This window comes from Dactylosporangium darangshiense, assembly GCF_039537565.1.
GTDB lineage: Bacteria > Actinomycetota > Actinomycetes > Mycobacteriales > Micromonosporaceae > Dactylosporangium > Dactylosporangium darangshiense.
Genome location: NZ_BAABAT010000019.1, coordinates 55,835 through 171,177, shown reverse-complemented (window position 1 = coordinate 171,177; position 115,343 = coordinate 55,835). Strand labels below are relative to the sequence as shown.

102 protein-coding genes and 3 pseudogenes (1 of these 105 cut by a window edge) are annotated in these 115,343 nt (G+C 71.6%); 31 read left to right on the top strand and 74 right to left on the bottom strand.

Going from position 1 to position 115,343, the window contains the following annotated elements; translation table 11 throughout:
- The 13 genes and pseudogenes from ABD901_RS30790 to ABD901_RS30730 all read right to left on the bottom strand — a co-directional run.
- Positions 1–485 carry the 5' portion of a shikimate kinase gene (locus ABD901_RS30790; protein WP_345131888.1) on the bottom strand. The gene continues 13 nt to the left of window position 1, outside the view, so the window shows 485 of its 498 coding nt (coding positions 1–485); it begins with the start codon at positions 483–485; its stop codon lies off the left edge, out of view.
- Positions 482–1,660, bottom strand: coding sequence for a chorismate synthase (gene aroC / locus ABD901_RS30785; RefSeq protein ID WP_345131887.1), 1,179 nt, complete (start codon positions 1,658–1,660; stop codon positions 482–484). The genes ABD901_RS30790 and aroC overlap by 4 nt, the downstream gene beginning before the upstream one ends.
- Positions 1,661–1,691: 31 nt before the next feature.
- Positions 1,692–2,480 (bottom strand): shikimate dehydrogenase, encoded by a 789-nt coding sequence (locus ABD901_RS30780; protein ID WP_345131886.1) that lies wholly within the window; start codon positions 2,478–2,480, stop codon positions 1,692–1,694.
- Positions 2,480–3,667 carry an endolytic transglycosylase MltG gene (mltG, locus tag ABD901_RS30775; protein WP_345131885.1) on the bottom strand — a complete coding sequence of 396 codons (1,188 nt, stop codon included), beginning with the start codon at positions 3,665–3,667 and terminating at the stop codon, positions 2,480–2,482. The genes ABD901_RS30780 and mltG overlap by 1 nt, the downstream gene beginning before the upstream one ends.
- A 21-nt stretch (positions 3,668–3,688) precedes the next feature.
- Complete coding sequence (gene ruvX / locus ABD901_RS30770) at positions 3,689–4,162, bottom strand: Holliday junction resolvase RuvX (RefSeq protein ID WP_345131977.1); 474 nt, start codon at positions 4,160–4,162, stop codon at positions 3,689–3,691.
- A gap of 283 nt (positions 4,163–4,445) precedes the next feature.
- A complete protein-coding gene (gene alaS / locus ABD901_RS30765; protein ID WP_345131883.1) occupies positions 4,446–7,106 on the bottom strand; it encodes an alanine--tRNA ligase in 2,661 nt (886 codons plus the stop codon).
- Positions 7,103–7,369 (bottom strand): hypothetical protein, encoded by a 267-nt coding sequence (locus ABD901_RS30760; RefSeq protein ID WP_345131881.1) that lies wholly within the window; start codon positions 7,367–7,369, stop codon positions 7,103–7,105. The genes alaS and ABD901_RS30760 overlap by 4 nt, the downstream gene beginning before the upstream one ends.
- Before the next feature lie 40 nt (positions 7,370–7,409).
- The gene (locus ABD901_RS30755) at positions 7,410–7,856 is read right to left on the bottom strand and encodes a DUF948 domain-containing protein (protein ID WP_345131974.1); all 447 of its coding nucleotides are present in this window, start codon (positions 7,854–7,856) and stop codon (positions 7,410–7,412) included.
- 281 nt (positions 7,857–8,137) lie between these two features.
- Positions 8,138–8,791, bottom strand: coding sequence for a hypothetical protein (locus ABD901_RS30750; RefSeq protein WP_345131879.1), 654 nt, complete (start codon positions 8,789–8,791; stop codon positions 8,138–8,140).
- Between the two features lie 2,222 nt (positions 8,792–11,013).
- A pseudogene (locus ABD901_RS30745) lies at positions 11,014–12,366 on the bottom strand (replication-associated recombination protein A); the annotation flags it as partial.
- A gap of 34 nt (positions 12,367–12,400) precedes the next feature.
- A complete protein-coding gene (gene aspS / locus ABD901_RS30740) occupies positions 12,401–14,224 on the bottom strand; it encodes an aspartate--tRNA ligase (RefSeq protein WP_345131877.1) in 1,824 nt (607 codons plus the stop codon).
- A gap of 40 nt (positions 14,225–14,264) precedes the next feature.
- On the bottom strand, positions 14,265–15,590 hold the full coding sequence (gene hisS / locus ABD901_RS30735; RefSeq protein WP_345131876.1) for a histidine--tRNA ligase: 1,326 nt from the start codon (positions 15,588–15,590) through the stop codon (positions 14,265–14,267).
- A 6-nt stretch (positions 15,591–15,596) separates the two neighbouring features.
- Positions 15,597–16,280 (bottom strand): MBL fold metallo-hydrolase, encoded by a 684-nt coding sequence (locus ABD901_RS30730; protein WP_345131875.1) that lies wholly within the window; start codon positions 16,278–16,280, stop codon positions 15,597–15,599.
- A gap of 169 nt (positions 16,281–16,449) precedes the next feature.
- Here ABD901_RS30730 and ABD901_RS30725 point away from each other — a divergent pair, with 169 nt between their 5' ends.
- Together ABD901_RS30725 and ABD901_RS30720 are read left to right on the top strand one after the other, a co-directional pair.
- Positions 16,450–17,403: a peptidylprolyl isomerase gene (locus ABD901_RS30725; RefSeq protein WP_345131873.1), complete on the top strand. Its 954-nt coding sequence runs from the start codon at positions 16,450–16,452 to the stop codon at positions 17,401–17,403.
- A gap of 48 nt (positions 17,404–17,451) precedes the next feature.
- Complete coding sequence (locus tag ABD901_RS30720; protein WP_345131871.1) at positions 17,452–18,318, top strand: peptidylprolyl isomerase; 867 nt, start codon at positions 17,452–17,454, stop codon at positions 18,316–18,318.
- Between the two features lie 109 nt (positions 18,319–18,427).
- Here the strand turns inward: ABD901_RS30720 and ABD901_RS30715 are convergent, their stop codons facing one another.
- The 8 genes from ABD901_RS30715 to ruvC all read right to left on the bottom strand — a co-directional run bounded on the left by ABD901_RS30715 (position 18,428) and on the right by ruvC (position 27,452).
- Positions 18,428–20,851, bottom strand: a complete 2,424-nt coding sequence (locus ABD901_RS30715; protein ID WP_380140051.1) for a RelA/SpoT family protein — start codon at positions 20,849–20,851, stop codon at positions 18,428–18,430.
- A gap of 222 nt (positions 20,852–21,073) precedes the next feature.
- Positions 21,074–21,598 (bottom strand): adenine phosphoribosyltransferase, encoded by a 525-nt coding sequence (locus tag ABD901_RS30710; protein ID WP_345131867.1) that lies wholly within the window; start codon positions 21,596–21,598, stop codon positions 21,074–21,076.
- 78 nt (positions 21,599–21,676) lie between these two features.
- On the bottom strand, positions 21,677–22,852 hold the full coding sequence (gene secF, locus ABD901_RS30705) for a protein translocase subunit SecF (protein WP_345131865.1): 1,176 nt from the start codon (positions 22,850–22,852) through the stop codon (positions 21,677–21,679).
- Positions 22,853–22,854: 2 nt separating this feature from the next.
- On the bottom strand, positions 22,855–24,699 hold the full coding sequence (secD, locus tag ABD901_RS30700) for a protein translocase subunit SecD (RefSeq protein ID WP_380140049.1): 1,845 nt from the start codon (positions 24,697–24,699) through the stop codon (positions 22,855–22,857).
- Between the two features lie 102 nt (positions 24,700–24,801).
- Positions 24,802–25,149, bottom strand: coding sequence for a preprotein translocase subunit YajC (gene yajC / locus ABD901_RS30695; RefSeq protein WP_345131861.1), 348 nt, complete (start codon positions 25,147–25,149; stop codon positions 24,802–24,804).
- 124 nt (positions 25,150–25,273) lie between these two features.
- Entirely contained in the window at positions 25,274–26,338 is a 1,065-nt protein-coding gene (gene ruvB / locus ABD901_RS30690; RefSeq protein WP_345131859.1) for a Holliday junction branch migration DNA helicase RuvB, read from the bottom strand.
- On the bottom strand, positions 26,335–26,943 hold the full coding sequence (gene ruvA / locus ABD901_RS30685; protein WP_345131857.1) for a Holliday junction branch migration protein RuvA: 609 nt from the start codon (positions 26,941–26,943) through the stop codon (positions 26,335–26,337). Before ruvA ends, ruvB begins: the two co-directional genes overlap by 4 nt.
- Positions 26,940–27,452, bottom strand: coding sequence for a crossover junction endodeoxyribonuclease RuvC (gene ruvC, locus ABD901_RS30680; protein ID WP_345131855.1), 513 nt, complete (start codon positions 27,450–27,452; stop codon positions 26,940–26,942). The genes ruvA and ruvC overlap by 4 nt, the downstream gene beginning before the upstream one ends.
- Before the next feature lie 140 nt (positions 27,453–27,592).
- Here ruvC and ABD901_RS30675 point away from each other — a divergent pair, with 140 nt between their 5' ends.
- The 4 genes from ABD901_RS30675 to ABD901_RS30660 are packed head-to-tail and all read left to right on the top strand — an operon-like array spanning position 27,593 to position 31,721.
- On the top strand, positions 27,593–28,387 hold the full coding sequence (locus ABD901_RS30675; RefSeq protein WP_345131853.1) for a 3-hydroxybutyrate dehydrogenase: 795 nt from the start codon (positions 27,593–27,595) through the stop codon (positions 28,385–28,387).
- A gap of 11 nt (positions 28,388–28,398) precedes the next feature.
- Positions 28,399–30,291: a helix-turn-helix domain-containing protein gene (locus tag ABD901_RS30670; RefSeq protein WP_345131972.1), complete on the top strand. Its 1,893-nt coding sequence runs from the start codon at positions 28,399–28,401 to the stop codon at positions 30,289–30,291.
- Between the two features lie 9 nt (positions 30,292–30,300).
- Complete coding sequence (locus ABD901_RS30665) at positions 30,301–31,032, top strand: class I SAM-dependent methyltransferase (protein WP_345131851.1); 732 nt, start codon at positions 30,301–30,303, stop codon at positions 31,030–31,032.
- The gene (locus tag ABD901_RS30660; protein ID WP_345131849.1) at positions 31,029–31,721 is read left to right on the top strand and encodes an SDR family NAD(P)-dependent oxidoreductase; all 693 of its coding nucleotides are present in this window, start codon (positions 31,029–31,031) and stop codon (positions 31,719–31,721) included. Before ABD901_RS30665 ends, ABD901_RS30660 begins: the two co-directional genes overlap by 4 nt.
- Positions 31,722–31,861: 140 nt before the next feature.
- Here the strand turns inward: ABD901_RS30660 and ABD901_RS30655 are convergent, their stop codons facing one another.
- The 21 genes and pseudogenes from ABD901_RS30655 to ABD901_RS59170 form a co-directional block, all read right to left on the bottom strand.
- The gene (locus tag ABD901_RS30655; RefSeq protein ID WP_345131847.1) at positions 31,862–32,038 is read right to left on the bottom strand and encodes a hypothetical protein; all 177 of its coding nucleotides are present in this window, start codon (positions 32,036–32,038) and stop codon (positions 31,862–31,864) included.
- A gap of 165 nt (positions 32,039–32,203) precedes the next feature.
- Entirely contained in the window at positions 32,204–32,815 is a 612-nt protein-coding gene (locus ABD901_RS30650; RefSeq protein WP_345131845.1) for a TetR/AcrR family transcriptional regulator, read from the bottom strand.
- Positions 32,816–32,872: 57 nt separating this feature from the next.
- Positions 32,873–34,483: an MFS transporter gene (locus tag ABD901_RS30645; RefSeq protein ID WP_345131842.1), complete on the bottom strand. Its 1,611-nt coding sequence runs from the start codon at positions 34,481–34,483 to the stop codon at positions 32,873–32,875.
- Between the two features lie 112 nt (positions 34,484–34,595).
- Positions 34,596–35,525: a branched-chain amino acid ABC transporter permease gene (locus tag ABD901_RS30640; protein WP_345131840.1), complete on the bottom strand. Its 930-nt coding sequence runs from the start codon at positions 35,523–35,525 to the stop codon at positions 34,596–34,598.
- On the bottom strand, positions 35,522–36,394 hold the full coding sequence (locus tag ABD901_RS30635) for a branched-chain amino acid ABC transporter permease (protein WP_345131838.1): 873 nt from the start codon (positions 36,392–36,394) through the stop codon (positions 35,522–35,524). Before ABD901_RS30635 ends, ABD901_RS30640 begins: the two co-directional genes overlap by 4 nt.
- Positions 36,395–36,402: 8 nt before the next feature.
- A complete protein-coding gene (locus ABD901_RS30630) occupies positions 36,403–37,644 on the bottom strand; it encodes an ABC transporter substrate-binding protein (RefSeq protein ID WP_345131836.1) in 1,242 nt (413 codons plus the stop codon).
- 15 nt (positions 37,645–37,659) lie between these two features.
- On the bottom strand, positions 37,660–38,352 hold the full coding sequence (locus ABD901_RS30625) for an ABC transporter ATP-binding protein (protein WP_345131835.1): 693 nt from the start codon (positions 38,350–38,352) through the stop codon (positions 37,660–37,662).
- Complete coding sequence (locus tag ABD901_RS30620; RefSeq protein WP_345131833.1) at positions 38,339–39,097, bottom strand: ABC transporter ATP-binding protein; 759 nt, start codon at positions 39,095–39,097, stop codon at positions 38,339–38,341. Before ABD901_RS30620 ends, ABD901_RS30625 begins: the two co-directional genes overlap by 14 nt.
- A gap of 181 nt (positions 39,098–39,278) precedes the next feature.
- The gene (locus ABD901_RS30615; RefSeq protein WP_345131831.1) at positions 39,279–40,373 is read right to left on the bottom strand and encodes a branched-chain amino acid ABC transporter permease; all 1,095 of its coding nucleotides are present in this window, start codon (positions 40,371–40,373) and stop codon (positions 39,279–39,281) included.
- The gene (locus ABD901_RS30610) at positions 40,370–41,257 is read right to left on the bottom strand and encodes a branched-chain amino acid ABC transporter permease (protein WP_345131828.1); all 888 of its coding nucleotides are present in this window, start codon (positions 41,255–41,257) and stop codon (positions 40,370–40,372) included. Before ABD901_RS30610 ends, ABD901_RS30615 begins: the two co-directional genes overlap by 4 nt.
- Positions 41,254–41,973: an ABC transporter ATP-binding protein gene (locus ABD901_RS30605; RefSeq protein ID WP_345131826.1), complete on the bottom strand. Its 720-nt coding sequence runs from the start codon at positions 41,971–41,973 to the stop codon at positions 41,254–41,256. The genes ABD901_RS30610 and ABD901_RS30605 overlap by 4 nt, the downstream gene beginning before the upstream one ends.
- Positions 41,970–42,713 carry an ABC transporter ATP-binding protein gene (locus tag ABD901_RS30600; protein WP_345131970.1) on the bottom strand — a complete coding sequence of 248 codons (744 nt, stop codon included), beginning with the start codon at positions 42,711–42,713 and terminating at the stop codon, positions 41,970–41,972. The genes ABD901_RS30605 and ABD901_RS30600 overlap by 4 nt, the downstream gene beginning before the upstream one ends.
- Positions 42,714–42,780: 67 nt before the next feature.
- Positions 42,781–43,989: a substrate-binding domain-containing protein gene (locus ABD901_RS30595; protein ID WP_380140046.1), complete on the bottom strand. Its 1,209-nt coding sequence runs from the start codon at positions 43,987–43,989 to the stop codon at positions 42,781–42,783.
- Between the two features lie 120 nt (positions 43,990–44,109).
- Positions 44,110–45,033 carry an alpha/beta hydrolase family protein gene (locus ABD901_RS30590; protein WP_345131824.1) on the bottom strand — a complete coding sequence of 308 codons (924 nt, stop codon included), beginning with the start codon at positions 45,031–45,033 and terminating at the stop codon, positions 44,110–44,112.
- Positions 45,034–45,098: 65 nt separating this feature from the next.
- Positions 45,099–46,319 (bottom strand): glycoside hydrolase family 5 protein, encoded by a 1,221-nt coding sequence (locus tag ABD901_RS30585; RefSeq protein ID WP_345131822.1) that lies wholly within the window; start codon positions 46,317–46,319, stop codon positions 45,099–45,101.
- A 123-nt stretch (positions 46,320–46,442) separates the two neighbouring features.
- Positions 46,443–47,114, bottom strand: a complete 672-nt coding sequence (locus ABD901_RS30580) for a response regulator (protein ID WP_345131820.1) — start codon at positions 47,112–47,114, stop codon at positions 46,443–46,445.
- The gene (locus ABD901_RS30575) at positions 47,111–48,130 is read right to left on the bottom strand and encodes a sensor histidine kinase (protein WP_345131818.1); all 1,020 of its coding nucleotides are present in this window, start codon (positions 48,128–48,130) and stop codon (positions 47,111–47,113) included. Before ABD901_RS30575 ends, ABD901_RS30580 begins: the two co-directional genes overlap by 4 nt.
- 3 nt (positions 48,131–48,133) lie before the next feature.
- Positions 48,134–49,603 carry a hypothetical protein gene (locus ABD901_RS30570; RefSeq protein ID WP_345131816.1) on the bottom strand — a complete coding sequence of 490 codons (1,470 nt, stop codon included), beginning with the start codon at positions 49,601–49,603 and terminating at the stop codon, positions 48,134–48,136.
- A gap of 16 nt (positions 49,604–49,619) precedes the next feature.
- Entirely contained in the window at positions 49,620–51,224 is a 1,605-nt protein-coding gene (locus ABD901_RS30565) for an ArnT family glycosyltransferase (protein WP_345131814.1), read from the bottom strand.
- Complete coding sequence (locus ABD901_RS30560) at positions 51,214–52,515, bottom strand: glycosyltransferase (protein WP_345131812.1); 1,302 nt, start codon at positions 52,513–52,515, stop codon at positions 51,214–51,216. Before ABD901_RS30560 ends, ABD901_RS30565 begins: the two co-directional genes overlap by 11 nt.
- Before the next feature lie 13 nt (positions 52,516–52,528).
- Positions 52,529–52,921 (bottom strand): annotated as a pseudogene (locus ABD901_RS59170) (GtrA family protein); the annotation flags it as partial.
- Positions 52,922–53,032: 111 nt separating this feature from the next.
- Between ABD901_RS59170 and ABD901_RS30555 the strand changes: the two are divergent.
- The 4 genes from ABD901_RS30555 (at position 53,033) to ABD901_RS30540 (ending at position 57,295) form a co-directional block, all read left to right on the top strand.
- A complete protein-coding gene (locus ABD901_RS30555) occupies positions 53,033–53,680 on the top strand; it encodes a response regulator (protein ID WP_345131811.1) in 648 nt (215 codons plus the stop codon).
- A gap of 62 nt (positions 53,681–53,742) precedes the next feature.
- Positions 53,743–54,516 carry a sensor histidine kinase gene (locus tag ABD901_RS30550; RefSeq protein WP_345131810.1) on the top strand — a complete coding sequence of 258 codons (774 nt, stop codon included), beginning with the start codon at positions 53,743–53,745 and terminating at the stop codon, positions 54,514–54,516.
- Positions 54,517–54,551: 35 nt separating this feature from the next.
- Positions 54,552–56,126, top strand: coding sequence for an FAD-dependent oxidoreductase (locus tag ABD901_RS30545; protein WP_345131809.1), 1,575 nt, complete (start codon positions 54,552–54,554; stop codon positions 56,124–56,126).
- Positions 56,123–57,295: a cytochrome P450 gene (locus tag ABD901_RS30540; RefSeq protein WP_345131807.1), complete on the top strand. Its 1,173-nt coding sequence runs from the start codon at positions 56,123–56,125 to the stop codon at positions 57,293–57,295. Before ABD901_RS30545 ends, ABD901_RS30540 begins: the two co-directional genes overlap by 4 nt.
- A 37-nt stretch (positions 57,296–57,332) precedes the next feature.
- On the opposite strand, the gene ABD901_RS30535 is transcribed toward ABD901_RS30540, so the two are convergent.
- Both ABD901_RS30535 and ABD901_RS30530 read right to left on the bottom strand, forming a co-directional pair.
- A complete protein-coding gene (locus tag ABD901_RS30535) occupies positions 57,333–58,034 on the bottom strand; it encodes a response regulator (protein ID WP_345131806.1) in 702 nt (233 codons plus the stop codon).
- Positions 58,031–59,134, bottom strand: a complete 1,104-nt coding sequence (locus ABD901_RS30530) for a sensor histidine kinase (protein ID WP_345131805.1) — start codon at positions 59,132–59,134, stop codon at positions 58,031–58,033. Before ABD901_RS30530 ends, ABD901_RS30535 begins: the two co-directional genes overlap by 4 nt.
- Positions 59,135–59,289: 155 nt before the next feature.
- On the opposite strand from ABD901_RS30530, the gene ABD901_RS30525 reads away from it, so the two are divergent.
- Positions 59,290–60,537, top strand: a complete 1,248-nt coding sequence (locus ABD901_RS30525) for a hypothetical protein (RefSeq protein WP_345131804.1) — start codon at positions 59,290–59,292, stop codon at positions 60,535–60,537.
- 53 nt (positions 60,538–60,590) lie between these two features.
- Here the strand turns inward: ABD901_RS30525 and ABD901_RS30520 are convergent, their stop codons facing one another.
- The 7 genes from ABD901_RS30520 to pgsA form a co-directional block, all read right to left on the bottom strand.
- Positions 60,591–61,346 carry a YebC/PmpR family DNA-binding transcriptional regulator gene (locus ABD901_RS30520; protein WP_345131803.1) on the bottom strand — a complete coding sequence of 252 codons (756 nt, stop codon included), beginning with the start codon at positions 61,344–61,346 and terminating at the stop codon, positions 60,591–60,593.
- 2 nt (positions 61,347–61,348) lie between these two features.
- A complete protein-coding gene (pdxT, locus tag ABD901_RS30515) occupies positions 61,349–61,972 on the bottom strand; it encodes a pyridoxal 5'-phosphate synthase glutaminase subunit PdxT (protein ID WP_380139038.1) in 624 nt (207 codons plus the stop codon).
- Positions 61,969–62,868: a pyridoxal 5'-phosphate synthase lyase subunit PdxS gene (pdxS, locus tag ABD901_RS30510; RefSeq protein WP_345131801.1), complete on the bottom strand. Its 900-nt coding sequence runs from the start codon at positions 62,866–62,868 to the stop codon at positions 61,969–61,971. Before pdxS ends, pdxT begins: the two co-directional genes overlap by 4 nt.
- 99 nt (positions 62,869–62,967) lie before the next feature.
- Entirely contained in the window at positions 62,968–63,438 is a 471-nt protein-coding gene (locus ABD901_RS30505) for a hypothetical protein (RefSeq protein ID WP_345131799.1), read from the bottom strand.
- A gap of 10 nt (positions 63,439–63,448) precedes the next feature.
- Positions 63,449–64,582, bottom strand: a complete 1,134-nt coding sequence (locus ABD901_RS30500; protein ID WP_345131797.1) for a glycosyltransferase family 4 protein — start codon at positions 64,580–64,582, stop codon at positions 63,449–63,451.
- A gap of 10 nt (positions 64,583–64,592) precedes the next feature.
- Positions 64,593–65,510: a phosphatidylinositol mannoside acyltransferase gene (locus tag ABD901_RS30495; protein WP_345131795.1), complete on the bottom strand. Its 918-nt coding sequence runs from the start codon at positions 65,508–65,510 to the stop codon at positions 64,593–64,595.
- Complete coding sequence (gene pgsA / locus ABD901_RS30490) at positions 65,507–66,136, bottom strand: phosphatidylinositol phosphate synthase (protein ID WP_345131793.1); 630 nt, start codon at positions 66,134–66,136, stop codon at positions 65,507–65,509. The genes ABD901_RS30495 and pgsA overlap by 4 nt, the downstream gene beginning before the upstream one ends.
- A gap of 193 nt (positions 66,137–66,329) precedes the next feature.
- Between pgsA and ABD901_RS30485 the strand changes: the two genes are divergently transcribed.
- The 4 genes from ABD901_RS30485 to ABD901_RS30470 all read left to right on the top strand — a co-directional run bounded on the left by ABD901_RS30485 (position 66,330) and on the right by ABD901_RS30470 (position 71,290).
- Complete coding sequence (locus ABD901_RS30485) at positions 66,330–68,492, top strand: elongation factor G-like protein EF-G2 (protein ID WP_345131790.1); 2,163 nt, start codon at positions 66,330–66,332, stop codon at positions 68,490–68,492.
- A gap of 54 nt (positions 68,493–68,546) precedes the next feature.
- The gene (locus ABD901_RS30480) at positions 68,547–69,581 is read left to right on the top strand and encodes a DUF695 domain-containing protein (protein WP_345131788.1); all 1,035 of its coding nucleotides are present in this window, start codon (positions 68,547–68,549) and stop codon (positions 69,579–69,581) included.
- Between the two features lie 70 nt (positions 69,582–69,651).
- Complete coding sequence (locus ABD901_RS30475) at positions 69,652–70,803, top strand: cytochrome P450 (RefSeq protein ID WP_345131963.1); 1,152 nt, start codon at positions 69,652–69,654, stop codon at positions 70,801–70,803.
- Between the two features lie 286 nt (positions 70,804–71,089).
- On the top strand, positions 71,090–71,290 hold the full coding sequence (locus tag ABD901_RS30470) for a hypothetical protein (protein WP_345131786.1): 201 nt from the start codon (positions 71,090–71,092) through the stop codon (positions 71,288–71,290).
- Here ABD901_RS30470 and ABD901_RS30465 read toward each other — a convergent pair.
- Positions 71,284–71,571: a TfoX/Sxy family protein gene (locus ABD901_RS30465; protein ID WP_345131783.1), complete on the bottom strand. Its 288-nt coding sequence runs from the start codon at positions 71,569–71,571 to the stop codon at positions 71,284–71,286. The two genes, ABD901_RS30470 and ABD901_RS30465, sit on opposite strands and share 7 nt — an antisense overlap.
- 34 nt (positions 71,572–71,605) lie before the next feature.
- On the opposite strand from ABD901_RS30465, the gene ABD901_RS30460 reads away from it, so the two are divergent.
- The 3 genes from ABD901_RS30460 (at position 71,606) to ABD901_RS30450 (ending at position 74,883) form a co-directional block, all read left to right on the top strand.
- Complete coding sequence (locus ABD901_RS30460; RefSeq protein WP_345131781.1) at positions 71,606–72,187, top strand: phosphoesterase PA-phosphatase; 582 nt, start codon at positions 71,606–71,608, stop codon at positions 72,185–72,187.
- Positions 72,188–72,346: 159 nt separating this feature from the next.
- Positions 72,347–74,359: a threonine--tRNA ligase gene (gene thrS, locus ABD901_RS30455; protein WP_380140042.1), complete on the top strand. Its 2,013-nt coding sequence runs from the start codon at positions 72,347–72,349 to the stop codon at positions 74,357–74,359.
- Positions 74,360–74,409: 50 nt separating this feature from the next.
- The gene (locus ABD901_RS30450; protein WP_345131961.1) at positions 74,410–74,883 is read left to right on the top strand and encodes an HIT family protein; all 474 of its coding nucleotides are present in this window, start codon (positions 74,410–74,412) and stop codon (positions 74,881–74,883) included.
- 126 nt (positions 74,884–75,009) lie between these two features.
- Here the strand turns inward: ABD901_RS30450 and ABD901_RS30445 are convergent, their stop codons facing one another.
- The 4 genes from ABD901_RS30445 to ABD901_RS30430 form a co-directional block, all read right to left on the bottom strand.
- Complete coding sequence (locus tag ABD901_RS30445) at positions 75,010–77,412, bottom strand: VIT domain-containing protein (protein ID WP_345131777.1); 2,403 nt, start codon at positions 77,410–77,412, stop codon at positions 75,010–75,012.
- The gene (locus ABD901_RS30440) at positions 77,409–78,413 is read right to left on the bottom strand and encodes a MerR family transcriptional regulator (RefSeq protein WP_345131775.1); all 1,005 of its coding nucleotides are present in this window, start codon (positions 78,411–78,413) and stop codon (positions 77,409–77,411) included. Before ABD901_RS30440 ends, ABD901_RS30445 begins: the two co-directional genes overlap by 4 nt.
- A 731-nt stretch (positions 78,414–79,144) precedes the next feature.
- The gene (locus tag ABD901_RS30435; RefSeq protein WP_345131773.1) at positions 79,145–80,773 is read right to left on the bottom strand and encodes a CocE/NonD family hydrolase; all 1,629 of its coding nucleotides are present in this window, start codon (positions 80,771–80,773) and stop codon (positions 79,145–79,147) included.
- A 282-nt stretch (positions 80,774–81,055) separates the two neighbouring features.
- Positions 81,056–82,159: a winged helix DNA-binding domain-containing protein gene (locus ABD901_RS30430; RefSeq protein WP_345131772.1), complete on the bottom strand. Its 1,104-nt coding sequence runs from the start codon at positions 82,157–82,159 to the stop codon at positions 81,056–81,058.
- Positions 82,160–82,223: 64 nt separating this feature from the next.
- Between ABD901_RS30430 and ABD901_RS30425 the strand changes: the two genes are divergently transcribed.
- A complete protein-coding gene (locus ABD901_RS30425) occupies positions 82,224–82,406 on the top strand; it encodes a hypothetical protein (RefSeq protein WP_345131771.1) in 183 nt (60 codons plus the stop codon).
- Positions 82,407–82,413: 7 nt separating this feature from the next.
- Here ABD901_RS30425 and ABD901_RS30420 read toward each other — a convergent pair whose 3' ends face one another.
- Entirely contained in the window at positions 82,414–82,641 is a 228-nt protein-coding gene (locus ABD901_RS30420) for a hypothetical protein (protein ID WP_345131770.1), read from the bottom strand.
- Positions 82,642–82,729: 88 nt separating this feature from the next.
- Here ABD901_RS30420 and ABD901_RS30415 point away from each other — a divergent pair, with 88 nt between their 5' ends.
- Positions 82,730–83,572 carry an MHYT domain-containing protein gene (locus ABD901_RS30415; protein ID WP_345131769.1) on the top strand — a complete coding sequence of 281 codons (843 nt, stop codon included), beginning with the start codon at positions 82,730–82,732 and terminating at the stop codon, positions 83,570–83,572.
- Positions 83,573–83,626: 54 nt separating this feature from the next.
- Here ABD901_RS30415 and ABD901_RS30410 read toward each other — a convergent pair whose 3' ends face one another.
- Entirely contained in the window at positions 83,627–84,670 is a 1,044-nt protein-coding gene (locus ABD901_RS30410; protein WP_380139025.1) for a LolA family protein, read from the bottom strand.
- 176 nt (positions 84,671–84,846) lie between these two features.
- Here ABD901_RS30410 and ABD901_RS30405 point away from each other — a divergent pair, with 176 nt between their 5' ends.
- Together ABD901_RS30405 and ABD901_RS30400 are read left to right on the top strand one after the other, a co-directional pair.
- A complete protein-coding gene (locus tag ABD901_RS30405) occupies positions 84,847–85,503 on the top strand; it encodes a response regulator transcription factor (RefSeq protein ID WP_345131765.1) in 657 nt (218 codons plus the stop codon).
- Positions 85,500–86,846, top strand: coding sequence for an ATP-binding protein (locus tag ABD901_RS30400; protein WP_345131763.1), 1,347 nt, complete (start codon positions 85,500–85,502; stop codon positions 86,844–86,846). Before ABD901_RS30405 ends, ABD901_RS30400 begins: the two co-directional genes overlap by 4 nt.
- Positions 86,847–87,154: 308 nt before the next feature.
- Here ABD901_RS30400 and ABD901_RS30395 read toward each other — a convergent pair whose 3' ends face one another.
- Genes ABD901_RS30395 through ABD901_RS30380 form a run of 4 tightly spaced genes read right to left on the bottom strand, consistent with a single transcriptional unit; the run spans position 87,155 to position 89,513 of the window.
- Positions 87,155–87,721, bottom strand: a complete 567-nt coding sequence (locus ABD901_RS30395) for a cysteine hydrolase family protein (protein WP_345131761.1) — start codon at positions 87,719–87,721, stop codon at positions 87,155–87,157.
- Positions 87,722–87,771: 50 nt separating this feature from the next.
- Positions 87,772–87,915, bottom strand: coding sequence for a hypothetical protein (locus ABD901_RS30390; protein ID WP_345131759.1), 144 nt, complete (start codon positions 87,913–87,915; stop codon positions 87,772–87,774).
- 51 nt (positions 87,916–87,966) lie between these two features.
- Positions 87,967–89,220: a DUF6745 domain-containing protein gene (locus tag ABD901_RS30385; protein ID WP_345131757.1), complete on the bottom strand. Its 1,254-nt coding sequence runs from the start codon at positions 89,218–89,220 to the stop codon at positions 87,967–87,969.
- The gene (locus tag ABD901_RS30380; RefSeq protein ID WP_345131959.1) at positions 89,220–89,513 is read right to left on the bottom strand and encodes a hypothetical protein; all 294 of its coding nucleotides are present in this window, start codon (positions 89,511–89,513) and stop codon (positions 89,220–89,222) included. The genes ABD901_RS30385 and ABD901_RS30380 overlap by 1 nt, the downstream gene beginning before the upstream one ends.
- Positions 89,514–89,895: 382 nt before the next feature.
- On the opposite strand from ABD901_RS30380, the gene ABD901_RS30375 reads away from it, so the two are divergent.
- Together ABD901_RS30375 and ABD901_RS30370 are read left to right on the top strand one after the other, a co-directional pair.
- On the top strand, positions 89,896–90,912 hold the full coding sequence (locus tag ABD901_RS30375; RefSeq protein WP_345131755.1) for a TerC family protein: 1,017 nt from the start codon (positions 89,896–89,898) through the stop codon (positions 90,910–90,912).
- 81 nt (positions 90,913–90,993) lie between these two features.
- Positions 90,994–91,986, top strand: a complete 993-nt coding sequence (locus tag ABD901_RS30370) for a terpene synthase family protein (RefSeq protein WP_345131753.1) — start codon at positions 90,994–90,996, stop codon at positions 91,984–91,986.
- A gap of 59 nt (positions 91,987–92,045) precedes the next feature.
- Here ABD901_RS30370 and typA read toward each other — a convergent pair whose 3' ends face one another.
- Entirely contained in the window at positions 92,046–93,911 is a 1,866-nt protein-coding gene (gene typA / locus ABD901_RS30365) for a translational GTPase TypA (RefSeq protein ID WP_345131751.1), read from the bottom strand.
- A 133-nt stretch (positions 93,912–94,044) separates the two neighbouring features.
- Here typA and ABD901_RS30360 point away from each other — a divergent pair, with 133 nt between their 5' ends.
- On the top strand, positions 94,045–94,905 hold the full coding sequence (locus tag ABD901_RS30360; RefSeq protein ID WP_345131749.1) for a transglycosylase SLT domain-containing protein: 861 nt from the start codon (positions 94,045–94,047) through the stop codon (positions 94,903–94,905).
- Between the two features lie 83 nt (positions 94,906–94,988).
- Here ABD901_RS30360 and ABD901_RS30355 read toward each other — a convergent pair whose 3' ends face one another.
- Positions 94,989–95,324 carry a hypothetical protein gene (locus ABD901_RS30355; protein WP_345131747.1) on the bottom strand — a complete coding sequence of 112 codons (336 nt, stop codon included), beginning with the start codon at positions 95,322–95,324 and terminating at the stop codon, positions 94,989–94,991.
- Between the two features lie 53 nt (positions 95,325–95,377).
- On the opposite strand from ABD901_RS30355, the gene ABD901_RS30350 reads away from it, so the two are divergent.
- Positions 95,378–95,926, top strand: a complete 549-nt coding sequence (locus ABD901_RS30350) for a TIGR03086 family metal-binding protein (protein WP_345131744.1) — start codon at positions 95,378–95,380, stop codon at positions 95,924–95,926.
- Here the strand turns inward: ABD901_RS30350 and ABD901_RS30345 are convergent.
- Genes ABD901_RS30345 through pnuC form a run of 7 tightly spaced genes read right to left on the bottom strand, consistent with a single transcriptional unit; the run spans position 95,907 to position 102,493 of the window.
- A complete protein-coding gene (locus ABD901_RS30345) occupies positions 95,907–96,764 on the bottom strand; it encodes an STM4011 family radical SAM protein (protein ID WP_345131742.1) in 858 nt (285 codons plus the stop codon). The genes ABD901_RS30350 and ABD901_RS30345 overlap by 20 nt on opposite strands.
- On the bottom strand, positions 96,761–98,068 hold the full coding sequence (locus ABD901_RS30340; protein WP_345131741.1) for an STM4012 family radical SAM protein: 1,308 nt from the start codon (positions 98,066–98,068) through the stop codon (positions 96,761–96,763). Before ABD901_RS30340 ends, ABD901_RS30345 begins: the two co-directional genes overlap by 4 nt.
- Positions 98,062–98,856 (bottom strand): STM4013/SEN3800 family hydrolase, encoded by a 795-nt coding sequence (locus ABD901_RS30335; RefSeq protein WP_345131739.1) that lies wholly within the window; start codon positions 98,854–98,856, stop codon positions 98,062–98,064. Before ABD901_RS30335 ends, ABD901_RS30340 begins: the two co-directional genes overlap by 7 nt.
- The gene (locus ABD901_RS30330) at positions 98,853–99,884 is read right to left on the bottom strand and encodes an STM4014 family protein (protein ID WP_345131737.1); all 1,032 of its coding nucleotides are present in this window, start codon (positions 99,882–99,884) and stop codon (positions 98,853–98,855) included. The genes ABD901_RS30335 and ABD901_RS30330 overlap by 4 nt, the downstream gene beginning before the upstream one ends.
- Complete coding sequence (locus ABD901_RS30325; protein WP_345131735.1) at positions 99,881–100,792, bottom strand: STM4015 family protein; 912 nt, start codon at positions 100,790–100,792, stop codon at positions 99,881–99,883. The genes ABD901_RS30330 and ABD901_RS30325 overlap by 4 nt, the downstream gene beginning before the upstream one ends.
- A gap of 46 nt (positions 100,793–100,838) precedes the next feature.
- Complete coding sequence (locus ABD901_RS30320; RefSeq protein WP_345131733.1) at positions 100,839–101,921, bottom strand: AAA family ATPase; 1,083 nt, start codon at positions 101,919–101,921, stop codon at positions 100,839–100,841.
- Complete coding sequence (gene pnuC, locus ABD901_RS30315; protein WP_345131731.1) at positions 101,894–102,493, bottom strand: nicotinamide riboside transporter PnuC; 600 nt, start codon at positions 102,491–102,493, stop codon at positions 101,894–101,896. The genes ABD901_RS30320 and pnuC overlap by 28 nt, the downstream gene beginning before the upstream one ends.
- Positions 102,494–102,509: 16 nt before the next feature.
- Between pnuC and ABD901_RS30310 the strand changes: the two genes are divergently transcribed.
- The gene (locus tag ABD901_RS30310) at positions 102,510–102,803 is read left to right on the top strand and encodes an antibiotic biosynthesis monooxygenase family protein (protein ID WP_345131729.1); all 294 of its coding nucleotides are present in this window, start codon (positions 102,510–102,512) and stop codon (positions 102,801–102,803) included.
- A 1-nt stretch (position 102,804) separates the two neighbouring features.
- Here the strand turns inward: ABD901_RS30310 and ABD901_RS30305 are convergent, their stop codons facing one another.
- Positions 102,805–103,746, bottom strand: a complete 942-nt coding sequence (locus ABD901_RS30305; RefSeq protein WP_345131727.1) for a hypothetical protein — start codon at positions 103,744–103,746, stop codon at positions 102,805–102,807.
- Between the two features lie 377 nt (positions 103,747–104,123).
- Here ABD901_RS30305 and coaE point away from each other — a divergent pair.
- Positions 104,124–104,693 (top strand): annotated as a pseudogene (gene coaE, locus ABD901_RS30300) (dephospho-CoA kinase); the annotation flags it as partial.
- A 527-nt stretch (positions 104,694–105,220) separates the two neighbouring features.
- The gene (gene uvrB, locus ABD901_RS30295; RefSeq protein ID WP_345131725.1) at positions 105,221–107,380 is read left to right on the top strand and encodes an excinuclease ABC subunit UvrB; all 2,160 of its coding nucleotides are present in this window, start codon (positions 105,221–105,223) and stop codon (positions 107,378–107,380) included.
- A gap of 724 nt (positions 107,381–108,104) precedes the next feature.
- Here the strand turns inward: uvrB and rpsA are convergent.
- On the bottom strand, positions 108,105–109,604 hold the full coding sequence (gene rpsA / locus ABD901_RS30290; protein ID WP_345131723.1) for a 30S ribosomal protein S1: 1,500 nt from the start codon (positions 109,602–109,604) through the stop codon (positions 108,105–108,107).
- Between the two features lie 261 nt (positions 109,605–109,865).
- Here rpsA and ABD901_RS30285 point away from each other — a divergent pair, with 261 nt between their 5' ends.
- On the top strand, positions 109,866–110,675 hold the full coding sequence (locus tag ABD901_RS30285) for a class I SAM-dependent methyltransferase (protein WP_345131721.1): 810 nt from the start codon (positions 109,866–109,868) through the stop codon (positions 110,673–110,675).
- Between the two features lie 296 nt (positions 110,676–110,971).
- Here ABD901_RS30285 and polA read toward each other — a convergent pair whose 3' ends face one another.
- Complete coding sequence (gene polA / locus ABD901_RS30280; protein WP_345131718.1) at positions 110,972–113,659, bottom strand: DNA polymerase I; 2,688 nt, start codon at positions 113,657–113,659, stop codon at positions 110,972–110,974.
- Between the two features lie 273 nt (positions 113,660–113,932).
- Between polA and ABD901_RS30275 the strand changes: the two genes are divergently transcribed.
- On the top strand, positions 113,933–115,195 hold the full coding sequence (locus ABD901_RS30275; protein ID WP_345131716.1) for an ABC transporter substrate-binding protein: 1,263 nt from the start codon (positions 113,933–113,935) through the stop codon (positions 115,193–115,195).
- Positions 115,196–115,343 lie beyond the last annotated feature (148 nt).

The window sequence follows — 115,343 nt, the reverse complement described above, 5'->3', positions numbered from 1 at the left end:
GCCAGCTCGTCGGCGATCTCTTCCGGCTCCCGCCCGTCGGTGCTGACCGTGACGGTCGCGACCGCCTCGTACAGCGGCCGGCGCTGGTCCAGCAGGTGCTTCAGCGTGGCGCGCGGGTTGATCGCCAGCAGCGGCCGGCCGGCGCCGAGCCCGACCCGCGAGACCGCGTCGGCGAACTGCACGGCCAGGTAGACCACGGTGTGCCCGGCGAGGGCCTTGCGGTTCTCCTCGGCGAGCACGGCGCCACCGCCCAGCGCCAGGACGCCGTCGAAGCCCGCCAGCTCGGCCACGAGCGTGGCGGTCTCGAGCGCGCGGAAATGCTCCTCGCCCTCGTCGAAGAAGATCTCCGGGATCGGCTTGCCGGCCCGCTCCTCGATCACCGCGTCGGCGTCGCGGAACGGCACGCCGAGCCGCGCGGCGAGCAGCTCGCCGACGGTCGTCTTGCCGGCGCCGGGCGCGCCGACGATCACGGCTCGGGGGCTCATCGGATCACCAGGTTCTCGAGGTACCCGGCGACGTTGCGCCGGATCTCCGGCACCGAGTCGCCGCCGAACTTCTCCAGCGCCGCCTCGGCCAGCACCAGCGCCACCATCGCCTCGGCGACCACGGCCGCGGCCGGCACGGCGCACACGTCGGAGCGCTGGTTGATCGCGGTCGCCGGCTCGCCGGTGGCCACGTCGACGGTCTGCAGCGCCCGGTTGAGCGACGAGATCGGCTTCATCGCAGCGCGCACGCGCAGCGGCTCGCCGGTGGTGATGCCGCCCTCGAGCCCGCCGGCCCGGTCGGTGATGCGCCGCACGCCGTCGACGGTGTTGATGATCTCGTCGTGCGCCACCGAGCCGCGGGAACGCGCCTGCGTGAACGCGTCGCCGATCTCGACGCCCTTGATCGCCTGGATCGACATGAGGGCCGTGGCGAGGCGCGCGTCGAGCTTGCGGTCCCACTGCACGTGGCTGCCCAGGCCCGGCGGCACCCCGTAGGCCAGGACCTCGACGATCCCGCCCAGGGTGTCGGCGTCCTTCTTGGCCGCGTCGACCTCCTCGACCATCCGCGCGCTCGCCTCCGGGTCGAGGCAGCGCAGCGGGTCGGCGTCGATGCGCTCGAAGTCCTCGGGCCGCGGCACCAGCCCCGGCTTGGCGGCGACCGAGCCGAGCTCGATGACGTGCGAGACGATCTCGACGCCGAGGGCCTGGCGCAGCAGCGCCTTGGCGACGGTGCCGACGGCCACTCGGGCCGCGGTCTCCCGGGCGCTGGCGCGCTCGAGGATCGGCCGGGCGTCGGTGTGCCCGTACTTCTGCATGCCGGCGAGGTCGGCGTGCCCGGGCCGGGGCCGGGTCAGCGGCGCGTTGCGCGCCTGCGCGGCGAGCACGTCCGGGTCGACCGGGTCGGCCGCCATGACCGTCTCCCATTTCGGCCACTCGCTGTTGCCGACGCGGATGGCCACCGGGCTGCCGAGCGTGAGCCCGTGCCGGAGGCCGCCGATGAACTCGACGACGTCCTGCTCGAAGCTCATCCGGGCGCCGCGGCCGTAGCCGAGGCGTCGACGGGCCAGCTCAGCCGCCACGGACGCGCTCGTCAGCTCGATTCCGGCGGGCACGCCCTCCAGCATCGCGACGAGCGCCGGGCCATGGGATTCTCCAGCGGTCAACCAGCGCAGCACATCCATCAGTCTGTCACGGGCCGGCGGACGGCTAGGACAGGGCGGCGCGCATCTCAACTACTGGCGCCTTGACGCCGGTGAACAGCTCGAACTGGTCCACCGCCTGCCACAGCAGCAGGTCCAGGCCCGACACGATCGGGCACCCGGCCTTGTGCGCGGCGGCCGCCATCGGCGTCGGCCAGGGGTCGTAGATCGCGTCGAAGACCACCGGGCGGGCCGAGAAGTCGGCGAGCGCGAGGTGGTCGGCGGCGCCCTTCGGTACCGTCGAGATCACCACCGGCGCGGAGATCGCCTCGGCCGCGGACGACCACGGCTCGGCGGTCAGCTCGACGTCGAGGGCCTCGGCCACCGGCCGCAGCTCCTCGGCCGCCTCGGGCCGGCGGGTGTAGACCGTGACGTCGGCGGCGAGGCTCGCCGCCGCGGCGATCGCCGCCCGGGCCGTGCCGCCCGCGCCGAGCAGGGCCAGCCGGGGCGTGCGCGACACCCCGGCCTCCAGCAGCGCCCGGACCATGCCCGGCGCGTCGGTGTTGTAGGCGTGCCAGCCGTATGCGCGGCGCACGAGCGTGTTGGCCGCGCCGATCGCCGCCGCGAACGGGTCGACGAGCGCGGCCACCTCCAGCGCGACCTCCTTGAGCGGCATGGTCAGCGACAACCCGGCCCACTCGGGGCCGAGCGGGGCGACCAGCGCCGCGAGGTCCTCCTCGCCGCATTCGATCGCCGTGTACGACCAGTCGGTCAGCCCCGCCGCCGCGTAGCCCGCGTTGTGGATCGCCGGTGAGCGCGAGTGGCTCACCGGCTTGCCCAGCACGGCAGCGCGCACTACTTGACGCCGTTCTTCTGCGCCTGGTCCCACAGCTTCTGGAACTCCGCATACGTCTTGGCGTAGGCGGTGTTGCCGGCCGTGTCGATGGCCAGGAAGTAGAAGTAGTCGCTCTTCGGCGGCCCCATGGCCGCGGTCAGGGCGCTGGTGCCCGGGTTGCTGATCGGCCCGATCGGCAGGCCCGGGTTGTCGTGGGTGTTGTACGGGTTGTTCTTGTTGTGCAGCTCGGACTGCAGCAGCTCGGTCGAGGGCTTGGCGCCCTTGCCGGTGATGCGCAGGTAGTAGTTGACCGTGCTGTCCACCTGCAGGCAGTTGCAGGGGAACTTGCCGCTGTAGACGCGGTTGTACAGCACCCGCACGATGCCCGGCTGGTCCTTGTCGAGCCCCTCGACCTGCGCGATGGAGGACGCGACGAGCGCCTCGAACGGCGAGATGTTCAGCAGCTGCACCGCGTCGATGAACCCGATCTTCTCGATCTCCTGGTTGAAGCGCTGAACGATGATCTTCAGCACCCCCACCGCGTCGACGTTGGGCGGGAAGTCATACGTCGCCGGGAACAGGAACCCCTCGATCCCGGGCGCGCGCTCCTTCTTGTCCTTGCGCGTGTACCAGACGTCGCCGACGCCGAGCGCCTTCGGGTCCTTGGCCGCCGCCTCGAAGTCCTCGTAGGGGATCTTCGTCGCTTCCGACAGCTTCTTGAACGTGTCCTGCCAGGTCAGGCCCTCGGCGAGGGTAACCTTGTTCACGACGCGGCTGTGGGGGTCGAGCATCAGCGTCAGGGCCGCAGAGGCCTTCATCTGCTTGCGCATGTTGTAGAAGCCCGGCTGCAGCTTCTTGCTGCGCTCGTCCTTCTTCGCCGCCTCGACGAACGCCTTGGCGCTCTTGACGACGTCCTTCTCCTGCAGCGTGTTGGCGATGTCCGCGGCGAGCTGGCCGGAGATCACCTCGACCACGACCTCGCCCGTGCCGCCGCCGTCGTAGTCGGGTGCGCTGAAGAGCCCCTTGATGCGGTCGATCCCGGCGTAAACCCCGAAGGCCAGGCCGCCGACGACCAGCAGGCTGAGGAAGAAGGCGAGGAAGGTCCTTCCGCCGCGACCCTTCTTCTTCTTGCTCCTGGCCGGGGCCGAGGCGCGCCGCCGGTGACGCGGCCGCTCCTCTTCCTCCCAGGCCAGATCGAGCTCGTCCATCTGCACTCTGCCTCCTGGCGCTCAGCCGCGAACTGCTCCGGCACGTCTGGCGTCGAGCCAACCCTGCAGGATCTCCACCGCGGCCACCTGGTCGACGACCGCGCGCTGACGCCTGCCTCGGACGCCGCGCTCCGACAGCCTACGTGCTGCCGCCGCGGTGGACATCCTCTCGTCCGTCAGCAGGACGGGCACGGGCGCCGCCAGCTCTGCGAGCCGGTCCGCATATTGCCTGATCAGGACCGCCGCCGGACCTTCCTTGCCGGCCAGGTTGATCGGCAGCCCGACGATGATCTCCACTGCCTCGTATTCGCCGACGTAACGGAGAATTTCCGACATGTCGGAGGGGGTGGCGTCGCCGTCGGCGCTCTGGTCCCGCGCAACGGTGGCGACGGGGCTCGCGAGGATCCCGTCGGGATCGCACACGGCCACGCCGACCCGCACCGACCCCACGTCGATGCCGAGCCGTCGTCCGCGCTCCCACTGCTCATGCCCCACACGCGCACCATAACGGTTCGCACCGCACACGTGTCGCCCACCCGACACCCCCAAGGTCGCTCGCGATTCCTCGGCAACGGCTCGGAGGCGTCACATTTCCGAAATGTCGGGCGCTGGCGCGCCCGACATTTCGGATATTTCGTATATGCGCGAGTTTTCGAGCTCCCCGCAGGAACCCCAAACGTTGGCACTCCGGCGGCTCCCGGCTCCCGAAGCCGGTGACGCAGCGTAAGAAAGCCGAAGCGGCCCGCTCGGCACAAGCCGAGCGGGCCGCACGAAACGATCAGAGCGCCTTCTCGACCGCCAGCAACAGGCTCGGCGCCTCGGCGGCGGGAACGCCGCCGCCCTGGGCCAGGTCGGCGTTGCCGCCACCGCGCCCGGACAGCGCCCCCTTCACCAGGTCACCGGCGGCCAGCCCGCGCGCCTTCCCGGCCCCGTTGACGGCCACGACCAGCGATGCCTTTCCACCGGACCGCGAGGTGACGGCGACGACGGCCGGCCGCTCCGCCGGAATCCGCCCCCGGATCTCCTGCACCAGCGTGCGAACCTCGTTGGCCGAGGTCCCTTCGGGCGCCTCGGTGCCGACGAACGCGACCCCGCGCACATCCCGAGCCGAGTCGGCCAGGCCGCCGGCCCCGGCGAGCACGAGCTGGGTGCGCAGCTTCTCGAGCTCCCGCTCGGCGTCGCGCAGCTGGGCCACGGTCTGCTCGACCCGGTCGGCGACCTGGTCGCCGGGGACGCGGAACAGCTCGGCCAGGCGCGACACGAGGACGTGCTCGCGGGCCAGGTGGCTGAAGGCGTCCAGGCCGACGAGGGCCTCGACCCGGCGTACGCCGGAGCCGACCGACGCCTCGGACAGGATCTTCACCAGGCCGAGCTGCGAGGAGCGCTCGACGTGGGTGCCGCCGCACAGCTCGCGGGCGTAGTCGCCGACCTCGACGACGCGGACCTCGTCGCCGTACTTCTCGCCGAAGAGGGCCATGGCGCCGATCTTGCGGGCCTCCTCCTGCGAGGTGATGAAGGCGTGCACCAGCAGGTCGCGCAGGAGTACCTCGTTGACCTGCTGCTCGACGTCGTGCAGCACGCTCGCCGGGACGGCCGACGGGGTGTTGAAGTCGAAGCGGAGCCGGCCGGGGGCGTTCAGCGAGCCCGCCTGGGTCGCCGACTCGCCGAGGAAGTTGCGCATCGTCTGGTGGATCAGGTGCGTCGCGGTGTGTGCGCGCGAGACGGCGCGGCGCCGGTCGACGTCGATCTCGGCGAAGGCCGTGTCGCCAGGACGCACCTCGCCGGCCACCACGCGGGCGCGGTGCACGATGAGGCCGGGCAGCGGCGACTGCACGTCAAGGACCTCGACCTTGCCGCCGCCGAGCGTGATGAAGCCGGAGTCGGCGAGCTGGCCGCCGCTCTCGGCGTAGAACGGCGTGGCGTCGAGGACGATCGAGACCTCCTCGCCCTCGCCCGCGAGCGGGGCGCCCAGCAGCGAGCGCACGCGGGATTCGCGGGAGATTTCGCGGTACCCCGTGAACTCCACCGGCCCGCCCTGTTCCAGCGCCGAGCGGTACACCGACAGGTCCGCATGCCCCGTCTTGCGCGCCTGCGCGTCGGCCTTGGCATTGGCCTTCTGCTCGGCCATGAGCCGGCGGAAGCCGTCCTCGTCGACCCGCAGGCCCTGCTCGGCGGCGATCTCGAGGGTCAGGTCGATCGGGAAGCCGTAGGTGTCGTGCAGCTGGAAGGCCTTGTCGCCGGCGAGGACCTTGCCGCCCTTGGTCTTGGTGTCCGTCATCGCCAGGTCGAGGATCGTGGTGCCGGCGTTGAGGGTGGCCAGGAAGCGCTCCTCCTCGCCGTAGGCGTACTGCGAGATCCGGTCGTACTCGGCGGCGACCTCCGGGTAGGACGGCGCCATGCAGTCGCGGGCGATCGGCAGCAGCAGCGGCAGCGCGGGGCCTTCCTGCCAGCCGAGCAGCCGCATGGAGCGGATCGCGCGGCGCAGGATGCGGCGCAGCACGTAGCCACGGCCCTCGTTGGACGGGATGACCCCGTCGGAGATGACCATCAGCGCGGTGCGCACGTGGTCGGCGATGACGCGCAGCCGCACGTCGTCCGGGTGCGACTCGGCGGCGACGTGTGAGACCGCCTGGCCGTACCGCTTCCCGGTCAGGTCCGCGGCCTTGGCCAGGATCGGCTGCACCTCGTCGATCTCGTACAGGTTGTCGACGCCCTGCAGCATCGAGGCGATGCGCTCCAGGCCCATGCCCGTGTCGATGTTCTTGTTGGGCAGGTCACCGACGATGTCGAAGATCTCCTTCGACTTCACGTTGGTGATCTCGTTCTGCATGAAGACGAGGTTCCAGTACTCCAGGTAGCGGTCCTCGTCGACCTCTGGCCCGCCGCTCTTGCCGTAGGCGTCGCCGCGGTCGTAGTACAGCTCCGAGCACGGCCCGGCCGGCCCCGGGATGCCCATCGACCAGAAGTTGTCCTTCTTGCCCCGGCGCACGATGCGCTCGGCGGGCAGCCCGGTGCGCTTCCAGATGTCGATGGCCTCGTCGTCGTCGAGGTAGACGGTGGCCCAGATCCGCTCCGGGTCGAGGCCGAAACCGCCGTCGGCCACCGACTTCGTCGACAGCTCCCAGGCCAGCCGGATGGCGCCTTCCTTGAAGTAGTCGCCGAAGCTGAAGTTGCCGTTCATCTGGAAGAACGTGCCATGCCGACTGGTCTTGCCGACCTCGTCGATGTCGGGCGTGCGGATGCACTTCTGCACGCTCGTGGCACGCGTGTAGGGCGCGGTGCGCTGGCCGAGGAAGTACGGCACGAACTGCACCATGCCGGCGTTGATGAACAGCAGGTTGGGATCGTCGACGGCGGGCAGCGGAGCGGAGGGCACCACCGTGTGCCCGTTTTCCTCGAAGTGGGTCAGGAAACGTCGCTTGATCTCGGCGGTTCTCATCCGTGCTGCCGGCCTTCCGGGTAAAGATCTTCGTCCAGGGTCAAGCCTTCCGCGAACGCGGTGTGGATCTCGGCTTCGCGCTCGGCCATCCCGTCACGCACGTCGTCGACGAAGTTGCGCACATTGGCCGCGAAGCCGGCGGCGGAGTCCCGCGCCGACGCCGCGATGCCCTGCGGGGTGAAGGCCTGGGCCTTCTTGGCGACCGCCCGGACCACGAGGGCGCCGACGGCGAGTCCGATCCCGAGCCACAGCAAGCGCCGCATGGCTCAACCTTTCTTCAAGAGATTTTTATTCGGTACCGCGTCAGCCGCGACGCCGACGCTGCTTCAACTGCTCGCGCACCTCGGCCTCGTCCGCCTCGCGGCGCCGGTTCGCGGCGGCCTTACGCACGCCGTACCCGAATGCGGCGACCTTCACCAGCGGGTTGGCCGCGGCGGCACTGACCACCGTGGACAGGTTCGCAACGTTAGCGCTGACGTGCGACACGTTTTCGGTGATGGTGTCGATCCGCGCGAGCTGCATGTTGACCCCGTCCAGGGTCGTATGCACCTGCGTCAGCGCGGTGTTGACGTTGTCGATCGTGGTGTTGACCCGCTCGAGCATCGGCGTGGTCTGATTGGCGGCGTCGCGCAGGGCCCCCGTGGCGGCGTCGATCGTGTGCCGCACCCGCAGGATCGGCACCGCGAGCACCAGCACGAGCACGAAGAACCCACCAGACGCCACCAGCGCCGCGATACCGCCCAGGGACACGGTCACGCATTCCTCCTTCAACCCGCGTGGATGCGCGATTCCAACGGAGGAACCCTACCCTCCGTGATGCGGCGCCGCGCTTCGACCGGCCGCTAAACGCCTACACCCCGCCGCGGCCGGGTCGCATCGGGCCCCGCGGCCGGCAGTGTCACGCTACGTGCCGAGCCCGTTCGATGCCCGCACCGCAGCCGCTTCCCCGCCGCCTTTTCCGCGGCGCGGCCGCATTACCTGCGCGGCCCGGCAGTTCTTCTGTGTCGGCGGCCTGGTCGTATCGCGAGTCGTCAGGGGCCGCCCTGGCCGCCGCCGCCCGGGTCGTAGCTGATCCGGTTGAAGACCTTGATCGTCGTCACCGCGAGCGGGCAGATGGTGGTCGGTGCCGGACCGGGCGCCTCGCCGCCGCCGTCCCCGCCGGGATCCCCGGACGCGGGCGCCGAGGGCGCCTTCGTGGGCGGTTTGCCCGACGGCGGTTTGGCACCCGTCGACGGCGCCGGGCTGATCGTCGGCCGCGCCCCCTTGACGTCGCAGACGGCCGCGCGCACCCAGAGGTCCAGCACGTACTCGTCGCGCTGCCAGCACGTCTCGATCCCGTCGACGCCCTCCGCCTGGCAGTCCGGGATGTCCCACTCGACCCACCCGGCGTCGCGCAGCTTGCCGACGAACGCCCGGTTGGTCTCCTCGGGCCCGCGCGCCGACTCCCACGTGCGCTGCCGGGACCGGCACTCGCGGATGCACCACCGGCTGCCCAGCGCCCCGTCGGTCGGGTTGCGGGCCGCCCACTCGGGCAGATTGAGGTTGTCGAGCTCGACGAACACCGGATCGCGCGAGAGCTCCCGGATCACGAAGAACGCCGCCGGCGCGCTGACCACGGCCAGCACCACGAAGATGATCGTCGCGAACCGCAGCTGCCGCACCCGCTTGGCCTGCGCCCGCTGCAACAGCCCGAACGGCGCGATCTGCGTCGTCGTCTCCCAGTCGAACGCCGCCGGCGAGCTTGCGGTACCGCGGTAGACCGGCGGATTCGGATCGAAGCGCGCCAGATCGACGAACGGCTTCCCCGGCGGCGGCCCGTCACCGGGGAAACGCCCACCGGGCGCCCGCCCGCCCGCGTACGGCGAAGGCCGCCCCCCGCCGCCCGGCCCACCAGGACCGCCCTGCCCACCAGGCCCACGCCCACCGGGACCACCAGCGGGCCCGCCACCGGGACCACGGTCGCCAGGACCACGTCCATCAGGCCCGCCACCGGGACCACGTCCATCAGGCCCGCCACCGGGACCACGTCCATCAGGCCCGCCGCCCGGTCCACGTCCATCAGGCCCGCCACCGGGACCCCGTCCACCGGCCCCACCAGCGGGCCCGCGCTCGCCAGGACCACCGGGCGCAGCCGGGCCACGCCCACCGGGCCCGCGCTCGCCAAGACCACGCTCGCCGGGACCACCAGCAGGACCACCGGAGGGCCCACGGTCGCCGGGACCGCCCGCCGGACCGCGCCCACCAGGACCACCGGCCGGGCCACGCTCGCCGGAACCACCAGCAGGGCCACGGTCACCTGCACCACCGGCCGGGCCGCGGTCACCAGGGCCACCAGCGGTGCCGCGACCGCCCGCGCCCTGGGCCGGCCCGTTACCGGGTCCGCTGGGCCCAGCACCGGGGCCGCCGGGCCCACCGGAACGCTCACCAGCACCGGAAACCGCCGATCGGCCACCACGCGAATCACCGTCGCGCGGGTCGGCACCGCGCGGGTCGGCACCGCGCGGCTCAGGTACGCGCGGGTCGGCGCCGCGGGAACCGGGGCCCTGGCCGGCGCGAAACGCCGCGGGCTCGTCCGGCTCGGCCGCGCGCCGCCGACCGCCACCGCCGCCACCACTGGCACCGCCACCGCCACCACCGCCGGCAGAACCGCCGGGAATACGGCCGGTGCCCGGCCCGTCGGGTTCGCCCTGCCGAGGCTCGGGCAGGGCGTGCGAGGCCCGCCGCCCGCCGGTCGGCGACTCCTGCTCATCGTCCGGCGCGCGCCGCCGCCCACCACCGGCCGCCGCCGGCCCGGACGCGCCGCCCGCGGCCTGGGGCGCGGCGTTCCAACCGCCTTCGCTCGGCTCCTGCCGAGTCGCCCGCCGCCGGCGCGAGGGCGACTCCCCGGCGGGGTCGCTCGAGACACGCCAGGGCTCCGGCACCCCCGACAATGCGGGAGTTGCCGGCATGGCGCCGGACGCGGAGGAACCGGAAGATGCCGACGGACCGCCCGGCGCCACCCCACTCGACCCCGCGGCTCGCCCGGAAGACGGCGGCACGGCCGATCCCGCGCCCCGCCCGGAAGGGGGCGGCGCAGACGGTCCCGAGCCCCGCCCGGAGGACGGCGGCACAGCTGATCCCGCGCCCCGCCCGGACGCGGGCGGCGCGGCCGGTCCAGAGCCCCGCCCAGAGGACGGCGGCACGGCCGATCCCGCGCCCCGGCCGGAGGAGGGCGGTGCGGGCGGAGAAACCGAGGCGGGCCCGGACGGCGCCGAGGGCCGAGAACCGGACGGCGACTCGCGAACGGCATCCCGAAGCGACCGCCAGTCGGCCGGCGGCGTCGCCCCACCGGACGGCGCACCCGGCCGCGAACCCGACGTCGACTCACGACCACCGTCACGCGGCGCACCAGGCCGCGAACCCGACGTCGACTCACGAGCACCGTCACGCGGCGCAGCCGGCCGCGAACCGGACGGCGACTCGCGAGCGCCGCCGTCGCGCGGGGCGCGCCAGGCCTGCGTCGGCTCGGGTGCGGACGGCGGCGGGACCGCCGGGCGCGAGCCCGACGGCGACTCGCGGGCGCCGCCGTCGCGCGGGGCGCGCCAGGCCTGTGTGGGCTCCGGGGCAGGGGGCACAGGGCCCGGCGGCGGTGGGGCCATCTCGCCGCGTGACTGGGGCGGCACCGGCCGGCGTGGGGCCACCTGGTCGAGCACGTCGCCCGGCGCGGACGGGCCGCCGAACCCGAGGTCGTCCTCGCCGCCGCGGCCCGCGCTGCGCAGTTCCGCCAGCCAGCCGAGGTCCTCGTCGCTCGGGCCTTGTTCGGCCTTGCCGCGGCCGCGCCGCTTCTTGGCCTCGTCCCGACCCGATGTCACCGGCGCCGCTCCTCCGTCATGCCGCTGTGATCCGAAGCGTCACCCGCCTCGGTCCCCCGCACGATACGCCGCAGTTTCGGCAATCGTTCCGCCACCGCGCGCTCGGCGCCATGGCCCGTCGGGCGGTAGTACTCCCGGTCGCCAAGCCCCTCCGGGGCGTACTGCTGCTGCACAACGCCACGGGCATCGTCGTGAGGGTATTTGTACCCCTGCCCGTGCCCGACCCGACTCGCACCCTTGTAGTGCGAATCGCGCAAATGCGCGGGGACTGCACCGCCGTGTCCGGCCCGCACGTCGGCCATGGCGGCGCCGATGGCGTTGACGACCGCGTTGGACTTCGGGGCGAGCGCGAGATGGATCACGGCCTGCGCGAGGACGATCTGCACCTCGGGCAGGCCGACGTACTCGACGGCGTGTGCGGCCGCGGTCGCGATGGGTAGCGCGGTCGGGTCGGCCATGCCGATGTCCTCGCTGGCGGAGATGACCATGCGGCGGGCGATGAACCGGGCGTCCTCGCCGGCGGTGATCATGCGGGCCAGGTAGTGCAGTGCGGCGTCGACGTCCGAGCCGCGGATGCTCTTGATGAAGGCGCTGACCACGTCGTAGTGCTCGTCGCCGTCGCGGTCGTAGCGCAGCGCTGCCACGTCGACGGCCCGCTCCGCGGTGGCCAGGTCGACGCTGGTGTGCCCCTGCGCCAACGCCGCACCCGCGGCCGCCTCGAGGGCGGTGAGGGCTTTTCGCACATCGCCGCGTGCCAGGCGTACCAGATGAGCCTCTGCGTCATCGTCGAGCGCCACGGTGCCGTCCAGCCCGCGCAAGTCCGTGACGGCCCGGCGCAGCAGGGTGCGCACGTCGTCGTCGGTGAGCGGCTGCAACGTGAGCAGCACGCAGCGCGACAGCAGCGGCGAGATGACGGAGAAGTACGGGTTCTCGGTGGTGGCCGCGAGCAGCGTGACGGTGCGGTCCTCGACCGCGGCGAGCAGCGAGTCCTGCTGGGTCTTGCTGAAGCGGTGCACCTCGTCGATGAACAGCACGGTCGGCGGGCCGCCGCGGCGGCGCTCCCGGCGGGCGGTGTCGATGACCGCGCGCACATCCTTGACCCCGGCCGACAGCGCGGAGAGCGCCACGAAGCGCCGGTCGGTCGCGCCGGCGACGAGGTGGGCGATGGTCGTCTTGCCGGAGCCGGGCGGGCCCCAGAGGATCACCGACATCGGCGAGGCGCCGCCGACGAGCTGGCGCAGCGGCGCGCCGGGCGCCAGCAGGTGCTGCTGGCCGACGAGTTCGTCGAGGCTGGCCGGGCGCATCCGCACCGCGAGCGGCGAGTCGGCCGTGACGTCGGTGAAGCCACCGGCGACGGCCGGGCCTCCTTCGAAGGAAGCCCCGCCGCCGGGTGGTTGAACCTCAAACAAGCCGTCCACGGCCCCAGACCCTACAGTCCGGATCTCAGCCCGAGCGCTCCACGGGGACGACGGTGGACGCGGGCACGGGGCCCTTGGGCTTGGCGTCCACGCCCGCCTCGGCGCGCTGCTCGGCCGTGATCGGGGTCGGCGCGCCCGTCAGCGGGTCGTAGCCGCCGCCCGTCTTCGGGAACGCGATGACCTCGCGGATCGAGTCGACGCCGGCCAGAAGCATGCAGATGCGGTCCCAGCCGAAGGCGATGCCGGCGTGCGGCGGAGGCCCGTACTTGAACGCCTCGAGCAGGAACCCGAACTTCTCCGCGGCATCGTCGGCGGTGATGCCGAGCATCTCGAAGACGCGGCGCTGCACGTCGGCGCGGTGGATACGCACCGAGCCGCCGCCGATCTCGTTGCCGTTGCACACGATGTCGTAGGCGTAGGCGAGGGCCTCGCCCGGCGCGTCCTCGAACCGGTCGATCCAGTCGCGGTTGGGCGAGGTGAACGGGTGGTGCACCGCGGTCCAGCCCTTGGCGCCGCCGCCCGTGCCGCCGGCCTCCGGGTCGGTGGGCTCGAACATCGGGGCGTCGACGATCCAGCAGAAGGCCCAGGCGCTCTCGTCGACCAGCTTGGCGCGCTTGGCGATCTCGATGCGGGCGGCGCCGAGCAGCTCCTGCGCCTCGCGCCGCTCGGTGGAGGCGGCGAAGAAGACCGCGTCGCCCGGCTTGGCCCCGACGAAGTCGGCCAGGCCCGCCAGGTGCGACTCGGACAGGTTCTTGGCCACGGGCCCGCGCGCCTCGCCCGTCGAGGCGTCGAGCACGACGTAGGCCAGGCCCTTGGCGCCGCGCGCCTTGGCCCAGTCCTGCCAGCCGTCGAGCTCCTTGCGGGTCTGCGCGGCGCCGCCGGGCATCACGACCGCGCCGACGTAGCCGCCCGCGTCGATGGCGCCGGCGAACACGCGGAACTCGGTGCCGCGCAGGTACTCGGTCAGCTCGGTCAGCTCGACGGAGTACCGCAGGTCGGGCTTGTCGGAGCCGTAGCGGTTCATGGCGTCGTGCCAGGTGATGCGCGGGATGTCGCCGGAGATGGCGTGCCCGGCCAGGTCGGACCACAGGGCCCGCACGATGGCCTCGCCGAGCTCGATGATGTCGTCCTGGGTCACGAAGGACATCTCGATGTCGAGCTGGGTGAACTCCGGCTGGCGGTCGGCGCGGAAGCCCTCGTCGCGGTAGCAGCGCGCGATCTGGTAGTAGCGCTCCAGGCCGCCGACCATGAGCAGCTGCTTGAACAGCTGCGGCGACTGGGGCAGCGCATACCAGTTGCCGGGCTGCAGCCGGACGGGCACCAGGAAGTCGCGGGCGCCCTCGGGCGTCGAGCGGGTCAGCGTCGGGGTCTCCACCTCGACGAAGTCGCGGTCGGCCAGCAGGTTGCGCGCGATCTGGTTGGCCCGGCTGCGCAGCTTCATCGCCTGGTGTGGGCCGGAGCGGCGCAGGTCGAGATAGCGATAGCGGTACCGCACGTCGTCGCTGGCCGCCTCGCCGTCGTCGATCGGCAGGGGCAGCGGCGCGGCCTCGGAGAGCACCTCGAGGCCGCTCGCGACGACCTCGACCTCGCCGGTGGGCAGGTCCGGGTTCTCGTTGCCGGCCGGGCGGGCCCGCACTTCGCCGGTCACAAGCACGCAGTACTCGTTGCGCAGCGCGTGCGCCGCCTGCATCTCCTCGCGGAAGACCACCTGGACGACGCCCGAGGCGTCGCGCAGATCGACGAAGATGACCCCGCCGTGGTCGCGGCGGCGGGCCACCCAGCCGGCCAGCGTCACGGTCGTTCCGGCGTCGGCGCCACGCAAGGTGCCGGACTCATGGGATCGGATCACAGGGTCTCCTTCGGCGAACTACGCAAGACGGCTCATTCTCTCACCGCAGCACGGGCGCCATGTCTTCGGCCGGGGGGTTCCACTCGTCGCTGGACGCGGGCACCTGCTCGCCGGAGCGGATGTCCTTGACCTGGTCGCCGCCCTCGATCGATGCGCTGGCCGGGAACCACACGAAGGGGATGCCGCGCCGCTCGGCGTAACGGATCTGCTTGCCGAGCTTCGCCGGCACGGGCGCCACCTCGGTGGCGATCCCGCGGGCGCGCAGCGAGGCGGCGATGCGGTTGCTGGCCGCCCGCTCCTCCTCGCTCCACAGCGCGACGAGCACCGCGGTCGGGGTGGGCCGGCTGACGGCGAGCGCGTCGGCGTCGAAGAGCAGGCCGAGCAGGCGGGACACGCCGATGGAGATGCCGACGCCGGGGAAGACGTCGCGGCCGGCGCTGGCGAGGTTGTCGTAGCGGCCGCCGGAGCAGATCGAGCCGTACTGCTCATAGCCGGCCAGCTCCGTCTCGTACACGGTGCCGGTGTAGTAGTCGAGCCCCCGGGCGATCTTCAAGGTGGCCTCGACCAGGCCCGGCGAGTGCTCGCGGGCGGTCTCGACGACCGCGGTGAGCTCGGACACGCCCTCGTCCAGCAGCGGGTGCTCGACGCCGAGGGCGCGCACGGCGTCGGCGAAGGACGCGTCGTGCGCGCGGATCTCGGCCAGGGCCAGGCACGCCTTGGCCTGTGCCTCGGTCCCGCCGGCCTGGACGATGAGCTGCGTCACGGCATTGGGACCGATTTTGTCGAGTTTGTCGATTATCCTGAGGATTTCCTCGGGATCCTCCAGGCCGAGGCCACGGTAGAAGCCCTCGCAGAGCTTCCGGTTGTTCACCATGATCTTGACGGCCGGAATCGGCAGCGAGCGCAGCGCGTCACCGATGACCAGGGGGATCTCGGCCTCGTAGTGGGGCGGGAGGCTGTCGCGGTCGACGATGTCGATGTCGGCCTGCAGAAACTCGCGATAGCGTCCGGCCTGTGGTTTCTCGCCCCGCCACACCTTCTGGATCTGGTAGCGCCGGAAGGGAAACTGCAACTTACCGGCATTTTCAAGCACATAGCGGGCGAACGGAACGGTCAGGTCGAAGTGCAATCCCAGGCTCTGCTCATCGTCGCCCTCGGCGGCCTGGAGCCGGCGCAGGGTGTACACCTCCTTGGAGGTCTCCCCCTTGCGCAACAGCTGGTCGAGCGGCTCGACCGCGCGCGTCTCCAGCGGCGCGAAGCCGTAGAGCTCGAACGTGCGCCGCAGCCGGTCGAGAACCTGCTGCTCGGCGAGGCGCTGCGCGGGGAGCCACTCCGGGAAGCCGGACAGCGGCGTGGGTCGGGTCATCGGTCTCTACCAGCCTTTACGCGGCGCCTCGAGCGCCTCACGGAGATACGGATTGCGGGCCCGCTCGCGCCCGATGGTGGTCTCGGGGCCGTGTCCGGGCAGCACGATCGTCTCGTCGGGCAGCGTCAGCACCTTGTCCCGCAGGCTGGCCATCATCTGGCCCATGCTGCCGCCGGGCAGGTCGGTGCGGCCGATCGAGTCGCGGAAGAGCACGTCGCCGGAGAAGCACAGCGGTTCGTCGCCCTCGCCGCCGCGGAACATCACCGAGCCGCGGGTGTGGCCGGGCGCGTGGTCGACGGTGAGCTCCAGCCCGGCGATCTTGAGCACCAGCCCGTCCTCGAGCGGCGCGACGTCCTCCGGCTCGGTCCACGTCAGCCTGCCGCCGAACAGCGAGGTGAGGTCGGCGCTGAGGCCTTTGGCCGGGTCGGCGAGCATCTCGGCGTCGCCGGGGTGGATGTACGCGGTGATGCCGCGCGCGCCGCAGACCGGCGTCACGGAGAACGTATGGTCGAGGTGACCATGCGTGAGCAGAACCGCGGCGGGCTGGAGCCGGTGCTCGGCGAGCACCTCGTCCAGCCGGTCGGCGACCCCGATCCCCGGGTCGATGATCACGCACTGCTCGCCGGGCGCTGGGGCCACGACGAAGCAGTTGGTCCCGAACGCCTCGGCGGGGAAGCCGGCAACGAGCACAGCGGCGCTCCTCCCTGTCTATGTCCTGGCCCAGACCATGTCGACCCTATCCGGAGGTCAGGCACAGCCAACCGTGACCGGGCGGCGACCCGCATTCCGGGTTCTACCCGTACACTCTGGCGGGCGTGTGACGTGGCACCCAAATGTTATTTCCTGGAGGGGAGCACCGGTGGCTTCCAGTAAGAGCCGGCAGCGCGCTTTGGCGCGCGCCAAGACCGAGCGGCAGATCGCCCGAAGGGCGGCCGCGGCGCGGCGTCGCCGCCAGTGGCAAGCGGGGATCGGCAGCGCCGTCGTCCTTGCGCTGCTGGTCGTGGTCGTAATCTGGAAGACCGGCGGGTTCTCTCCCGCGCCGGCCACCGCCGACGAGTGTGCCTACACCTCGGTCGACGCCGGTGCCGGCGTGACGGACGTCGGCAAGCCGCCGACCAAGGACGTGGTCAAGAACGGCGTCAAGACCATGACGATCAACCTCGGCCAGGGCGCCGTGACCGCCAAGCTCGACCCGAGCAAGGCGCCGTGCACGGTCAACAGCATCAGCTACCTGGCGGGCAAGAAGTTCTTCGACAACACGACCTGCCACCGCGTCACCGACGCGATCCTGCAGTGCGGCGACCCCTCCGGCTCGGGCTCCGGCGGCCCCGCCTACCGCTTCCCCAACGAGAACGTGCCGCAGGCGCTGCCGCCGTCGGCCGAGCCCACCCCCAGCGCGTCGGGCTCCGCGAGCGTGCCGGCCTCGGCGGCCCCGTCGGAGTCCGCCGACACCGGCCCCGGCTCCGCGCTGTACCCGATGGGCACGATCGCGATGGCACACTCGCAGGAGAAGGACAGCAACAGCAGCCAGTTCTTCCTGGTCTTCAAGGACACGCAGTTCCCGGCGGACTACACGATCTTCGGCACCATCACGGGCGGCCTCGACGTCCTGCAGAAGATCGGCGCGACGGGCACCGACAACGGCTCGCCCGACGGCAAGCCGAAGGAGGACGTGAAGATCAGCACGCTGACCGTCACCGACACGGCGCCGGATGACACGGCGCCGACCCCGGCCCCGGCGACCAGCGGCTCGGCACCCGCGGAGAGCGCCTCGGCCACTCCCTCGGCCAGCACCTCGACGAGCAAGTCCTAAGGCCTCGAGCAAGTCCACCCCATCCCCGTTGAGCAAGGAGTACCAACCGTGAGCACCAACCGGGACCGTCAGCGCGCCGCGGCGCGTGCACGGCTGGAGCGGGAGATGGGCGTGCGCGCCGAGCAGTCCCGGCTCCGGCGCCGCCGTAACACGACGATCGCCGCCGGGGCCGGCGCCCTGATCGTCCTGCTCGCCGCGGCGTGGGTGGTCGTCGCGGTGACCAGCGGAGACGACAAGACCGAGGCCGGCGCCAGCCCATCGTCCTCGGCCACCCCGACCAGCTGCGAGTGGCTCCCCCTGGTCGACCCGAGCGCGAGCGCGTCGGTGGACCCGGAGCTGGCGAAGAACACCAAGGACGTCGGCAAGCCGCCCACGACGGGCGAGGCCCGCACGGGCACCCAGACGATGACCCTGGACACCAGCGTCGGCACCATCAAGATCGAGGTCGACACCGCGCACGCACCCTGCGCCGCGGAAAGTTTCACCTACCTGGCGAGCAAGAAGTTCTTCGACGACTCGGTCTGCCACCGCCTGGTCCTGCAGAGCGTCTACGTGCTGCAGTGCGGTGACCCCTTCGGCACCGGCTACGGCGGCCCGAGCTACCGCTACGCCGAGGAGAACCTGCCGACGGGCAAGCGCCCGGCCTACGGCGAGGGCGTCGTGGCCATGGCGAACAACGGCAACCCGGCGTCGACGGGCAGCCAGTTCTTCATCGTGTACAAGGACATCGCGCAGCTGGACCCGAACTACACGGTCATCGGCCGCGTGACCGAGGGCCTGGACCTGGTCAAGAAGGTCGCCGACGCCGGCGTCGTTGCCGAACCGTCGGCCGACCCGTCCACCCCGCCGAGCGAGGGCAAGCCGAAGACCGAGGTCCGCATCAAGTCCCTGACGATGAGCGCCCCGACCCCGTAAAACCGCTAGCAAAGCGCAAGGGCCGTTCCCGGACAGCAACCGGGAACGGCCCTTCTGCTTTGCGAGGAATGGCCAAGGGGCGCACCGGCCCCCCGGAAGGAGAAGACCCTCAGGCCCCCGAGGTAACCCGGTAGGCGTCGTAGACACCGTCGATCCGCCGCACCGCAGCCAGAAGATGGTTCAGGTGCTTCGGATCGGCCATCTCGAAGGAGAACCGCGAGATCGCCACCCGGTCCCGCGTCGTGGTCACCGTCGCGGACAGGATGTTGACCTTCTCGTCGGACAGCACCCGCGTGACGTCCGCCAGGAGCTTGTGCCGGTCCAAGGCCTCGACCTGGATGGCCACGAGGAACGTGGACGCGCTGGTGGGCTTCCAGCTGACCTCGAGCACCCGCTCCGGCTGCTCCTTGAGGTCGCCCGCGTTGGCACAGTCGTCCCGGTGCACGCTGACGCCCCCGGAACGCGTGACGAAGCCGAACACGGCGTCGCCGGGCACCGGCGTGCAGCAGCGGGCCAGCTTGATCCAGACGTCGTCGACGCCCAGGACCTCGACGCCGGGGTCGGAGGCGGCCGTGCGGGTGCGCGCCGGGCGGGTCGGTATCGCGGTCTCGGCGATGTCCTCGACCGCGCCCTCCTCGCCGCCGTAGCCGGCGACCAGGCGCTGCACGATCGACTGGGCCGAGGCCTGACCGTCGCCGACGGCCGCGTAGAGCGCGGCGACGTCGGCCAGGTGCAGCTCGCGGGCGATGGTCATCAGCGACTCGGACGTCAGCAGGCGCTGCAGCGGCAGGCCCTGCTTGCGCATCGCCTTGACGATCGCCTCCTTGCCGGCCTCGATCGCCTCCTCGCGGCGCTCCTTGTTGAAGTACTGCCGGATCTTCGTCCGCGCCCGCGGGCTCTTGACGAAGCCGAGCCAGTCCTGGGTGGGGCCCGCCGTCTCCGACTTCGACGTGAAGATCTCGATCACGTCGCCGTTGGACAGCGTGCTCTCCAGGGGCACGAGCTTGCCGTTGACGCGGGCGCCGATGCACTTGTGCCCGACCTCGGTGTGCACCGCGTAGGCGAAGTCGACCGGCGTCGAGCCGGTGGGCAGGGCGATGACGTCGCCCTTGGGCGTGAAGACGTACACCTCCTGGCTGGACAGGTCGAAGCGCAGCGCGTCGAGGAACTCGCTCGGGTCGCTCGCCTCGCGCTGCCAGTCCAGCAGCTGGCGCAGCCAGGTCATCTCGTCGATGTGCGCCGGCGGGCCGGCGATCGTGGCGTTCTTGGTCTCCTTGTACCGCCAGTGCGCGGCGATGCCGTACTCCGCGGTGCGGTGCATCGCATAGGTGCGGATCTGCAGCTCGACCGGCTTGCCGGTGGGCCCGATGACCGTCGTGTGCAGCGACTGGTACATGTTGAACTTCGGCATCGCGATGTAGTCCTTGAACCGGCCCGGCACGGGCTGCCAGTTCGCGTGGATCACACCGAGCGCCGCGTAGCAGTCGCGCACCGTGTCGACGAGGATGCGCACACCGACCAGGTCGTAGATGTCGCCGAAGTCACGACCCCGGACGATCATCTTCTGATACACGGAGTAGAGGTGCTTCGGCCGCCCGGTCGTCTCGGACTTGATCTTGGCGGCCTTGAGGTCGTTGGCGACCTTCTGGGTCACGGTGCGCAGCAGCGAGTCGCGCTGGGGCGTGTGCTCGGCGATGAGCCGGCTGATCTCGTCGAAGCGCTTGGGGAACAGCGTGCGGAACGCCAGGTCCTCCAGCTCCCACTTGATCGTGTTCATGCCCAGGCGGTGCGCCAGCGGGGCCAGGATCTCCAGGGTCTCCTTGGCCTTCTGCTCCTGCTTCGGGCGGGGCAGGAAGGTCAGGGTGCGCATGTTGTGCAGCCGGTCGGCCAGCTTGATGACCAGCACCCGCGGGTCCTTGGCCATCGCCACGACCATCTTGCGGATCGTCTCGGCCTTCGCCGCGTCGCCCAGCTTGACCTTGTCGAGCTTCGTGACGCCGTCGACGAGCAGCGTGACCTCGCCGCCGAAGTCGATCTGCATCCGCTCGATCGTGTACTCGGTGTCCTCGATGGTGTCGTGCAGCAGCGCGGCGACCAGCGTGGTGGTGTCCATGCCCAGGTCGGCGAGGATCGTGGCGACGGCGAGCGGGTGCGTGATGTAGGGGTCGCCGGACTTGCGGTACTGCCCCTTGTGGAAGTGCTCGGCCATGTCGTAGGCGCGCTGCAGCAGCCGCACGTCGGCCTTCGGGTGGCTCGCCTTGTGCTGCGCGATCAGCGGCTCGAGGACCTCGCTCACGGAGGGGCTCTGCCAGGGCGCATTGAAGCGGGCCAGCCGGGCGCGCACCCGGCGGCCGGTCGGCGCGGCGCCCACGAAGCCCGCGACGGCACCGGTCACGCCGCCCGCGGCGTCGGTGAGGTCCTCGGTGTCCTCGCCGAGGATCTCCTCGGCCGGGCGGCGCGCCGCCTCGCCGGGCCGGTCCGTGGACCGGCGCTGGGGTGTTGCGCCGGGGGCGACGGGGAACTGCAGCACCACACCGCCCGCCTCCGCCGTCTCCGGCGCGGCGTTCTCGCGGGCGTCCTGCGGTTCATCCTGCACGTGGTCGACCGTACCCTCAAGGGGGGGTGCGATGTCGCCGGTCACCGGCCGCTCCTCATCGCCGACAACGATCCGAGCTGCAAGCTTACCCGCCCCCACCGACATTTCCCGTCAGCGAAAGAGGCCGGATAAGGGCCGGAAATCGGCCGCGAACGCCCCTCAGACGGTCAAGAGGGCATGAACCGGGCGCGGCGCCAGGCGGGACCGCCCATCGAGGAACGAGAGCTCCAGCAGGACGCTGAAGCCGCTGACGGTGCCGCCGGCGCGCTCGACGAGCTCCAGGGTGGCCGCCGCGGTGCCGCCGGTCGCCAGGACGTCGTCGACGACCAGGACCCGCTCGCCGGCCAGGAACGCGTCGGCGTGGACCTCCAGGGTCGCCTCGCCGTACTCCAGCGCGTAGGTCGCCGACACGGTCGCGCGGGGCAGCTTGCCGGCCTTGCGTACGGGTACCACACCCTTGCCCGTCGCGTAGGCGATCGCCGCGGCGATGACGAACCCGCGCGCCTCGATCCCGGCCACGACGTCGAAGCTCCCCGCGCCGTGCTCGGCCACGATCGCATCGATTGTGGCGGCGAAGGCCGGGCCGTCGGCGAACAGCGGCATCAGGTCCTTGAACAGGACCCCCGGCTTCGGGAAGTCGGGTACGTCCAGGACCTTGCTCGCGACCAGCTCGGCGATCTCCACGGGCCCTCCCTGACAACGGCAACGGGCGCCGCGAACGCGGCGCCCGTTGATTACTACCAGATCGATCTGGCCGGCCGGTTACCGCCGGCCGCTGGTGCCCCCGCCGGGACGGCCGCCCGCGCGCGGGCGCTTGCCCTGTCCGGGCCGGGCCGCCGGACGGGCGCCCGGGCGGGGTGCCGCGCCCGCGAGCTCGGAGCGCTCCAGCGACTTCGCCGGGCCGCCGCTGCCGATCGGCACGCCGTCGCTGTCGCGGGCCACCGTCTGCGACTTGTTCGCCGCCTCCTTGGCCTGCGCGGTGCGCTTGGCCTGGACCCGGGTGGCGTGCGCCTGCAGCCGCGGCTCGCGGCTCTTGAGCTCGGCCAGCACCGGGGTGGCGAAGAAGATCGACGAGTACACCGCGACGCCCATACCGATGAACAGCACCAGGCCGAGGTCCTTCAGCGTGCCGGCGCCCAGCAGGCCGGCGCCGATGAAGAGCAGGCCGCCGACGGGCAGCAGCGCCACGAGGCCGGTGTTGATCGAGCGCATCAGCGTCTGGTTGACGGCCAGGTTGGCCGCCTCGGCATACGTGGAGGTGCTCGAGCCGGTGATGCCCCGGGTGTTCTCCTGCACCTTGTCGAACACCACGACGACGTCGTACAGCGCGAAACCGAGGATCGTCAGGAAGCCGATGACGGTCGACGGCGTGACCTCGAAGCCGACCAGCGAGTACACGCCGCCGGTCAGGATCAGGTCGAGCAGCAGCGAGGCGACCGCCGCCGCGGCCATCCGCCACTCGAACCGCGCGATGAGGTACACCAGCACCACGGCGAGGAAGATCGCGAGGCTCAGCGCCGCCTTGTCGGTGACCTGGCCGCCCCACGAGGTGCTCACCGCGCTGTCGCTGATCTGGCTCGCGTCGATGTTGAAGTGCTGCGCGACCGCGTTCTTGATCTCGGTCTGCCGGGTCGGGTCGTTGATCAGCTCGGTCTTGATGATGTACTGGCTGTCGCCGACGGTCTGGCCGGTCTTGACCGACACGCCCGCGTCGGCGAACGCCGTCTCGACCTGCGACAGGGTGCCGACCTTGACCGGCACGTTGTACTGGTTGCCGCCCTCGAACTCGATGCCGAGCGTGAAGCCCCGCACGAGCATGCTGGCGATGGCGATCACGATCGCGACGCCGGCGACGATGAACCAGATCTTGCGGCGGCCGACGATGTCGACGCCGGCCTCACCGCGGTACAACCGGGCTGCGATGCCGCCTGCGCTCATCGTCAGGCCTCCTTCGTGCGGTTACGACGGGTCGTGACGGTGCTCGCGTCGCCCTGCGGAGCGTGCTCGAGCACCCGGCCGAGACCACTGACCCTCGGTGACAAGAATGCCTTGCTGCGAGCGAAGAGCGTCATGATCGGATGGCGGAAGAGGAAGACGACCACGAGGTCGAGGATCGTCGCCACGCCCAGGGCGAAGGCGAAGCCCTTCACCGAGCCGATCGAGACGATGTACAGGATCGCCGCCGCGAGCAGGGTGATCGTGTTCGCCGAGATGATCGTGCGGCGGGCCCGGACCCAGGCGCGGGGCACCGCGCTGCGCGGGCTGCGGCCCTCGCGGATCTCGTCTTTCAGGCGTTCGAAGTAGATGACGAACGAGTCCGCCGCGACACCTAGCGAGACGATGAAGCCTGCGAAGCCGGCGAGGCTCAGCGTGAAGCCCATCCAGCGGCCCAGGACGATCAGCGACATGAAGACCAGCACGCCGGAGAGCAGGAGGCTGATCATGATGACGCCGCCGAGCAGCCGGTAGTAGAAGAACGAGTAGAGCACGACCAGCAGCAGGCCGATGCCGGCGGCGAGCAGGCCCGCCTCCAGGTGGGAGCTGCCCAGGGTCGCCGAGATGCTCTGCGCGTCCTGCGACTTGAACGACAGCGGCAGGGCGCCGTACTGCAGCTGGCTGGCCAGCAGCTGGGCCTCGGACTTCGTGAAGGTGCCGCTGATCTCCGCGTCACCCGGGATCACGGCCTGGATCGTCGGGGCCGAGACGACCGTGTTGTCGAGCACCACGGCGACCTGCTTGCTGTCCTGGCCGCCGTTGTAGGCCTCGCGGGTCAGGTCGGTCCAGCGGTTCTGCCCATCGCTGTGGAAGGACAGGTTGACCGTCCACTTGCCGTTCTGCGAGTTGATGCTGGAGTCGGCGCCGGAGACGTCGGTGCCGAGGACCTTGGCCACGTCGAGCTGGTACTTCACGCCCGGGCCGCAGGCGACGACCTGCTCCTTGGCGGTGCTGATCGAGCCGACCGGCCGGTGGTTGAGCTTGTCGCACGTGATGTAGGGGATGTTGTACTGCATCGAGGCCGGCAGGACCGCGACCTCGTCCGGCGACAGGTCCTTGAAGCCCTTGTACTGCTCGGCCTTGCTCGGGTCCTTGCTGAAGTCCAGCGGCGCCTGCTCGGCCAGCGCGGCGGCCCACACGGCGTCGCCGAGCTTCTTCTGCACGGCGGCGCGCTGCGTGGCGATGTCCGGGGCCACCGAGTCGGTCGGCGCCGGGGTCGCGCCGGCGGCGGCGCTGCCCGAGGCCGTGGGGGTCGCCGACGGGGCGGCGGACGTGGCGGTGGGGGTCGCCGACGGGCTGGAGCTCGCCGAGGCCGGCGCGCTCGCGGGCGTGGAGGCCGGGGCGCTCGCGGGCGCGGAGGCCGGCGCCGACGCGGAAGCAGAGGGCGATGCCGAGGGGTCGGCCGCGCCCGTGTCGCCCGTCTGGTTCAGCACCGTGCGGAAGCGCAGCTCCGCGGTCTGGCCGATCTGCTTGAGGCGGTCGTCGCTCTTGCCCGGCAGGGAGACGACGATGTTGTTGTTGCCCTCGACGACGACCTCGGCCTCGGAGACGCCCAGGCCGTTGACCCGCTGGTCAATGATGCGGCGGGCGTTCTCCATCTGATCCGGGGTGGGCTTCTTGTTGCCCTCCAGATTCTGGGCCTGCAGCGTGACCGTGGTCCCGCCGATCAGATCAAGGCCGAGTTTCGGCTCGAGCCGGTTGCGCCATCCGCCCGAGCCGCCGAACCATACGATGGAGGCAAGGACGGCGAAGATGACGGCAAGGACGGCGAGCTGGCGGCTCGGGCGCATCGGTGCCTGAGGTTGTGCCACGGCTGTCGGGTCTCCCTACACGACGCCGGCGGGGTTCGCGCGGCGTGAATGTTTCACAGAGCGGGCTTGCGAACGGGACTTTCAGTCGGCGTCCGCGCTGCCGGCGGACTCCTCCTCGGCGGCCTCTTCATCTTCGACGGCCGCTTTCTTGTTCACCTTGCCGATGGCGGCGCGGGCGTACTTGGCGGTGACGCCCGGCGCAATCTCCAGGAGCACGGTGTCGTCGTTGACCTCGACCACGTTGCCGTAAAGCCCGCCGACGGTCACCACCTCGTCGCCCACGCCCATCGAGGCCTGCATGCTCTCGGTCTCGCGGCGGCGCTTCTGCTGCGGACGGATCATGAGGAAGTAGACGAAAGCGGCGAAGGCAACGACGACGAGGAGCGGAAGCGCCCCGCTGCCGCCCGTCTCTCCCGCGGCGTAAATCACGATTGGTGGCCTTCCCGGTCGAGTTATCTGATATCCGCGCAACGGATCGCGGCGAGTCTAGTCGGTGTGTCGGAAACCACGTAGACCGGCGTCCAACATCGCGCCGACCGCGACAGGAATGGAGCTAAGGCTCCAAACTGAACAGATCCGGCGTTTGCGACAAGCCGCCCTGCGGGTTTCCGCCAACGACGGTACCAGCGGGAGCTGGGATTCCAAGGTGTCGCCATGCGCTCGCCGTGGCGACCCGGCCACGAGGAGTGCGCGCAATGAGGCCGGAACGCAGCAAAAAGGGCTCGCAGACCTCCTCGACGGTATCGGGCTGCTCACCGACGGCGACCGCGAGCGTGGACAGGCCGACCGGCCCGCCGCCGTGGCGCAGCAGGGCCGCGAGCACCGCCCGGTCGAGCCGGTCCAGGCCCAGCTCGTCGACGTCGTACACCCGCAGCGCCGCCCGCGCCGCCTTCAGGTCGACCACGCCGTTGCCGCGGACCTCGGCATAGTCGCGGACCCGGCGCAGCAGCCGGTTGGCGATTCGAGGTGTACCGCGGGAGCGCCGCCCGATCTCCACCGCGCCGTCCTCCAGGATCGGCACGTCCAGGATGCGGGCCGAGCGCGTAATGATCTGCTCGAGCTCCTCGGGCTCGTAGAACTCCAGCTGCCCGACGAACCCGAAGCGATCCCGCATCGGGCCGGTGAGCAGGCCGCTGCGGGTCGTCGCGCCGACCAGCGTGAACGGCTCGACGTCCAGCGGGATCGCGGTCGCGCCGGGGCCCTTGCCCACGACGACGTCGACGCGGAAGTCCTCCATGGCGCTGTACAGCAGCTCCTCGGCCGGCCGCGCCATGCGGTGGATCTCGTCGATGAACAGCACGTCGCCGTGCTGCAGGCTGGTCAGCACGGCCGCGAGGTCGCCGGCCCGCTCGATCGCCGGCCCGCTGGTCATCCGCAGCCCGGCGCCCAGCTCGGCGGCGACGATCATGGCCATGGTGGTCTTGCCCAGCCCCGGCGGGCCGGACAGCAGGATGTGGTCCGGCGGGCTGCCGCGGCGCAGCGCGCTCTGCAGCAGCAGGTGCAGCTGCTCGCGCACCCGGTGCTGGCCGATCAGCTCCGACATGCGCTTGGGCCGGACGGTCTGGTCGGCGGCCGCGTCCTCGTCGGACGCCCACGCGCTGACGAGCGGATCGGTCATCGCAAGGTGCCCAGCATCCGGATCGCCTGCTTGAGCAGGACCGGCACGGGCGGGGTGGTCTGCCCGTCGAGCTGCTCGGCGACCGCGGCCACGGCCTGGTCGGCCTGCCCGGCGGTCCAGCCGAGCCCGACGAGGGCCTGGCGCACCTGGTCGTGCCACAGCGCGCCCACGCCGACGCCGACCATCGCGGCGCCGTCGCCCGGCAGCGCGCCGATCTTGTCGCGCAGCTCCAGCACCAGGCGCTCGGCGCCCTTCTTGCCGATGCCGGGCACCCGGGTCAGCGTGGAGGTGTCGCCGCCGGAGATTGCGCGGCGTACCACATCCGGGGTATGCACGGCGAGCACCGCCTGCGCCAGCCGCGGGCCCACCCCGGTCGCCGTCTGCAGCAACTCGAACAGCTGCCGGGCGTCGTCGTCGGCGAACCCGTAGAGGGTCAGCGAGTCCTCGCGCACGACCAGCGAGGTGGCCAGCCGCGCCTCGTGCCCCACGCGCAGGTCGGCGATGGTGTGCGGCGAGCACTGCACGGCGAGCCCGACCCCGCCGACCTCGATCACGGCGCCGTCGGGCGACACCGCCATCACCTTGCCGCGAACGCTCGCGATCACCGGGCCCTCCTCAATGCGGCGCTGATGCGCTCCCGGGCGCCGCCCCGCCAGACATGACAGATGGCCAAGGCTAAGGCGTCGGCGGCGTCGGCCGGGCGCGGCGCGACCTCCAGCCGCAGCAGCCGGGTCACCATCGCCGTGACCTGTGCCTTGTCGGCGTTGCCGTTGCCGCTGATGGCGGCCTTGACCTCGCTCGGGGTGTACAGCTGGACGGGCAGCCCGGCGCGGGCGGCGGCGAGGATGGCCACGGCGCCGGCCTGCGCGGTCCCCATGACGGTGCGCACGTTGTGCTGGCTGAACACGCGCTCGACGGCGACGGCCTCGGGCCGGAACTCCTGCATGACCTCGGCCAGTCGCTCGTCCAGGCCGAGCAGGCGCAGCGGCAGGTCCATGTCGGGGTCGCTGGTGACCACCTCGTAGTGCACGAGCCGGCACGGCCGTCCCGGCTGGCCCTCCACCACGGCGACGCCGCACCGGGTCAGCCCCGGGTCGACCCCAAGCACCCGCACCCAGACCCCCTCATACGTGTGTTCGACACCTTATCCCACGATCGAAAGGGACCGACGCCACGACACACACACCGACTAGCCTGAAGGTATGTGGGCGCGCCCCATGGGACGGGCGCGCGAAGCCTCGTACGTTTCCCGCCATGACGACGCCACACCCCGTTACTCCGCAGCAGGTGGTCGCTCTGGACCTGCGGGGCCGCTCCGCGTTGGTCACCGGCGCCGGCAGCGGCATCGGCCGCGCCGTGGCCGTGCGACTGGCCGCCGCCGGAGCGCGGGTCGTGGCCGTCGACCGCGACGCGGAGCCGGTCAAGACCCTCGCCGAGGAGGCGGGCGTGGTGCCCGTCGTCGCCGACCTCGCCGACCTCGACGACATCGAGGGCCGCCTGGCCGGGCACCTCGACGCGGACATCCTGGTGAACAACGCCGGCCTGCAGCACGTGGCCCCGCTGGACGACTTCCCGCCGGAGCGCTTCGGCTACATCCAGACCGTCATGGTCGCCGCGCCCTTCCGGCTGGTGCGGGCGGTGCTGCCGCACATGTACGCCGGCGGGTGGGGACGCGTCGTCAACATCTCCTCCGTGCACGGGCTGCGGGCCTCGCCGTTCAAGGCGGCGTACGTGACCGCGAAGCACGGCCTGGAGGGCCTGTCGAAGACGGTGGCGCTCGAGGGCGCGCCGCACGGGGTGACCTCCAACTGCATCAACCCCTCCTACGTGCGCACGCCGCTGGTCGAGGGCCAGATCGCCGACCAGGCCAGGACCCACGGCATCGACGAGTCGGAGGTCGTCGAGAAGATCATGCTGACCAGCGCCGCGATCAAGCGCCTCATCGAGCCGGCCGAGGTCGCCGAGCTCGTCGCCTACCTCTGCACCGACGTCGCCGGGTTCATCACCGGTACTTCGCTGTCGATCGACGGCGGCTGGACCGCACACTAGGGCGTGTGACGATGCTGGAGTACCTCGAGCTGCTGGCCCGCGAGGCGGCCACCGTCGAGTTCGAGGGCCCGCTCGTCGCCGCGCGCAACGCCGGCCTGCCGCCGGAGCACATCGCCGAGCTCGAGCAGGCCAAGGTCGTCGCGCTGCGGGTGCGCGCCCTCCTCGAACGGCGCCGCCGGCGCGAGGAGGAGCTCTCCGGGCTGTTCGACACCGCCAGCGACCTCGCCGGGCTGCGTGACGTCGACGCCGTGCTGGCCGCCATCGTGCACCGGGCGCGGACGCTGCTGGGCGCCGACGTGGCGTACATGACGCTGAACGACGAGACGCGCGGCGACACCTACATGCGCGTCACCGACGGCTCGATCTCGGCCCGCTTCCAGGCGCTGCGCCTGCCGATGGGCGCCGGGCTGGGCGGCCTGGTCGCGCAGACCGGCAGCCCCTACGTGACCGCCGACTACCCCCGCGACGAGCGCTTCCGGCACACCGGCGACATCGACGCCGGCGTGAGCGAGGAGGGGCTGGTCGCGATTCTCGGGGTACCGCTGCGGCTCGGATCCAGGATCATCGGCGTGCTCTATGCCGCCAACCGCTCCGCGCGCCCGTTCGCCCGCGAGGAGGTGTCGCTGCTCGTCTCGCTCGCCGCCAACGCCGCCGTCGCGATCGACACCGCCCGGCTGCTCGGCGAGACGCAGGCGGCGCTGGAGGAGCTCTCCGCCGCCAACGGCGTGATTCGCGCGCACAGCGACTCCGTCGAGCGCGCCGCCGCCGCGCACGACCGGATGACCGCCCTCGTCCTGCGGGGCGCCGGCGTCGAGGACGTCGCCGCCGTCGTGGTCGAGGTGCTCGGCGGCTCGCTGCTGGTCCTGGACGCCGAGAACCGCCGCCTCGCGCTCGTCGGCGAGCTCGACCAGCCGGACCCCAGCGCCATCGCCGAGGCCCTCGCCGCCTCCCGCACCGAGGGCCGAAGCGTGCGCCGCGGCCGGCTGTGGTTCGCCGCGGTCGTCGCGGGCGCGGAGAACCTCGGCGCCCTGGTCCTTCGCCCCGACGAGGCGCTCGTCGACGCCGACCAGCGCATCCTCGAGCGGGCCGCGGTCGTCACCGCGCTGCTGCAGCTGTTCCGGCGCACCGTGGCGGAGGCCGAGGGCCGCGTCCGCGGCGAGCTGCTCGACGACGTCATCACCCGCCCGGTCCGCGACGCCGACTCCCTGCGCGCCCGCGCCAAGCGCCTCGGCGTCGACCTCGACGCCCCCAACGTCGTCGTGGCCATCGGCGCCGACGCCCTCACCGGCGGCTCGATCCGCCAGCGGGCCGTCTCGTGGGCGCAGACCTACGCGCAGACCCGCTCCGGCCTCGCCGCCGCCCGCGACGGCCACGTCGTGCTCCTGCTGCCCGGCGACGCGCCCGGCGCCTCCGCCCGCGCGGTCGCCCGCGACCTCGGCAAGCTGCTGGCCCGCCCGGTCACCGCCGGCGCCGGCGGCCCCGCGACCGCACCCGAGGGCATCGCCGCGGCCTACCGCGACGCCGACCGCTGCGTGACCGCGCTGACCGCCCTGGGCCGCACCGGCACCGGCGCCAGCACCGCCGAGCTGGGCTTCGTCGGCCTGCTCCTGGGCTCGGCCCCCGACGGCCGCGACCGGGACGTCCGCTCGTTCCTGGACTCCGCGATCGGCCCCGTCGTCGACTACGACGTCCGCCGCGGCACCGCCCTGGTGAAGACCCTGGAGGCGTACTTCGGCGTCGGCGGCAGCCTCGCCCGCGCCGCCGAGGTCCTGCACGTGCACGTCAACACCGTGACCCAGCGCCTCGAGCGCATCGCACAGCTCCTCGGCGCCGACTGGCAGAAGCCGGAGCGCGCCCTCGAGGTACAGCTGGCCCTTCGCCTGCACCGCCTCAGCAGCTCGTAGATTGTCTGTATGGCCCTCATCGCGTACAACGGCACCGACGCGGCGGCGTTCGCGGCGAACCGGCACCTGAGCGACGACGCGCTGAGCGGTTGGCGTTCGGCCATCATCCGGTACGTCGACCCGCACCCCGGCCACCTGCTCGACCTCGGCTGCGGCACCGGCACCTGGTCCCGCGCCTTCGCCGCATGGTGGCCCGAGGCCGAGATCGTCGCCGTGGAGCCCTCGGCCGCCATGCGCGACCGCGCCGTCTTCTCCCCGATCCTGCCCGGCGACGCCGCGAACGTCCCCGCCGCCGACGCGACCTTCGACGCGGCCTGGCTGTCCACGGTCATCCACCACGTCCCCGACCTGCCGGCCGCCGCTCGCGAGCTGCGCCGCGTCCTGCGCCCGGGGGCCCCGGTTCTGATCCGCTCGGCCTTCTCCGGCCGCCATGAGGGCATCGCCCTGTTCCGGTACTTCCCCGAGGCCATCGAGGTCCTCGACCAGCGTTTCCCCACCGTTGCGGCCGTCGAGTCCGCCTTCGCCGAGGCCGGCTTCACGACCGAGGCCCTTGAGCCGGTACCCCAGCCCACCGCCCCTTCCCTGGCCGACTTCGCCTCGACGCTGCGCCGCGAGGCTCACACCCCGTTGCAGCTGATCACCGACGAGGCGTACGCGGCCGGTCTCGCCCGCCTCCACGCAGCCGCCGAGCTGAGCCCCGACCCGGTGGTGGACGCCCTCGACCTGCTGGTACTGCGGTGACCGCACGCCGCCTGGCCGTCGTGACCGGCGCCGGCCGCGGCCTCGGCGCGGCGCTGGTCTCCTCCCTGGCCGCGCGCGACTGGGACGTCGTCGCGTGCGTGCGAACGGAGCCGTCCGCGGCGGCGCCCCATCCGCGGGTCACGCCGATCCTGCAGGACGTCCGCGACCCGGTCGGCCCGGCCCTGCTGGCCGCCGTGCTCGACCGCCCGCTCGACGCCCTGATCAACAACGCCGGCATCGGCGCACCCGGCGTGCCGCTCGCATCCTGTGACCCGCGGTCCGTGCTGGACGCCGTGGACGTCAACGTGGCGGGCCCGCTGCGGTTGGCCCAGGCGCTCCTGCCGTCCCTGACCTGCGCACCCGCGCCGCTGATCGTCAACGTCTCGTCGCGCCTGGGCTCGGTGTCGGCCCAGGCCGGGGGCGCGTTCGCCGGCCGGAGCACCAGCTACGCGTACCGCATCTCGAAGGCCGCCCAGAACATGCTGACGATCGCGCTGGCACAGGAGCTGTCCGGCCGCGTCCGCTGCTGGGCCGTCCACCCGGGCAGCCTGACGACGTCGATGGGCACGCGCGACGCGACCACTTCGCCCGCGGAGGCCGCGACCCGCCTGGCCGACCTCCTGGACAGCCCCGACCCGACGTCCCCGCGCTACATCTCCCTGGACGGCGGTCCCGACCTCCCCTGGTGACCGGCCTCCGGCGGCGTTTTCTCTCCACGATCAGGCGTTTTCCGCGTTGTTGGAGGCCGGTTTTTCACGATCGCGGAGAGATAGTGCCGCCCTGGCCGACGGCAAACGGCCCCGGCAACCACCGACCGGCGCGGCCGTCATCACGCGGGCGCATCGCCGCCGCCCGACCCGCGCCTGCCGCGCACCATCTGCGTGAACTTGCGTCCGCGCCGCAACAGCCCGCCGCGCCGGGCAAGCAGGCTGGCGCATCGCGGCCGCCCGACCCGCGCCTGCCGCGCTCCGCGCCGCAACGGCGCGCCGGGCAGCAGCAGGCACACAGCAGCTCCGGGCGGGAGCTTCTGCGCGGATTTATCGCCCGACGGGGCATAAGTCCGACAAGTCGTGGCACGGAGTGCCCGACTTGTCGGGAAAAGCCAGCGGCAATGCGACGGCCCGGCGGCGCTGACGAGGCAGCGGCGCCGGGCCGAAGAGGGAGCGGAACGTCAGGCGCTAGCGCCCTGCAGGACGAAGTCGACCAGGTTCTCGGCGAAGTTCTCGTCGGGGACGTTCGGGTTCCAGCGGAGCATGTTCTGCGCCAGCGTCGGCCCCGACAGGACCAGCAGGCACAGCTCCACGTCCAGGTCGGCGCGCAGCTCGCCCGAGGCGATCCCGCGGCGCAGGATGCCGCGCATCACCTCGCGGCGGGGCTCCACGACGCCCTGGTACACCCGCGTCATCTCCCCGCTCTTGAACAGCTCGGGCATCAGGCAGGCGGTGACCTTGCCATACTGCGCCATGCGTTTGTTGCGCATCGCGGCGACCTGTGTGACGAGGTCCTCGCGCACCGACTCGCCGCGCGGCTCGGGCAGTGGGCCCTTCATCGCGAGGACGGCGTCGATGAGCAGCGCCTCCTTGTTGGGCCAGCGGCGGTAGATCGTCGCCTTGCCAACGCCGGCCTTCGCGGCGACCGCCTCGATCGAGATGGCGTCCGCGCTCTGGCCGGAGCTGAGCAGCTCGAACACCGCCTCGACGATCGCCTCGTCGACCCGGGCGCTGCGGGGCCGGCCAGGACCCTTCCGGTCCTGGTCAGGCACCGCATCCACGCTGAGCGTCATGGTTTCCATTGTTACCGAGTTTTCACACCGAAGCTACTCACCGGTCGCCTCGCATCGTCACTCGCCGACCGTTACCAGCTCCACGCCCTGCTCCTCCGCCAGGCTTTCGGCGGTGGACGGGGCGGGGGCGGTCGCGGGGCGCTTGCCGGGCAGCCAGACGACGGCCACGACCGCGCCGAGGATGGCGAAGATCGCGGAGCCGACTGCGGCGCCGTGCATGGCCGAGATGAAGGCGTCGTTCACGTTGTGGATCAGCGCCTGCTGGGCGGGCCCAGCGAGGTGCGACGCCACGGCGTAGCCACCGGAGATCGACTCGCGGGCGCCGTCCCGCGCGGCGGCCGGCAGAGCGGCCGTGCCGTCGGCGACGTGGTCGCGGTAGACCGACGAGATGACGGCCCCGAGGGCGGCCACGCCGAGGGCGCCGCCGACCTGACGGATCGTGTTGCTGACGGCCGATCCGACGCCGGCCTTCTCACGGGGAAGCGACGACATGATCGCCTCCGTCGCGGGCGGCATCACGTTGGCCATGCCGACGCCCATGAGGAAGAACAGCGCGCCGACGATCCAGATCGGGGTGGTCTCGGAGATGAACATCCACGAGGCCAGGCCGATCGCGACCAGGACGAGACCGGTGGTGCTGACCGCCTTCGGGCCGAAGCGCTTGACCATCGCGGCGCTGCGCGGGGCGAAGACCATCTGGGCGGCGGCGAACGGGACGAACAGGGCGCCGGAGGCCAGCGGGCCGTAGCCGCGGACCAGCTGCAGGTAGAAGGCGCTGACGAACATGATGCCCATGGCCGCGAAGAAGACCAGGCCGATCATGCCGGTCGAGGCGCTGAACTTGCTGTTGGAGAACAGCCGGACGTCCAGCGACGGGAACTCGATGCGCCGCTCGTAGAGGGCGAACGCGGCGAGGACCACGACCGAGCCGACCAGAGCGCCCCACGACTCGATCTTGCTGAAGCCGTGGTCGCCGCCCTCGATCACGCCGTAGGTGAGCAGGGTGAGTCCGACGATGGACAGCAGCACGCCGACGAAGTCGATGCGGCCGGGCTTCGGGTCGCGTGACTCGGGGATGAGCGTGTTGACCAGGAACAGGCCCGCGACCACGATCGGGACGTTGATCAGGAAGACCGAGCCCCACCAGAAGTGCTCGAGCAGCAGGCCGCCGACGATCGGGCCGATCGCCACGCCGAGGCCGACCGCGCCGGCCCACACGCCGATGGCGCGGCCGCGCTCGCGCGGGTCGAAGACGTTGGCGATGATCGACAGCGTCGAGGGCATGACCGCCGCGGCGCCGAGGCCCATCAGGGCGCGGGCCCAGATCAGCTGGTCGGGCGAGTGCGAGTAGGCCGAGACGAGCGACGCGATGCCGAACAGCGCGAGGCCGACGGTGAGCGTGATGCGCCGGCCGAGGCGGTCGGCGAGGATGCCGGCGGTGAAGAGCAGGCCGGCGAAGACGAGGGTGTAGGAGTTGATCGCCCACTCGAGCTGGCTCTGGGTCGCGCCCAGGCCCTTCTGCGGGTCGGCGATGGTGCGCATGGCGACGTTGAGGACGGTGTTGTCCAGCACGACCACGAGCAGGCTGATGACGAGCACGCCGAGGATCGCCCAGCGTCGAGGGTGTCCTGTGTTGGTTGGTGCTTGTGCCTGGGTAGCTGCGTCCACGGTGTTGCTCCCCCTGGATTGGAACGCGCGAAAACGATACGGAACAGTTCCGTATCAACGTAGCCCTCGGCGACGCGATACGGAACCGTCTCGTATTGAAAAGTGCGTCCCGTCACACCCGTCGCCACCTGCGGAATAAATCCGCGACGGTGCCCCAGAGCCCCCTTCGGAACAGCAGCACCACCAGCACGAAGATGCCGCCGGTGATCAGCCCGACGAGGGTGAAGCCGGCCTGCGAGAGCTGGTCCTCGAGGTCCACGACGAGCGCCGCGCCGAGCACGCCGCCCCACAGGGTGCCGATCCCGCCGAGCACGACGAGCACCACGCCCTTGCCCGACGTCGTCCAGTGCACGACGTCGAGGGAGACGAAGCCGTGCGCCACGGCGAACAGCCCGCCCCCGAGCCCGGCCAGAAAAGCCGAAAGCACGAAGACCAGGAGTTTGTACCGCGAAGCCGCATACCCCAGCGCCCGCGCCCGGTTCGGGTTGTCCCGGACCGCGACCAGCACCCGGCCGAACGGCGAGTGCACGATCCGCCAGGCCAGCAGCAGGCCGAGCGCCGCGATCGGCAGCGCCGCGTAGTAGAAGTAGTAGGGGTCGGACAGGTCCAGCCCGAAGAACTCCCGCGGCACGCTCTGCAGGCCGTTCTCGCCGCCGGTGACCGACGACCACTCGTTGGCCACGAAGTACACCATCTGCGCGAACGCCAGCGTGACCATCGCGAAGTAGATCCCGCTGCGGCGCACCGCGAGGTACCCGATCGGCACCGCCAGCGCCGCGGAGAGCAGCGCCCCGCCCAGGACCGCGACCGGGAACGGCGCGCCGAGGCGGGCGGCGATGAGCCCGGCGGTGTACGCCGAGGTACCCCAGAAGGCGGCATGGCCGAACGACAGCAGCCCGCCGTAGCCGAGCAGCAGGTCGATCGCGACCGCGAACAGCGCCCAGCAGAGCATGTCCACGGCCACCGCCGGGTAGAGCCCGTTGGGCAGCCAGACCGCCACGGCGACGGCGACCCCCAGCAACACCCACCTCATGCCTTTCATGCCGCACCCTCCTCCCGGCCGAACAGCCCGGCCGGCCGGAACAGCAACACCAGCGCCATGACCAGGAAGATGAGCGTCTGGGCCAGCAGCGCCGGCCCGTATGCCTCGCTCCACGCCTGCAGCAGCCCGATGCCGAAGCCGGCGGCGACCGAGCCGAAGACCGAGCCGAGCCCGCCGATCACCACGACCGCGAAGACGCCGATGATGAGGTCGCCGCCCATGAGCGGGTTGACCGCCCGCATCGGCGCGGCCAGGACACCGGCGAGGGCCGCGAGCGCGACGCCGAAGCCGAACACGGGCGCGATCCACCGCCCGACGTCGATGCCGAGCGCCCGGGTGAGCTCCGGGCGCTCGGTGCCGGCCCGCACGACCATGCCCACCCGGGTCCTGGTGAGCACCCACCACACCACCACGCACAGCGCGACGGCGACGCCGAAGACGAAGACCCGGTACGCCGGGAAGTCGAACAGCCCGAAGTCGACGGTGCCGCCGAGCCCCGCGGGGGCGTGGTAGGGGTTGGACTGCGAGCCGTAGCGGGCCTTCACCACGTCCTGCAGGATCAGGGTCAGGCCGAACGTCAGCAGGAAGTTGTACAGCGGGTCCAATGTGGACAGCCGCCGGATGACGGTGCTCTCCAGCGCGACGCCGAGCAGGCCGAGCACCACGGGTACCACCAGCAGCGCCACCCAGAAGGAGAGCCCGAAGGAATCCAGCAGGAAGAACGCGCCGACCGCGCCGAGCATGTAGAACGCGCCGTGTGCGAAGTTGACGACGCGCAGCATCCCGAAGATCACGGCCAGGCCGAGGGCGAGCAGCGCGTAGAAGCTGCCCCCGACCAGGCCGTTGAACGTGTGGGTGAGCAGGCCCATGGCGGGACTCAGAGCTTGCAGTCGGCCGACGGGGCGCGGAACGCCTCCTGCGCTGGGATGGTCTTCACGATCTGCTCGTAGTCCCAGGGCTCCTTCACGTCGCTGCCCGGCTTGACCTTGGCGAGGTAGGCGTCGTGCAGCACGCGGTGGTCGGCGGCGCGGAACTCGCCGTTGCGCAGGAAGAAGTCGTTGACCTTCTTGCCCTCCAGCTGCTTGACGACCGCGTCGGCGTCGTCGGTGCCGGCGGCCTGGACGGCCTCGAGGTACTGCATCGCCGCCGAGTAGTTGGCCGCGTGCGCGAACGTCGGGCGCTGGCCGCCGGCCTTGGCGGCGAACTTGTCGGCCCAGGCGCGGTTCTGCTCGTCGAAGTTCCAGTACCACGCGTCGGTGAAGGTGGTGCCGGCCAGCGCGTCCGGGGTCAGCGAGTTGATGTCGGTGAGGAACATGAGCCCGACGGCGAGCCCGACGCCCTTGTCCTTGAGCTTGAACTCGTTGTACTGCTTGACGAGGTTGACCAGGTCCGCGCCCGCCTGCATGGTGCCCAGCACGTCCGGCTTGGGGTTCAGCGTGGGCGCCTTGAGCAGGAACGTGGAGAAGTTGTCGTTCGGGAACGGCGTCGGGTCGCTGGCGATGACGGTGCCGCCGCCCTTGGCGACCGCGGCCGCGAACGACTTCTGCATGTCCTGGCCGAAGGCGTAGTCGGGGTAGACGATGTACCAGTTCTTGGCGCCGGCCTGGGTGGCCGCGGTGCCGGTGCCGTTGGCGAGCATCGCCGTGTCGTAGGCGTAGTGGAACGTGTACTTGTTGCAGGACTTGCCGGTCAGGTCCGTGGTGGCGCCGGAGATGTTGAAGTACAGCTTCTTGGCCTGCTTGGCCACGTCGGCGACCTTCAGCGCGGCCGAGGACGTCGGCACGTCGAGGATCGCGTCGACGCCGAGCCGGTCGTACATCTCGCTGGCGCGGGTGTTGGCGACGTCGGGCTTGTTCTGGTGGTCGGCGGTCTCGACGGTGATGTTCTTGGTGATCGCCTTGTCGCCGTACTTGGCCTTGAAGTCCTCGACGGCCATCTGCACGGCCACGACGGAGTTCTTGCCGGACAGCTGGGCGTAGACGCCGGACTGGTCGTTGAGCACGCCCAGGACGATCTTGTCGCCGGTGAGCTTGCTGTTGCCCGACGTGCGGGGGCCACCGCCGCCGCAGCCGGCGAGCGTGACACACAGGGCGGCGCCTATGGCGAGGGACTTCTTCATCAGGTGTACCTCCGGTCAGATGCCGAGGAGCGCGAGGAACTCGGCCTCGCGTGAGCGCACGTCGGCGTTGTCGAAAGTGCCGGCGATCCGCCCCTCGGCGAGCAGGTAGTGGCGGTCGGCGATGGTGGTGGCGAAGCGCAGGTTCTGCTCGACGAGCAGGACGGTGACGCCGTGGTCGCGGGCCTTGGCGAGGATCTCGCCGACCCGGCGGACCAGCAGCGGTGACAGGCCCTCGGTGGGCTCGTCGCACAGCAGGACGGTGGCGCCCATGCGCAGCACCCGGGCGAGGGCGAGCATCTGCTGCTCGCCGCCGGAGAGCTTGGTTGCCGGGCTGTTGCGCCGCTCGTACAGGTTGGGGAACGCCTCGTGGATCTCGTCGAGGCCCCACGGGCGGGGTCCGACGACCGGCGGCAGGGCGAGGTGCTCGGCGACGCTCAGGGTGGCGTAGGCGCCGCGGTCGTCGGGCACCCAGCCGAGGCCCGCCCGGGCGCGCCGGTGCGCGGGCCGGCGGGTGACATCGGCGCCGGCGAGCTCGACCTTGCCGGACTGCCCGGCGTGCAGCCCCATGACGCAGCGCAGCAGCGTGGTCTTGCCGGCGCCGTTGCGCCCGCACAGCGTGACCACCTCGCCCTGCCCGACGTGCAGGTCGACCTCGCGCAGGACGCGCGCCTCGCCGTACCACGCGGACAGCCCCTCAATGCGCAGCATCGACGCTCCCCAGGTATGCCTCGACGACACGCTCGTCGGCGCGCACCTGGTCGTATGGGCCCTCGGCGAGGACCCGACCGGACTGCAGCACCGTCACGCGGTCGGCGAGGCGGCCGACGACGCTCATGTTGTGCTCGACGAGCACGACGGTTCGCCCGTCGCGCACGGCGGCGATCAGCTCGACGGTGCGCTCGACGTCCTCGACGCCCATGCCGGCCGTCGGCTCGTCCAGCAGCAGCACCTTCGGGTCCAGGGCGAGCGCGATCGCGAGCTCCAGGGCCCGCTTGCGCCCGTAGGCGAGGCTCCCCGCCGCCTCGCCGGCCGACTCGGCCAGCCCCACCCGCTCGAGCAGCTCGTCGGCGCGCTCGCGGAAGCGGCGCAGCAGCCGGTCGGAGCGCCAGAACGCCCAGCCCAGCGACGTGGCGCCCTGCAGCGCGAGCTCGACGTGCGCCCGCACCGTCTGCTGCGGGAACAGGCTCGCGATCTGGAACGAGCGGGCCATGCCCAGGCGCGCGACCCGCTCGGGCGCGAGCCCGGTGATGTCGTGCCCCTGCAGCTCGATCCGCCCGGCGGTCGGCGCGAGGAACCCGGTCAGCAGGTTGAACAGCGTCGTCTTGCCGGCGCCGTTGGGCCCGACGAGCGCGTGGACGCTGCCGGCCGCGACGTCGAGATCGACGCCGTCGACGGCGCGGAACCCGCGGAAATCGCGCGTGAGACCACGCGCGGCGAGCGCGGAACCCTCCATGTGGGACACACCCCCTTTGGCGGTCGAAGGTGACGGCCGCCACAAGCTATGGCCGCCGTCACCAACGTCACCACGGAGTCGATCCACACATTTCTCTATGGAAGTGTGTGACGATCACATATCCGATACGCACGAAAAATCCGGCCAGCAAGCTGGCCGGATTTTTCGGATATATCAGTATTTACCGCCGCTCTGGTATCCACCTCGCCAGCGGGCCCAGGCGCGTGCGCAGGCCCGCCAGTCCGCCCGGGAAGAAGTAGACGGCCAGGATGAACACGGTGCCGAGGATGAACAGCGGCTGCGACAGGGGGCCGCGCAGCACCCCGGGCAGGCCGGCCACCGCGTCGGAGTCGCCCAGCGCGACCAGGCGGTAGTCGAGGTACGTGAACAGGAACCCGCCGATGAGCGGTCCCCAGCGCGTGCCGGGCCCGCCCAGCACCACCATGACCAGGAGCGTCAGCGTCTGGTCCGACGCGGCGATGTGCGGGGTCGCGCCGCCGATGAGCAGCGCGTACATGGCGCCGGCGAGGCCCGCCAGGCCGCCCGCGACGGTGAAGGCGAACAGGCGGTACCGATAAGGGTCCAGGCCCAGGACGCCGACGCGCCGCTCGTCGTCGCGGACCGCGGCCAGCACGCGCCCGGCCGGCGAGTCGGCGATCGCGTGCACGACGAGCACGGTGATGACGACGACGCCCAGGGCGAGCCAGTACAGGTTCACGGTGTTGGCCACGCCGACGAGGAAGCCGGGCACCCGCTCGGTCGCCATCGGCAGGCCCTCCTCGCCGCCGGTCGCGCCGCCCGGGTTGCGCCCGATCGTGATCGCGGCGACCTGCGCGAAGGCGAGCGTCACCATCGCGAAGGCGATGCCGCCGGTGCGCAGCGCGATCGCGCCCAGCAGCGCGGCCAGGGTGGCGGTGCCGACGACCGCGAGCAGGATCGCCGTCCACAGGCCGTAGCCGGCCTTGGTGACCAGCATGTCGGTGCCGTAGACGCCGGCGGCGAAGTAGAGCGCGTGGCCGAACGACAGCATGCCGGTGCGGCCGAAGAGCAGGTCGTAGCCCATCGCGAGGGCGCCGAAGACCAGGCACAGGGCCAGCAGCTGCAGGGTGCCGGGCGCGTTGACCGCGGAGTCGAACACGCCGGGGATCTTCAGGCCGCAGTACGGCAGGGCGAGGAACACGACCAGCACCACGAGCGGGCCGAAGCGCGCCCACGGCACCCGCGTGCGGGCCGGCGCCGCGGCCGCCTGCGTGGGTTGCGCCGTCTGTGTCGTCATGAGGTGGCGACCTTCCCGGTGATCCCTTGTGGACGGACGAGCAGCACGACCGCCAGCAGCGCCACGACGCAGATGTCGCCGAGGCCCGACCAGCTGTAGTTGACGAACTGCTGCAGCAGGCCGACGGCGACCGCGGCGTAGGCGGCGCCGGTGACCGAGCCCATGCCGCCGATGACGACGACGATGAACCCGAAGATGAGCAGCGAGCTGCCGCCGGTCGGCGAGATCGAGCCCGCGTAGACGCCGCCGAGCGCGCCGGCCAGGGCCGCGGCGGCGCCGCCGATGGCGAACACGAGCGTGAACGCCCGGCGCACGTCGATGCCGAGCGCGGTGACCATCGAGCGGTCCTCGACGCCGGCGCGGATGACCAGACCGATCCTGGTGTACTTCAGGAAGGCCAGCAGCCCCGCGAGCACCGCGACGGCGGCGCCGATGAGCAGGAAGCGGTCGTTGGGCACCCGCGCGCCGGCGATCGAGGTGAGGTGCTGCGTCCACTGCGGGCGCGGGTACGGCTTCGGGTCGCTGCCCCAGGACGCCTGCAGCAGCGCGACACCGGCCAGCGAGAGCCCGACGGTGACGAGCACCTGCTCGATCGTGCGCCGGTACAGCGGCCGGATGAGCACCAGCTCGACCAGCGCCGCGACGAGCGTGCCGCAGACGACGCCGAAGACGACGGCGAGCACGAAGCCCCAGCCGTTCGGCCCGGCCCCCGGCAGGTGGTCCGAGGCCCACCAGGTGCCGTATGCCCCGACGGAGAGGAACAGGCCGTGCGCGAAGTTCAGCACGTCGGCGAGGCCGAAGACGAGCGCGAGCCCCGAGGCCACGAGGAAGTACAGCGCCGCCAGGCCCAGGCCTGTCAGCGTCAGCAGCACCACGGTGCTCATGCGTGCTCCCCCTTTCCGACGCCCAGCAGCGCCTTGGTCTTCTCGGTGTAGTCGAGCAGGTCGTTCGCCCGGCCCGTGTAGGCCACCCGGCCGTTGGCGATGACGACCGCGTCCTGGGCGAGCCGGCGCACCACGGCGAGGTTCTGCTCGACCAGCAGCATCGGCACGACCTGGGCGACCGCGTGCAGGGCGGCGGCCACCTCGCTCACCACCTTCGGGGCGAGGCCCTTGGTCGGCTCGTCGATGAGCAGCAGCCGGTTGGGGTTGAGCAGCACCCGGCCGATGGCGAGCATCTGCTGCTGGCCGCCGGACAGGGTGCCGGCCCGCTGCCGGCCGCGCCGGTGCAGCTCCGGGAACAGCCCGTAGACGCGGTTGTAGTCCGGGTCGCCGCCGGGGCGCTCGGCCAGGCGGAGGTTCTCGGCGACGGTCAGCCCGCCGAAGACGCCGCGGTCCTCGGGCACGTAGCCGAGGCCGTCGCGTACGAGCCGGTGCGTGGGCTGGCGGGTGATCGGCGCGCCGGCGAGGCGGACGTCGCCGGCGAGCTCGGCCTTCGGCGGCAGCAGGCCCAGCACCGCCTTGAGCGTGGTGGTCTTGCCGACGCCGTTGCGCCCGAGCAGCGCGGTGACGCCGTGCGGCGCGACACCGAACGTGACGCCCTGCAGGATGTGCGACCCGGCGATGCGCACCGACAGGTCGCCGATCTCGAGGATGTTCACAGCTTCTCCCCCAGGTACGCCTCCTGGACGGTCCGGTCGGCCATGACCACCTCCGGGGTGTCGCAGACCAGCAGCGCGCCGTGGTGCATGACCGCGACGCGGTCGGCGAGGTCGAGTACGACGTCCATGTGGTGCTCGACCATGAGGACGCTGCGCCGCTCGTCGCGGGTCAGGCTGCGGATCAGCGCGACCAGCCCCGGCACGTCCTCGGCGCTGACGCCGGCCATCGGCTCGTCGAGCAGCAGCACCCGGGGCTCGCCGGCCAGCAGCAGCGCGATCTCGAGCTTGCGCTTCTCGCCGTGCGCCAGGGTGCCCGCGAGGGCGCCGGCGCGGTGGTCCAGGCCGACCCGCCAGAGCACGCGATCGGCCCGCTCGGCGATGTCGCGGTCGCGGCCGGGCCACGGGAACGGGCGGATCGAGCCGCCCCGGCGGGCCTGCACGGCGAGGCGGACGTTGGCCGCGACGCTGAGCGAGGAGAACACCGACGAGGACTGGAACGTGCGGCCGAGCCCGAGCCGGGCCCGCCGGTGCGGCGGGAGCCGGGTCAGGTCGTGCCCGTCGAGGGACACCGAGCCGTCCGAGGGGCGGCGCAGGCCGGAGATGAGGTTGAACAGCGACGTCTTGCCGGCGCCGTTCGGGCCGATGACGGCCAGGAACTCGCCCTCGGCGAGGTCGATCGACACCCCGTCGACGATGGCGACGCCGCCGACCCGCCAGGTCAGCCGCCGGGTGGAGAGCAGGCCGGAGGCCGGGGCGTCCGCAGACCCCCCGGCTTCCGGGTTGGACATGGTGCCGAGCGACACCGGCTCAGCCCTTCATCTGCGCGACCGGCGGCGCGGCGTCGGCCTGGTCGAGCGCCTTGACCAGCTCGGGCTTGAGGTCCGCGCCGCTGCCGGTGAACTTGCCCTGGAACATCGGCTGCAGCAGGGCGTGGTCCTCCTTGCGGACGGTCAGCTTGCCCTTGACGCCGTCGAAGCTCCAGCCCTCCAGGGCCGTGACCATCTTGTCGACGTCGTCGCCGCCCTCCTGCGCGGCCCGGACCACCATCTGGGCGGCGGTGAAGCCGTCCGGGTGGAACAGGTCGACCTTGCCGCCGTCGACGCTCTTGCGCAGCGCCGCCACGGCCTCGTTGTCGCTGGCGCCGTCGAAGTAGTGCGCCAGCAGCGAGATCTTGGAGCCGGCCGCGCCGAACGTCGGCCAGGAGGCGCGCTGGTCGATGCCGGTGACCACGAGCGTCGAGCCGAGCACGCCCTGCTGGTCCAGGGCCTGCCACATGGCGGTGGCGGTGGTGCCGGCCCAGGCGACGAAGACCATGTCGGCCTTCGCGTTCTTGGCCTGCACCGCGAAGCCGGTGAAGTCGGTGGCGTTGGCCGGCACGGCGAGCGTGTCGACGGTGGCGCCGGCGCCGCCGACGACCGCCTTGACCGCGTCGGCGTTGGACTTGCCGAACGCGCCCTCCTGGGTGAAGACGAGGACCTTCTTGCCCGCGGGGGCGGCCAGGTAGGACTTGGCCGCGAGCACGTCCTGGTAGGACTGGCGGCCGGAGCGGAAGGTGTACTTGTTGATGCCGGTGATCGCATCGGTGGCGGCCGGCCCGGAGATGAACAGCACCTTGTTCTGCGCCGCGAGCGGCGCCATCTGCCCGGCGACCGCCGACGAGGTGCTGCCGGCGAGGATCTTGTACCCCTGGCCGATGAGGTCCTTGCCGGCCGAGACCGCCTTGGCGGCATCGCCGGCGTCGTCGACCTCCTTGACCTCGATCGGGCGGTTGCCGACCTTGCCGGTGCCCTTGGTGGCGTAGGCGAGGCCGGCCTTCCAGCCCTCGATGTACTGCTTGCCGTAGCTCGCGAGCGGCCCGGTCTGCGAGTAGACGAGCCCGACCTTGATCGGTGCGCCGTCGCCGGCCGGCTCCTGCGCGGCCTCCTGCGGGCTGCTGCACGCGGACGCGAACGTCGCGGCGAGCGAGAGACCCAGCGCCGCGAACAACACCCGCCGCGGCGCGCTTGTCTGCCTGATCAACGCTTCCTCCGTGTGAACGCCTTGTTAAGGCCAGCGCCTGCTGGCGGTGTTCGCACACGCTAGGAGTGGCGTCGGGCACGTAGCTATGTGGGCAGGCCACACAGAATCGGGCGAACCCTATGGGGCCACCCGGTCGAGGAAGGCTCCGAGCAGGGGAAGGAACCCCGGGGACAGCTGCTCGAAGAGCGGGACGCCGGGGTCCGGCGGCACGGGGTACAACATGTGGCCCACCCCGGGCAGCACCGCCACGCCGTTGCTGCCGCGGTGCCTCGACGGGAGCCGCTCGCCGAGCACGGCCAGGCTGCGCTCCACCGGCACGTGCTCGTCGTCGGCGCCGAAGAACGCCATGATCGGGCAGGGCAGGAACGGCAGCAGCGCCGCGGGGTCGAAGCTCAGCGCCCGGGCGAAGAACCCGAGCTCCTCGGCGGTGTCGTAGGGCCGGTCGCAGACCACCGCGGCCCAGTCGTTCCCGGCGAAACGGGCCTGGTCGGCGTGCACCCGCCGCGGGTCCTCGCCGGCCGCGAGCCGGGCGGCGCGCTCGTCCGCCCACGCCAGGCCCGCCTCGACGGACTGCTCGGGCACGCCCTTGCGGCGCATGACCCGGGCGAGCAGGGTGCGCTCCTGCTCCTCCATGCCGACGAACGGCCCGCCGAGCGTGACCACGTAGTCGACCTGGTCGGGCGCGGTGACCGCGGCGAGCAGGCTGACCCAGCCGCCCTGGCTGTAGCCGATCAGCCCGGCCCGCTCGACGCCGGCGTGCTTGCGCAGGGTGGACAGCGCGGCGAGGGCCTCGGCGGCGCGGTCGGCGAAGGTCTGCCGGCGCCAGTCGCCGGGCGAGCCGCCGCAGCCGGGCTTGTCGTGGCGCAGGGTGGCGACGCCGCGCTCGGCGAGCCAGCCCGGCACGCCCTGCCAGGCGTCGCGGGTGGCCGGTCCGGAGCCGTCGGACAGCACGAGCCCGGCGTGCGCGGGGCCGCCGGGCATGGCCAGGACCGCGTGCAGCGGCCCCATCGCGGAATCGACGATGATTTCTGTCTCAGGCATGGCAAGGCCCTCCCACCGCGAATCTAACAGCGGCGGGAGGGCCTTGCTGGCCCGCAGCGCGCGGCTTACTGCGCCGCGGCGGCCAGTGGCGCCTGGTAGGTCTTCAGCAGCGCCGCCTTGTCGGCGTCCACCGTCTTCCAGTCGTCCTTCAGGACCCCGCCGGTGTCACCGGAGTTCGGGTTCCAGGCCCAGTAGGTGTAGCTGAGCCCGTTGTCCTTCAGGTAGGAGACGAGGTTGCGCTGCCAGATGCCCTCCAGGTCCTTGTTGCCCTGGGCATCCTTCTCGGCCACGGAGCGGCCGCCGAACTCACCCACGAGCACGGGGGCGGTGTTGCTCTTCACCAGGTAGCCGAACTGCTTGTCCCACAGCGCCGGCATGTTGGCGGGGAAGGCCGGGTCGGTGAACCACTGCTGCGACCAGACCTTCGGGCTGTAGTCGTGCGCGGAGTACACCAGCTTGGAGTTGTCCGACAGCTTCACCGGGTGCTCCTTGGCGCCCTGCAGGTTGCCGCCCCACCAGTAGCCGTCGCTCTTGCCGTCGGCGGTCTTGTAGTTCTCGATGCCCTCGACCAGGATCAGCCAGTTCGGGTTGGCCTTGAGCACCGCGTTGCCGGCCCGCTGCGCGGCGGCCTGCCAGTCGGTCTTCTCGTTGCCGTCGCCCCACGTGGCTTCACCGTGCGGCTCGTTGTGCAGGTCGGCGCCGACCACCAGCGGGTTGTCCTTGTACTTCTTGGCGAGCATCACCCAGTCGGAGATCCAGCGGTCCTCGCTGACCTTGTCGGTGTACCAGAGGTTGCTCTGGCCCTGCGAGGTCGGGCGGTGCCGGTCGAGGATGACCATCATGCCGCGCTTGGTGGCGCCCTGGACGACCTGGTCCATGATCTGCGGACCGGTCATGCCCTTCAGGCCCGGGTTGAGCGCGTAGTCGACGCCGTTGGGCTTGGAGGCGGCGTCGAAGAGCTCGTTGCTGAACGGCAGGCGCATCGAGTTGAAACCCTGGCCGACCATCTGGTCCAGCATGTCGTCGAGGCTGCGCGACCACAGCCCGTGCGGCGCGAACGTGTTCGTCTCGAGACCGAACCAGTTCACACCGGTGAACGTCACGGTCTCGCCGCGGGCGTCCACGATCCGGCTGCCCTCGGCGTGCAGTGGCATCTGCAGCCGCTGTCCGGACTGCGTCATCGTCGGGTGGACCTTCTTCTCGTGGTGCAGGAGCGGCACCAATGCCACTCCGGCGACAGCGAGCGCGACCAGTGCGGAAATCCAGTAAAGGCGCGTGCGACCCATTGAGCTGACCTGTCCTCACGTTTGACGGCGGGGCAGGTCAGAACGTTACGGATCGCGGGAATATCCAGTCAGCGTACAAATGTCGGATTTGTGTGTAGTCCAATTGCAGGAGTTACGCAGTGCTCACGCTCCGATGTTCGGCGACTCCCACTCGGCCGCCCGCACGACGGCCTCGAGCTTCGACCGGGCGCCCATCTTGCTCAACAGGTGGCGCACGTGGCTGCGGACCGTGGTGTAGCTGATGCTCAGCTCTCGCGCGATGTCACGGTTGTCCATGCCCTCGGCCATCAGGGCGAGGATCTGCCGCTCGCGCGGCGTGAGGCTATCAAGGCGCCGCGCGTGCTCCTGCGACCGGCGGGACTCCTCGCGCCGGCGGGACAGGAGCTTGGCCAGCTGGCGGGCCGGCACCAGGATCTCGCCGTCCACGGCCCGGCGCACCGCCTCGGCCACGTCGGCCCCGCCGGCGCTCTTGATCAGGTAGCCGGCCGCGCCGGCCTCGAGCGCCGTGAGGATGACCTGGTCGCTCTGGTCGGCGCTGAGGAACACGATCGCGACGTCGGGCTGGTGCGAGCGTATGGCCGCCACCGCCTCCGCGCCGGTGCCGTCGGGGAGCCAGAAGTCGCACAGCACGACGTCGAGCCGCTCGATGTCGGCCAGGTGCTCGACCTCGCCGACGCTGCCGGCCAGGGCCACCACCCGCAGCTCCGGGTGCTCGTTGAGCAGCGCGGCGAGCCCCTCCGCGACCACCTGATGGTCCTCGACGATCAGCACGCGATACGGCGGACGGCCACTCACGGTGAGGCTCCTTTGGATTCGAGGTCGGCGCCGCGCGGCACCCAGAAGGTGACGGTGGTACCGCTGCCGGGCACGCTGCTGATCTGGAACCACCCGCCGGCCAGCTCCGCCCGCTCCCGCATGAGCAGCAGCCCGAGGTGGCCGGGGTCGGTGTGCAGGTTCTCCGCCCCGATGCCGTCGTCGACGACGCGGATGAGGTAGCCGCCGTCCTGCTCGCCGAGGATCACCGTGCACCGGTCGGCGCCGGCGTGCTTGCCGACGTTGGCGACGGCCTCCTGCAGCATGCGGAAGATCAGCAGGCGCGTCGGCAGGGCGGGCTCGGCGGTGAGCCGCTCCTCCACCAGGACCTCGAGGCTGTGGTCGTCGGCGAGGTCGTCGAGCAGGTCACGGGTCGCGGCGGCCAGGCCCTCCTCGGTCAGCCGCGGCGGGCGGAAGTCGAAGATGAGCCGGCGCAGCCGGGCGGCCGCCTGCACCAGGGACGCCTCGAGCCGTTCGAGGATCTCCAGGTCGGCCGGGTCGCGCAGGCGCCGGCGCAGGTGCTGCAGGCGCAGCGTCGCGGCGGTGATGACCTGCAGGCTGTCGTCGTGCACCCCGGCGGCGATGCGGGCCCGCTCGCGCTCCTGGGTGATGATCAGGTCGCCGAGCAGCTCGCCCTGCTCCCGCCCGGAGAGGGTGAGCCGGGCGATGCGCTGCTCGAGGCTCGCCCGGCTGCGGGCCGGGTTGCTCTGGTCGTCCACGGCGAGCACCAGCAGGCCGCTGGGATCGCCCTCCAGGGTGCGGGCCCGCACGTCGACGGGCAGCTCGCGCCCGCCGGGCAGGCGCGCCGCGGCGGACACGGGCTCCTCGGTGCTGAACGCCGGCTCACCGGCGAAGAGGTCGGCGACGCGGCGGCCGACCAGGTCGGCGGTGGTGCGCTGGAACAGCGTCTCGGCGGCGCTGCTGGCCAGGCGCACCACCCCGGCGGCGTCGAGCACGATCAACGCCTCCGGGGCGGCGCGGAACGCCTGCCAGTACAACCCTCAGTTCTCCAGGTTCTTCGGCACGGTGTACGGCTTGTTCGGCGGGATGTCGACCGGCCCGCCGGACTTGTCGACCTTGAAGTTCACCGTCGCGGTCGCGTCGCTGCTCTGGCCGTGCAGCGAGAACACCACGGTGTCCTCGGTGTCGCCGGGGATCGTGTACTGCCCGACCGCCCGCGCGGAGCCCTTCGCGTCCACCCGGAACGCGGCCACCAGCTCCGGCTTGGCGCCCTTGGCCGTCCTCACCGACACGTGCACCGCCTCGTTCGGCGCGAACTGCGTCGCGTAGAAGTTGACCACCGTGCCGGGCAGGCCGCCGTAGGCGTTGGTGCGCGCCTGCGGGGTGAACGGCAGGATGGTGAACCCGCTGGCGACCGCGGCGCGGCTCTGCTCGCCGGTGAACACCATCGACTGCGCGCCCTTGAGCTGGAACGGCATGACGATGCCCGCGCCCTTGAACGTGCCGGCGCCGTCGGTCTCGATGGCCATCACGGGCTGCCCGCCGGCCGCGTTGAGGCGCACCAGCACCCGCTCACCCGGCGCGAAGCCGCTGCCCGAGAACGTGATCTTCTGGGTCGCCTTGACCGCGTACGGCGCCAGCTTGATCGACGGGTACAGCCGCAGCACCTGGAACGGCGCGCTGGCCGCCGCTCCGCTCGTCTTGCCCACGACTATCAGACTGGTCGTGCCGACGGCCGTGACGCCAACCTTGATCGGCGTCTTACCCACGGAGCCATCCTCATCCGCCTTGAGGGTGAGGTTCGGGTCGCCGTTGATGCGGCCCCAGTACACGTTGAGCTGCTCGCCCGGCGAGAAGCCCTTCACGGTCAGGTTGAGCACGTCACCCGGCTTGCCCACGACGGCCGACAGCGTGGCCTGCCCGGCGCCCTGTGCCACGGACGCCTCGGCCTTCGCCACCTTGTCGCTGCCGCGCGCCTGTGCGGTCACCTCCTGCACCGGCGCGGACATCGTGTTCGGCATGGCGAAGTTCGCGGTGAACACGCCCCACTTGCCCGCCTTCGCCGTCGCCACCTGGTGCGGCTTGCCGCCGGGGGCCGCGCTCTTGCCCGGCTTCGCGCCGGGCTGCTGCGCCGAGGCGCCGAGGTACACGTCGATCATCGAGCCCTGATCGAAGCCGTTGCCCGAGACGGTGACGTTGCCGCCCAGCCGCACCAGGCCCGGGTTCAGGGTGATCATCGGCGTGCCGCCGCCGTGCACCATGACCCCGTTCAGGTCGATGGTGGGCGCCGGCGGGGCCTTGGTCACCACGTCGGTCGGTGTTTCGTCCGGGTGGCCGCCCAGCCCCGGGGCGCTCACCCCGAGCGCCGGCAGCAGCGAGCGGCCGACCAGCACCATCAGCACGGCCGCGGCGCCGGCCAGCAGCACGCGCTTGCGGGACAGCTTGATTTTGGCGCGCTTGCGGCGGCCCTTGCCGCGCGGTATCGCGGGCCGGTGCTTGAGCGATTGCATCAGGGTCTCCCAATGGCTACGACGTGTTGCCGATCTTCACGATTGACAGCGAGACGTCGCCACGGGTGGCCTGCCACACGGTCTGCCCGTGCTGGTCGATCGCCTCGATGATCCAGGTCTCGCCGCCACGCTGGAGTGCGTCGCGCATCTTGTTCGACATCACGACGTAGTCGACGTTCTCCCAGCTGGAATGGAAGACCTTGTCCCGCACGTCCGGGTCGGACGTGGCCTTGTAGTGCGGATGCGCGTTCTTGTACGGCGGGTTGCTGTCGTGCAGCGACACCCAGATGTCGTCGTCGATGATGAGCCGCGCGTTCCGCGGGACGTTCTGCTTGATCCACGCCACCTGCTGCTCCTGCAGCCGGGTGAGCGGCAGCCGGTACGCGTCGCTGAACTCCAGCTCGCCCTTGGCGTTGTACTTCACCATGAACCCGCCCGGCATCACGACCACCGGCAGCAGCAGGCAGGCGACGAGCACCGCCGCGCCGGCCGGCTTGGTGCGCCGGGTGAGCCAGCCGAAGAACATGCCGAGGTTCAGCGCGAACAGCGGCACCATCGGCGCGATGTAGAAGTCCAGCAGGGCGCTGCGGCTCAGGTAGAACGCGTAGCCGACCGCCATCAGCCCGCAGCCCAGCATCGGCGTGCGCAGCCGCTTGTTGCGCCGGCCCGCGATGAGCACCAGCACCGTGGCCGCGGCACCGGCGATGAGCAGGTGCTTGTCCTTGAACAGCCAGCTCTGCTGCAGCAGGTAGGTGAACGACAGGCCGTTGGAGCTGTTGGAGTTGCGGTGCAGCTGCCACCAGATGGTGTTGAGCAGCGAGACGTGGCCCTTGAGCTGGTTGTTGTCCGGGTTGAACTGGAAGCCCTCCGGGAACAGCTCGTTCTTGATCTGCGCGAACAGCAGGTAGCCGACCACGGGCGACAGCACCGCGAAATACCAGAAGCTGAGCCCGAAGCGCCGGTTGGACTGCTCCTTGACCGTGCGGTGCAGCAGGTACGCGCAGCCCGGCAGCAGGAACAGCGCGTTCTCCTTCGTCACCAGGGCCAGGCCGAAGCAGGCGCCGGCCCCCATCGCCGCGACGATCCGCCCGTCGCGGCGGGCGAGCAGGTAGATGCCGAGCAGGATCCAGAACATCATGAGGTTGTCCAGCAGGACCTGGCGCTGGTAGTACACTCCGAGCGGGCTCAGGTTGAACACGAAGGTGGCCAGGAACGCCGCCGGCTTGCTCCCCGTGAAGCGCCGGACGATCTCGAACATCAGGAACACCGACGCCAGGTGGACGATGAGCATGAGCACCCGGCCGGTGTTGATGGCGTTGCCGAAGGCGGAGAACCCGCCCGGCAGGACGCCGACCCAGCCCGCCAGGGCCAGCCAGCCCATCGGGGCGTGGTCGTAGAAGTAGGTGTACGGGGAGAGCTTGCCCTCCTTGAGCACCGACCAGGCCTGCTCCATGTAGATGCCCTCGTCGGTCAGGTACAGCGGATACCGGAACATGTTCCAGCCGTGGCTGACCAGCCCGATGAGCACGCACAGGGTGACGAGCGCCTTCGGGGCCTTGTCCGGTGTGCGGGCCGGCGGCGTGGGCGCGGGCGTTGGCCTGGTGAGGACGTCAGCCGACATTGGTCAACTCCGGTGCCTCGGTGCGGTGTGCGCCGACGTGGGCGGTCTTCTCCCAGTTGGTGGCGCCCTTGAGCTGCCGGTACAGCGCCCGGCCGGCCGCGTAGGACAGGACCATCTGGTACGGGAACCAGGTGATCGCCATCTTCACCACCGTGCCCGGCGTGGCCTTGAGCCCGTGCGCGCCGGTGAACTCGTACAGTCCGACGACGGACATGACGAAGTGCGCGCCGAGCAGCAGCACGGGCAGCCAGGACACCATCGCCACCGGGACCGGCACGCTGAGCACGAAGGCACTCAGCAGCGCCACCGGCAGGTAGAAGCCGAGCATCGCCTGCACATGCGGGAACGCCAGGGTGTACCAGGCCAGGAAGCGCTGCCGCCGGTTGGGCATCAGCTTCCAGGTCCCTTTGCCCAGGGTCTGCATGAAGCCCTGGCACCACCTGGTCCGCTGCTTGATGAAGCTCTGCAGCGTCGGCGGCGTCTCCTCCTTGGTCACGTAGCGGTCGTCGTAGACCACCCGGACCTTCTCGCCCATGCTGGACACCCGCAGGCCGATGTCGGCGTCCTCGGTGAGGTTGGTCTCGTCCCAGCCGCCGAGACGCTCGATGAGGTCCCTCTTGAAGAAGACCGTGTTGCCGCCGAGGGTGATCGCGCCGTTCTTGGCGTGATAGTGCAGCCGGCTACGAAACCAGAAGAAGTATTCGAGCACGTTGAACGTCGAGTACCAGTTGGAGTCGAAGTTCATCAGCTGCACGCCCGCCTGCACCACGCTGACGTCGTCCGACAGCATGATCGTGTTGACGATGTCGAACAGCTCCGGCTGGACCTCGTCCTCGGCGTCGAAGATGGCCACGACGTCGTTGGTGGCATAGCGCAGCGCCGTGTTCAGCCCGTGCGGCTTGTTGATCGGGCCGTCGTCGAACACGACGACGTCCACGTTCGTCCGCCCTGCCGCACGCAGCCGGTCGACCTGCATCCGAGCCTGCTCGATCGTCCCCACGTCGTCGGCCGAGCACACGACAAGGATCTGCACGAGGTGCGGCGGGTACTCAGCGGACGCGGCGCGGGCGATGGTGGCTTGGATGACCTCCTCCTCGTGCCTTGCCGGGAGGATGGCGGTGAAGGAGAGTTCCGGCGTAGCACGTTGATCGGGCACGCGCGCTCTGGCGTCCGCCTCCGGCTGGTCCCACGTATAGATCATGAGATACAGGGCGTGGGCCGCCTGCACCGTCAGCACCAGCGAGATCAGGGTGAGGACGGCCAACACCAGCTGCTCCATCGGTGCGTTCACTCCAAATCCACTTCGAGCTGACGGCGAAGTTGACCCCGAATCCGGCCGCGATGCCGACCAGGTTGGCGGGGAGGTAGTGCATACCGAGACCGACCAGCAACTGGACCATGACGACGTTGACCGGCATCGCGGCCAGGCCGGCCAAGCTGAAATACGCGAACCGCTGCAACGACAGGCTGCGGCGCCGGAAGGTCCACAGTTCATGCAGGACGTAGTTGGATACCAGCGCGAGCTCGACCGCTGCTACCGTGGCCGGCAGGAGCGCCAGCCCGAGCAGCCCGTGCAGCACGAGCAGGGCGACGTTGTTGACGACGACACCGCTGACTCCCACCAGGGAGAACCGGCTCAGCCGGTGCAAGTAGGGCGTCACGCTTCCAACCGTGCCGATGTGCGGCCCCCGCCACATCACGCCGCGGTCGTGCCGGGTGGCACACCTTCGGTCTCCCCCATTTGGCGTAGGCCGCCTGGCTCCAGCACTTGCGGTATTTGTTCCTTTTGCGGGGTATAGCGCGCTGCGATGAGTATCAGGATCTTGATCGCCGACGACCATGCGATGGTCCGCGAGGGGCTGCGCAGCTTCCTGTCCCTCAGCCCCGACCTCGAACCGGTCGGAGCGGCGGCCGACGGGCGCGAAGCCGTGGCCATGACACACGAGTTGCGGCCCGACATCGTGCTGATGGACCTGCTCATGCCGGTCCTCGACGGGATCAGCGCGATCACGGTCATCCGCCGGGAGCTGCCCAGCATCGAGGTCGTCGCGCTGAGCGGGTACCTCGAGCCGCAGCTGATCGCCGACGCCCTGCATGCCGGCGCGGTCGGCTACCTGCTCAAGGACACCGACGCCGAGGAGCTGCACCGCGCGGTGCGGGCCGCCGCCGCGGGCCAGGTCCAGCTCTCACCGGCCGTGGCCGCGCGGCTGGTGCGCGACGTGCACGTGCCCACCACCCCGCCGCAGCTGACCCGCCGCGAGGAGGAGGTGCTCGCGCTGCTCGCCCGCGGGCGCGCCAACGGCCAGATAGCCCGCGAGCTGCACATCGCACCGCAGACGGTCAAGACGCACGTGAGCAACATCCTGCAGAAGCTCAACGCGGAGAGCCGGACCCAGGCCGCGCTGTACGCGATGCGCGTCGGCCTGGTCCCCGTCCACGCGGCGGCCCCTTCGTGACCGCCGTGTTCGTGCTCGACGCTCACGGGTCGGTCGTATCCGGATCGGGCGCGGACGGTCTCGTGGATCGCGCCATCGCCCTCGAGGCGATGGCGAGCGGGCGGGCGATACGCACCCGGCGCGTGACCTACCTGCCGGTGGCCGGCGGGCTGCTGGCCGTGAGCGGGCGGCGGGCGCCCCGGTCGGACGCCCTGCGCCCGTTCGCGCCGCTCGCCGAGCTGCTGCTCGCCTCGGCGGGCGAGCCCGCCCGGCTGGCCCGCGACCTGCACGACTCGGTGGTGCAGACCCTGTACGGCATCAGCCTCGGCGCCGGCACCGCCGCCGAGCTGCTGCACGGCAACCCGGCCCACGCCGAGGCGTCCCTGGCCTGGATCCAGGAGACGGCCGCGGCCGGCCTCACCGACCTGCGCGGCATCATCCTGCGGCTGCGCCCCGAGACGCTCGTCGGCGCCGGCCTGGCCACCGCGCTCAGGGGGGTGTTCGAGACCCTGCACAACGCGCCCGGCCGCTCCGGGTGGGGCCTCGAGCTCGACGCCGACCCGGTGGTCAGCCCGCAGGTGGAGGAGGCGCTCTACCGCATCGCGCTGGAGGCCCTGGGCAACGCCGCACGGCATGCCGAGGCCTCGCAGGTGACCGTGCGGCTGGCCGGCGACGCCGGCCACGTCGTGCTCGAGGTCGTCGACGACGGCGTCGGGTTCGCACCCGACGCCGCCTTCCCGGGCCGGCTCGGGGTGCGCTCGATGCGCGAGCGGGCCGTCCTGCTCGGCGGCACGCTCGACATCCGCAGCGCGCCCGGCGCCGGCACGGTCGTGCGCGCGGCCCTCCCCACCGGGTGACCCCGCGCAGCGCCGCCGCCGGGCACCGTGGACGCATGCACGTGGTAGTCGACCTCACGAAGTGCCAGGGGTACGCCCAGTGCGCCTTCCTGGCCCCGTCCGCGTTCCAGATGCAGGGCGACGAGGCTCTGATATACGACCCGGAGCCAACGGAGCAACAGCGCGAGCAGGTTCGCCGTGCGGCCGCCGCCTGCCCCGTGCAGGCCATCCAGATCGACCGGCTCGCCACCCAGGACATGCCGCCCATCCACACCGCGCCCGGCGCCGGGCGGATCGTCATCGTGGGCGCGTCCCTGGCCGGCCTGCGGGCCGCCGAGGCGCTGCGCGAGGAGGGCTACGCGGGCTCGCTGACCCTCATCGACGACGAACCCCACGGCCCCTACGACCGGCCGCCGCTGTCCAAACAGGCGCTCAGCGGCAAGATCCGGCCCGAGTCGACCGGCCTGCCGCGCCGCCACGACCTCGACGCCCAATGGCGCCTCGGCGTGCGCGCCGTCGGCCTCGACCTCGCCATCCGCCGGGTGCAGCTCAGCGACGGCTCGTCGGTCCCGTTCGACCGGCTCCTCATCGCCACCGGCGTGCGGGCCCGGCCGTGGCCCGACCCCGTCGAGGGGGCCCTGGACGGCATGTTCGTCCTGCGCACCCGCGACGACGCGATCCGGCTCCAGAAGCGCCTGCACCCCGGCAGCGACCGCCCCGAGCGCGTCCTCGTCGTCGGCGCCGGCTTCACCGGCTCGGAGGTCGCCTCCACCTGCCGCTCGCTCGGCCTCGACGTCACCGTCGCCGAGGCGGCCGCCACCCCGCTGGCCGGCGCGCTCGGCAACGTCATCGGCTCGATCGCCGCCGACATGCAGCGCGAGCACGGCGTCGACCTGCGCTGCGGCGTCACCGTCGAGGCGATCGAGGGCTCCGACGGACGCGTGCGCCGCGCCCGCCTGTCCGACGGCTCCAGCCTCGACGTCGACGTGGTCGTCGCCGCGCTGGGCGGCATCCGCAACGTCGAATGGCTCGAGAACTCCGGACTCGCCGTCGGCCCGTGGGGCGTGGCCTGCGACGCGGGCTGCCGCGCCTTCGACGTCAACGGCCTGGTGACCGACGACATCTTCGTCGCCGGCGACGTGGCCCGCGCCCCCAACGCGATGTTCGGCTACCAGTTCCTGGCCCTGGAGCACTGGGCCAACGCCGTCGCGCAGGCCGAGGTGGCCGCGCACAATATGGTCAGCGACGAGTCGAACCGGTGGCCGCACGTCCACATGCCGAAGTTCTGGTCCCTGCAGTTCGGCAACAACATCAAGTCCGTGGGTGTACCCACCTTCGCCGACGAGGTCGTCATCACCCAGGGCTCGGTCGAGGAGCGCCGGTTCACGGCGGCGTACGGGTACAAGGGCCGCATCACCGGCGCCGTCGCCTTCAACCACGCGAAGTGGCTGCCGTTCTACCAGCGCCTCATCGAGCAGGCGGCGCCGTTCCCGCCCGAGTTCCCGACCGTCGACCGCCCCGACGACGTGCTGCCCGTGCCGGCCGAGGTGCCGGACCAGCAGCTCATGGCCCGCGACGCCACCGTCGTGGTGACCGGCCACCGCCCGACCCTCGTGAGGAGCATCGGATGACGACGTCAGTCGGCTCCGTCTTCAGCGCCGTGCTCGACCCGGTCAACCGCCACGACCCCTACCCGCTGTACACCTCGCTGCGGCGCACCCCGATCTCCCGCGAAGCCGACGGCACCTACGTCGTCAGCACGTTCCGGGAGATCTCGGCGCTGCTGCACGACCCGCGGGTGAGCTCGGCGTACTCGCCGGACGAGGGCGCCGACCCGCACCAGATCGTCGGCCTGCCGCCGAGCTTCCTGCGCCAGGACCCGCCGGGCCACGACCGGATGCGCCGCCTCGCGATGCGCCCGTTCGGCCCGCCGCACACCCCGCACCGCGTCGCCGACCTGCAGCCGACCCTCGAGAAGTTCGCCGCCGGCCTGGTCCGCGACTTCCCGGTGTCCACAGTGGACCTCGTGGACCAGTTCGCGTACCCGCTGCCGGTCAGCGTCATCTGCGCACTGCTCGGCGTGCCGCTGGAGGACGAGCCGCGCTTCCGCGGCTGGATCGACGCTGCGCTCAAGGCCGTCACCCCCAACGTCGGCGTCCTGGACGACCTGGCACAGTACCTCGGCGACCTGGTCGACCGCCGCACCGCCGACCCCGGCGACGACATGCTCTCGGCCATGGCCACCGACGACGGCCCCGACGGCCGGATGACCCGCGCCGAGCTGGTCGCCACCGCGATCCTGCTGCTCATCGCCGGCCACGAGACCACCGTGAACCTCATCGCCAACAGCGCGCTGGTCCTGCTGCGCCAGCCCCTGTGGCTGGAGCGCCTGCTCGCCGACCCCTCCCTGGTCGTGCCCCTCGTCGAGGAGGTCCTGCGCTACGACCCGCCGGTGCAGATGCTGCCGTGGCGCACCGCGCTGGCCGACATCCCGATCGCCGGCACCACGATCCCGAAGGGCTCCCCCATGACGCTGGTCCTGGCCGCGGCCAACCGCGACCCGGAACACTTCAAGGACCCGGACCGCTTCGACCCGGACCGCCGCATCGCACAGCACCTGGCTTTCGGCGACGGCATCCACTACTGCTACGGCGCGCCGCTGGCCCGCCTGGAGGCGCAGGTGGCCTTGCAGGCCCTGGCCCCGGTCCTGGCCCGCGCGCGCCTGCTGGAGGATCCGCCGATGTACCGCCTGAGCGCCGTCCTGCGCGGCCCCCGCCACCTGCGGGTGGCGTTCGACTGACACGATCGGCGCCGCGGCGCTCGAGGGGCCGCCGCGGTCAGGCGGCGCCGGCGCGCACGAGGCCGGACTCGTACGCGAAGACCACGGCCTGCACGCGGTCGCGCAGCCCGAGCTTCATGAGCACGCGCGCCACATGCGTCTTCACGGTGGCCTCGCCCACGGCCAGCGCGGCGGCGATCTCGGCGTTGGACAGCCCGCGGGCCATGAGCCGCAGCACGTCGGCCTCCCGCGCCGTGAGCTCGCCCAGCTCCGCGGGCGGCCGCGGGCCCGGCCCGCCGGCGAACGCCGCGATGACCCGGGTCGTGACCGCCGGGTCGAGCAGCGCCTCGCCGGAGGACACCGCGCGGATCGCCGCGAGCAGGTGCTCGGGCGAGGAGACCTTGAGCAGGAACCCGCTGGCCCCGGCGCGCAACGCGTTGTAGAGGTTCTCGTCGGTGTCGAACGTCGTGAGCGCCACGATCCGCGGCGGCGACGGCGTGGCCAGCAGCGCCCGCGTGGCCGCGAGCCCGTCCTGCCGGGGCATGGCGATGTCCATGAGCACCACGTCCGGCCGCAGCCGCCGGGCGAGCGCAACCGCCTCGACGCCGTCGCCGGCCTCACCGACGACGGCCATGTCCGGCTCGGTCTCGATGACCATCCGCAGCCCGGCCCGCACCATCCGCTGGTCGTCGGCGATGACCACCTTGATCGGCCCCACACCCGAGGCGCCGACCGCGCCCGAGGCGCCGGACGCGGTCATGCCGGGGCCGGGAGGCGGGCGTGTACGGCGAAGCCGCCGCCGGGGCGAGGGCCGGCCTCCAAAGTGCCGCCGAACAGTGCGGCGCGCTCGCGCATGCCGATGAGGCCCTGCCCGGAGCCCGCGATCGGCGCGGTGGCGCGGCCGCCCTCGTCGACGACGCTCAGGTGCAGGCCGCCGGCGCGGTGCTGCACGGCGACGGTGACCGCGGTCGGGCCCGCGTGCTTCAGGACGTTGGTCAGGGCCTCCTGGATGATGCGGTACGCCGACAGGTCCGCCGCCGGTGGCAACCCCGGCCCCTCGCCCTCGCGCCGCAGCGTCACCGACAGGCCGGCCTCGCGCACCTGGGCGAGCAGTTCCTCCAGGCGCTCCAGGCCGGCGGGGGCGTCGGCGGCGCCCTCGCCGCGCAGCAGGCCGAGCGTGCGGCGCAGTTCGCCGACGGCGTCGCGGCCCGAGGACTCGATGCCACGCAGCAGGTCGCCGTCGACCGCCATGCCCGCGTCCGGCCGCCGGCGCACCACGCCGGCCTGGATGACCATGACGGTGACGCTGTGCGCGACCATGTCGTGCAGCTCGCGGGCGATGCGCACCCGCTCCTCCATCACCGCCTCCCGGGCGCGCTGCTCGCGGATCGCCGCGCGGGCGCCGGCGGCCTCGGCGCTCTGCCGTTGCTGTACCGCAAACGCCACCCCCAAACCCCAGGGCGCCAGCGGGAAGAACAACGCGCCCATCGGGTCGGCCGGATCGACGCTCCAGAACGTCAGCCCGATGCCGAGCACGAGCGCCAGCCCGGCCCATCCCCGCGGGCCGTTCGCGCGCCGCGGCGGGTGCAGCCGGCCGACCGTGCAGGCAAAGATGGACATGGCGACGAGCTGCCACAGCCGGTACGTCACGACGTGCCCCGGATACAGCAGCGCGTTCGCGTGCACGCAGCTCGCGGCGAGCCCGACGAGCGGCGCGCGCCGGCGCAGCGCGACGAGGACGGCGAAGACGGCGAGCGCGTAGGGCCACCACGCGCCCGGCTGGTGCACGAGGAACTCCTCGGTGAGCGCGAACGCGACGAACCCCGCCGTCACCAAGAGGTCGAGCCGCCATCCGCGCATGGGTCAGAAGGTACGGGCGCGGGGGCTCGATCGGACCCGTCCGCCGGATGACCGACTCTCCGTCGCCGGGTGGAGGCGCGGTAGCCCGTGGTGGGGGCGACGCGCGGGCCGCCTCCGCCTAGCGTCCACGGCTCCGACGAGACGAAGGAGAACCCGTGCGGTTCCTGTTGATATTGGCGCCGTTGGCCCTGCTGGCGGCCACGGCCGTGGACCCGGCGCTGGGCGATGCGCAGGGCTATGGCGTGTACCGCGCCCACCCCGACGCCATCCAGTGGCACGCGGTGCTGCTGCACTCCGCGTGGGCGCTGTACGTGCCCGGCCTGCTCGCCCTGCTGGCCCCGATCCGGGCCCGCGGCGCCGTCCTGGCCCGGCTGGCGTGGGTCGCCGCCGTGGCGGGCCTGACGACGTTCTCCGCTCTGATGGCGGCCGACCTGTGGATCCTCGCCCTGGAGCAGAACCTGCCGGACGACGCGGTCCGCCGCGCCGACGAGGCGTTCCAGGCGTTGCCGTGGGCGCAGCGGGGCTGGCAGGTCCCGGGCCTGGCCGGCTGGGCGCTCGCGCTGGTGCTGACCCCGATCGCCGCGGCCCGCGCGCGCGTCATCGACTGGTGGACGGCGGGCGCAGCGCTGCTGGGCACGGCGCTGTACTTCCTGTTCGCCATCTCCCCGCTGCCGCTGTCGTTGACGGGCCCGGCGGTCATGCTGGCCGCCTACGCCACCGCCGCGTTGCGCATGCGGTCCCCGGCCGAGGGCCCCGACGCGTTCGGCCGTTTCGTGGACCGCGCCGGCCGAGCGTGCCTGGTCGCCGCGCCGCTGCTGTTCGCCGCCGGCCTGGCCACGGTCCCCGGCTTCTCCCCCGGCCTGGACGGCTCCCTCGCGCACCCGGCACAGGCCCAGGCGAGCGCCCTGCTGCTGCACCTTTCGTGGCTGGCATGCATTCCGGTGGTACTCCACCTGACCCGCGGCCCGCGGCTCTGGCCCCGCATCGCCGGCGCGGTCACGGCTCTGGCGCTGGTGAACTTCTCCGGCCTGATGGTCGGCGACTACACGACCATCGCGGCCGCAACGGCCCTGGACCGCGCGACGGCCGAGCGCGTCGACGCGACCGTGGGCGGCTACTCGCTGTTCGCGCTCGGCTGGGTCCTGCCCGGCATGGCCCTGACCCTGCTGGGCCTGATCGTCACGGCGATCGCCGCGACCGTGACCCGCCGCGCCCGCTGGTGGACCCCGGTCCTGACCGCGGCGGGCGTGGCGGCGTTCCTGGTGCTGGGCGTCGGCCCGCTGAGCCTGCTCAGCCCGGCCCTGCTGCTCGCCGCCCTGGCCCCGCTGGCCCGTTCCGACCGCCCGGCCCAGCCGATCACCGCAGCGCCGCCCGAGCCCGCGATCCCGGCCGAGCAGCACTGAACGCAGTGGCGCCCCCGCCGGAGCGGGGGCGCCACGTTCGAAACGTGCGTCGATCAGGCCTCGACCAGGGCCATGACCTCGTCCGAGACGTCGAAGTTGGCGTACACGTTCTGGACGTCGTCGCAGTCCTCGAGGGCGTCGATCACCTTGAAGACCTTGCGGGCGCCCTCCTCGTCCAGGGGGACGGTCACGCTCGGGACGAAGGAGGACTCGGCCGACTCGTAGTCGATGCCGGCCTCCTGCAGGGCCGTGCGGACCGGGATGAGGTCGGAGGCCTCGCTGATGACCTCGAAGGCCTCGCCCAGGTCGTTGACCTCCTCGGCGCCGGCGTCCAGGACGGCCAGCAGGAGGTCGTCCTCGGTGAGCTCGCCGGCCTTCGGGACGATGACGACGCCCTTGCGGGTGAACATGTACGACACGCTGCCGGCGTCGGCCAGGGAGCCGCCGTTGCGGGTCAGAGCGACCCGCACCTCCGTCGAGGCCCGGTTGCGGTTGTCCGTCAGGCATTCGATGAGGATGGCGACGCCGTTGGGGCCGTACCCCTCGTACATCGCGGTCTGCCAGTCGGCGCCGCCGCCGATGAGGCCGGAGCCCCGCTTGACGGCGTTGTTGATGTTGTCGTTGGGGACCGAGTTCTTCTTCGCCTTCTGGATCGCGTCGAAGAGCGTGGGGTTGCCGGCCGGGTCGCCGCCGCCCGTGCGGGCGGCCACCTCGACGTTCTTGATCAGGCGGGCGAAGAGCTTCCCACGCTTGGCGTCGATGACCGCCTTCTTGTGCTTGGTGGTCGCCCATTTTGAGTGCCCCGACATGCCTAACCCTCCGTCGTCGTACCCGCCTCGCGGGCCATCTCCACGAAGTACCGATGGACGCGTAGGTCGCCGGTGAGCTCGGGGTGGAAGGATGTCGCGAGCAGGTGCTGCTGCCGAACCGCGACAATCCTACCGGCGGCCGGGCCATCCTTCACGCGGCCCAGCACCTCCACGGAGTCGTCCACGGACTCCACCCACGGCGCGCGGATGAAGACCGCGTGGAACGGACCACCCTCGATGCCCGAAATGTCCACGGACCCCTCGAAGGAATCGACCTGCCGGCCGAACGCGTTACGGCGGACCGTCATGTCGATCCCGCCGAAGGAGACCTGATCGGGACGGCCGTCCAGCACGACGGACGCGAGCATGATCATGCCGGCGCAGGAGCCGTAGACGGGCATGCCGGCGGCGATGCGCTTGCGGATCGGCTCGAGCATGCCGAACTCGACCGCCAGCTTGCTCATCGTGGTGGACTCGCCGCCGGGGATGATCAGCGCGTCGACCGAGTCGAGCTCGTCGACCCGCCGCACGGGGCGGCCGACGGCGTCGAGCTCGGCCACCGCGTGCAGGTGTTCGCGGGTATCGCCCTGCAGGGCGAGCACGCCGATGATCACGGAGGCGGTCACCAGCCCCGCTCGGCGAGCCGGTGCGGCTGCGGGATCTCGTCGACGTTGATGCCGACCATGGCCTCGCCCAGACCGCGGGAGACCTTCGCGATGACGTCCGGGTCGTCGTGGAACGTGGTCGCCTTGACGATCGCGGCGGCGCGCTGCTGCGGGTTGCCGGACTTGAAGATGCCGGAGCCGACGAAGACGCCCTCGGCGCCGAGCTGCATCATCATCGCCGCGTCGGCCGGGGTGGCGATGCCGCCCGCGGTGAACATGACGACCGGCAGCTTGCCCGTCTCCGCGACCTCCTTGACCAGCTCGTACGGCGCCTGCAGCTCCTTGGCGGCGACGAAGAGCTCGTCCTCGGGCAGCGAGGTGAGCCGGCGGATCTCGGCGCGGATCGTGCGCATGTGGGTGGTGGCGTTGGAGACGTCGCCGGTGCCGGCCTCGCCCTTGGAGCGGATCATGGCCGCGCCCTCGTTGATGCGCCGCAGCGCCTCGCCCAGGTTCGTCGCCCCGCAGACGAACGGCACCGTGAACGCCCACTTGTCGATGTGGTTGGCGTAGTCGGCCGGGGTGAGCACCTCGGACTCGTCGACGTAGTCGACGCCGAGCGCCTGCAGCACCTGGGCCTCGACGAAGTGCCCGATGCGGGCCTTCGCCATGACCGGGATCGAGACGGCGGCGATGATGCCGTCGATCATGTCCGGGTCGCTCATGCGGGACACGCCGCCCTGGGCGCGAATGTCGGCGGGGACCCGCTCGAGCGCCATGACGGCGACGGCGCCGGCGTCCTCCGCGATCTTGGCCTGCTCGGGGGTGACGACGTCCATGATGACGCCGCCCTTGAGCATCTCGGCCATGCCGCGCTTGACGCGGGCCGTGCCGGTGACCGGCGAACTGGGTGAGGACACGACGACGCACTCCTAACAGGGAAAGCTGGATTCACCCGCAAGTTTACGCCCGGGCCGTCCCCCGGCCCGACGGCCAATGGCAACCCCGCGGCCCACGGATCAGGACAATGAGGGGTCGTCCACGTCGAAATAGGCAGGAATCGGGTGTTTCCTGGCAAGCCGGAAGAGTCGGACGAGTGACCGGCGTCGCACGGCCAGGGCGTCGCGCACCACGTCGTTGTGGACCTGGCGGGCCAGCGCCACCCGGCGGCTGACCTGCACCAGCGTCTCCACCACGTCCGCCGGCGGGTCGCCGAGCCCGGCCCGCAGGTGCCGCGTGAGGTCGTTCTCGGCGACCTCGCGGTCGTCCGGCTGGGCGTCCAGGGCGATCTTCGCCGCGTACATCAGCGTGGGCAGCTGCGCCGCCTCGGCGAGGGCCACCGCGGCGGCGGCGCGGCGCACCAGGTGCGCGTCGAGGGTCGCGTACGCGGCGGCGGCCCGCGCGTGCAGCCGGTCGATCCGGGCCGCGAGCCACGTCAGGTAGGTGGCCACCGCGACCACCACGGCCACCACGGCGATCACCCACCACATGCGGCGCAGCCTACGGGACGGACTCCTGCACGGTCGCTCCGGCAACCTCGATCGCGGTGGAGTACACCTCCAGGACCCGTTCGGCGACGACCGGCCAGTCGTAGGCGGCGACCACCTCGGAGCCCCGGGCGGCGAGCGCGGCGCGGCGGGCCGGGTCGTCCAGCAGGTCCGCCGCGGCGCGGGCCAGGGCGGCCGAGTCGCCGATCGGGAACAGCGCGCCGGCCGCGCCGCCGTCGAGGACCCGCCGGAACGCGTCGAGCTCGCTGGCCAGCACGGCGGTGCCGGCCGCCATCGCCTCGGTGAGGATCATGCCGAACGACTCGCCGCCGGTGTTGGGCGCGACGTAGAGGTCGACGCTGCGCAGCATCCGGGCCTTGTCCTCCTCGGAGACCTTGCCGAGGAACACGACCCGGTCCCGGATGGAGTCCGGCACCTCCGACATGACGTCGTCGGCGTCGCCCGGCCCGGCCACCAGCAGGCGCAGGCCCGGGCGCGCAGGAGCCAGCGTTTCGAAGGCGCTCAGGAGGTACCGAAACCCCTTCCTCGGCTCGGTGAAGCGCCCGACGAACCCGAGTGCGCCGCCCTCACCCGGCCAGCCGGGCAACGGCACGGCGCCGCGGTATTTCGACGCCTGCACCCCGTTGGGGATCTCCCATGCGCTGCCGCCCAGGTGCTCGACCTGGACCTTGCGCGCCAGCTCGCTGACCGCGATCCGGCCGGTGATCTTCTCCAGCACCAGCTGCAGCACGCCCTGTGCGGCGGCGAGGGCGCGGGAGCGCGTCATGGCGGTGTGGAAGGTGGCCACGACCGGCCCGCGCGCCGAGAGCACGGCGAGCATCGACAGGCTCGGGATGAGCGGCTCGTGCACGTGCAGCACGTCGAAGCGGCCGGCGGCCAGCCAGCGCCGCACCCGGGTGGCCGAGATCAGCCCGAACGACACGCGGGCGACGGAGCCGTTGTACGGCACCGGCAGCGTACGGCCGGCCGGCACGACGTACGACAGCGCCATGCCCTCGTCGTCGCCGGGCGCGAGGACGCTGACGTGGTGGCCGAGCCCGATGAGTGTCTCGGCGAGGTCGCGAACGTGGTTCTGCACGCCGCCGGGCACGTCGAAGGAGTACGGGCAGACGATCCCGATACGCAACGGCCCTCCCCTACGCCACGGTGCTGACGGCCGGCTCGTCGAGCCAGAACCGCTGGAGCATGTGCCAGTCTTCCGGGTGGCGCGCGATGCCCGCCGCGAACACATCCGCGACGCGCTGCGTGACGATCCGGACACGGGCGTCGAGCGGGCCCTCGTCCGGGCCCGGCATGTCGACCGGGCCGTAGAGGTGCCCGGCCGCCGCATCCGCATCGAACCACATGTCGACCACATACAAGGGTGCCCCGCTGCGCAGCGCCAGCAGCGCCGGGCCGGCCGGCATCCGGGTCCGGCCGCCGAAGAACTCGACGTCCACCCCGCGCGGGGTGAGGTCGCGGTCGGCGAGCAGCGGCACCACCGCGCCGGCCCGGACCCGCTCCTCGAGCACGTCGAACGTGGGCCGGTCGCCGCCGCTCAGCGGGAGGATCTCCATGCCGAGGGCGCGGCGGAAGGCCAGGAACTTGAGGTACACGCTCTCGGGCTTGAGCCGCTCGGCGACGGTGGTGATCGGCCAGCCGTTGGCCGCGACCCACGCCCCGGCGGCGTCCCAGTTGCCGGCGTGCGGCAGCGCGACCACCGAGCCGACGCCGGCGGCGACGTTCTGCCCGAGCAGCTCGCCGCGCTCCAGCCGGAAGCCGCGCAGGATCTGCTCCTTGGAGCGCCCCGGCAGCCGGAACGCCTCCAGGTAGTAGCGCGCGTAGGAGCGCAGCGCCCGCGCCAGCAGCCGCTGGAACTCCTCCTCGGGCATCTGCGGACCGACCACGCGGCGCAGGTTCCCGGCGAGCCTTGCCGTGCCCTTGCCCGGTTTTCCGCGTCGGTACCCCCGGGAGCCCGTCGACGCCGCGGCCGAGAACAACGGCCAGGTGAGACCCCAGGGCAGCTTCGGCAGCAGGTTGAACGCCGCGCCGTAGCCGAGCTCGACGAGGTTCACCGAGCCTCGCCCGGCTCGGGCGAGTACGCCTGACGGTAGACCGTGCCGATGCGCTGGCCGATCGTCACGATCGACAGCGCTACCAGCAGCCACATCACGGTCTCGAGGCCGTAGGGCACCCCGATTTTCCACAGCACCCCGCCGATGCCGATGCCGACGAGCCGCTCGGCCCGCTCGATGATGCCGACGTTGCAGGTGAAGCCGAGGCCCTCGGCGCGCGCCTTGACGTAGGAGACCACCTGGCCGGTGAGCAGGCACAGCAGCGCGGCCGCGACGAGCCGGGGCTGGTGCTGCGTGGCGTAGTAGAAGGCGACCGAGCCGAAGATCGCGCCGTCGGCGATGCGGTCCATGGAGGAGTCCAGCAGCGCGCCGAACTTGTTGGTGATGCCGCGCTGGCGAGCCATCGCCCCGTCGAGCATGTCCGTGAGGCAGCTCAGGGTGATGATGACGAGCGCGGCGAACAGATAGCCGCGCGTGGCGAAGCCGAGCGCGCCGACGAGCACGCCGACGGTGCCGGCCACCGTGACGGCGTTCGGGGTGATCCCGGCGCGCAGCAGTGCGGCCGCGACGGGGTCGACGATGCGGGCCAGTCCGGCCCGGCTGACTACGCTGAGGATCTTCGCCATGGCGCTCTCACGATAACGGCGGCGGAGCTTGCCGGATACCGGCACGTGGGACTGCTCACGGTGCTTGAGTAAACCTGAGTTCGGTAGGAGCGCCGGCGGGCTTGTGTCGGTGATGTTTCGGGTGTGGGATCGGTGAACGGGTCGTGACTGTGAGACTGCTCACAGGTGGCGCAAGACTTTCGGGAGGCGCGTGATGGCGCAGAAGGTCCAGGAGAAGGGTGTCACCGGCACCGCGCCGGTGGTTGATGAACCCGGCAGGGTACGCAACGTGGTCGTCGTCGGCCACTCCGGTTCGGGCAAGACGACGCTGGTCGAGGCGCTGTTGGCGGCGACCGGCACGATCTCGCGGGCCGGGTCGGTGACCGAGGGCACCACGGTCACCGACCATGATCCCGCGGCGGTGAAACAGCAGCGTTCGGTCACGCTGTCGTGCGCGCCGCTGCTGCACGAGGGCGTGAAGGTCAACCTGCTCGACACGCCGGGCTACGCGGACTTCGTCGGCGAGCTGCGGGCCGGCCTGCGCGCCGCCGACGCGGCGCTGTTCGTCGTGTCCGCCGTCGACGGCATGGACGCGGCGACCGGCGCGCTGTGGGAGGAGTGCGCGCACGTCGGCATGCCGCGCGCGGTCGCCATCACCCGGCTGGACCACCAGCGCGCCGACTTCGACGAGACGCTGCAGACCTGCCAGGAGGTCTTCGGCGACAACGTGCTGCCGCTGTACCTGCCGATGCTGGGCGACGACGGCGCGAGCGTCGAGGGGCTCATCGGCCTGATCACCCAGCGGGTCTTCGACTACTCCGCCGGCTACCCGCCGGCGGTGCGCGACCCCGACGCGGAGCACCTGCCCGCGATCGAGGAGTCCCGCAACACCCTGCTGGAGGGGATCATCGCCGAGAGCGAGGACGAGACGCTCATGGAGCGCTACCTCGGCGGCGAGGCCATCGAGACGCAGGTGATCATCGACGACCTCGAGAAGGCCGTCGCCCGGGGCACGTTCTACCCGGTGGTGCCGGTCTGCTCCGAGACCCGGGTCGGGCTCGACGCGCTGCTCGAGGTGCTGGTCAGCGGCTTCCCGTCGCCGCTGGAGCACGAGGTGCCGCCGGTGACCGACGTCGAGGGCGAGCCGCACGCGCCGCTGTCCTGCGACCCGCAGGGCCCGCTGGTCGCCGAGGTCGTCAAGACCACCATCGACCCGTACGTCGGGCGCGTCTCGCTGGTGCGCGTGTTCTCCGGCACGCTGCGCCCGGAGACACCGGTGCACATCTCCGGACACGGCATGGCCGAGCGCGGCCACCCCGACCACGACGCCGACGAGCGCTTCGCGCACCTGTTCTCGCCGCTGGGCAACAACCTGCGCGAGGTGCCGCAGGCCGTCGCCGGCGACCTCGTCGCGATCACCAAGTCGGGCACCGCCGAGACCGGCGACACGATCTCCGGCAAGGAAGCGCCGCTGCTCATGGCCCCGTGGGAGATGCCGGAGCCGCTGCTGCCGATCGCCATCGTGGCCCGCACCCGCTCCGACGAGGACGCCCTGGCCAAGAACCTGGGCCGGCTGGTCGCCGGCGACCCGACGCTGCGGCTGGAGCGCAACGCCGAGACGCACCAGCTGGTGCTGTGGTGCATGGGCGAGGCGCACGCCGACGTGGTCCTGGACCGGCTGCGCGCCGGCGGCGTTGAGCTCGACACCGAGCCGGTGAAGGTGGCGCTGCGCGAGACGTTCGCCGCGCCCAGCCAGGGCCACGGCCGGCACGTCAAGCAGTCCGGCGGCCACGGGCAGTACGCGGTCTGCGACATCAAGGTCGAGCCGCTGCCGCGCGGTTCCGGCTTCGAGTTCGTCGACAAGATCGTCGGCGGTGTGGTGCCGCACAACTACATCCCCTCGGTCGAGAAGGGCGTGCGCAGCCAGATGGAGCGGGGCATGGTCGCCGGCTACCCGGTCGTCGACGTGCGCGTCACGCTCTTCGACGGCAAGGCGCACTCGGTCGACTCCTCCGACGCGGCGTTCCAGACCGCCGGCGCCCTCGCCCTGCGCGAGGCCGCCGAGCAGGGCCAGACGACGCTGCTGGAGCCGATCGACGAGGTCACCATCCGGGTGCCCGACGACTTCGTCGGCGCGGTGATGAGCGACCTGTCCGGCCGCCGCGGCCGGGTGCTGGGCAACGAGCCCGACCCGAACGGCCACGAGCGCACCCTGGTGCGCGCCGAGGTCCCGGCGACCGAGCTGGTCCGCTACGCCGTCGAGCTGCGCGCAATGACCTCGGGCGCCGGCACGTTCACCCGCGTGTTCGTCCGCCACGACCCGATGCCCTCCCACCTGGCCGACGCCGTGAAGAAGGAGCACGCCGCCGCCCGGTAGGCAATGCACCGAACGGTGATCCCGGTCCGCCGGGATCACCGCTAGGGTGATCCCGTGATCTTCGGGCGGTCCAGGCGCAAGGCCGGCGACGGCGGCGCGATCGTGGACTTCTGGGCCTGGTGGCCCACCGTCCACCCCGACGTCGAGGCGGCGCTCTCCACCGGGGACTGGGAAGCGCTCACCCCGCAGTTCTCCCGCCGCGTCGAGGCGATCCATCCGGGCCTGGAATGGGAGTTCTCCCGCGGTACCAACGCGAAACACGCCCTCGTCGTGTCCTCCGGCGGGGTGTCGGAACTGCGGCCCGTCGCCGCCCGCTGGGGTGCCATGGCCCCTGAGGCGGACGCGACCTGGGAGTATCACATCTCGCGCCAGCCCGACCCGACGGTGCTGCAGAACACGATCGGCCTCGGCGAGGGCGTGCAGCTGGACCTGACGCAGCTGCGCTTCGCCTTCACCCGCGAGGAGGACTCGCCGGAGATCGACGTCGTCGCCTACCACCCGGGTTTCCGCATGCTCGGCGAGCAGGTCCGCGGCCGCGTCACGTTCCTCACCCTCGACTGGCTGCTCGGCGAGGACGGCGTCGAGGAGTGGATCGGCGCCATCGCCTGGGACACCGAGGAGCCGCCGGGCGCCGCCGACCCCGCCGAGCTGGCGGAGGCGGTGGACGAGCTGCGCGAGCAGTACCGCACCCCGCAGTGGGTCCTGCTGCGCGCCGACCTGCCGGACGGCAGCCCGCTCATCGCCACCGTCCAGCGCCCGCTGCGCCCGGTGCGGTGGCCGCGCTTCGACACGCACGTGGCGGTCACGCTGCCGTACCAGCACAGCAACCAGTCCGGCCTGCCGGAGGACGAGTCGCTGGCGGCCCTGCGCGAGTTCGAGGACACGGCCCTGACGACGGCGGCGGGCCCCGACGGCGTCCTGATCGCCCACGAGACGAGCAACGGCGCCCGCACCCTGCACTACTACGTCGACGCCGACTCGCCGGCCGCCGACGACCTGGCCGAGGCCGCGGGCTGGTGGAAGGACGGCCGCGCCCGGGTCGAGCGCCACTTCGACCCGTCTTTCGAGCGCTTACGCCGTTTGCGTTGATTAAGGTTGATGCGTGGCGACGATCGTGCGGGACGACGAAGTACTCACGCTGCTGGACGAGCTGACCACGATGACGGGCCGGCGGGACCCTTACCCGCGCTACGCCCGGCTGCGCGAGATCTCCCCCATCGTCCGGGCCGCCGACGACGCGCTGGTCGTGACGGGTTACGCCGACTGCCAGACCGTGGTCCGCGACGCCCGTTTCGCGCACATGCCCCCCGACATGCTGGCCTTCATCGGCTACCCGGACTGGCGCGAGCACCCCGCGCTCGCGCTGATGTACACGAGCATGCTGGTCCTCAACCCGCCCGACCACACCCGCCTGCGCCGCCTGGTGAGCTCCGCGTTCACCGCCCGCCGCGTCCAGTCCCTGCGCCCCGCGATCGAGCGGATGGTCGGCTCCCTGCTGGACGACCTGGCGGCCGACGGCGGCGCGGACTTCGTGGCCGCCTTCGCGTTCCCCCTGCCGGTGGCCGTGATCGGCGAGCTGCTCGGCGTCCCGGCCGCGGACCGCTCCCAGTTCCAGACCCTGGTCCGCGACTGGACCCAGATCCTGGAGCGGATCACCCCCGAGGTCCTGGAGCGCGCCGACCCGGCCGCCGCCGCGATCCGCGACTACCTGGCGGCCCTGCTGGACGAGCGCCGCCGGACCCCCGCCGACGACCTGCTGACCGCCCTGACCCAGGCCACGGACGACCAACTGACCGACGACGAGGTCCTCGCGAACGCGTCGCTCCTGTTCGCCGCCGGCTTCGAGACCACCACCAACCTGCTGGCCAACGGCCTGCACGCCCTGCTCTCCCACCCCGAGCAGCTCCCCCTCGTGGCGCGGTCCCCGGAGGCGGCGGTGGAGGAGCTGCTGCGCTTCGACAGCCCCGTCCAGCTCAGCGCCCGCATCGCCACCGAGCCCATCGACCTCGCGGGCGTGACGGTCGAGGCGGGCGAGCGCGTGGTCGCCTACCTCGGCGCCGGCAACCGGGACCCGCAGCGCTTCACGGCCCCCGACGACCTCGTCCTGGACCGGGCGGACAACGCGCCGCTCTCCTTCGGCGGCGGCATCCACTACTGCCTGGGCGCCCCGCTGGCCCGCCTCGAGGCGCAGGTCGCGCTGCCCGCCCTGGTGCGGCGCTTCCCCTCCATCGCGCTGGCCGGCGAGCCGGAGCGGCGCGACAGCCTGAGCCTGAAGGGCTTCACCGCGATGCCGATCCGCGTCGCCGGCTGAGACACGCTCGTCTCTGCCAGCCGACGTCCTGCGAGTGCCCGACGAGCTGTCGCGCGCGCGATGCGAGTGGTCGTGGGGCGGTGCCGGTTCTGCGTTTCGACCTGCGGGTTTGGCCCGACGATCGGGTGAACATGCCGGCACGGGCGCCGCCGGCGCTTCCTCTTTTCTTGCTCCTCTAGCTTAGCCTCCGCCAAAAAATCGGCCCGACCGGAAAGTCCGCAGGGTAATCAATCCATCACAGGGCGTCAGCGGGCCCAGTCTTGCCGGTCGGGCGTACAACGAAAGCATGGACGCCGATCGCAGTCGCAAGCGGCAGTCGTGGGTCTCCAGCGCACTCGTGCTGGCCGGACTGCTGCTGTTCGTCGCCGGGCAACGCTGGCTGGCGCTGGCCGCGATGTTCGTGGTGGCGCTGATCGTCTCCAACATGCAGCGGGAGCGCCGGGAGCGCGAGCGCGAGGAGCGCGAACGCGACGACGAGGACTACTGACCGGCGAGCCAGCCGTCGAGGGTCTCGTCGTCGAGGGTGCCGGCGGCGACGAGCACGAAGCCGCGGGTGGCGCGGCCGCCCATCTCGAACGGGCGCGCGCCGAGGCGGGCGAGCGTGGCCGTCATGGCGTCGGGTGCGACGCGGACGAGCAGGTCGGGGCCGTAGACGCCGGCGGCGATCGCGCCGTCGCGCAGGAACACCAGCCCGCCGAACATGCGCCGGGTCGGCACGTCGCCCAGGCGCGAACGGACCCGCTCGGCCAGCCCCTCGTCGTACGCCACGATCCCCAATCTAACGGTCCGATATGGTCCTGCCGTGATCAGGCAGCGGCTCGCCAGATGGCTGACGGAGGCGTTCGCGCCGGCGGTGCTCGTGTCCGTGCTGCTGGTGCTGCTCGGGGTGCACAGCGAGCCGGGGCTGGGGCGGGGCCTCGCCATGGGGGCGCTCGCCGCGCTGTTCGAGAGCGTCCTGCCGTACCTTTACATCCTGCGCGGGGTGCGCACCGGCCGGATCACCGATCACCACGTCGGCGACCGGCGGCAGCGGCTCGTGCCGCTGCTGGTCGGGCTCGGCTCGGTGGTCGTCGGCGCGGTGGTGCTGCTGCTCGCGCACGCGCACCGGGAGCTGCTGGCCGCGGTGGCCGCCGGCGGTGTCGGGCTGCTCGTCGCGGCGGCGGTCAACCACTGGTGGAAGATGTCGATCCACGCGGCCGTCGCCGCTGGATCCGTGGTGATGTTGATGATGGTGTACGGCTGGATCCTCATCGTCGCCGCACCGCTGGTCGGCGCCGTCGGCTGGTCGCGGGTGGAGCTGAAGGACCACACGTGGTCGCAGGTCGGGGTCGGCACCGTGGTCGGCGCTCTGGTCGCCGGTGTGGTGTTCGCCGCGCTGCGCTGATTGAGGTGTGGTGTTCGCCGCGCTGCGCTGATTGACTCGACAGCGTCACTGTGATGGGCGCTGTGCCCGCCGGGGGTGTTCGCGGCCCTTCGCTGAGTGGGTCGATAGCATCGGTGTGCAAACCGACCCACCGAAGCTTGGGAGCAGCCCGTGTCCGCAGTGCGCTCGAATACCGAAGCCCCACCGCGCATCGTGGTCACGGCGGGCACGACGGCGGCGGCCGCGGTCGCAGCCGCGGGGCTGCCGGCCAACGGGCCGAAAGCGATCGTCGTGGTCCGCGAGGCCGACGGCCGGCTGCGCGACCTGGACTGGGCGCCGGAGGCCGACACCGAGGTCGAGGCCGTGGACCTGTCCAGCCCCGACGGGCTCAACGTGCTGCGCCACTCGACCGCGCACGTGCTCGCGCAGGCGGTGCAGGACCTCTTCCCCGAGGCGAAGCTGGGCATCGGCCCGCCGATCGAGAACGGCTTCTACTACGACTTCGGGGTCAGCAAGCCGTTCCACCCGGACGACCTCGAGAAGCTCGAGAAGCGCATGCAGGAGATCATCAAGTCCGGCCAGCGCTTCCGGCGGCGCCGCTTCGACTCGGTGGAGCAGGCCAAGGCCGAGCTCGCCGACGAGCCGTTCAAGCTGGAGCTCGTCGACGTCAAGTCCGACGTCGACACGTCCGAGGTGATGGAGGTCGGCGGCGGCGAGCTGACGATCTACGACAACCTCGACGCCCAGTCGGACAAGGTCTGCTGGTCCGACCTGTGCCGCGGCCCGCACCTGCCGACCACGCGGCTCATCCAGGCGTTCAAGCTGACCCGCACCGCGGCCGCCTACTGGCGCGGTTCGGAGAAGAACCCGCAGCTGCAGCGCGTCTACGGGACGGCCTGGCCGACGCGGGATGCGCTCAAGGAGTACCAGCGCCTGCTCGAGGAGGCCGCGCGCCGCGACCACCGCAAGCTCGGCGTGGACCTCGACCTGTTCAGCTTCCCCGATGAGCTCGGCTCGGGCCTGCCGGTGTTCCACCCCAAGGGCGGGATCATCCGCCGGGAGATGGAGAACTACTCGCGCAGCCGCCACGAGGAGGCCGGCTACGCCTTCGTGAACACCCCGCACATCACGAAGGGCCACCTGTACGAGGTCTCGGGGCACCTGGACTGGTACGCCGACGGCATGTTCCCGCCCATGGAGGTCGAGGGCGCGAACTACTACCTCAAGCCGATGAACTGCCCGATGCACGACCTGATCTTCCGTTCGCGCGGCCGGTCGTACCGGGAGCTGCCGCTGCGGATGTTCGAGTTCGGCACCGTGTACCGCTACGAGAAGTCGGGCGTCATCCACGGCCTCACCCGGGTGCGCGGCATGACGCAGGACGACGCGCACATTTTCTGCACCCCGGAGCAGGTCGAGTCCGAGCTCGCCTCGCTGCTGCAGTTCGTCCTCGAGCTGCTCAAGGACTACGGGCTGACCGACTTCTACCTCGAGCTGTCGACGAAGAACCCGGACAAGTACGTCGGGTCGGACGAGGTCTGGGACGTCGCCACCGAGACGCTGCGGCGGGTCGCCACCGAGTCCGGCCTCGAGCTCGTGCCCGACCCGGGCGGCGCCGCGTTCTACGGGCCGAAGATCTCGGTGCAGGCGAAGGACGCGATCGGCCGGACCTGGCAGATGTCGACCATCCAGCTGGACTTCAACCTGCCGGAGCGCTTCGAGCTGGAGTACCAGGCGGCCGACGGCTCCCGCCAGCGCCCCGTCATGATCCACCGGGCGCTGTTCGGCTCGATCGAGCGCTTCTTCGGCGTGCTCACCGAGCACTACGCGGGCGCGTTCCCGGCGTGGCTGTCCCCGGTGCAGGTCGTCGGCATCCCGATCCGCGCCGACCACGCCGACTACCTGGCCGCGTTCGCCGACCGGCTGCGCGCCGAAGGCGTCCGCGTCGAGGTCGACCACTCCGACGAGCGCATGCAGAAGAAGATCCGCAACGCCCAGCAGCAGAAGATCCCGTTCATGGCGATCGCCGGCGACGACGACGTCACCGCGGGCACGGTGTCCTTCCGCTACCGCGACGGCTCGCAGCGCAACGGCGTGCCGCTCGACGAGGCCGTCGCGCACGTCGTGTCGGTGGTCCGCTCGCGCGTCAACGAGGGCCCGTCGGCGGCGGTCGCGGAGGGGTCGCCCGCGTGACGAACCCGGGGGAGCCGGACGACCTGGACCGGCTGTGGACGCCGCACCGGATGGCGTACATCAAGGGTGAGGACCGCGCCGACGACCACGACCAGCCCGCCGGGTGCCCGTTCTGCCGGGCGCCCGGCCTGCCGCCGGAGGAGAGCCTGGTGGTGGCGCGGGGCGAGGTCGTCTACGCGATCCTGAACCTGTACCCGTACAACCCCGGCCACCTCATGGTCGTCCCCTACCGCCACATCGCCGACTACACCGACCTGACCGCGCCGGAGACGGCGGAGGTCGCGTCGTTCACGCAGACGGCGATGCGGGTGATCCGCAAGGTCAGCGGGGCGCACGGCTTCAACCTCGGCATGAACCAGGGCGCGGTGGCGGGCGCGGGGATCGCGGCGCACCTGCACCAGCACATCGTGCCGCGGTGGGGCGGCGACACGAACTTCATGCCGGTCGTGGGGCGGACGAAGGTGCTGCCGCAGCTGCTGAGCGACACGCGCTCGCTGCTCGCCGGCGTGTGGTCGGACGCCTGATCGGGTTCGCCGCGTTGTCGCGCTGAACCCTTTGTCACGCGATGCATCCGAAAAGTCCGGCGAAGGCCGCCGAATGCCGTCGGCCGCCGCCGCGAGGTGCGGCGACGGCCTGCGGAAATGAGCCGGTCAGCGCTTCCAGAAGGCGCCGCGCGACGGCTTCGCGCTGGTGCCGGCGGCGCGGTCGAGGGTCTCCAGGACGTACCGCCAAAGATCGGCGAACGGCCGGGCGGAGATCGCCTGCGGGGTCAGCGCCTCGGCCAGCTCGCGCAGAGCGGGCACGCCCAGCGCGGCCAGGCGCGAGCCGAGGTCCTCGAGCAACTCGCGCCGCTCGTACTCGGGCCGGGACTCCGCGGCGCGCAGCCGGGCCGCCTCCTGCGCCGCGAGCTCCTGCACGTCGACGCCCTGCTGCGCCGGCGCCGCCTCGACGGCCGGCGACGGCCGGGAGGCGAACATGCGCGACGAGCCGCGCCCCGCGCGCTTGCGCTGGAGGCCGCCGAGCACGCCCGGGGCAGACGCGGGTGCGGGCACCGGCGGTGCCATCGGCGGCATCGCCATCGGCGGCGCGGCGAACGGGCCGGGCACCGGGTACCCGCCGGCCGCCGTCGACATCCCGGCCGGCATCGAGGCCGAGACCGGGCGCATGGCCGGCGGCGGCGCGGCCTTGGGAAGCTCCCAGCCCTGCGGCGTCTCGACCGGCTGGGTCACCCTCCGCGGCTCGTCGCCGTCCGTCACGACCCGGCTGTCGACCGCGACGAACGCCGTGAAGCGGCACAGCACCCCGAAGCGCAGCGACGTGCCGGTGATGCGCTTCTCGAGCGGGGCGGTGTCGGTGGTGCCCGCGACGTACTGGTCCTCGAGGTCGCGCAGCAGCGCCCGCGCCCACACGGCGCTCAGGGCCGTGGAGTCGTGGCGCTCCGCGGGCACCGTCGCCGACCACGGGCGGCCGTCGCGGGTGGTGCCGGCGACGGTGAGGGCGCCGGCGACCGGGCCGCGGTACCGCCCGGCGACCACGAACGGCACGCCCGGGAACACGTCGGGCAGGCGGGCCGGGGTGCGGGTGCCGTCGAGCAGTTCGAGGCCCTCGGCGGCGACGGTCACGCCGCTGACGACGGGCGCGCCGATGCGCCGGTGGATGTGGTCCATCGCCTCGTCGAGCCGGTCCTCGCTCTCCACCAGCTCGCACCGCCCGCCGCCGGCGATCGCGAGGCGGCCGAGGAAGCCGGCGTTGACGGCCCGGTCGATACCGACGGTGTGCACACGCACGTCCCGCAGCGCCGTCGACACGGTGCGCAGGATCTGGTCCTCGTTGCCGACCTGCCCGTCGGTGACGAGCACGAGCACGCGGTCGCGACCGGCGTCCTCGCCGAGCACGCGCAGCCCTTGCAGCAGCGGCTCGAGCAGCTCGGTGCCGCCGCGCGCGTCCACCCGCGCGAGATGTTCCACCGCGCGATAGCGGTTCCGGTCGGTACCGCTGGACAGGCCCGCCCCCAGCGACTCCGGCGTCTCGACGCGGTCGTCGAACGACAGCACGGCGAAGCGGTCCTGCGCATCGAGCGTGTCGACGATCCTGGCCGCGGCGCGTCGCGCGGCGACCATCTTCCAGCCGCCCATGCTGCCGGAGCGGTCCAGCAGCAGTACCACATCCTTGGCCCGCGGCGGCGCGTCGGCGGCCGGCGGGAGGACCGTCAGCCGGTAGGTGCCCTCGTCGCCCTCGGCATCGGGCGCGAGCGCGAGGCTCTGGGTGCCCGCACCGTAGGCCAGCCGCAGCACGAAGTCGCGGTTGGCGCGGTCTCCGGGGAGTACCGACAGATGGTTTTCGCTCTTGGAAACGGCGTGGAGGCTCGAGCGCACGTCGCCGAGCGGCAGCCCGGCCGCGTCGATGTCGACGTCGATCGACAGGCGCAGCGGGTTGGGGAAGCCCGGCAGCAGCACCGGCGGGCTGATCCGCGAGGCGTCCGGGACGGCGTCGGTGTCCAGCGCGAACCCGTCGCCGACACTGCCCCCGTCCAGGACGGATCCCGGGATGTACCGCGGAGCCACGACCAGCGGGAAGCGGTACGTCGCCTCGCCGTCCTCGAATGCGAGCGGCCCCACCAGCGACAACTGCACGCTGACGCGCTCGCCGGGCAGGATGTTGCCGACCCGCATGGTGAACACGTCGGGCCGCTCCTCCTCGGCGATCGAGGCACGCTGCCCGGCGGCGATGGCGTTGTCGTACGCCTCGCGGGCCGCGCCGCGCTCCTGCAGCTCGGCCTCCACGACCCGCTCGTCGGCCGTCATCGCCATGCGCACCACGGCGGCGCGGTCCGGCAGCGGGAAGATGTATGTGGCTTCGAGGGGCTCGCGGTGTACGTTGACGAACTCCTGCGTGAGGTCGGTGCGGGCGACCAGCCCCGTGATCGAGGCCCGCACCTCGAGCCGGTCGAGCGGCAGGTTCCCCCGCTCGGTGCGCAACGCCCCGAGCCCGGCCTCGTCGGTCGGCACGGCAACCCGCCGCGCCTCGTCCTCGGTCATCGTCGCGAGTCTCATACGGCGCTCCCTCTCCTCTTCGTCGCCCCGGCGTTCCTGGTGGTGGAGTCCTCGATCTCGTCCTGCATCCGCGCCTTGCCGTTCGCGTTCGCCGCCCGCCCCTGCGGTTCGATCCCTGCTCCTTCGACAAGCCCTCGAGCGGCGAGCAGTTGCATGAGCTCGCGCGCCGTCTCCTGAATCGCGGCGATGTCGTCTTCGGTCGGCGTTTCGGGCAGCAGCAGTACCGCTCCCCCTCCCAGCGGCACCCCGGTTATCAGCCCGTCGCGTCCGTTGGGAACCGCGCGTCTCCGTTCGTCGGCCAGTGGTTCTCGGCCCGGTCGGTCGCTTTCCTGGCCTTCCTGGCCTGCGCGGCTTCCCTGGCCTGCTTGGTCTGTGCGGCTTCCCTGGCCTGCCTGGTCTGTGCGGTTGTCCTGGCCTGCCTGGTCTGTGCGACTCGCCCGGCCTCCCCGGCCTCCCCGGCCTCCCCGGCCTGCCCGGCCTGCGCGGCTTTCCTGGCGCGGTTGGTCGGCGCGGCCTTCCTGGTCTGTCTGGTCTGTGGGGTCCGTGGGGCTTTCCTGGTTTGCCGCCGGCATGAACTCGCTCGGCGGCATGGCCCAGAAGCGCCGCGGCGGCGGATTCTCCGGATCGGGCACGAGCGCCGCCAGCCGCTGCTCTGCGGTCGGAGGCGACCGGAACGCCACTCCTGCCGGCAGTCTCGCAATGCCCAGCAACACGTCATCGGGCGCATTGGCCAGCTCGACCTGAATGTCGGCGATCCTGACCCCTTGCGCCTGCCGCCGCTTGATCGCCACCAGCTGGAGATAATGGCGGGGCCCGTACATCCGGTTCCGCCCGCGCAGAATGGGCCGATCAAGGAGCCCGATGCTCGTGTACCACCGAACCGCCCGCGCATCGGGCAGATCCTGCACCCGCCCGTTGGGCGCGCCCTCGTACCCGGTGCCGTCGAGCACGGCAGCAACCATGCCAATCAGCTCCTCGAGCGTCCATTCCGTAGCGGCCATACTTCCGATACTGACACTGTCATCATGACAGTGTCAACGTCCCGAAGCTGACAGTGTCACGTTGACAGTGTCACGCCCTCGCTTCAGCGCGGCACGTCACCCGCACCAGGCATGATCCAGTCTCTCAACAGTGACTTTCACCAGCAGATATCTCGGACGAAGCGCGAACAGATCCCGGCGACTGCCTCACGGCCGAACGGGTCCGCCGGCACATCGGGGACCGATGTCGCTGTATAACGCGGTTATCTGACACTGTCATCATGACAGTGTCCAAGCCGCCGGGGCACTCTCCTAATAACATCGTTATTCAGCTGGGCCCGCCAGCCGACCGGTCGCGCGTCATGCCGCTTCGAGCGGCGCAGAGTTCGGCTGACACTGTCACGGTTGCCGCAGCCGACACTGTCACCGTCCGCAGCTGAATAGCGTCACGACACCCACAAGCTGACGCTGTCACTATCGGCGCGGTCGACAGGCTCACAGCGTCACGATCGGCGCAGCTGACACTGTCACCATCGGCGCGGCCGACAGTCCAACACTGTCACCATCGCCGCGGTTGACACTGCCCACGACCGGCGCGGTCGACAGGCGACAGCGTCACCATCGCCGCGGCTGACACCGTCACGATCGCCGCAGCTGGAAAGCGACAAGACTCCCGACAGGCTGACACTGTCACCATTGCGGCGGCTGACACTGTCACCATCGGCGCGGCTGGCGCTGTCAGAGTGACAGTGTCAGTTGGCCAAGGGGAGCGTGATTGATGACGGGGCGAGGATCTCCTGGCGTACCGAGCGTAGTTCCAGCTCGTGGCCCAGCGGGGCGCCCGTGCCGGGGTTGCGGGAGAAGCGTGGGTGCGCGCCGCCGCTGATCTGGACGCGGATGCGGCGGCCGGTGGGGAAGCGGTGGGCGGTGGGCCAGAGCTCGACGCGTACCGGGTGGGCTGGGTCGTGGGTCTCCGCCGCGCGGGCCAAGCCGTCGCAGATGTTCCAGGAGCGGCCCTGCTCGTCGACCTCGCAGAGGCGGACGAAGACGTCGAAGTGCGGTGTCGGTACGCCGTCGCGGGACGGGGTCGTCGCGCGGACCCAGATGTCGGCGTGTACCGGGCCGACGACGTCGAGTGGCTCGGGTAGTGGCGCGGACGTGAACGTCAGGACGTCGGGGCGCGCCTCCAGGGGGCGGTTGTCGCGGCGGCCGGCGATCTTGCCGACCAGGCGCGGGCCGCCCAGGGCCGGTGTCGGGTCCTTCGGGTTGTAGACGAACGAGTCGAGCACCCGGTCCTCGGCGCCGAGGGTCGGGGTCAGGTGGTTGGACTGCTCGAGGTACCACTGCTGGGGTTTGCTCTTGGGTGGCGGCCAGTCGGACAGCTCGTGCCAGCCGTCCGCGCCGCCGACGTGGACGCGGACCGGGCGCTCGCGGATCGTCTCGGGGCCGCCGGTGTGTGCGCGGAACCATGCGACGGCCTCGGCCGCGGACTGCTGGAACAGGCCGGCGCTGCCATGGTGCCAGGGGCCGATGGTCAGGTGCGGCTGCTGGCCCGCCGCCCGTAACGCCGTGTAGTCGGCCAGTTGCCACGGCAGAAAGATGTCGTACCAGCCGCCTATCATCAGGACCGGGGCGGTGACCTTCGGCAGGCGGTGGGTGTGGCCGCGCTGGGTCCAGTAGGGCGAGCTGGGGTCGGCTTCGGCCAGCCAGCGCTGGTAGAACTCGATCTCCGCGCCGACGGTGATGCGGTCGGCCTCGGCCATCGGGACTCGGGCGAGGCCGCGCTGCAGCCGGGGCTGGCCGCGCAGCAGTTCCACGGCGTTTTCCAGGCGAGGGCCGCGCTGCGCCTCGAGCAGTGCGGACCAGGTCAGGACGGTGTCGAGGGAGAAGGCGCCTCCGGCGTAGGTGGGCGGGCCGAAGTCGGAGGCGGTGACGATCGTGGCCATCGCCTTGAGCTCGTCGCCGGCCTCGGCGGCCAAGGCCCACTGGACGAAACCGACGTAGCTGGGGCCGTAGGTGAGGAGGCGGCCGTCGTACCAGGGCTGGCAGCGCAGCCAGTCGAGGGTGTCGAGGCCGTCCTCGCGCTCCTGCAGGAGCGGCTCGAAGGTGCCGCCGGAGTCGCCGGTGCCGCGGCACGACTGCATGAGCACGTTGAAGCCGCGCTGTGCGACCGCGCGGCAGAGGACGCTGACCGGGGCGCCGCGGCCGTACGGGGTGCGCACCAGGACGGTCGGCAGGTCGGCGTCGAGGGCGGGGGCGTAGTGGTCGGCGCGCAGGATCACGCCGTCGCGCATCCGGACCGGGTTGCCTCGCGTCACCCTGACCCGGCCGGTGACCGCGGGTGGCAATTTGAGCAAGCGACCGACCGGATCTAGCCTCATGCGTCCCGAGCGTAGCCCCCGGCCGCCGAGCGTCGCGGCTCAGGCGATCGGAGCCAATACCAACGCGGCCGAGCCTGGAGCGCACGCGGACGCGGCCAAGAGACGCTCGCGATCCGCGCCGACAGCGCATGCGATCAGCCGAGAACGCACCCGATCCGAGCTGACAACGCACGCGATCAGCCGAGAACGCACCCGATCCGAGCCGACAGCGCGCGCGAAAAGCCGAGAACGCGGGCGATCGGAGGCACGAGCGCACCCGAGCGCGAGCGCGGGCGGTCAGGGTCAGGACAGACCCAGTACCTCCGCGGCAGGCAGGGCGCGGGCGGCGGCCACCGACTGGGCCTCGGTCTCGATCTCGCGGCGGGTCTGCGCCGACAGCGGCAGCCACGGGGTCAGCGTCAGCTCGAGGCGCTTGCGGACCACGCGGGCGCGCCACGTTCCGGCGATCTCGCCGTCCAGCAGCAGGACACCGGGGTTGCCCAAAATGCGCCAGACCTCCTTCGACTGGGCCTTGTCCGGCACCAGTACCGCGCGGTCGCGGGCCTGCAGGAACGGGTCCGACGGCGGGAGCAGGCGTACGCCGCGGATCGCGGGTGCGGACAGCAGGGCGTCCACGTGCTCGTGCGGCAGCCAGGCGCTGCGGCCGTCGACCGAAATCTCGGACAGGTCGTCCGGCCAGGCGGACTTGAGCGCTGTGGCCGTCGTGCCCAGGTACTTGGCGACGTCGCCGGCGGTGGCGGGGCCGAGGATGCGCAGGTAGGTGCGGATGAGTCCCGGTGTACCGGATGGGGAATCGGGGATCGACGGCCGCGGCGTGGCGGGGATCAGGACCGTCTTCGCGGCGTCCTCGTCCAGGGCGACGCCGCCGGCCAGGCCCGCCTGCTGGAAGAGGCCGCCGGAGATGTGGCGGGCGGCGCATGCGGCGCAGTCGTACGTCACCTCGGGTGGCACGCGGTCGCTCACGGCGCGGCTGACCTCGCCCTTCGCCGTCGGGGCGCGCACGACCTCCTGGAACGCGGCGGCCGTCGCGCGGAAGGCCTCGACGCCCAGTCGAGCGGCGGCGGGCGGGAGCTGGCCGGTGGCGAAGCGTGAGGCGGCGTCGGCGTCGTCGAGGGGCCACAGGGCGGCCCCGAGCGCGGGCAGGTCGGACGGGCGGTGCAGGTGCGGTGCGCCGCGGGTCGACCAGGCCAGGGCGAGGTCGCCGGCGAGCGGGTCGGTGCAGCGCGCGGCCAGGGCCTGGCGTGCGGTGCCGGCCGGGACGTTCGGCACGCCGAGGTCGAGGACCGCCAGCGCGTCCGGGCCGCCGTCGAGCCGCTCGCGCAGGCCGTTGGTGATGATTCGGTACGCCAGGACTTGGCCCCGCCCGACCCGCGCCGCGCCGCTCATCCCGGTATTTTCGACCGTCGCGAATCGCTTGCGCGACCCGGCGCGGCGGGAGCACCATCGCGACATGGCCGAAGAGTCGTTCACGGATGCGGAGCTCGCGTTCCTGCGGCACGCCCGGTTCGGCGAGCTGCCGCGGCGCGTCCTGCCCGACGAGCGGGTGGAGCTGGCCGAGACGGAACCGCCTCGGACGTGGCTCGACCTCGGGCCGAGCCCGGAGCAGCAGCGCACGCTGCTCGCCGGGAACTGAGCCGGCGTCAGATCTTGTGGTGAGAGCCGTCCGGGTCGGGCATCTCCGTCATGTCGGGCGGGGTCGTCGCGGACTCAGGGGGCGTGGCGTCCGGCGGCGTCCACTGTGAGAGGCGCTCCTCCTCCAGTGTCTCGTCGATCTCACCGTCGGTGGCGCGGCCCGCCGCGCCGGAGCCGATGGTGGAGTGCCGCGCGACGTACTCGTCGCTTTCGGATTCCAGAGAGTGGTGGTCCATAGAAAAGGTGCCTACCCGGGGCGGTGGCGGGCAAACCCGCACACGGTGTCCGACCGGCGGGTGCGGCGGGCTGGCTGAATCGAACCCTGTGACCGCGGTTGAGCAATTCTCCTATGGCTGGATCACGCCGGCGCTGGCTCTGGCCCTGTCGTTTCTCGGCTGCCTGCTCGGCACGTTCCTGACCAGCCGGTCGCGGGCGTGCACCGGCGGGAGGCGGGCCCGCTGGCTGACGGTGTCGGCGCTGGGCCTCGGCGGGGCCGGCACCTGGGTTGCGCACTTCATGGCGATGCTCGGCGTCGACGTGCCGGGGAACGTCGTGCGGTACGACATCGCGACCATGGCGCTCGGGTTCGGCATCGCCGTCGTCGTCTACTGCCTGGGGCTGTACATCGTGGGCTTCGGGCGGCCGAGGGTGTGGAAGATCCTCCCCGCCGGGGTGCTGACCGGGATCGGGGTGACCGCCGTGTACGCCACGGGGGGCCTCGCGATGCGGGTGGCGGGGACGGTCGCGTACGACGCGCACACGCTGCTCGCCGCGGCCTGCGCGGCGATCGTCGGGTCGACGGTGACGCTGTGGTGCGTGAGCGTGGTGCGCGGCAACGCGGCGATGCTGTTCGCGGCGGTGATCATGGCGGTCGCCGTGTGCGGCACGCACTACGCCGTGATCGCGGCGGTGCGGGTGCAGCCCGCCGTCGCGGCGCCGGCGGCGGGTGTGCCGCTGTTTGCGATGCTCACGCCCGTGTGCGGGCTGGCCTGCGTGCTGCTGTCCGTGCTCGCGTACAGCACCGTCGGCTTCTCCGTGCGCCAGGACACGGCGAACGAGGAGGCGCTGCTGCGGCGGGCCCGTGACATGTACTCCGTCGCGACCCTGGCGCGCGCCGCCGAGCACCGCCGCACGCGGGAACGGGAACAGGAGAAGAGCCGCGCATGAGCAAGGGACCGCGGCCGAGGCCGCGGTCCCTCTTCGATGCTCAGCCGACAGGCGTTACTTCAGCGCGGCGGCCGGGTCGGCGGCCACCTGGGCCAGCTTCTCCGGCGTGACCGAGCCGACGAGCACGCGGCCGTCGTCGGTGAACAGGACGTTCACCAGCTTGCTGTTGAACGTGCGGCCGCCGTTGCCGAGCGGCAGCTGACCGATCGCCTCCTGGGCCTTCTTCGCCTCGTCCGATCCGGCCGGGGCCGCGTCCGAGGTGCGGATGACCAGGACGGAAGCCCAACCGGTACCGACGACGGTCGTCTTGGGCTTTGCAGCGGCGCCGCTGTCGTGCTGCTGCGCCTTGTCCTGCTGCTCCTGGGTGAGCTTCGCCGGGTCCGGCTCGGTGACCTTCGTGCCGGCCGGCGGGTTGAACGAGAACTCGGCGTCGTCGGGCCGTGAGAAGCTCACCGAGGTGAACGCGACCTCGAACGCCGGGTTGGCGGAGCCGCGCGGCAGGACCTGCACCCGCAGCGGCAGTTTCTCCTGCGCGTCGATCGCCAGGCGAACCTCGCCGACCAGGGCCGACGTGTCGCGCGGGCGGAGGACGAGCTCGTATGCGTTACGGCCGGCGATCTTCGCAGAGTTGCCGGTCGTGACCTGCGTCGTCGGGTCGATCGCCTTCAGCGCCAGGTCGGCGGCCTCCTGCGGCGACTTCGGCAGGTCGGTCGGCGACGGGACGACGCCGGGTTGCTTGTCGGTGTCGGGCTGGCCCTTGTAGTGCTGGGCCTCCTTGGCCTGGCTGTCCCAGACCCAGGTGTCGTCACCGTTGTGGATGATGTCGCTCTGGCCCTGCGTGCCGAGCAGCGAGACGCGGGCCTTGTCGGGGCCCGAGTACCACACGCGCAGGGTGTGCTTGCCGGACACCAGCGACGTGAGCTTGGCGCTCTGGTCGCCGGTCAGCAGCGGAATCGCCGGCAGGCCGAGATCGGCGTGCTCGACCACCGTGCCGGACAGCCCGTCGAGACGGGCGGTCTGCAGGTCGACCAGCAGCTGCGCGGCGGTGCGCGGCGGCAGGTCGGGTTCGGCGGCGACGGCGAGGGTCTTCGCTGCCACGCCAGCACCGACCACAGCGACCGCAGCTGCCGCGGGCACCGCCCACCGAAGGACGGGGCGGGACGTGAAGTTGGACATTGGGTACACCTCCTGCCGACCATGTTGCTCGCGGCCGGCTGTGACATCGCTGAGACTGGCTGTGCCGGTGCACAGCCCAGCGTGCCACGCTGTAACGCGTGCGGCTGCTGGTGGTTGAGGATGAGATGCGCATGGCGAACGCTTTGCAGCGCGGGCTGCAGGCCGAGGGGTTCGCCGTGGACGTGGCGGGCGACGGCCCGAACGGCCTGGAGATGGCCAGGCACGGCGGCTACGACGCTGTGATCCTGGACATCATGCTGCCCGGATTGTCCGGGTACCGTGTGGTGCAGACGCTGCGCGCCGAGAAGAACTGGGTGCCGGTGCTCATGCTGTCGGCGAAGGACGGCGAGTACGACCAGGCCGATGGGCTCGACTGCGGCGCCGACGACTATCTGACCAAGCCGTTCTCGTACGTCGTGCTCGTCGCCCGGCTGCGCGCCCTGCTGCGCCGCGGCGCGCCGGAGCGTCCCAGCGTGCTCACGGTCGGCGAGCTGACCCTGGACCCGGCCCGCCGCCGGGTCACCAGCGGCGGCGAGGAGATCGTGCTGACCGCTCGGGAGTATGCGCTGCTGGAGTACCTCATGCGCCGCCCCGGCCAGGTCGTGTCCAAGACCGAGCTGCTCGACCACGTGTGGGACGCCAGCATCGACACCGCGCCCAACGCCGTCGAGGTCTACGTCGGCTACCTGCGCCGCAAGCTGGGCCGCGACCTGCTCGAAACCGTCCGCGGCGCGGGATACCGGCTGCGCACATGAGGTGGTGGGCGTCACTCTCTCTGCGCGGCCGTCTGGTCCTGCTCGGCACGAGCGGCCTGATCGTCGGCCTCGCCATCGCCGGTGTGGCCATGGCGACCGCGATGACGTACAGCTTCCGCGGCGCCCTCGACCGCTCCGCCGACAGCACTGTGACGGAGATCGCATCGCTGCTCGAGGAGGGCAGCCTGCCCGAGACGCTGCCCGCGCCGTCCAACCAGATCGTGCAGATCCTGGACCCGCAGAGTCACGCCGTTCTCGCCGGCGACAAGAGTGCCGATTTATTGGTACCCCTGCTGCGCGGCGACGAGGTCGACCGCGCCCTGCACGGCGCGCGCATCGAGGTCCCCGGCGACCGCGCCGTGCAGCCCGACACGCTGCGGGTCACCGCCCGCCAGGCCCCCGACGGCAAGATCATCCTCGTCGGCGTGCCGCTCGGCGACTACCACCGCAGCCTGGCGCTGCTCAACCAGGCGCTCTGGGTGACGTACCCGGCGCTGGTCGTCGTCCTCGTCGCGATCGCCTGGCGGGTCGTCGGCGCGGCCCTGTCCCCCGTCGACCGCATGCGCCTCGGCGCCGAGCGCATCACCGGTGCCGCGACCGACGAACGCCTGCCCGTCCCACCGTCCAGCGACGAGATCCAGCGCCTGGCGATCACGCTCAACCACATGCTCGACCGCCTGGCCGTCTCCCGCGCCCGCCAGCGCTCCTTCATCGCCGACGCCGCGCACGAGCTGCGCAGCCCGCTGGCCTCCATCCGCATCCAGATCGAGGTCGCCCAGAAGCTCGGCGACTGGGCCGCGGTCTCCGACGACGTCATCGCCGACCTGGACCGCCTGACCCGCCTCGTCGACGACCTGCTTCTGCTGGCCCGCGCCGACGCCTCCGACCAGCGCCGCATCGCCCTGGAGCCGGTCGAGCTGCACACGATGCTGACGTCTCTGGCCAAGCGGTACGACACCGTCACCGTCGAGCCGGGCGAGTCAATGTGGACGGAGGGCGACCCGGACGCCCTGCTGCGCATCGTGCTCAACCTGGTTGACAACGCCGTGCGCCACGCCCGCAACCGCGTGGTCCTGGCGGTCTCCCCCGAGGGCCAGTCCGAGGTCCTGCTCACGGTCACCGACGACGGCGAGGGCATCCCCGCCCCGCTGCGCGAACGCGTCTTCGACCGCTTCGCCCGCCTGGACGACGGCCGCGCCAGCGACGCCGGCGGCAGCGGCCTGGGCCTGGCCATCGTCCGCGAACTGGTACGCCGCCACGGCGGCACCGTCCGCCTGACCGACGGCCGCCCGGGCGTCCGCGCCGAGGTCCGCCTCCCCCGCTTGCCCGACAGCACGATGTAGCCCCGCCCTGCCCTCGCCTCGCCCTCGCAGGCCTGCTGCGGAGTCACGCTATATCCGAAATATCGGGCATCAACCATCCCGCCTACCCGGCGCCGGGCGGTCGGCAACGGCGCCACGCACAGTCCAGCCGCGGGCGCCGCGGACTCGCCCGGCCGCCGGCGCGGCGGGTCCGCCAAGATCGGGAGAGGCGCACGGCTCGGCCGGCAGCGCCGCGCGTAGCCCAGCCGCTGGCGCGGCGCGTGGTCCGACGTCGGGAGCGGCGCGTGGCTCGGCGGCCGGCGACGGCCGCTGGGGTGGAGGGCCGGGGGTTAGGTCGTGGGCTTCGCGGTGAAGGTCACGTCGGCGGTGGTGACCGTGCCGCCGCGGCGGCCGGGGGCGGTCTGCCAGTCCCAGTACATGTTCGTGTGGGTGATGACGTCCGCCGGGGAAGGGGCGCCCCACTGGGTCAGGTCCTCGGTGGTGTGGGCGTCGCCGACCAGCGTGGCGTCGTAGCCGCGGACCATGGCGCCGTGCAGGGTTGAGCGGATGCAGGCGTCGGTCTGGGCGCCGGTGACGATCACGTGGCCCACGCCGCGTTCGGCCAGCAGGGGCTCGAGGTCGGTGTCCTCGAAGGAGTCGAAGTAGCTCTTGTGGACCAGCGGCTCGGAGTCGTGGCGGGCGAGCTCGGGGACGTATTGCCAGTTGTCCGAGTCGCGCGGGAGGTTGTCGTCGTTGTGCTGGACCCAGACGACCGGGATGCCCTCGGCGCGGGCGCGGTCGAGCAGGGTGTTGATGTTGGCGATCACGGTGTCGCGGTTGTGGGTGCCGTTCACGGTGCCGTTCTGGACGTCGATGACGAGCAGGGCGGTGTTCGGGCGGTCGGGCAGGGTCGTCATGGCGCCTCCTGGGCTGGCATCGGGTCACGATGGGCGGACAGTGTGTGCGGTCAGGACTTCCGGATCAGGACGGGCTCGGTGGCGGCGGCCGCGGCATCGAACAGGCCGGTGAGGGCGGTGTAGGTGTCCTGCACCTCGCGCCAGATGCCCCGGATAGACGTTCGCGGCGGTGAGCTCGGCCGGGTCGTGCTCATACCGGGATTCTCCTCCTCCCCACGGCGGGCCGCTTCGCGTCGCCGGCCGGGTCAGGTCTCGACCATGGGCCGGTACTCGGCCTCGGTCAGCCCGAAGGTCCAGGCCACGCCCGCACGCGCCGACGTGGTGTCCGGCGGGACCCGCAGCCAGTAGACGCGGCTGGTGCCGTCTGGCTCGGGGGTGCTGTTGATGACCTCGACCATCGTGAGGGGCTCGTCGTCGGCGAAGTTGAGCCGCCACAGCACACCGCACTCGTCCTGCGACACCTTGCGGGCGCCGGCCTCGCGCAGGTAGCGCTCGTAGCCGAAGTGCTCGAGCATCACGCGCCGCAGCTCGGCGTTGCGCTCCCCGGCGATCTCGCGGTGCGTCAGGTGCGCGAGCCGGTCGACGAGCTCCGACGGGATCGGCATGCCGCGCCAGGCGTGCAGGGCGTAGCCGTCGCTGTAGTGCAGGGCCGGGGCGTCGGCGGCGTGCAGGCGGCCGATGTTGTCCCGGTGCAGGGCGTCGGGGCGGTCGCTGACGATCGCGACGTTGGCATAGGGCCACCACCAGGACGCGGACCGCGCCACCCCGGCCAGGCCGGCGAGCGGCTGGACGGCGTGCAGGGCAGCGTCGGCGGGCTTGCCGGTGCTCGCCCAGACCGCGCCGACCGGGCCGGCGCTGAACATCGGCGCGGCCTCGACCGGCTCCGCCGCCGGGGCGGACGGGCCAGGGCTCGCGGGCGGCGACGCGGCGTCGAAGGCCGCCAGCCAGCCGGCGTCGTGCTGGCCGCCGACCGCGTCGAGCAGCACGGCCCGCGCGTGGACGGGCAGCTCGCCGCGCAGGTGGGTGCGCAGCGGCGTCGCGATCCGGTCGTTGACGAGGCGCCACACGTCGGCGCCGCACGCCGACCACAGCGCCGCCCAGCCGTCGGGGCCGAGCAGCTCGAGGGCGTCGGAGCGGGCCGCGGCCCACGGTGCGGTGCGGACCGCGTTGCGCACCGACGGGCCGGCGCTGCCGACCACCGGCGGGCAGCGCTGCGCGCGCAGCTCGGCAGCGATCGCCTCCTCGTCCGGGTCGGGCGCGGCGCCGGGCAGGTCGCGGCGGCCGGTGAGCAGCGCGGCCGCGCGGGCGCCGGCCAGCGGCGAGGCGAACCACACGACGTGGCGCGGCTCCGGCAGGCCCGCTGAGCGGTAGGCCAGGCGCACCGAGTCGGTCGCGGCGGCACGGTCGGCGGGGGCGGTGGACAGGCCGGCGGCGAGCCACTTCGCGGAGACGGCGCCGAGGGCGGCGGCCCGCGACTCGCCTGCGGTGACGGCGGTCATCAGTCGGCCACGTAGCGGTAGGCGCCCGGCACATATTCGCGCTGACGGACGATGCGGTAGGCGCCGGCGGGGATGGTGATCGTGCCGTGCTCCTCGTGGACGACCCGCGCCCGTGTGACGATCTTCACGAAAAGGCGGTCGACGTCGTCGCGGTCGGCGAGCAGGACGGTGTCCGGCCCGACGATCACGTGGGCGTGGCCGGTGGCCTCGCCGCGGGCCAGGACCATGCGTCCGGCCCGGTCACGCGGCGCCGGGACCGCGGTCGCGGGCACCTCCGACCCGGGCACGGGCACCAACAGAACGTCACCTTGCCGATACACGATCGCACTCCCTTCGACGGGCTTCGACGGGCCTGGCATGAGTGAGCGTTGAAAGAACGCCCCGGTCATCCCGGTTGAGCAGCACGATAGACGGGGGGTACGACATTTTTTCGCCCCCGCGCGTCTTGACGTGACGGCCTGATGGACAATGGTTGACGAGCAACAGGAGGGGAGTATTCCCCCGCGGCGGTCGTCGTCAGCACGGTGCCCACGTCCGACGTGGGATCCACACCCGGCGCCGTCGGTCATCCGGTTTCGGCGGGGTGGCGGAAGAGACCTCCGGTGTCAACTACACAGTCCGCGCGCCCCGGTGGGCCGGCGCGGCCTGTGGTGTGTCTACCGGAGGTAATTGCACGTGGACGTTGCCGGCTGGATCTGGACAGCGACTCTCGTCGGTCTGGGCGCCATTCTCCTGTTCGATCTCGCGATCGTGGCCCGGCGCCCGCACGAGCCGTCCATCAAAGAGTCGACGATCTGGGTCACGGTGTACGTCGGGCTCGCCCTGCTGTTCGGCCTGTTCGTGCTGGCCAAGTGGGGCGGGAACTACGCCGGCGAGTTCTACGCGGGGTGGCTGACGGAGTACAGCCTGTCGGTCGACAACCTGTTCGTCTTCGTGATCATCCTGTCGCGGTTCAAGGTGCCGCGGCAGTACCAGCAGAAGGTCCTGCTGATCGGCATCGTGCTCGCGCTGATCATGCGCGGCGGGTTCATCGCCCTCGGCTCGGCGGCGATCAGCCGGTTCTCCTGGGTGTTCTACATCTTTGCGGCGTTCCTGGTGTACACCGCCGTGAAGCTCGCCATGCAGGGCGAGACCGACGAGAGCGACTTCAAGGAGAATCCGCTCATCCGCTGGTCGCGCCGGGTTCTGCCGATGACGCCGCAGTACCAGGAGTCGCGCCTCACCGCCCGTGACGAGCGGGGGCGCCTGCACATGACGCCGATGATCGTCGTGCTCATCGCGATCGGCACCACCGACCTCATCTTCGCCCTCGACTCGATCCCCGCGATCTTCGGCCTGACCTCCGAGCCGTACCTGGTCTTCACCGCGAACGTGTTCGCGCTGATGGGCCTGCGCCAGCTGTACTTCCTGATCGGAGGCCTGCTGGACCGGCTGGTGTACCTGTCGGTGGGCCTCGCCGTCGTCCTCGGCTTCATCGGGGTGAAGCTCTTCCTGGAGGCGCTCGCCGACAACAACCTGCCGTTCATCAACGGCGGCGAGCACGTCTCCTGGGCCCCGCACATCGGTATCGAACTGTCACTGGCCGTCATCATCGGCACCCTCGCGATCACGACCGTCGCCTCGCTGGTCAAGTCGCGACGGGACGCGCGTGCGGAGGCCGCAGAAGCGGACAAATCCCACAAGGTTTCCTAATGCCGCGTCGGGGCTCGCGCTGGGCGTGAATCGGCGCGACTATGAGGTACCACGGCGGGGCGGTGATGCATCTTGCATGAAATGACGCAGCGGGACGAGCTCGCGGCGCCAGCGGTGCTGTGCCCGTTCGCGCCCCGGATCTCGCCGCACGCCGACGCCGTGCAGCGCTGGTCGCTGCACTGGGCGACCCGGCACGGCCTGCTGGACCGCCCCGGCGCGCGTCAGGCGTTCGCGCGGGCCCGGTTCGCCAACCTCATGGCCCGGGCCCACCCGGACGCCGGCGAGGCCGAGTTACGCCTGGCCACGGCCTGGCTGATCAGCACGTTCGTGCTCGACGACCTGCTCGAGCGGGCGCTCGTGCGCGACCCCGAGCCGGCCCGGGCCGCCGTGGCCGAGGTGGTGCGCCTGCTGCGCGACCAGCAGCCGGCGCCCATCCTGGCCACGGCGCTGGGCCGGCCGCTCGCGGCCGCGCTCGGTGAGGTGTGGCGGCGCACCGAGCCGCGCGTCGGCGCCGCGTGGCGCGAGCGGTTCGTCGGGCACGTCGCGGACTACCTGGCCGGCACGCTGTGGGAGGCCGGCAACCGCGCCGCGGACCGGCCGCCGCTGCTGGAGGAGTACCGCCGGATGCGCCACCACAGCGCGGCCACCGACATGTTCTTCGACCTGATCGAGCCGATGCACGGCATCGAGCTGCCGCGGGCGCTGCTGGAGGACCCGGACTTCGACGCCGCCCGGCGCGCCGCCGGCACGGTCATCGGGATCTTCAACGACCTGATCTCGTGGCCGAAGGAGGCCGCGATCGGGGACCACCACAACATCGTCTTCGCGATGCAGCGCGAGCACCGGCTGTCGCTGCCGGACGCGGTCGCCGCGGCCGTCGCCGAGCACGACGAGCACATGATCGAGTTCCAGGTGGCCCGGGACCGGCTCGAGACGCGCCACTGGGACGACCGCGCGGCGATCATCGGGATCACCGACCTGGTGCACTGGATCCGCGGCAACCTGGACTGGTCGCTCGAGTCCGGCCGCTACTCGTCCGAGGACCTGCCGGCCCAACGCCGCCCATCAGGCTGATTCGGTACTTCCTGTGCTCGACCGAGCACAGGAAGTACCATATCCGGCTTTGAAAAGGATCAGGCGTGTGCGCGCTTGCGGGCGACGCGCTCGCGGTCCTTCTGGTCCAGCATGACCTTTCGGATCCGAATGGCCTGCGGCGTGATCTCCACGCACTCGTCCTCGCGGCAGAACTCGAGCGCCTGCTCCAGGGAGAGCTTGCGGGGCGGGATCAGCTTCTCCGTCTCGTCCGCCGCCGACGAACGCATGTTCGTGAGCTTCTTCTCCTTGGTGATGTTGACGTCCATGTCGTCGGCGCGCGAGTTCTCCCCGACGATCATGCCTTCGTACACCTCGGTGGTGGGCTCGACGAACATCGAGCCGCGCTCCTGCAGGTTCATCATCGCGAACGGCGTGGCCACGCCCGAACGGTCGGCGACGAGCGAGCCGGTGGCGCGGGTGCGCAGCTCGCCATACCACGGCTCGTAGGACTCGAACACGTGGTGCAGGATGCCGGTGCCGCGGGTGTCGGTGAGGAACTCGGTGCGGAAGCCGATCAGGCCGCGGGCCGGGACCAGCCACTCCATGCGGATCCAGCCGGTGCCGTGGTTGACCATCTGCTCCATGCGGCCCTTGCGGGTGGCCAGCAGCTGGGTGATCGCGCCGAGATACTCCTCGGGCGCGTCGATCGTGAGCCGCTCGGTGGGCTCGTGCACCTTGCCGTCGATCTCGCGGGTCACGACCTGCGGCTTGCCGACGGTCAGCTCGTAGCCCTCGCGGCGCATCTGCTCGACCAGGATCGCCAGGGCCAGCTCGCCACGGCCCTGCACCTCCCAGGCGTCGGGGCGCTCGGTGGGCAGCACCCGCAGCGAAACGTTGCCGACCAGCTCGCGCTCGAGGCGGTCCTTGACCAGGCGGGCGGTGACCTTGGCGCCCTTGACCTTGCCGGCCAGCGGCGAGGTGTTGGTGCCGATGGTCATCGAGATCGCCGGCTCGTCGACGGTGATGCGCGGCAGTGCGACCGGGTTCTCGGCGTCGGCGAGCGTGTCGCCGATCATGATCTCGGAGATGCCGGCCACGGCGATGATGTCGCCCGGCCCAGCCTGCTCGGCGGGCTTGCGCTCCAGCGCCTCGGTCATGAGCAGCTCGGAGATGCGCACGCTGGTCTGGGCGCCGTCCTCGCGGCACCAGGCGACGGTCTGGCCCTTGCGGATCGTGCCCTGCCGGACCCGGCACAGCGCCAGGCGGCCCAGGAAGGGCGAGGCGTCGAGGTTGGTCACGTGCGCCTGCAGCGGGGCGTTCTCGTCGTACGCCGGGGCGGGGATCGTGTCCAGCAGCGTGCGGAACAGCGGCTGGAGGTTGTCGCTGTCCTCGGGGATCGTGCCGTCCTTGGGCTGCGACCTGGAGGCGATGCCGTCGCGGGCGCAGGCGTAGACGATCGGGAAGTCGATCTGCTCCTCGTCGGCGTCGAGGTCGAGGAACAGCTCATACGTCTCGTCCACGACCTCCTTGATCCGCGCGTCGGGCCGGTCGACCTTGTTGATCACCAGGATGATCGGCAGCCGCGCCTTGAGCGCCTTGCGCAGCACGAACCGGGTCTGCGGCAGCGGCCCCTCGCTCGCGTCCACCAGCAGCACCACGCCGTCGACCATGGTCAGGCCGCGCTCGACCTCGCCGCCGAAGTCGGCGTGGCCGGGGGTGTCGATGATGTTGATGGTCACCGCGTCGCCGCCGTCCTGAGGGACGTACCGAACGGCGGTGTTCTTGGCGAGAATGGTGATGCCCTTCTCGCGCTCCAGGTCCATCGAGTCCATGACCCGGTCGGTGAGCTCTGCGCGGGCGTGGAACGCGCCGGCCTGCCGCAACATCGCGTCGACGAGGGTGGTCTTGCCATGGTCGACGTGGGCGATGATGGCCACGTTGCGGAGGTCTGAGCGGGTCTGCATGCCTCCATTGTTCCAGGCACCTCCCAGCAGCCGTGTGCCCGCTACGGGCGATGTGACGTTGGGCGCCGTGTCATCGATTCACGGGACGACGGGCGTCTCTTCTTACGGCTAGCCTGACGGTACGGGGGTATCGATGGACGACGACTTGTACGAGGACGACGACACCGCGGAGCAGGAGCGGCCGTGGCGCCGGCGGCGTGGCGGCGCGGTCCTGCTCGGCGTCGGGCTGGCCGTGGTGCTGCTCGGCTGCGGCGTGATCGTCAACCTGGCGCGCGGCGTGGACCGCGACACGCCGACGGCCAGCACGTCGCGGCCGGCCCGGGCTACCAGCGAGGCGGCTGCCGCGGCCGTCGAGACGTCCTCGGCGCCGCCCAGCCCGCCACCCGCGCCGCCGCCGACGACCACGGCCCCGATCGAGACCGTCGAGGCGCCGGCGCCGGAACACACGACCAAGCCCGGGTGCGAGCCGTCCCGCGGCCCGAAGCAGCTGCCGAAGTCGACCGTGAAGGGCTACCTCGACACCGCCGCCGGGACCCATTTCTGGGGTACCGCGACAAAGGCCGCCTACGCCGACATCCTGGTGCCGAAGCGCCTGCTCTACGCCATCGCCGAGCAGGAGAGCGGCTGGCAGTCCGACATCAAGGCCTGCGACGGCGGCGTCGGCATCATGCAGATCATGCCGACCACCCAGACGTTCGTGAACGGCCGGTTCGCCAAGAACTACGACTGCAGGAAGCCGTCGGAGAACGTGACCCTCGGCGCGAACTACCTCGCCTGGCTCATCGCGTACTACGGCGACGAGATCGCCAAGCAGCACAAGAAGACGACGGCGAACTACAACGCGACGAACAACCCTGAACTGCTCAAACCCGTCATCTCAGCCTACAACTGGGGCACGGACGGCGTTTCGCCCAACATGGGCACGTTCCCCAACCAGGCGTACGTCGACAGCGTCCTCGAGCTGATGAACGAGAGCAACGCCGGGCTGTACTAGGACCCGTCCTGCGGCCCGCGGAAGCCCGGCTACCGGTGTCGTGACCGGGCTTTCGCAGGCCGGCATGATCGGCAGGGCAGGGCCTAGTCCTCGCCCGGGAAGGTCGAGGGGCCAACATCGGTGTAGCGGCCGGCATCGGCGTCCCACTCGAACTGCCGGCCCTCCGAGCCGGCGCTGACGATCTTGCCGAACGCCGGGTATCGCTCGACGAGCCACTCCAGGTCGGGCATGAGCAGTTCCCCCGCGTCGGCGAGCTGCTCGTCGGTCTCGTCGCCGACGAGCAGGTTCCAGCCGCTGGCCCGGCGCCCGTCTGCGGCGGGCGGCAGCGTGGCGTCCTCCGGATCGTGGTACACGTATCCAGGGGTCAGCGACTCGTCCTCCACCAGTCGCCGCGACGCGAACGCGATCAAGTAACTCATGCCGACAAGTATGGCCTCGGCGATTTCGCCGGTGCCGCTGAGGAGGGCCCGCGATGAGCTCCGCCGCCGACGACCACCGCACGACCGCCGCCCGCTTCGGCGAGCTCGTGGCCGGCACGACCGACTGGTCCGCGCCCGCGCCGTGCGAGGGCTGGACCGCCCTCGACGTGGTGCGTCACCTGATCGAGTGGCTACCCGGCTTCCTCGAGTCCGGCGCCGGGATCGAGCTGCCGGCCGGCCCGCCGGTCGACGAGGACCCGGTCGGGGCGTGGCAGGCCCACGCCGCCGCGGTCCAGGCGGTCCTCGACGACCCGGCGAGCGCCGCCGTCCCGTTCTCCAACCGGCACACCGGCGACATGCCGGTGCCGGCCGCGATCGCGATCTTCTACACCTCCGACGTCTTCCTGCACACGTGGGACCTCGCCCGGGCCACCGGCCAGGACGAGCACCTCGACCCGCAGCGCTGCGCGGCGATGCTGGAGGGCATGCGCTCGGCCGAGCCCGCGATGCGCGCCAGCGGCGAGTTCGGTCCGGCCGTCGAGGTGCCCGCCGACGCCGACCCGCAGACCCGCCTGCTCGCCTTCATCGGCCGCCGCCCCTGAGTTTCGGATCCGCCGGGATGCGTTCCAGCACACCGCCGGCGAACACCTCGTACAGCGGCAGCGTCTTGAGGTGGACGTACCCGATGTGGCAGTCGCACGCTGCTTTCGGGCACGGCCTGGGCCCTCGCCGGGCGGCCCACGAGCCGTCGTAGAGGTTGCCCATCGGCTCCTCGACGAAATGGCACCGGCGCACCGTCCCGTCGCCGTACACGGAGATCACGTCGTCCCCGGTGCGGCACCCGCGCCCGAGCGAGGCGTGCGGCCGCACGCTGTAGCCGAACAGCGGGTCGACGGCGGTCCACGCCGCCTCCTCCTCCGCCGCGTACGCGTGCCCGTCGGCGGCGTTCACCCACAGGTACACCTCCGGGTGCAGCCGCTGCCGCAGCTCGACCGCGGCGCCGAGATGCTCGGGCAGCCCGACGATCCCGACGGAGTGCCGCACGCCGTGCCCGCGCAGGGTCTCGCACGCCGCCAGGAACCGCTCGAGGGTCGTCTGGCCCGGATGGTACGTGCACCACAGCGCCAGCCGCCCGGGGTCCGCGCCGGCGACCCAGCCCAGCCGCGCCGACAGGTTCGTCTGGATCGCGGCCCGCTCGACGTGCGGCAGGTGTGACAGCTCGACCAGCGCGTCGCGATACCAGGACCGGGTCAGCCCCTCACCCCACGGGGTGAACAGCACCTCGACGGGCTCGCCGGCCCCGCGCACCCAGCCGACGAACCGCTCCAGCGCCGCCCGGTCCTCCCGCAGCCGCTCCGGCGGGTCGCGGCGCTTCGCGAACGGGCAGTACGGGCAGTCGTAGTTGCAGCTGGCAAGCGGCCCGCGGTAGAGGATCCTCATCGCGTCACGTGTCCGGCCATGGCGGCGCGCACATCCTCGGAGATCAACCACGGCCCGATCGCGTCGGAGTGCGCCAGCCCTTCGGCGGTAAGCCGGTGCCCGTCGACGTACCCGGCGTCGCGCAGCCCTTGGAGTCCAGGGAAGTCCTCGTCAAGGTCCGCGCCGCCGAACCGCTGCTTGTAGGCCGCCGGGTCGGCCCCCTCGGCGCGCAGCAGCGACTTGAGCAGCCACCGCCGGCGCTGCTCCTGTTCGGAGAGCGCGAAGCCGACCTCGGCGGCGTCGAAGTCCTCCTCCGGCCGGGACAGGTAGTCGGCGAGGATGCCCCGCACGGGGCTCACCCCGACGGCATAGTCGAACGAGTAGTGCAGCGCCGTGGTGTAGGAGCGGGCGCCGCAGCCGAGCCCGACCATGCCGTCGTCCTGGCAGCAGTACTGCGGCCCGTCGACCGCCGGGGCGTCGCGCCGGCGGAACTGGCGCATCGACAGCTGCTCGTACCCCTCCCCCGCCAGCCGCCCGGCCGCGTGCCGGTAGAGCTCGAGCCGCTGCGCGTCCCACGCCGGGTCGGCCCCGCCGCCGGCGGCCGCGCGTCGCCCGAGCCCGGTCACCGGCCGCACGTACAGCGGGTACAGGTACAGCTCCTCGGGCCGCCACTCGAGCGCGGCGGTGAGGGACGCGTCCCAGGTCTCGCGGGTCTGCCCGGGGATGCCGTAGATGAGGTCGATGTTGAGGTCCGCCGCGTCGGCAGTCGTCCGGATCGCCGCGAGCGCCCGGTCGACCTCGGCGCGCCGCTGCGGCCGCCCCGCGGCGTGCGCCTCGGCGTCGAGGAAGCTCTGCACGCCGATGCTGACCCGCGTAACGCCCCGCTCGGCCAGCACCGCGAGCCGCTCCGGGGTCGCGGTGGCGGGCGAGGTCTCCACCGACGTCGGTATCTGACTGAAATCGACTTCGAGCAGGTCGAACAGCTCGGTCAGCTGCCCCGCGCTCAGGAACGTCGGGGTGCCGCCCCCGATCGCCGCCCGCGCGTATCGGGCGCCGGGCAACGCCGCCGCGACCCGCCGGGCCTGCCGGCGCAGCTGCGCGAGGTAGGCGTCGACCTGCCCGTCGGGCGGGTTGGCCCGGGTGAACAGGTTGCAGAAGCCGCACCGCATCTCGCAGAAGGGCACGTGCGCGTAGAGGAACAGCGCGCCGGTGTCCTCGCCGGCCCACACGTCGGCCAGCGGCGGCCGCGGGTCCAGCGGCCGGTAGGCGGTCTTGTGCGGATAGGCATACAGGTAGCCCTGATAGGGCGAGCCGAGGTTCACCATGCGCCGGCCTCCAGCGTGAACTCCGCATACGGCACCGTCCACACGACCTCGTGCGCGAAGCGGTGCCCGGTGTGGCCGTCCTCGCCGTATGCGGTGCCGTGGTCGCTGCACAGGATCACCCGGCACGGCCGGCCGCGGGACGTGACCAGGCGCAGCAGCACCGGCAGGTGCCGGTCGACGTACTCCAGCGCCGCGCCGTGGGAGTCGACCGTGTCCTCGGCCGCGCCCGGCAGGTAGTGCCGGTTGGGCTGGTGCATCGCGGCCACGTTGACGAACGTGAACAGCGGCCCGCCCGCCGGCAGCACCTCGGCGAGCCGGTCCAGCTGGGCCTCGAAGCAGGCCGGGTTGGTGACGCCGAACTCGCGGGTCCAGTGCGCCTCGTCGAACAGCGCGGGCAGGACCGCGCCCTGCGCGGAGGTCATCGCGAAGAACCCGACGCCGCCGAGGCAGATGGTGTGGTAGCCGGCGCCGCGCAGCCCGGTCACCACGTCCGGCGCGTCGAACACCCAGGTGTCGGCCCCGACGGTGGTGCTGCCCGGGAACATCGCCGCGAACGGCCGCTCGTGGGGCCCCGGCCCGGCCGGGGTGGGCAGGAACCCGCCGAAGAACGCGTGGTGCGCCGCGTAGGTGAACGACGCCGGCGTGTGCCGCCGCTCCCATCGCCGGTTGGGCAGGACCCGCGCCAGGTTGGGCGTGCGGCCGCGTGCCAGCCGGTCGGCGGCGACGTCGTAGCGCAGCGTGTCGAGCGTGACGAACAGCAGGTCGTGGCTGCCGAGCAGGGATCTCACAGCGCCGCCACCTCCGCCGCATACGTGTCGCGCCCGTCGACGAGCAGCCCCGGCAGCAGGTCGCCGAACGCGTTGACCTCGGCCACTGCGTGCACGTCGAAGCCCGGCGACACCAGCAGGTCGACCCCGGCGTGCAGGCTGCCCGGGAAGCAGGCCGCGGCCCGCTCGCACGTCTCCAGCGCCGCCGCCCAGTGCCGCGGCCCCATCGCGGCGCGGATCGCGGCCAGGTCGCCTCGGGCGTTGCCCAGGTGCAGGTTGGTCAGCGGGGACCGGCTCGTGCGCGCCACCACGTGGCTGGCCCGCCCGGCGATGACGACCACCCGCAGGTCGAACACCCGCCCGCCGTGCGAGGCCTTGGGCATCCAGCGTTCGACGTGCAGCCCGTCGGCCCCGAGCCGGTCGACGATCGCGGCGACCTGCCGCTCGTCGGTGTAGTGGTGCACCCTGAGCTCGTTGAACAGCCGGCCGCCGTCCAGCGCCGCCGACGTGTGTGCGCTGACCCGGCCCTTGTGCAGGGCGAGCGCGACCACGCCGGAGGCCGAGCTGCCGTGCGCCGGCTTCACGAACACCCGCGGCCAGCCCGCCGAGCGCACGCCGTCGTAGCCGTCCGCGGCGAACCCGTCGGGCACCGGCACCCCGTGCCGTCGCAGCAGGGCGTGGCAGCGGCGTTTGTCGAACATGACCGCCAGCTCGTCGACCGGGTTGAGCACCGGCCCGCTCGCGCGCTGTTCGACCCGGCGGGCGGCGGCGAGGAACCCCTCGTACCACGCGGCGAGGCCGACGATCTCGCCGTGCTCTGCGGGCCGGTCGGCGCCGCGCAGCAGCCGGTCGACCTCGGGGTCCTCGCCCGGCGACTCCAGGCGCACCGCCGAGCCGGGCGCGAGGTCGAAGTCGCCGGCGCACACGTCGCGCCAGTCGACGAACGCCGGCTCGCCCAGCCCGCCCGCGACGGCGGCGGCCCGGAACAGCTCCACCCGCCGGTGGCCGCGGATCCCGACCACCGTCAGCGGGCGCGTCAACGTCCTCATTCGGTCACCGACACGTATCTGAAGCCGTCCTCGTCGATCGCCTGCTCGTCGGAGGTGTCGACGCGGACGCCGGGCAGCTCCTCGGCGAAGCGCCCGGCGACGTCGGCGGACATGAAGTGGTGCGACAGGTCGAGCCGGCGCAGGTGGGTCAGCGGCTGGCCGAGCAGCAGCGCCGCGGCGCCGGCGTCGGACAGCGCACCGAGCGACAGGTCCAGCTCCTCCAGCCGGGCGACGACCGGCGCGGCGGCAAGGGCCTCGGCGACCTGGTCGGCGATCTCGGCGTTGCGCAGGGCGAGGCGGCGCAGCGCCGGCAGGTCGGCGCCGCCGAGGATCGGGGCGAGGTCCTCGACCGTGACGTCGCCGCCGTACTCCGCGATGCCCAGCCACAGCTCCAGCTCCTGCAGCGCCGGGAACGACGAGTCGGCGAAGCCGCGGACGAACGCGCCCGGCAGGCCGCCGGCCTCGACCGCGAGCTCCCGCAGCCGCCGGTGGCGCACCGGGGAGAGCCGCAGCCCCTCCGAGCCGCGGATGCGCAGGACCTCCAGCCGCGGGAAGGCGGCGAGCAGCGGCGCGATGTCGCCGTGGTGGATCCAGGAGATCTCGCACTCCTCGTAGGTCATCTCGCCGACGAACAGCGCCCGCAGGTTGGGCAGCCGGTCGCGGGCGGCGACGAGCAGGTGCAGCGGCGGCGCGCTGTCGTAGGACTCGCCCCACTGGCCGATGACGAGCGCCTCGACGTTGACGCCGCCGACGGAGTCGATGAGATTGTCGAGCTCCCGGGCGAAGCGGTCCTCGGGCGCCTCGTAGTCCACCGAGATGCGCCAGGCCACGCCGCGGCCGCGCTCGCCGCGGCGGAAACGCCGGACCCGAAGGCCCGCAAACGTGTCGATGTTGGAACCGATCGCCATGCCGCGGACGTTAGCAGCACCCACCGACAATTCGACTGACGTCGATTTATCGCCCGGCCGGCAGCAGCGGGTCCGCCAGGTCCCAGCCCTTCGCGAGAAGGTCGTCGCACGCCTCGACGGCGCGGGCGAGCCGGGCCCGGTACGTCCCGGTCAGTTCGAGCCACGGCACCCCGCTCGCGGCGAGCTCGGCGCGGAACCGGCCGGTCATCCACGCCCGCAGGTGCTCGCCGTCGCGCATGCCGTCGTCCTCGAACGGCACGCCCTCGTGGCTCGTCAGCAGGTACAACGCCGGCCGTCGCGCGGCGTCACGGACCGGCTGCGATGCGTCGCCGAGATAGCGCTCCTCCCAGATCGCCGTGGCAAAACTGTCGGTGTCGCAGAGCAGAATGGGGCCGCCGGATCGGGCGGCGGCGTCCTCGGCGGCGTTCTGTTCCCGCGTGACGGTCACGAAGTCCGCGCGGGTCCACTCGAGGTCCGCCATCGCCTGCCCCGGCGCCAGATCGGCCATCTTCAGGGAGGTCAGCATGCGTCCGTATTCCTCGACCCAGGTCGTGCCGCCGAACGCGCCGCCGCGCAGGCGAAGATGCGCCGCGAGGGCCCTCGCCAGGGTCGTGGTGCCCGTCGACTCGGCGCCGACGACCACGACCCGGCGGGTGAACCAGGCGCGCACCGGAGGGGCCAGAAACGCCCAATTGGCAACCGGGTCGGCGCGCACCGCGGTGCCGGAGACCGGCACGGCGGCGCGGCCCGGGTCGACCGGAACGTGCCGGGCGCCGAAGCGGCGGGCCAGCTCACCGCCGTAGGCCTCGGAGGAGAAGACGAGGTCGACGCGGCGGTCGCCGGCCGCGGCGCGGAACAGCGCACAGTGCGCCGCCCACGCGTCCGCGGAGCCGTAGTCGATCGGCAGGTCGTCGTAGACGCCGACGAAGCGCACGTGCGGGTCGGCGGCGTGGACCTCGCGCAGCCACGCCACCCGGTCGGCGAGCGGAATGGACTCCACTGTGGACGGTGCGACGACGACGGTCACCTCGTCGCAGGCGCCCGCGGCGGCATCGATGAGGCTGTGGTGCCCGGCGTGCGGCGGGTAGAACTTGCCGACGATCAGGCCGTGGACCACTGCGCCCGCCACGCTCGCAGGCCCACCACGCACAGGCCCAGGAACACCAGGTACAGCAGCGCGGTCAGCCACAGGTCCTTGTAGCCGTAGAGGGGGACGTAGACGATATCGACGGCGATCCACAGCCACCAGCTCTCCACGAGCCGGCGGGTCTGGCCGTAGGTGGCCAGCAGCGAGACCGCAGTCGTGGCGGCGTCGGGCCATGGGACGGTCGACTCGGTGTAGCGGTCGAGGTACCACCACAGCAGCACGGTGAGCAGGACCCCGGCGGCGGCGAGCCACCACCACTCGGCCCGGGTGGTCGCGCGCACCCGCTGCTGCACCGCGCCCGAGTTCCACCGCCACCAGCCGTAGGCGCCGAGCACGACGTAGACGACCTGCAGCCACGCGTCGCCGAAGAGGCCCACGTGCCAGAAGGCGACCATCAGCAGCAGGACGTTGGCGATGCCCAGCGGCCAGTTGCCGATGTGCTGACGCACGACCAGGTACACCGTCAGCAGGCCGCTGGCGAAACCGAGCAGCTCGGCCCAGCTCGTCGGCGCGCCGAAGGCATGGAAGGCAGGCGAGGTCAGCCAGTCAAGCACGGTCTACCCTTGTCCAATGGTTCTGGAAGTCGCACTGATCGACGTGCTCGAAGGCCGCGAGGACGAGTTCGCCGCCGCGTACCGCAAGGCCCACGAGATCCTCGCCACCACCCCGGGCCTGCGCTCGGTGCGCATGACCCGGGGCATCGAGAGCGCCTCGCGCTTCGTGCTGCTCGTCGAGTGGGACTCGGTGGAGGCGCACCTGGACAACTTCCGCGCCACCGACCGCTTCACGCAGTGGCGCACGCTCATCGGCCCGTACTTCGACGGCGCACCCCGCGTCGAGCACTTCACCGACGTCGAGCCCTAGCTCACTCGCCGGCCTTCTTGTAGACGATGAAGTCCAGGTTCGCGGTGTAGAGCGCGCCGTTGACCACGTCGCCGGCGCGGGTCATGAACCACGCGTAGCGCCCCTCGCTGGTCCGCAGGCAGACCTTCGAGCCCGGCAGCAGGCTCGCCAGGAGCACCTGGCCGATCCACTGCCCCTCCGGGACCGCCGAGCAGGCGGCCAGCGACGGCGTGTCCGCCCCGACCAGCACCGCGAACTTGGCACCGTTCGCCGCCGAAAGACCGATCACGCCCGCGGTCACGTCCGCGCCGGCCGTCTGCTTGGCGCCGCTGTCGAAGTCGTAGGCGTCGTCCGGCTTACCGGCCAGGACCGCCACCTGCGCGGTGCCGGTGCGCAGGATCGTGGTGCTCGGCGGCGCGGCCGGCACCGTCGCCTCGGCACTGGTCCCGGCGCTCGCCGAGGCCGCCGCGGACCCGCTCGCGGATGAGCCGGCCGGCGCACCGCTCGCGCCGCCGCTCGCCGACGCGGCGGGGTCGGCAACGGCCACCACCGGCTCGCCCGTCGTCGGGTCCGGCGCGGGCGTGGTCGCCGTCGTGGCATCGGCGCCGGTCTTCGCCGAGTCAGCGTTGTCGCGCGACGCCAGCACCCCTCCGACGGCCGCGATGACGAGGACGATCAGGCCGATCAGCAGTACCGCGATCCGGCCCTTGCGCGAGCCGGGCGCCACCGGCTGCGGTTCCTCTGCGGGCGGCGCGGCCGGCGGGGGCGGCTGCGCGGCCGAGTCCGGCCCGGCGGGCTGGCGCGGCACGATCGCGTAGGCGGACGTGGGCCACCCCGAGCCGCCGTCCAGCGGCGAGTCGGACATCCACCCGCGCCGGCTCTTGGGCCGCGGTGGCGACCCGTTGACCTGGTCGTGGCTGTGCTCCGTCGGTGGATCGTGCCGTGCGGGGTGTCCCGGCTCCATGCAGCGCGTCCTTCTGGTCCTGGCAGATGTGCAGTTGCCCGGCAGAGTATCGCTGAACGGCCGCGGCTCGCGCCATGGCGGAAGGGACGGTCTCAGCGCGACGGCAGCGGCGCCGCTCGCCGTATACCAGCCGCTCACGGCCAGCATCCCCAGCCACGATGAGCGCCGCGGCGCGCGCCCTCGCCGATGTCGTGGGCGGCAACCCTACGGCTACCCTGCGGCATGGCTCCTGCCCAGTCGCGGTGTGCCAGGCCCGTGACCGCCTCCGGATCTTGCCCTGAGTCGGAAGTTATCTTGACAATCCGCGCAATCCGTGCAGACCACGCCGGAGCACCCCCGAGCGCCGCGCCGGATCCACCTTCCGGTGTGATGTCGCCATGAAGATGGTTGGCCTGACCGGCGGGATCGGCGCAGGTAAGAGCGCGGTCGCCGCGCGGCTGGCGGCCCTCGGCGCGGTGATCGTGGACGCCGACCGGCTGGCGCGCGAGGTGGTCGAGCCCGGCACGGAGGGGCTGGCGCGGGTCGTCGAGGCGTTCGGCACGTCGGTGCTCGCGGCGGACGGATCCTTGGACAGGGCGGCGCTGGCGCGGATCGTGTTCGCCGACGACGACGCGCGGCGGCGCCTGGAGGGAATCACGCATCCGCTGGTGCGGGCGCGCACGGCGGAGCTGGTCGCGGCGGCGCCGGCGGACGCGATCGTGGTCAACGACGTGCCGCTGATCGTCGAGAAGGGCATGGCCGGCCTGTACGAGCTGGTCGTCATCGTCTTCGCCTCGCTCGAGACGCGGCTTGCGCGGTTGACGCAGATGCGCGGGATGTCGCGGGAGGAGGCCCTCGCGCGGATCGAGAAGCAGGCGACGGACGAGCAGCGTCGGGCGGTTGCGGACATCGCCATCGTCAACGACGGCACGCCCGAGGACCTCGATGCCGCCGTGGCGGAGGCCTGGGAGCGCATCAGGTCCTCTTGATGCATTTTTCCGCTTTGGTACATCCTGTGTCTGTTCTACCCGCTGCCGTTTCCTTATGGGTTTTTGGGCGTTCGGGCCGATCTACGGCTCGGCGCTCGCAACAGGCTCTTCCGGCGACTCGGCTATGGCTCAGCACGCGTACGGCAGGCTCTTTTGGCGACTCGCTTATGGCTCAGGGCGCCCGCGGCAGGCTCTTTTGGCGGCTGGTCTGACTCAGGGCGCGGCACGCGGTCGGGGCCATGCTTAGGGCGCTCGCGGCGGCCGGTCGCGCGATGCGCGCGATCCATCCTCGGTGCGCTCGCCGGCCGTGACGGGCCGGGGCTGCAACCGGGCGCCGGGAGGGCCTGCGTGATGGGCGGGCCTGCTCTCCGGTCGGCCGCCGCGAGCGGCCTACGACGTCTACCGTAGACCGGTGATGTTTCACACACAATCGTCAGGCTGAATACGATCGAGCACCCAGGGCTAGGACCCCGAAAGTTGTCATACCCCCCGCGTACGGTTGGGTCATGGCGCTCGACATCCCACGCTTGGACCGCCGTTTCGAGGTAGTCAGCGAGTACAAGCCCTCCGGCGACCAGCCGACGGCGATCGACGCGCTCGCCAAGCGGGTCCGCGGCGGCGAGCGGCACACCGTCCTGCTCGGCGCGACCGGCACTGGCAAAAGCGCGACCACGGCATGGCTGGTGGAGCGGCTGCAACGCCCGACGCTGGTGCTCGCGCACAACAAGACCCTGGCCGCGCAGCTGGCCAAGGAGTTCCGCGACCTGATGCCGAACAACGCGGTCGAATACTTCGTCAGCTACTACGACTACTACCAGCCCGAGGCCTACATCCCGCAGACCGACACCTATATCGAGAAGGACTCGTCGGTCAACGAGGAGGTCGAGCGGCTGCGGCACTCGGCCACGATGAGCCTGCTGACCCGTCGTGACGTGATCGTGGTCGCGACCGTGTCGGCCATCTACGGCCTGGGCACGCCCGAGGAATACCTGGACCGGGCGGCGAAGGTCACCGTCGGCGAGGAGATCGACCGCGACAAGCTGCTGCGGCGGCTCGTCGACATCCAATACACGCGCAACGACCTGGCGTTCAACCGCGGGACGTTCCGGGTGCGCGGCGACACGATGGAGATCATCCCGGCCTACGAGGAGCTCGCGATCCGCATCGAGTTCTTCGGCGACGAGATCGAGCGCCTCTCCTACCTGCACCCGCTCACCGGCGATGAGATCCGGCAGACCGACTCCCTGATGATCTTCCCGGCGACGCACTACGCGGCCGGTCCGGAGCGCATGGAGCGGGCGATCGCCGCCATCGAGGTCGAGCTGGAGGAGCGCCTCGCCGAGCTCGACCGCGAGGGCAAGCTGCTCGAGGCGCAGCGGCTGCGGATGCGCACCACCTACGACGTCGAGATGATGCGCCAGGTCGGCTTCTGCAACGGCATCGAGAACTACTCACGCCACATCGACGGCCGGGAGGCCGGCAGCCCGCCGCACTGCCTGCTCGACTACTTCCCGGACGACTTCCTGACCGTCATCGACGAGTCGCACGCCACCGTCCCGCAGATCGGCGGCATGTACGAGGGGGACGCCTCCCGCAAGCGCACCCTCGTCGAGCACGGCTTCCGGCTGCCGAGCGCCCAGGACAACCGGCCGCTGCGCTTCGACGAGTTCGAGGAGCGCGTCGGCCAGACCGTCTACCTGTCGGCGACCCCGGGCCCGTGGGAGCTGGGCAAGACGCAGGGCGAGTTCGTCGAGCAGGTGATCCGCCCGACCGGCCTGATCGACCCCGAGGTGGTGCTCAAGCCGACCAAGGGCCAGATCGACGATCTCATGCACGAGATCGGCCTGCGCGTCGAGCGTGACGAGCGGGTCCTGGTCACCACGCTCACGAAGAAGATGGCCGAGGACCTCACCGACTACCTGCTCGAGCACGGCATCCGGGTGCGCTACCTGCACTCCGAGGTCGACACCCTGCGCCGGGTCGAGTTGCTGCGCGAGCTGCGCCGCGGCGAGTTCGACGTGCTGGTCGGCATCAACCTGCTGCGCGAGGGCCTCGATCTGCCCGAGGTGAGCCTGGTGGCGATCCTGGACGCGGACAAGGAGGGCTTCCTGCGCTCCGGGACGAGCCTCATCCAGACGATCGGCCGCGCCGCCCGCAACGTCTCCGGCCAGGTGCACATGTATGCCGACAAGATGACCCCGTCGATGGCCCTGGCGATCGACGAGACCAACCGGCGGCGCGAGAAGCAGAAGGCGTACAACAAGGCCAATGGCATCGACCCCCAGCCGCTGCGCAAGAAGCTCGGCGACATCCTCGACGACATCTACCGCGAGGCCGAGGACACCGCCGGCGCCGTGAGCGGCCACGGCCCGGGCGGCGCCGTGGTGATCGGCGGCGGCCGCCAGATGAGCCGCGGCAAGTCCCCGGAGAACATCCGCGCCCGCCAGAAGGGCGGCGGCACGAAGGGCACCGCGGGCGCGGCGGCCAGCACGCCGGCGCGGGCCGGCATGGCGCGCGCGGAGCTGGCCACGCTGATCCAGGACCTGAGCGACCAGATGCTGAGCGCGGCACGCGAGCTGCAGTTCGAGTTGGCCGCGCGGATTCGCGATGAGGTCGCGGACCTGAAGAAGGAGCTGCGGGCGATGGACGTGGCCGGCGTGAAGTAGCCCGCGCGGCGGCGGCTTGAGGTCGCCGCCGCGGGTCGGCTCTTTCGGGGGCGGGCCGGACCCCTCCGGGGGCGGGGCCGGGGGGCGGGGGGCCGGAGCGGGGGCGGCGTGCCTCTCCTCCCGGCCGCCGTCTTTGGTCTTGCGGGATCCGTCCCTTGCGGCCGCCGTGTCTCCACCCGGCCGCCGTCTTCGGTCTGGCGCGATCCGTCCCTTGCGGCCGTCGTCTCTCCACCCGGCCGCCGTCTTCGGTCTCGCGCGATCCGTCTCCTACGGCCGTCGTCCCTCGTGCCGCGAGGTCCGTGCTGGGCTTGGCTTAGCTGCGCGACTGGTGACGGGATCGTGCTCCGGGCCGGCCAACCGGCCGTCGTGTGCGGAACCCTCTTCGAGAACCTTGCGCCTCGTCTACCCAGCCGCCTTCGCCCGCGGTGCTACCGGCGTTTTCTTTCCACGATCATGAGCATGTCCTATTTGTCCACTGCACTTTTTCATGATCGTGGAAAGAAAACGCCGGTACCGCGCCCTTTGCGTGCGTACGCACCTCGCGGGTGCGTTGCGTGGCTGTATGGCTCACGGGTGCGTTGCGTGGGCGGAGATCGGGGGCGCGGCAATTGGGCGTGCGGGCGTGGCGGGGTGGGCAATGAGAAGCCCCGGTCCCGCGAGTGCGGGGCCGGGGCTGCTCGTTATGTCGTGCGAGCCGTCAGGTTTGGGCCTGGCTGGCGTTGGGTCAGCTCTTGCCGCCGGCGAGCTTCTCGCGCAGGGCGGCCAGGGCCTCGTCCGTGGCCAGGGTGCCGGCCGGCTCCTCCGGGGCGCGGGCCGCGGTCGGGGTCGACGAGCTGACGGAGCCGCCTGCCGCCGGGGCGGCCGCGGCCGGCTCGGCGGTGGCGTCGGCCTGGCGAGCCGACTGGACCTGCTTCGTGTGGGCCTCCCAGCGTTGGCGGGCCTCAGCGTACTGCTGCTCCCACGCCTCGCGCTGCTTCTCGAAGCCGGGCATCCACTCGGCGGTCTCCGGGTCGAAGCCCTCCGGGTAGATGTAGTTGCCCTGCTCGTCGTAGGTGGCCGACATGCCGTAGAGGGTCGGGTCGAAGTGCTCCTCGCCCTCGACGAAGCCCTCGTTGGCCTGCTTGAGCGACAGCGAGATCCGGCGGCGCTCGAGGTCGATGTCGATGACCTTGACCATGACGTCGGAGCCGACCTGGACGACCTGCTCGGGGATCTCCACGTGGCGCTCGGCCAGCTCGGAGATGTGCACCAGGCCCTCGATGCCGTCGTCGACGCGGACGAAGGCGCCGAACGGGACGAGCTTGGTGACCTTACCCGGCACGATCTGCTGGATCGCGTGGGTCCGGGCGAACTGACGCCACGGGTCCTCCTGGGTCGCCTTCAGCGACAGGGAGACGCGCTCACGGTCCAGATCGACGTCGAGGACCTCGACCTCCACCTCCTGGCCGACCTCGACCACCTCGGACGGGTGATCGATGTGCTTCCAGGAGAGCTCGGAGACGTGGACCAGGCCGTCGACACCACCGAGGTCGACGAACGCACCGAAGTTGACGATCGAGGACACAACGCCCTTGCGGACCTGGCCCTTCTGCAGCTTGTGCAGGAACTCGGTCCGGACCTCGGACTGGGTCTGCTCCAGGTAGGCGCGGCGCGACAGAACCACGTTGTTGCGGTTCTTGTCCAGCTCGATGATCTTGGCCTCGAGCTCGCGTCCCACATAGGGCTGCAGGTCGCGCACCCGGCGCATCTCGACGAGCGAAGCGGGCAGGAAGCCGCGCAGGCCGATGTCGAGGATGAGACCGCCCTTGACGACCTCGATGACCGAGCCGCGGACGACGCCGTCGTCCTCCTTGATCTTCTCGATCGTGCCCCACGCGCGCTCGTACTGCGCACGCTTCTTCGAGAGGATCAGGCGGCCTTCCTTGTCCTCTTTCTGCAGGACCAGGGCCTCGATGTGGTCACCGACCGACACGACCTCAGCAGGGTCGACATCATGCTTGATCGACAGCTCGCGCGAGGGAATGACGCCCTCGGTCTTGTAGCCGATGTCGAGCAGGACCTCGTCCCGATCGACCTTGACGACGGTGCCTTCGACGATGTCGCCGTCATTGAAGTACTTGATGGTCTCATCGATCGCGGCGAGGAACGCCTCCTCGGATCCGAGGTCGTCGATGGTGACCTTGTTGCTGCTGGCGCTCGAGGTGGCCTCGATGCTGCTCGTCATGTGGGCTGTTGCTCCGGTCGGTGGATTTGCCTGGTGAACCTGCGCGCTCCCGCGGACCCGTCGTCGGGCACAACCCGCCTGTCGCAGTGCAGGATCAGTGCATTGGAAGCTCAGGATGTGTTCGGCGACCGTGAGCCTGCTCCCTACCGAGGCGCACAAACCCACGAGTGCACCGATCAGCCTACCCTGCGCAATACCACATGGTCCAACCCTCCCCCAGACCCGATCTGCCGACTTTGCCAGGGCCTACCGTTGCTCCCCATGGAATCGTCACCTGACGCAGGCGTCACACGACGCGCCGTGAGTCCCGCCGAGAGCCGCCGGGCCAGCCGGCGCTGGTGGGACGGCGACGCCGACGCCTACCAGGCCGAACACGGTTCCTTCCTGGGCGACGCCGACTTCGTGTGGTGCCCCGAGGGCCTGCGCGAGGCCGACGCGCACCTGCTCGGCGAGGTGGCGGGCCGGCGGGTGCTCGAGATCGGCTGCGGCGCCGCGTCCTGTTCCCGCTGGCTGCACACCCAGGGCGCGCAGGTCGTGGCGTCGGACCTGTCCGCCGGAATGCTCCGCCACGCCCGCGCCGGAGCCGTCCGTTCGGGTATCGAGGTCCCGTTGATGCAGGCCGACGCGACCGCGCTGCCGTTCGCCGAGGGCGTATTCGACATCGTCTGCACGGCCTTCGGAGCCGTACCCTTCGTAGCCGACTCGGCACGCGTGATGCGCGAGGTCCACCGCGTCCTGCGCCCCGGCGGCCGCTGGGCGTTCTCGATCACCCACCCCATGCGCTGGGTGTTCCTGGACGACCCGGGCGAGGGCGGCCTGGTCGCCGTCCACTCCTACTTCGACCGCCGCGCCTACGTCGAACAGGACGAACGCCACGTACCCACCTACGTCGAGCAACACCGCACCCTGGGCGACCGCATCCGCGAGCTGATCGCCGCCGGTTTCGTGCTGAATGACCTCATCGAGCCGGAATGGCCGGACGGCCACAAGCAGACCTGGGGCCAGTGGAGCCCCCTGCGTGGCCGCATTTTCCCGGGCACCGCGATATTCGTCGCCACCAAACCCGAATAAGAGATGAAATTTCCGATTTACGCGGGCAAATCGGAACAGGGTCCTCGATGGCGCCGTCAGGCTCACCCACAACATCACCCGCGACCGGGAGCCACCCGACGCCATGAGGGCAAGGCAGGCAACGGCCCAGTGTGGGTGCCTGGGCATGGCACCCACACCACGCAGGCTGCGGCGGACGCTGACCCGCGTCCACCCGGGCTTCGGGGTAAAGCGGGCGCGTAGACCGCAGCGCCCGCCCCACCCAGGATGCGGCGAGCCAGGGCGCCCGCCCAATGCGGAGGAGCGGGAGCGGGTCGTCAGTGGTCGGCGTCGTTCCAGTCCGTGCCGATGCCGACCGACACGCCCAGTGGGACGTCGAGCGGGTAGGCGTTGCCCATCTCGGTGCGGACCAGGGTTTCGAGCTGCTCGCGCTCGCCCGGGGCGACCTCGAAGACGAGCTCGTCGTGGACCTGCAGGAGCATGCGCGACGTCAGGCCGGCGGCGCGCAGGGCGGAGTCGACGCGGAGCATGGCGACCTTGATGATGTCGGCGGCGGAGCCCTGGATGGGGGCGTTGAGGGCCATGCGCTCGGCCATCTCGCGGCGCTGGCGGTTGTCGCTGTTCAGGTCCGGCAGGTAGCGGCGGCGGCCGAGGACCGTCTCGGTGTAGCCGTCGCGGCGGGCCTGGCCGACGATCTGGCGCAGGTAGTCGCGGACGCCGCCGAAGGTGGCGAAGTACTCCTCCATGAGGACCGTGGCCTCGGCCGGCGTGATGCCGAGCTGGGTGGACAGGCCGTAGGAGGACAGGCCGTAGGCGAGGCCGTAGTTCATGGCCTTGATCTTGCGGCGCTGGTCGGGGACGACCTCGTCGACGGGGACGGAGAAGACCGAGGACGCGGTGGAGGCGTGGAAGTCGAAGCCGGAGTTGAACGCCTCGATGAGCGCCTCGTCCTTGGACAGGTGCGCCATGATGCGCATCTCGATCTGGCTGTAGTCGGCGGTCAGCAGGGTCTCGAAGCCCTCGCCGACGACGAAGGCGCGGCGGATGCGCCGGCCCTCCTCGGTGCGGATCGGGATGTTCTGCAGGTTGGGGTCGGTGCTGGAGAGCCGGCCGGTGGCCGCGACCGTCTGGAAGTACGTCGTGTGGATGCGCCCGTCGTCGCTGATCGACTTGAGCAGCCCGTCGACGGTCGTCTTGAGCTTGGCGACGTCGCGGTGGCGCAGCAGGTGCTCCAGCAGCGGGTGCGCGGTCTGGGCGAACAGGCCCTGCAGCGCGTCGGCGTCGGTGGTGTAGCCCGTCTTGATCCGCTTGGTCTTCGGCAGGCCGAGCTCGTTGAACAGGATCTCCTGCAGCTGCTTGGGCGAGCCGAGGTTGAACTCGCGCCCGATCACCGAGTAGGCGCCCTGCGCCGCGGCCTTCACGCCGGCGGCGAACTGGGCCTCGAGCTCCCCCAAGTACTCCGTGTCGGCCGCGATGCCCGACCGCTCCATCTCGGCGAGCACCTTGACCAGCGGCAGCTCGACCTCGGCCAGCAGCCGGAAGGAGGAGTCCCCGTCGCGGCGCAGCTCCTCGCCGATCGCCTCGGCGAGGTCGAGCGTGGCCCGGGCGCGCAGCATGAGGTTTTCCTCGGCCTCGGCCGTGTTGCCGCCCAGGCCCTCGAGGGTCAACTGCCCGGTCTCCGGCGCGTCGACGCGCAGCTCGCGCTTGAGGTAGCGCAGGGCGAGGTCGTTGAGGTCGTAGGACCGCTGGTCGGGGCGCGCCAGATACGCCTCGAGGGCGGTGTCGCTGACCACCCCGTCGAGGTCCCATCCGCGGGCCTCGAACGCCAGCCGCGCCGGCTTGACGTCGTGCAGCACCTTCGGCCGGTCGGCGGCGGCGAGCCAGGCCCCGACCGCGGCGTCGTCGGCGGCGTCGAGCTCGGACGGGTCGAACCAGGCGGCCGGCCCGTCGGCGACGGCGAGCGCGATGCCGGCGAGCTCGCCGGTGCCGCGGCCGAACTTGCCGGCGACGGCCACGCCGACGCGCGTGCCGGCCGGCGCGTGCTCGCCGAGCCAGGCGCCGACGCCACCGTGGAGCACCTCGCCGGACAGGTCGAAGCCGGACTCGGCCTCGGGCTCGACCGCGTCGAGGTACTGATACAGCCGCTCCCGCAGCACCCGGAACTCGAGCGAGTCGAACACCTGGTGCACGGCCTCGCGGTCCCACCCGCGCCAGCGCAGGTCCTGCGGCCCGATCGGCAGCTCGAGGTCGTCGACCAGCTGGTTGAGGTCGTAGTTGCGCATGACGTCGGAGAGGTGGGCCCGCACGTTCTCGCCGGCCTTGCCCTTGATCTCGTCGACGCGCGCGATGATCCCGTCCAGGCCGCCGAACTGCACGATCCACTTCGCGGCGGTCTTGTCGCCGACGCCGGGCACGCCGGACAGGTTGTCGCTGTCCTCGCCGACGAGGGCGGCCTTGTCGCGATACTGCGACGGCGGGATCCCGTACTTCTCCTCGACCTTCGCCGGGGTCATCCGGTCCATCTCGGTGACGCCGCGCTTGAGATACAGCACCGTGACGGAGTCGTTGACCAGCTGGAACGCGTCGCGGTCGCCGGTGATGATCGCCGTTGGCATGCCCTGCTCGGTGGCCTGGCGGGCGAGCGTGGCGATCACGTCGTCGGCCTCGTAGCCCGGCTTCTCCACGAACGGGATGCGCAGGGCGTTGAGCACCTCCTTGACCAGGTCGACCTGGCCGGAGAACTCGGGCCGGCTGGCGGCGCGGTTGGCCTTGTACTCCGCATACTTCTCCAGCCGGAACGTCTGCCGCGAGACGTCGAAGGCCACGGCGATGTGCGTGGGCTGCTCGTCGCGCAGCATGTTGATCAGCATCGACGTGAAGCCGAAGACGGCGTTGGTCACCTGGCCCGTCTGCGTGGAGAAGTTCTCCGCGGGCAGGGCGAAGAACGCCCGGTAGGCGAGCGAGTGCCCGTCGAGCAGCAGCAGCTTGGTGTCAGAACCCGTCACGCTTAGCGAGCCTAGTCGGGGGGTACGACAGTTTCGCCGCAGCCCCGATGCCCGTTATGGCTCTCTTGTCCGGATCGGCCCTACGGAGAATCCCCGGACAATGCGAATCGCGTTGCGGTTGCGAACAGGAAGATTACGACTGCGCAACTTCCTAGGGCGTGTTGCCCCGAAGGCCTAGTGCCGCGCGGTGAGTGTCATTAGGTTGTGCCTTCATCAGCGTCTTGGCATCTAGGCGCAACCACGCCTACCGCGCTGTTAAAAAGGAGACAGGTGATGATCCGCCCCAATCTCGGATGGCGCTCCGTTGCCGTGCTGAGCGCAGCCTGCCTGGCGCTCGCCGCATGTGGTGACAGCAAGTCCGATAGCCCGGCCACCGGTGCGACCACCGGCGGCGGCGCGGCGCCCGGTGACGGCGTTCTCAAGATCGGCACGATCCTGCCGCAGACCGGCTCGCTGGCCTTCCTCGGCCCCCCGGAGTTCGCCGGCGTGGACCTGGCCATCAAGGAGATCAACGACAACGGCGGCGTCAACGGCAAGCCCGTGCAGATCCAGCACATGGACTCGGGCGACACCTCCACGGACATCGCCACCCAGTCGGTGAACAAGCTGCTCACGGACAAGACCGACGTCATCATCGGCGCGGCCTCGTCGTCGGTGTCGCTCTCCGTGATCGACAAGATCACGGGTGCCGGGGTCGTCCAGATCTCGCCCGCGAACACCTCGACGGCGTTCACCACCTACAACGACCACGGGCTGTACTTCCGTACCGCGCCGCCGGACACCCTGCAGGGCCGCGTGCTCGGCGACCTGATCGTCCAGGACGGCAACCAGACCACCGGCATGCTGGTGCTCAACGACTCCTACGGCGTGGGCCTGGCCCAGAACGCCAAGGCGGAGATCGAGAGCGGCGGCGGCAAGGTCGTCGAGTCGGTCACCTACGACCCGAAGGCCGCGGACTTCTCGGCCGACGTCGCCAAGATCAAGGCCGCCAACCCGGACGCGATCGCGATCATCGGCTTCGACGAGACCAAGAAGATCGTCCCGAAGCTGGTCGAGGCGGGCCTCAAGACCAAGAAGTGGTACTTCGTTGACGGCAACATCGCCGACTACTCGAAGGACTTCCCGGCCGGCACGCTGAACGGCTACAAGGGCACCCAGCCCGGCGCCGAGACCAAGGCCGACTTCAAGACGAAGCTCCTCGGCGTCAACAAGGACCTCAAGGACTTCAACTACGCGGCGGAGTCCTACGACGCGACGATCCTCGCGGCCCTGGCCGCGACCGAGGCCGGCAGCGACAACCCGGCCGAGATCGCCAAGCACCTGACCACCGTCTCCAAGGGCGGCGAGAAGTGCACCACGTACAAGGCCTGCGTTGACCTGATCAAGGCCAAGAAGGACATCGACTTCGACGGCGCGTCGGGCCCGATCTCCTTCAACGACGCCGGCGACCCGGCCGAGGCCACCATCGGTGTCTACACCTACGGCCCCGACAACAAGCTCCTCCCGGACGTCAAGTTCCAGAGCGGCAAGATCTGAGCCTGACGGCTTCGAAGGCCCCCGTCGCGCAAGCGGCGGGGGCCTTTCCCTTTGTCCGGACACCCGCACGAAGATCCAGACACCCGGGACGAAAAATCCAGACAGCCGGACGGAAGCGCGCCAAAAGCGACAAACCAAGAGCCCCATG

Bases quoted from the DNA above. Each gene is read 5' to 3' on its own strand.
- mltG (WP_345131885.1), bottom strand. From the start codon at position 3,667: ATGGACGAGCTCGATCTGGCCTGGGAGGAAGAGGAGCGGCCGCGTCAC.
- alaS (WP_345131883.1), bottom strand. From the start codon at position 7,106: ATGAGAACCGCCGAGATCAAGCGACGTTTCCTGACCCACTTCGAGGAA.
- ABD901_RS30760 (WP_345131881.1), bottom strand. From the start codon at position 7,369: ATGCGGCGCTTGCTGTGGCTCGGGATCGGACTCGCCGTCGGCGCCCTC.
- hisS (WP_345131876.1), bottom strand. From the start codon at position 15,590: ATGACCCGACCCACGCCGCTGTCCGGCTTCCCGGAGTGGCTCCCCGCG.
- secF (WP_345131865.1), bottom strand. From the start codon at position 22,852: ATGAGCGCAGGCGGCATCGCAGCCCGGTTGTACCGCGGTGAGGCCGGC.
- secD (WP_380140049.1), bottom strand. From the start codon at position 24,699: ATGCGCCCGAGCCGCCAGCTCGCCGTCCTTGCCGTCATCTTCGCCGTC.
- ruvB (WP_345131859.1), bottom strand. From the start codon at position 26,338: ATGACCGATCCGCTCGTCAGCGCGTGGGCGTCCGACGAGGACGCGGCC.
- ABD901_RS30675 (WP_345131853.1), top strand. From the start codon at position 27,593: ATGACGACGCCACACCCCGTTACTCCGCAGCAGGTGGTCGCTCTGGAC.
- ABD901_RS30670 (WP_345131972.1), top strand. From the start codon at position 28,399: ATGCTGGAGTACCTCGAGCTGCTGGCCCGCGAGGCGGCCACCGTCGAG.
- ABD901_RS30665 (WP_345131851.1), top strand. From the start codon at position 30,301: ATGGCCCTCATCGCGTACAACGGCACCGACGCGGCGGCGTTCGCGGCG.
- ABD901_RS30650 (WP_345131845.1), bottom strand. From the start codon at position 32,815: ATGACGCTCAGCGTGGATGCGGTGCCTGACCAGGACCGGAAGGGTCCT.
- ABD901_RS30640 (WP_345131840.1), bottom strand. From the start codon at position 35,525: ATGAAAGGCATGAGGTGGGTGTTGCTGGGGGTCGCCGTCGCCGTGGCG.
- ABD901_RS30635 (WP_345131838.1), bottom strand. From the start codon at position 36,394: ATGGGCCTGCTCACCCACACGTTCAACGGCCTGGTCGGGGGCAGCTTC.
- ABD901_RS30630 (WP_345131836.1), bottom strand. From the start codon at position 37,644: ATGAAGAAGTCCCTCGCCATAGGCGCCGCCCTGTGTGTCACGCTCGCC.
- ABD901_RS30625 (WP_345131835.1), bottom strand. From the start codon at position 38,352: ATGCTGCGCATTGAGGGGCTGTCCGCGTGGTACGGCGAGGCGCGCGTC.
- ABD901_RS30620 (WP_345131833.1), bottom strand. From the start codon at position 39,097: ATGGAGGGTTCCGCGCTCGCCGCGCGTGGTCTCACGCGCGATTTCCGC.
- ABD901_RS30615 (WP_345131831.1), bottom strand. From the start codon at position 40,373: ATGACGACACAGACGGCGCAACCCACGCAGGCGGCCGCGGCGCCGGCC.
- ABD901_RS30610 (WP_345131828.1), bottom strand. From the start codon at position 41,257: ATGAGCACCGTGGTGCTGCTGACGCTGACAGGCCTGGGCCTGGCGGCG.
- ABD901_RS30590 (WP_345131824.1), bottom strand. From the start codon at position 45,033: ATGCCTGAGACAGAAATCATCGTCGATTCCGCGATGGGGCCGCTGCAC.
- ABD901_RS30585 (WP_345131822.1), bottom strand. From the start codon at position 46,319: ATGGGTCGCACGCGCCTTTACTGGATTTCCGCACTGGTCGCGCTCGCT.
- ABD901_RS30570 (WP_345131816.1), bottom strand. From the start codon at position 49,603: ATGCAATCGCTCAAGCACCGGCCCGCGATACCGCGCGGCAAGGGCCGC.
- ABD901_RS30565 (WP_345131814.1), bottom strand. From the start codon at position 51,224: ATGTCGGCTGACGTCCTCACCAGGCCAACGCCCGCGCCCACGCCGCCG.
- ABD901_RS30555 (WP_345131811.1), top strand. From the start codon at position 53,033: ATGAGTATCAGGATCTTGATCGCCGACGACCATGCGATGGTCCGCGAG.
- ABD901_RS30545 (WP_345131809.1), top strand. From the start codon at position 54,552: ATGCACGTGGTAGTCGACCTCACGAAGTGCCAGGGGTACGCCCAGTGC.
- ABD901_RS30540 (WP_345131807.1), top strand. From the start codon at position 56,123: ATGACGACGTCAGTCGGCTCCGTCTTCAGCGCCGTGCTCGACCCGGTC.
- ABD901_RS30535 (WP_345131806.1), bottom strand. From the start codon at position 58,034: ATGACCGCGTCCGGCGCCTCGGGCGCGGTCGGCGCCTCGGGTGTGGGG.
- ABD901_RS30530 (WP_345131805.1), bottom strand. From the start codon at position 59,134: ATGCGCGGATGGCGGCTCGACCTCTTGGTGACGGCGGGGTTCGTCGCG.
- ABD901_RS30520 (WP_345131803.1), bottom strand. From the start codon at position 61,346: ATGTCGGGGCACTCAAAATGGGCGACCACCAAGCACAAGAAGGCGGTC.
- ABD901_RS30505 (WP_345131799.1), bottom strand. From the start codon at position 63,438: ATGTGGTGGGTGATCGCCGTGGTGGCCGTGGTGGTCGCGGTGGCCACC.
- pgsA (WP_345131793.1), bottom strand. From the start codon at position 66,136: ATGGCGAAGATCCTCAGCGTAGTCAGCCGGGCCGGACTGGCCCGCATC.
- ABD901_RS30485 (WP_345131790.1), top strand. From the start codon at position 66,330: ATGGCGCAGAAGGTCCAGGAGAAGGGTGTCACCGGCACCGCGCCGGTG.
- ABD901_RS30475 (WP_345131963.1), top strand. From the start codon at position 69,652: ATGACGGGCCGGCGGGACCCTTACCCGCGCTACGCCCGGCTGCGCGAG.
- ABD901_RS30470 (WP_345131786.1), top strand. From the start codon at position 71,090: ATGGACGCCGATCGCAGTCGCAAGCGGCAGTCGTGGGTCTCCAGCGCA.
- ABD901_RS30450 (WP_345131961.1), top strand. From the start codon at position 74,410: ATGGCGTACATCAAGGGTGAGGACCGCGCCGACGACCACGACCAGCCC.
- ABD901_RS30445 (WP_345131777.1), bottom strand. From the start codon at position 77,412: ATGAGACTCGCGACGATGACCGAGGACGAGGCGCGGCGGGTTGCCGTG.
- ABD901_RS30440 (WP_345131775.1), bottom strand. From the start codon at position 78,413: ATGGCCGCTACGGAATGGACGCTCGAGGAGCTGATTGGCATGGTTGCT.
- ABD901_RS30435 (WP_345131773.1), bottom strand. From the start codon at position 80,773: ATGAGGCTAGATCCGGTCGGTCGCTTGCTCAAATTGCCACCCGCGGTC.
- ABD901_RS30430 (WP_345131772.1), bottom strand. From the start codon at position 82,159: ATGAGCGGCGCGGCGCGGGTCGGGCGGGGCCAAGTCCTGGCGTACCGA.
- ABD901_RS30425 (WP_345131771.1), top strand. From the start codon at position 82,224: ATGGCCGAAGAGTCGTTCACGGATGCGGAGCTCGCGTTCCTGCGGCAC.
- ABD901_RS30420 (WP_345131770.1), bottom strand. From the start codon at position 82,641: ATGGACCACCACTCTCTGGAATCCGAAAGCGACGAGTACGTCGCGCGG.
- ABD901_RS30400 (WP_345131763.1), top strand. From the start codon at position 85,500: ATGAGGTGGTGGGCGTCACTCTCTCTGCGCGGCCGTCTGGTCCTGCTC.
- ABD901_RS30395 (WP_345131761.1), bottom strand. From the start codon at position 87,721: ATGACGACCCTGCCCGACCGCCCGAACACCGCCCTGCTCGTCATCGAC.
- ABD901_RS30390 (WP_345131759.1), bottom strand. From the start codon at position 87,915: ATGAGCACGACCCGGCCGAGCTCACCGCCGCGAACGTCTATCCGGGGC.
- ABD901_RS30385 (WP_345131757.1), bottom strand. From the start codon at position 89,220: ATGACCGCCGTCACCGCAGGCGAGTCGCGGGCCGCCGCCCTCGGCGCC.
- ABD901_RS30370 (WP_345131753.1), top strand. From the start codon at position 90,994: ATGACGCAGCGGGACGAGCTCGCGGCGCCAGCGGTGCTGTGCCCGTTC.
- typA (WP_345131751.1), bottom strand. From the start codon at position 93,911: ATGCAGACCCGCTCAGACCTCCGCAACGTGGCCATCATCGCCCACGTC.
- ABD901_RS30360 (WP_345131749.1), top strand. From the start codon at position 94,045: ATGGACGACGACTTGTACGAGGACGACGACACCGCGGAGCAGGAGCGG.
- ABD901_RS30355 (WP_345131747.1), bottom strand. From the start codon at position 95,324: ATGAGTTACTTGATCGCGTTCGCGTCGCGGCGACTGGTGGAGGACGAG.
- ABD901_RS30350 (WP_345131744.1), top strand. From the start codon at position 95,378: ATGAGCTCCGCCGCCGACGACCACCGCACGACCGCCGCCCGCTTCGGC.
- ABD901_RS30345 (WP_345131742.1), bottom strand. From the start codon at position 96,764: ATGAGGATCCTCTACCGCGGGCCGCTTGCCAGCTGCAACTACGACTGC.
- ABD901_RS30340 (WP_345131741.1), bottom strand. From the start codon at position 98,068: ATGGTGAACCTCGGCTCGCCCTATCAGGGCTACCTGTATGCCTATCCG.
- ABD901_RS30330 (WP_345131737.1), bottom strand. From the start codon at position 99,884: ATGAGGACGTTGACGCGCCCGCTGACGGTGGTCGGGATCCGCGGCCAC.
- ABD901_RS30325 (WP_345131735.1), bottom strand. From the start codon at position 100,792: ATGGCGATCGGTTCCAACATCGACACGTTTGCGGGCCTTCGGGTCCGG.
- ABD901_RS30310 (WP_345131729.1), top strand. From the start codon at position 102,510: ATGGTTCTGGAAGTCGCACTGATCGACGTGCTCGAAGGCCGCGAGGAC.
- ABD901_RS30305 (WP_345131727.1), bottom strand. From the start codon at position 103,746: ATGGAGCCGGGACACCCCGCACGGCACGATCCACCGACGGAGCACAGC.
- uvrB (WP_345131725.1), top strand. From the start codon at position 105,221: ATGGCGCTCGACATCCCACGCTTGGACCGCCGTTTCGAGGTAGTCAGC.
- rpsA (WP_345131723.1), bottom strand. From the start codon at position 109,604: ATGACGAGCAGCATCGAGGCCACCTCGAGCGCCAGCAGCAACAAGGTC.
- ABD901_RS30285 (WP_345131721.1), top strand. From the start codon at position 109,866: ATGGAATCGTCACCTGACGCAGGCGTCACACGACGCGCCGTGAGTCCC.
- ABD901_RS30275 (WP_345131716.1), top strand. From the start codon at position 113,933: ATGATCCGCCCCAATCTCGGATGGCGCTCCGTTGCCGTGCTGAGCGCA.